This is a genomic window from Salinisphaera japonica YTM-1 (genome assembly GCF_003788585.1).
Lineage (GTDB): Bacteria > Pseudomonadota > Gammaproteobacteria > Nevskiales > Salinisphaeraceae > Salinisphaera > Salinisphaera japonica.
In genome coordinates this window covers 1-81,139 of record NZ_AYKG01000005.1, presented here as the reverse complement: position 1 = coordinate 81,139, position 81,139 = coordinate 1, and the positions used below count along the sequence as shown (strand labels likewise).

The following is an 81,139-nucleotide window of genomic DNA, read 5'->3' as shown; positions in this document are numbered from 1 at the left end:
CGCGCTGGCGCGGTGCGCCAGACACCCATGCAACCTGCACGTCTGCGCCGGCTCTGAAGGGGCTGCGAATACAGACACGGCGCGGCAGGTGCGGCGCTGGGCCGAAACATGAGGTGCCCACCGTGGACTCTGGCTCCACTCTCAAGACTTGGTCGCCCGCTCCGTATTCGGTCCGTTGCTGAAGGCGACGGAGACGCGGAGCGGCGGCGGGTGTCCGGCGCACTGCGCCGGCGCGCAAAGATGTTTAAGCATCGCGAAAGCGATGTGAGTCCTAAAAATTATTTATGGGCGCGTCCCGTTGACGTAAGCATCGGAGTAGACCGGCAAAGCCGGCGCCGAGGACGGGGTCTTTTCCTTGGTTCCTTCTTTTAGACAAGCAAAAGAAGGGACTCGCACAACAGTGCGAAAACGCCCGGCTAAAGCAGCTCGTGGTTGTTCCAAAACACCAAAAGCCGAAACCGCCGACGCCCGAGCCGCCTAACCAATCAGACGGCCCGGGCCAATCAGATCAAGCCGCCCGATCCGCCTTACCCGAGGCCAATGCCACCGACTCCTCAGCCAACATCCTCAGCAGCCGATCCTTGTGGAAATTGGCATCGCCAAGATAATGATCGATCATGATGATGCGCTTGGCGTAATGCGCCACGCTGGATTCGTCCATCATGCCCATGCCGCCGAAAAGCTGGATGGCTTCTTCGGCCAGCTTGCGCCCGGCGGTACCGACCATCGTCTTGGCCGAGGCCAGACGCTGGCGGCGTTCCGTGGCGTCACCGTCCAGCGAGCAGGCCGCCCAGAGCGTGAGCGAGCGCACTTTTTCCAGATTCATGCGCATATCGACCATCCGATGCTGCAAGGCCTGGAAACTGCCGATGGGCACGCCGAACTGCTTGCGTTCCTTGAGATAATCCAGCGTCAGATCACAGGCGATCTCCATGGCCCCGGCGGCCTCGGCGCAAAGCGCGACCACGCCGCGATCGAGGGCGTATTCCAGGGCCGTACCGGCCTCGTCTTCGACGCCGATCAGGGCATCGGCATCCACGGCGACATCATCCAGCCAGATTTCGGCGGCGCGCTGGCCGTCAATGGTGGTATAGCCGGTACGGCGTACGCCGGCGGTATCGGCATCGACCCAGAACGCCGACAGCCCGGACTGGGCCGGGTTGTCGCCCGAGGTACGGGCGATGACGATCAGATGATCGGCGCTGTCGCCGGCCAGTACGGTGGCCTTTCGGCCCGATAGGTGCCAGCCCTGCCCGTCTTTCACGGCGGTGGTCTCGATCCAGTACGGGTCATAGCGCCCGGCCGGTTCGTGCACGGCCAGTGCCCAGCGGGCCTCGCCCGTGATGAGCGGCTCGAGCGTGTCCGCCTTGGCTGCATCATCCAGGGCGCCATCCAGAAAACAGCCGGCCAGTACGATCCGGCCGAGATAGGGCTCGACGACCAGACCGCGGCCCAGCCCCTCGGCCACGACCATCAGCTCGGCGCCGCCGCCATCGAAGCCGCCGGCGGTTTCAGAGAACGGCACGGCAAGCAGCCCCAGCTCGGCAAACTGCGCCCAGACATCCGGGCTGTGGCCTTCGGGCGAGGCAATATAGCCCTCGCGAGCATCGAAGGCATAGTGATCGGCCACCACGCGGGTGACCAGATCGGCGAGCATGCGCTGCTCGTCGCTATAAGAAAAATCCATGACGCCACCTCATTCGTGTGCGTTTGTCAGCCAGTGCGGATCGGCTTAGAGGCCGAGAATCGCCTTGGCGATAATGTTCTTTTGAATCTCGTTCGAGCCGCCGAAGATCGAGAGCTTGCGCAGATTGAAATACGTGGGTGCTGCCGGTGAGGCGAAGTCATCCACACAGGCCGCGGCCTCGTCTTCGAGATACGTGAACGGCAAGGCCTGCGGCCCGGCGATCTCGCGATACAGATCCGAGATCTTCTGGCGCACCTCGGTGCCCATGATCTTCAAGAACGAGCTTTCGGCCCCGGGCACGCCGCCGGCCTCAGCCGCCGATACGGTGCGCAGGTTGGTCATTTCGACCGCCATGAGCTCCATTTCGAGATCCACGATGCGCTCGGCGGTTCGCGGGTGTGCAATCAACGGCTTGCCGTCGACGATCTGGCCGGCGGCGATCTCTTTCAGATGCGCGAGTGCGGCCTTGGAAATACCCACACCGGCGATGCCCGTCCGCTCGAAGGTGAGCAGATACTTGGCACAGGTCCAGCCCTTGTTCTCCTCGCCCACGAGGTTGTCAGCCGGCACGCGTACGTCGTCGAAAAAGACCTCGTTGACCTCGTGCTCGCCGTCGAGGGTGATCAACGGGCGCACGGTCACGCCGGGGGTGTTCATATCGACCAGGAGGAACGAGATGCCCTCCTGTTTCTTGACCTGGGTATTGGTGCGCACCAGCACGAAGATCATGTTGGCGTGCTGGCCGAGCGTGGTCCAGGTCTTCTGGCCGTTGACGACGTAGTGATCGCCATCGCGCTCGGCCCGGCATTTCAGGCTCGCCAGATCCGAGCCCGCGCCCGGCTCGGAGTAACCCTGGGCCCACCAGTCCTCGTTGTTCAGAATTCGTGGCAGGTAATAGTCTTTTTGGGCCTGGGTGCCGAACTTGATGATGACCGGGGCCACCATGTTCAGCCCGAACGGCAGGATGCGCGGGGCCCCGGCCTCGGCACACTCTTCTTCGAAGATATGTTTTTCGATCGGGCTCCAGCCCGTGCCGCCGTGCTCGACCGGCCAGTTGACGGCCAGCCAGCCTTTTTGCGACAGCGCGCCCTGCCAGGCCGTCATCATTTCCGGCGTCACGCTCTTGAAGGCCTTGACCCGGCGCGATGTTTCCTCGGGCAGGTTGTCGGCGATGAACGCCCGCACCTCGTCGCGAAACACCCGCTCGGCCTCGTTGTATTCGATATCCATGATTATTCTCGGCTAGAAACGGGCGGGTCTACAGATCCGCGAAACGCTTGTTTTCGGATACCAGGCGCTCGAGCAGCGAGGCCGGCTGCCAGGTGTCGGCACCGGTATCGGCGTGGAAGGTCTTGATGCGTTCGAGGATCGTGGACAGACCCACCTGATCGGCCCAGAACATCAGCCCGCCGCGATAGACGGGGAAGCCGTAGCCATAGATCCAGACGATATCCACGTCCAGCGGGCGCGCGGCGATGCCTTCTTCCAGGATGCGCGCGCCTTCGTTGACCATCACGTAGAGACAGCGCTCAAGGATTTCGGTATCGCTGATCTCACGCGGGGTGATGTTATTAGCCGCGCGATACGCCTCGATCTCCGCGTGGGCCACGTCCGACCGCTTGGGCGTGCGGTCGCCCTCGGCGTATTCGAACACGCCGGCGCCGGTCTTCTGGCCCCAGCGCTCGTCCTCGGCCAGCGCGTCCATCCAGTTACGCTCGGGGGCGTTGGCCGGGTCGTTCTCGCGAATATCTTCACGGATACGCCAACCCACATCCAATCCGGCCAGATCGGCCATGGCGAAGGGGCCCATCGGCATGCCGAAGTCATAGATCACGCGATCGACCTGCTCAGGGGTCGCGCCTTCGTTGACCAGCTGCACCGCCTGATCCTGGCGTTTGTGCAGGATACGGTTGCCCACGAAGCCGTGACAGACACCGACCATCACGCCGGCCTTGCCGATGCGCTTGGACAGGTCCATCACCGTGGCCACGACGTCGTCGGCCGTTTTTTCGCCGCGCACGTTTTCCAGCAGCTTCATCACGTTGGCCGGCGAGAAGAAGTGCATGCCCAGCACGTCTTCGGGCCGCGAGGTCGAGGCCGCGATCTCGTCGACATCCAGCGTCGAGGTGTTGGTGGCCAGAATCGCGCCTTTCTTGGCCACACGATCCAGCTCGCCGAAGACCTGTTTCTTGACCTTCATCGACTCGAACACGGCCTCGATGATGAGATCGGCATCCGCCAGATCATCGTAGGACAGCGTGGTCGACAGGCAGCTCATGGCCTTGTCGACCTGCTCGGCGGTGATACGGCCTTTCTTGGCCGTGGCCTCGTAGTTCTTGCGGATGATGGAAACACCGCGATCCAGGGCCTCCTGCTTCATTTCCACCATCGTTACCGGGATGCCGGCCGACAGGAAATTCATGGCGATACCGCCGCCCATGGTGCCGGCCCCGATGATGCCGACCTGCTTGATTTCGCGCTTGGGCGTGTCTTTCGCGATGCCCGGCACCTTGCCCACTTCGCGCTCGGCGAAAAAGACATGGCGCTGGGCGGCCGACTCGGGCGAGGCCAGGAGCTCGGCGAACAGCTCGCGCTCGCGGGCCATGCCGGCATCGAAATCCTGCTCGACGGCGGCCCGCACAGCCTCGATGCAATGAAACGGCGCCAGAAAGCCGCGCTTGCGTTTTTCGATGCTGGCGCGGAAATCGGTGAAGACATCGTCGTCGACTTTCTCAACGTCGAGCTGGCGCACCGGACGCGCCGGCGCGTCGTGATCGGCCAGCTTGCGCGCATATTCCAGCGCGCCGGCTTCCAGATCGCCGTCGATGATTTCATCCACGATACCGGCGTCATGCAGCTTGGCCGCCTTGACCGGCTTGCCGTCGACGATCATTTCGAGCGCGGCCTTGGCGCCGATCAGGCGTGGCAGGCGCTGGGTGCCACCCGCGCCCGGCAACAGGCCCAGATTGACCTCGGGCAGGCCCATACGCGCATCACTCGTCGCCACGCGATAATCGCAGCCCAGCGTCACTTCCATACCGCCGCCCAGGGCGGTGCCGTGGACGGCTGCGATCGTGAGCTTGTCGGCCGCCTCGATACGATCGATGACCTCGGGCAACGACGGTTCTTTCGGCGTCTGGCCGAATTCCTTGATATCGGCACCGGCCGGAAACGTGCGCCCGGCGCCGATGATCACCAGCGCATGGGCGCGGCCATCGGCCAGGCCCTTGTCCAAGGCGGCCAGAAGCCCCTCACGTACCGCGTGGCCCAGCGCATTGACCGGCGGGTTGTCGATGGCGATCACGCCGATATCGGATTCCAGCCGATAAGTCACCACGTCACTCATGATTGCTCCTGTCCGTAATCTGCAAAATCGTGAAAATCAGGCATCAGCCGGGGCCGTGTCGGCCCATTCGGCTTCTTGTAGTTGGCGCCACTGGATCTTGCCGGTGGGCGAGCGCGGCAGGGCCTCGCAGATCTTGATCACGCTGGGCACCTTGTAGGCGGCCATCTGCTCACGACACCACTCACGGATCGTCTCGGGCGTGGCCGCCGCATCAGCGGCCAGTACCACGCAGGCCTTGACCTTCTCACCCCGGCGCGCGTCGGGCTGGCTGATGACACAGGCCTCGCGGATCTCGGGGTGGTTGAACATCATCGACTCCACCTCGGCCGGCCAGACCTTGTAGCCCGAGGCGTTGATCATGCGTTTGACGCGATCGACGATGAAGAAATAGCCCTCGTCGTCGTAATAGCCCAGATCCCCGGTGCGAAAGAAACGCTTGCCGTCCAGTGCCAGATACGACGCCGCGTTGGCCTCGGGCCGGCGCCAATAGCCGGTCTGCACCTGCGGCCCGTGCGTGATGATCTCGCCCACTTCACCCACGCCCAGCTCGTTGGTCGTCTCGGGATCGATGATGCGCGAATCCACATCGAACAACGGCACGCCCAGGCATTGTTTCTTGGGCGCATCCGGCGGGTTGAGATGGGTGGCCGCGATCGTTTCCGACAAGCCATAACCCTCGACGTAGCGCAGGCCAGTGAGCGCGAACAGCTTGTCGGAAACAGCTTCGGGCATGGCCGCCCCGCCGCCGCTCAAGTGCTCCAGACTCGATAGATCAAACGACTCGATGGCCGGATCGGCCAGCATATCGATGACCATGGTCACGATATTGGTCCAGCGATTGATGCGATAACGCTCGATCAGGCGCGCGGCCGTCAACCGGTCCCAGCGGGTCATCAGCACCACGGTCGAGCCGGCATAGATCGGTGAGTTCATGCTGTTCTGCATGCCGGTGACATGGAACAGGGGCAGCGTGCCGAGCGTGAGCCCTTCCGGGTGCGAGCGTGTCCAGACCAGGCCGTTGACCATGGTGGCCGTGACCGAGGCATGGGTATGCATGCAGCCCTTGGGCGCGCCGGTGGTGCCCGAGCTGTAAGGCAGCACGGCCAGATCATCGGATTGCGCGGCATGGGGGCCAGGCGCATGGCCAGCACTCAAGGCCTCGGCCCAGGCCACAGCACCGGGTTGCGACAGCTCGGCGGCGGGCGCGGCCACCTCAGCCGGCAGATCCAGGTCGGTATCGGGGTCGATGTAGTCGTTATAAGCCGCCACCACGCAGGTCGTGATGCGGCCCGCGGCCACCCACGGCGCCATGGCCTCGAAGCGCTCCTGGCCACAGATGGCCACCGTGGCCTCGGTATCGTCAATATAGTGGGCCAGCTCCGGCGACTGGTTCATCGGATTGACCGGCACGACCACCGCATCGGCCCGCAGGATCGCGTAGTAGGCGATCACGAACTGCGGCGCGTTCTGCATGAACAACAGCACCCGATCCCCGGCGACCACGCCCTTGGCTTGAAGAAAGCCCGCCAGACGGTTCACTTCCGCGTCCAGCGTTTTATACGACAGTTCGCGATCGTAATAAATGATCGCGGCCCGATCAGGATATCGACGCGCCGAGATTTCCAGATTCTCGTAGAGACTGGTCCGGGGCAGCGTCAGCGTGTAGGGAACGTTCTCGGGCCAGACCGCGTGATGCCGGTCGAACATGACAGATCTCCTCGGGCGCGCGAGCGATCGGTATTCCAGACCGTCGCTCTTTTTTGAAATGCTGTTTCGTTTTTATTTTTAGCGCGCCGAACCGGTCTTGTCGAGACGCCAGCCTCGTCTATTGGTCGCAGACTCAAACGCGGCGATATCGCAGCGCTCGTTGGTCAACGGCATGACGCTGATGCGGCGCCCGCGCAACACGGCGACATCGCTTTGTGGATCCACCACGGGCGTTGCCCCCCGCGCGAACGCCAGCTGAAAACGATCGGCGTGGCCGGCAACCCGCTCGGCCCGCGGGCGCACGGTCCCGCCCCGCGCGCCACGCGCCCAATCGATGCCCTGAATCGGCGTCTCGTCCTTGGCGGCCGGAAAATTGACGCTCCAGGCGCCCCGCAGCCGGCCTGCCTCGTCGCGCGCGGCTCCGGCCAGAAGCTGGGCGACGACACGCTGGCCGTAGGCGATGGCAGGCGAGAAATCAGCCGTTTCGGCCGCGCCACGGAACGCCTGGCTGAGTGCCACGGCACACAGGCCCGTGTGCTCGGCGGTCAGGGCCGCGCCGATGGTCCCGGAATAGACAATCGTGTCGGAGATATTGGCCCCGCGATTGACCCCGGCGATAACCAGATCCGGCGGGGTGTCGGCCAGCCAGTGCGCCCGTGCCAGCAATACACAGTCGGCCGGCGTGCCGGTCACGGCGTAGCGTCTTGGCCCGTGGGCCGTGACGTCCACGGGCGTACGCACGGTGATCGCCTGGCCGCGACCGGATTGATCGGCCGCCGGGGCCACGACCCATACCTCGTCGGCGATCGCCGCGGCGATCGCCTCGGCCACGGCCAGGCCCGGGGCATCAATGCCGTCGTCGTTGGTGACCAGCACCCGCGACAGGCGCGGGGACTCGTCGTCAGCCGGCATCGCGCGCGATCTTCCAGCCGCACTCGGCCATCACCGTGGCCTGTTTGCCCACGGCAAGCGCATCGGCGTTGCTGGCGTTGCCGGCCTGGGCCCGGGCATAGACGCCTTGCAGGATAGCCGCGATCCGAAACAACGAAAACGCCATGAATACCGGCCAATCGTCGATCGGCCCAATTCCGCGGCGCTCGCGATAGCGGGCCAGTTGATCGGCCTCGCTCGGGATGCCGGCGGCCGCCAGATCCATGCCGTCGATGCCTTTCAATCCCGGAATGCCCTGGGGCAGGTAATACGGCATACAGGCATAGGCCAGATCGGCGATGGGATGGCCGAGGGTGGCCAACTCCCAGTCCAGCACGGCCGCGACCTCGAAGCTCCCCGGGGCCACCAACAGATTGCCCAGGCGGAAGTCACCGTGGGCGATGGCCGGGGCCACGTCGGCGGGTATGTTGTCGGCCAACCAGTCGCCAAGCGCGATCATGTTGGCATCGGGCGCGTCCGTCGAGGCCTCGTACTGGCTGCGCCAGCGCTTGATCTGGCGCTCGACGTAGCCGTGCGGTTTGCCGAAATCAGCCAGGCCCGCGGCCTCGACGTCCACCGAATGCAGATCGGCCATCCGATCGATCATCGCCCCATACAGCGTGCCGCGCTCGGCCGGCGCCAGATCCGGCAGGCCGGGATCGGAAAACACCCGCCCGGCGATATAATCCATGATGAAGAATTCAGTGCCGAGGATCGACTCGTCGGTGCCGTAGGCCCGCATCGCCGGCACCGGCACGCCGGGCGCGTCGCGCAGCGCATGCATCACCTTGTACTCGCGATCGATGCGATGCGCCGACGGCAAAATCTCGCCCGGCGGTTTCTTGCGCAGCACATAGCGTGCCCGCCGGTCGCCGGTCCCCGTAGTCAACAGATACGTCGGGTTCGACTGGCCACCCTGGAACTGTTCGACCGTCAGATCGCCGTCGAGCAGGTTGTGATCGCGCATGAAGCCGGCCAGTGCGGCCTCGTCCAGGCGATGCGCCTCGCGCACGGCCACGATTTCCGGTGCGCCCACGGCGTCGTTTGGCTTGTCGTTGTTGTGCATCAGCAGATGGTCTCCCCGCCGTCGGCCACCAACGTCTGGCCGGTGACATAGGCCCCGGCCTGGCTTGCCAGAAACACGGCCACGCCGGCGATATCATCGGGCTCGCCGATACGCCGGACCGGCGTACGCTGCTCGGCCTGTTTCTTGCGCTCGGGATCATCCAGCAGGGCCTTGGCGAAATCGGTGCGGATCAGGCCCGGGGCGATCGCGTTGGCACGAATATTCTTCGGCCCCCACTCAACGGCCAGATTGCGCACTAGGGCGGCCTCGGCGGCCTTGGACACGCCGTAGGCCCCGATTACGCCGTTACCGCGCAGGCCGGCAATCGAGGACAGCACGATGATATTGCCCCCGCCCTGGGCGGCCATATCCGGGGCCACCATATTGCACAGCCAGAACGTCGAGCGGACATTGGTTTCCATGATCTTGTCCCAGGCCTCGTCACTGATCTCCGAGGTCGGGCCATAGACCGGATTGGTGGCGGCGTTACAGATCAGAACATCGATCCGGCCAAAGGCTTTCTTCGTCTCGGCGACCAGGTTCTTTAGCTGGTCCTTGTGGCCGATATGACAGGCAACCGCAATCGCCTCGTGCCCGGCATCGCGCAGCTTCTGCGCCACCGGCTCACAGGCCTCGGCCCTGCGACTGGACACCACCACGCGGGCCCCGTGACGGGCCATCTGCTCGGCAATGGCCGCGCCGATCCCGCGAGACGAGCCCGTGATCACGGCCACCTTGCCGCTCAGATCGAACAACGTGTCTTGCATGAACTCCTCCTGCACTTTTGTTCCGGTTGTGCGCTTGTTCTGTGGTTAGTCCGCCGATAACCGCGACTGCGCGCGATTGAGAAAAATCCGATGATGAAGAAGACGAGACGATCCGTGCTTTCGTTCTGACTCGTGCGTTTTTTCTTTTCGAACTATCCGCAAATAAACGCGAATGAATACAGACAGGGTTATCCGCAGATGGACGCCGATGAAACGCAGATGACATTCGTGGCGCGGGGTGTGCGGCGTCGTCGCTGCTAACGCGGGCACCCGCGCGTTTGGAGAAAGCGGTTTTTGGTCTTTATCCTGTCTTTTAATCTGCGCACATCGGCGTCCATCGGCGGACTGCCTTTATCTTTTTCTTTATTCGCGTTCATTCGCGGACAAATCCGCCTATATTCATTTGCGCTCATTCGCGTCTATTTGCGGATGAAATTAACCTTGGCTAACCAATGAAAAGAAAGACAATCCGCCGATGCACGCCGATTGGCGCAGATTAAAAAATGCGATGAAGATCAATACACATCGCTTTCAAGGTGCCCGATGGCCTGCGCTACTAGCAGCGACAACTCGGCGCCTTCTGCCCCACCAACGCCATCTGCGTTACATCTGCGTCCATCTGCGGATTGCCTTTGCCTTTGTCTTTTTCTTTATTTTCTTTCATTTGCGCTCATTCGCGTCTATGTGCGGATGGAATTAATGCTGGCTAGCCTCTTCGAGCCGCCTGCTTTCGCAGTTCGAGCTTGGCGATGGAGTCCAGATGCACTTCATCGGGGCCGTCGGCCAGGCGCAGGGTGCGCACGTTCGCCCAGGCATCGGCCAGGAAAGTGTCCTGGCAGACGCCCATGGCGCCGTGGGCCTGAATCGCACGATCGATCACGCGCAGGGCCATTTCCGGGGCGATGACCTTGATCATGGCAATTTCCTGGCGAGCTTCTTTATTGCCTACCTCGTCCATCATTTGGGCCGCCTTGAGCGTCATCAGCCGAGCCTGGTCGATCTCGATCCGTGAGGTGGCGATTTGCTTGCGGATGGAGTCGAATTCGGAAAGCTTGCGGCCGAAGCTTTCCCGCGCCTCGACGCGATCACACATGGCTTCCAGCGCGCGTTCGGCGATCCCGATGGTGCGCATGCAGTGATGAATCCGTCCCGGGCCGAGCCGGCCCTGGGCGATCTCGAAACCACGGCCTTCGCCCAGGATCAGATTTTCGGCCGGCACGCGCACGTTGTCGAAGCTGATCTCGGCATGGCCTTTCGGCGCGTGGTCATAGCCAAAGACATGCAGCGCGCGTTCGATCGTCACGCCCGGCGTGTCGAGCGGCACGAGGATCATCGATTGTTGCTTGTGACGCTCGGCCGACGGATCGCTCTTGCCCATGACGATGGCAATCTTGCAGTTGGTAGCCATCGCCCCGGAGGACCACCACTTGCGGCCGTTGATGACGTAGTCATCGCCGCCGCGCCTGATCTCGGTCGCGATATTGGTGGCATCCGAGGAGGCCACATCCGGCTCGGTCATGGAGAAACAGGACTTGATCTCCCCGGCCAGAAGCGGCTTCAGCCAACGATCCTTCTGGGCATCGCTACCGTAGCGGGCCAGCACTTCCATATTGCCGGTATCCGGCGCACTGCAATTGAACACCACGGGGGCGATCGTCGAGCGCCCCATGATCTCGCAGAGATGCGCATAGTCGAAGTTCGACAGGTTGGCGCCGTGTTCGGAGTCCGGCAGGAACAGGTTCCATAGCCCGGCGGCCCTGGCTTTCTTCTTCAGCGCTTCAATGATCGGTGGCGGGGCCCAACGGTTCGCGGCGTCTTCAAGCTGCTGGGCGTAGACCGACTCGGCCGGGTAGACGTGTTCGGCCATGAAGGCCTCGACCTCGGCCTTGAGCGTCTGTGCGCGTTCGGATAGAGCCTGCATGCGATCTCCTGTTAACCCGCGCCACGACCGACGCGCCAGATAAGATCGAATTTGTCACGCCCCCTGAAGCGGGTCAACGACAAATGAAACGCTATTCCACTAATGTCGAGTGTTGTGGCCGCACCCGCCGCTCGGCATGCCCTAGCCGCGGTGCGACTGAGCGGACGTCGTGCCCTGGCCGGTCAACAGGGCCTCGACCTGATCGACGAGCGTTTTGAGGCGCGGACCGAGATTGTCGGTCAGTACCTGCTGGGTCAGCCGCTGCGCCGCGCCGCCGCAGTTGAAGGCCAGCATGCGCTGCTCGGCCTCGACATAAAGCGGCACGCCGACCCCGCTGATATCCCGGCTCCATTCGGCCTGCGAGGTACAGAAGCCGTAGGCGGCATACTCGGCGTAGGCAGCCTCCAGGCTGTCCTCGATAGCCGGCCAGTCGGACGGATTGTCGCGCTGGATGGCCTCGAGATAAGGCACGCGCTGGGCCGGTGTCATGCCCGCGAGCAGCGCCCGGCCCATGGCCGATAGCCCGATCGGCACGCGTGAGCCGGTCTGCATGCGCAGGATGAGCGGGCCGCTGCCCTGACAACACTGAATATAAGTGATGTGGGTGGCTTCCGGCGCGCCCAACGCGATCATGCAATCGGTGGCCTCGGCCAGTTCCTGCATGAAAGGACGCGCCAACGTGCTCACGCCTTCGCTGGCCAGATAGCGATACCCCAGATCCATGACGCCCGGCCCCAGGCGATAGCGCTCCAGATCGGCGATATAGAGCAGATAACCCAGCTGGGTCAACGTGGCCGTGATACGCGAGACGGTTGGCCGCGGAATACCCGTGCGATCGGCCAGCTCGGCATTGCCCAGATATTCGGCGCCATTGCCGAAACAGCGCAGAAGCTCCAACCCCCGCGCCAGCGCAGAGATCTGCTGGGGAGGCTTGCCCGTGGCCTGGGCCGGCTCCGAGGTGTCTTTTCGTTTCGCCATCGGCTCGCTACTGTTGATCGTCGATCAAGACGCGTTAGCTTGGAATTACACCACGCGCTGTCAACGCTGAAGCATACGAAACCCGCGCGCCCGTGCCAAAGACGGGCGACGACGCGTCAGCGGGCATCGCCAGCGGTCAGCAGTGCTTCGGGCGATACACGGGTGCCGCTTTCAAGCCGTGCCACGCTGGTATTGGCGCCCAGTACCTGTTCGATGACCAGCGTGGCGCTACGTGCCCCGGGCTCCCAGACCACGGGCTGGCCGGCCGGCCCGCGGACCAACTCGCCGGATTCATGGACCGCCAATCGATCGCCGATACCCAACCCCTCGGCCTGGCCGGCCGCCAGATAATACTGCCCGTCGCGCTCGGCAAAGCTGCGCGTGAACCAGGGGGCGATACGCAACCGTCGGCGCTCGGCGGCCACCAGGGTATCCAGGGCTCGTGAGGGCGGGGCCTGACGATCCAGACGGGTCGCGCTGTAGCGCGCGCCAAACTGCGTATCGTAGGTGACAATCGACAACGCATCACCAGCGGGCGCGGCCACCAGCAGTAACCGGGGGGCCGGATACCGGGCGATACTGGCCAGACAGTCTGGCCGGGTCAGCGTGTTACAGCCCGGCGCATCGCTGATGGCATCCGCAAGCGCGTTGGGCCCGACAACGACCATACCGGCGGATTGCAGGCGTTGTGACAGATCCGTAAGTGCAGCCGGTACAGCGCCGTCGCCCTGCCAGGCCAGCGCCACGGACGGCGCCAGGCCGTCGGCACCCGTGGCCGGCCGGATAGCGGCGGCCGTGCCCGTGGCAGCTGCCGCCGCGATGGCCGGTGTGCCTTGATAAGGCGTCATCGGCTCCGATTGCGGGGTGGGATTGAGCGTGTCGTCGGTCGTGGCCGGCGCCTCGGCGCTGCTGGCCCGTGCCCGATCAACCTTCTCGGACAGCCGCTCCCAGAACGGCGTGCCCCAGTCCGGTGACTCATAGCCGAACGCACTCTGCGAGTCAGCCAACGCCAGAGAGCGCTCGGCGGCCTCGGGATCCTGCGGGCCGGACTCGCTGGCCGTGGTGGCACAGCCGGCCAGACCGGCAACCAGCATGAGTCCCACTATCGTATATCTGCCCTGCATGATCCCTCTCCCTTAGAACTCGACGCCGATGTTCAAACTCGTGGCGAACACGTGATTATCGTCGAGGTTGGTACCGCTGATACTACCGATGAGCGAGTTGCCCTGCGGGAAGATCGCGTCGTTGGACTCGACCCAGCCCGCGGTGAACCAGGTCCGAAAGACCGAGTTGTACTGGTATGACAGCTCGGCGTCGTAGACCATGCTGGTATCGCTCTGCCCGCCCGCGCTGTCGGGAATGCTGATGTTCAAGGCACCCACCGATGCCCCCAGCGCCAGTTTGTCGGTCAGATCGACGGTGCCGTTGGCCACGAAGAAGTTCTGATTGAAGTTCTTCACACCGAACGCACGGCCCACGGAATACACGCTGGTGGGATTGGCCGTGGATTCCGGATTGGAGTTGATGGTCGAGGTATAGGTATCGAACCCGGTGGATAGATAGCCACCGTCCTGGGTGCCGATGTACTGGGCACGCAGCGCGTAGCGATCGAATTCGGTACCGATCCGCAGATACTCGGCCCAGCCGACATCGTTGAGGAAATCCTCGCGGCCGGGGGTGGTGTCGTTATCGACGTCGCCTTCATAGAAAATGTTGGTGCCGAACTCGATATCCACGGCCCCGAGCGCGCCGGTCATGTAAGCCGACACGGCCTGCCCGCCGTCGAGCACATAAGGTGCCCCGGCGGTCACGCCACCCGGGGCATCGGTGCTCTGCTGCACCGGCGAACCGGGCAGAAACGCATAGTCGGAAAGCTGACCGTCGTAGTTGTCGTTGTAGTAGAGATACAGCGCGCCAAGGTTCCAACCCGACTTGCCCAGCGGCGTGACAAAGCCGCCCAGGAACTGATCGCCGTTATCGATATTGGCGAACGAGGCATTGTCCTGACGCCGGTCATAGAGCACAAAGGCATTGACCGGGCCGATGCCGCGCGCGGCGAAGATACGATCACGCCGGTCATCACAGACCAGAAAACAGTTGTTGAAGTTGGCTTCCTGTCGACCCACCCGAATCAGCGTCTTGCCGATGGGGATCTGCACGAAACCCAGATCCAGACGCACGGTATCGCCGGTATTGGTGGTGTTGAAGGCGCGCTGGGCCGTGGGCGAGTACTGGCGCTCGTCGCCGGTCCAGCGATCGCCCGAGAGCTCGACACGCGTGATGACCTGAACGCCGGTTTCCTCGTGCTTGAAATCGGCCTCGACCCGCAGGTACTGGGCAAAGCCCTGATCGCTGTCGACAAAGCCTGCCGTATCGTTATCGAACGCGTTCGAATCGACGTAAAACGTCGTGGCCCGATAATCCACGCCGAAATCGGTCTGTATGGCAGCCGCCGGGTTGGCCCCGAGTCCAGCGGCCACGACCAGCCCTGACAAAGAGGCCATCCGACGCAGGCGCCGGGCGCCCCGGCCCATGGTGTTGAAGTCGCTCATCCTGATCTCCGCTCGCTTTTGTCCGCATCGACGCGCAGTCCCGCCGCGCCGCAGTGCCTGCGGGTCGGGTATTGCGGGTTCGATGGGCCCCTTTTTAATGAAAGCTCGGTCGGCCGAGCCGTTTTATTGCCCTGTGATCCCGGCACTCGGCATGAGCGCCCGTCACTGGCCTGCTCGTCGCGGCCGGGCACCCCGCCCGGCCACGATGTCTGTCCAAACGATCCTCGATCAGCCCGCCGACGACGATCCGCCGGCCTGGACCGAGTAGGTATCGCCCCCGCTTAGTCCAGATCCATATCCGAGCGCTGCAGGATGTCGACCTTGCCGTCGGTGACTTCAGCGATGCGTACATCAATGGCCAGGTTGCCGTCGTCGGTCATGCTCGTGACGGCAAACGGGTTGTGCGTCGTGTCCACCTGCTTGAGCGCCTGGGGAATCGCGGCTCGGATATCGGCGACGTCCGTCACCGTGCCGGCGCTTTCCATGGCCCGGGCCAACAGGAACATCGCGAAGTAGTTGTAGGCGGTTTCAGCGGTCGGAACGTTGTCGTGATCCTTCGCGTAGAGCTTGATGAAGGATTTGGCGCCCGGCGTGTCCAGGTGTGACAACGGTGCAACGCCCACCGCGCCTTCCAGCGCGGCCATACCGCCGGCCACGCGGGCCACTTCGCTGACCTTGGCCTGATCCATGATCACGAAGCCGCCCTCAAAGCCCAGCTCGCGCGCCTGGCGCACGACCAAGCCGGTCGGCTCCGAGGCGCCGCCGATGAACAACACGTCGGGATCGGCGGCCAGCACCTTGCTGACACCGGTATAGAAATCCGCGGACTTGTTGTAGTCCATCGGATTGTCGGCCACGATCTCGCCGCCGGCTTTCTTCCAGGCCGGAACGAACGCCTTGGTCCAGTATTTGGCGTAGTCGTGGGTGGCGTTGGCGATCGCCAGCTTCGGCCCGAAACGTTCCATGGTGAGCTTGGCGAACGGCGCTACATAATCGGTGAAGTTCGGCGGAATCTTGACCGTGAGTTTGTTGCCCTTGCTGGTGACCTCGGGAATCGAGGTATAGGACATCACCAGAAACCGGTCACGCTCGTTGAAGGCCTGCAGTGCGAACGTGCCCCCGGAGTGCGGCGTGAAAACCGCGGGCGCGTTGTACTGCTGAACCAGGCGCTTGCCGTTGACCGCGGCGCGGCTTGGTGCGTATTGGTCATCCAGGCTGACCAGGTTGATGTCATAGGCCTTGCCGTCGACCTTGATTCCGCCCCCGGCGTTGATCTCGGCCGCAGCCATTTTCAGCCCCTCGAGTGCGTTCTGGCCATAGAGCGCGGCCCCGCCGGACAACGGCCCGGTGAAACCGATATTCACTTCTGCGGCCATGGCCGGGCTCATGCCGGCGGCCACCAGCGCGCCGGTGGCAATGCCAAGCCCGGCCCAGCGTTTGATGCGTTGTATTCCAGACATGTGGTTTCCTCGTTGTCGCAGTGCGCTATCGCGCTTGTTGTCTTTTTTCCAGTGTTGGCGCTCAGGCGCCGATATAAGCTTTTCGCACGGCTTCGTTGCCGAGCATCGACTCCCGATCGCCTTCGATCGTGAGCCGGCCGTTCTCGATCACATAAGCCCGACTGGCGATCTTGAGTGCGGCATAAGCGTTCTGCTCGGCCAGCAGTACCGTGGTGCCGGCGGCATTGATTTCGGCCACGGTTTCAAAAACCTGCTTGACGATAAGCGGAGCCAGGCCCAGCGACGGCTCGTCGAGCAACAGCAATTTGGGCCGGCCCATCAGCGCGCGACCGATCGCCACCATCTGTTGCTGGCCGCCGGACAACGATCCCGCTGCCTCGTTCTTCTTTTCAGCCAGGATCGGAAACATGGCCAGGATGTCGTCCAGCGTTTTCTGCATGGCGCGCTTGTCGCCGCGGTGTACATAGCCGCCCAGCCACAGGTTCTTCATCACCGACATGTCGGGAAAAAGCTTGCGGCCTTCCGGGCACTGCACCACGCCGCTCGCCACCAGCGCCGAGGGCTTGGCGCCGGTCACGTCGCGTCCGGCGACATTGATACGCCCGGCACTGGGCCGGTGCAGGCCGCTCACGGTGTTGAACAATGTGGTCTTGCCGGCCCCGTTGGCACCGAGCAAGACCACCAGCTCGCCGGCCTCGATGGTCATGTCGATGGCGTCAAGCGCCTTGAAACTGCCGTAGCAGGCATCCACGCGCTCAAGCTTGAGCATGTTCGGCTCCCAGATAGGCTTCGATCACGGCCGGGTCGTTTCGAACTTCACCCGGGCTGCCGTCCGCGATCTTGGCGCCGTGATCAAGCACGACGATGCGATCCGCGATGGACATGATCATGTCCATCTTGTGTTCGATCAGACAGACCGTGATGTCGTGCTCGACCATCTTGTGAATGAGCGCGACCAGGCCATCGGTTTCGCCGGGATTGACTCCGCCGGCCGGCTCGTCGAGCAGCACCAGCTTGGGCTCGGTGGCCAGCGCCAGGGCAAAGGCAATGCGTTTGCGCTGTTCCTGGCTGGTATCAGCGATCATGTGATTGCCGATGGCCGACAGGCCGACGAAATCCAGCATCTCGGCGGCCTTGTCGCGACAGGCCGCCTCGTCGCGCTTGTGGCGCGGCGTATGCAAAAGCACATCCCAAAGACGCGAACCGGTGCGCAGACGGTGCCCCACGATGAGGTTGTCCAACACCGTGGATTCCTCGAACAGCATCGTGGTCTGGAAAGTGCGCGCGATACCGGCTCGGGCGATGGCATCCGGGGCCATGCCGGCGATGTTTTTGCCCTCGAAACGGATCTCGCCTGAGGTAGGCGCGGCGGCGCCGGCCACCAGATTGAAAAACGTTGTCTTGCCGGCGCCGTTGGGTCCGATGATGGCGTTGATCGCACCGCGCTCGAACACGGTCGATACGTGGTCGACCGCGGTCAGCCCGCCGTACTGCTTGGTCAGGTTACGGATATCAAGCATTGCCAGAGCCCTTGGAGTCGCCAGCGCTCTCGTTTGTCTTGGTGTGGGCATAGGCCGGCGCGGCGGTTGCGTTGCTGCTCGAATTCGGGCCCGCCCGCGTCGTACCGGGCGTCGATGCCGTGCTACCCGCACCCGAGTCGTGGCCCGTGCTCGGGCGCTGATCCGCACTCATCTCGCGGCTGGCACGGCGTGCCCGCCAGGCCTGGTACGAGCCGGCGATGCCCTTGGGAAAAAAGATGACCAGCAGCACCAACAGCGGGCCGAACACGATCATTCGATACTCTTCCAGCGACTGCACGGCCTGGGTCAGCCAGGTGATGAGCAGCGTGCCCAGAAGCGGGCCCATGAGCGTGCCGATACCGCCGACCAGCAGATAAGCAATCATGTCGAAGGTGTGCATGAAATTACCCAGATCCGGGCCGATGAACCGCACCACCCCGGCATACAACCCGCCCGCCAGCGCGGCATAGACCGTGGAGATCACGAAGGCCAGAATCTTGTTGCGCATCAGATTGATGCCCAGCGACTGGGCCAGGTCATCACTGATACGAATGGCACGAAACGTCCGGCCCAGCAGCGAGGCCGACAGGCGACGTGTGAAGAACACCGCCAGCGCCAGAAAGAACAACACCAGGTAATAGAACGGCCGGGTTTCGGTGAAATCGACGAAGCCGAAGCCATCCGGCGGCGAGATACTGATGATGCCGAGCGGGCCGTGGGTCAGCGCATCCCACTTGTCGAGCAACATATAGATGATGAAGCCCACACAAAGCGTGAAAATCGCGAAATAATGCTCTTTCAGGCGCAGCGAGACCGCGCCTACGACCAGCCCGAAAACGGCCCCGGCAAGGCCGGCCACAGCAAACGCGGGCCAGAAATTCCAGCCGTGATCCGCGGTGAGAATAGCCACCGCATAAGCGCCGATGGCAAAGAAGCCGCCGTGGGCCAGGTTCAGCTGGCCGCAGTAGCCGGTGATGATATTCAGGCCATAGACCGCGATGGCCCACACAAAGGCCAGCGCCATCACATAGACCTGATACTCGTTGGCCGCCACGAACGGAAACACCGCGGCCAGGCCCAGCAGCACGACGAGCGTGGCCGGGTGATTGAACATATGGGTCAGGCGAGACATTAGCGCACTCCTTGCGAGAACAGGCCCGTGGGCTTGATCGAGAGAATGGCCACGAGCAGCGCGAACGCGATCACGTCCTTGTAGTCACCCGAGATATAGAAGCCGCCCAGTGCCTCGGCGAAGCCGATGATCAGGCCGCCCACGATGGCGCCGGGAATACTGCCCATGCCGCCCAGAATGATGATCACGAAGGCTTTCAAGAGCACCAGATGCCCCATGGCCGGATAGACCAGATTGATCGGGGCGAACAACGTCGAGGCCACCGCGGCCAGGGCGCCGGAGATCGCGAACGTCATCATCGCCACACGGTTGGCGTTGATACCCACCAGAAACGCGCCCTCGCGGTTCTGGGCCATGGCGATGATGGTCGAGCCGGCCAGTGTTTTCTTCAGGTACAGATGCAGCCCGCCCATCAACGAAAACGCGGCCACGATGATCAACATACGTTGGGCAGGCAGTGTCAGCCCGGCGAAGTGAAAGATCGTGTTCGACGGGGCCTCCAGGCGTCGGAAATCCGCGCCCCAGTACATCTGCACCACCGCCTCGAAGAACAACAACAGCCCGATGGCCGCGATCTTGTCGTGAATGGGCGGGGCATTACGCAGCGGATGAAAGACCAGGCGCTCACAGGCCACGGCCAGCCCGGCCACGATGACCGCCGCGGCGATCATGGCCAGCCAGTACGAGGCCCCGAGCTCGCCGGCCACGTAATAAGCGACATACGCGCCGACCATGTAGAGCGCACCGTGAGCGAAATTCGGCACGTGCAGAATCCCGTAGACCAGCGTCAGCCCCAGGGCCACCAACCCGTAGATACTGCCGAGCGTAAGACCGTTGAGCAGTTGTTGTAGCAGTGCTTCCATATCGAGACTCCTTCAACGCCTCGCCCATCGAACAAAAAATCTGTGGCGGCCACGATGGATCACGAAAAACCCCTGTCTGATGCAGGCTTTCGCCCGGCTTGCCTTAGGTTGAAGATCAAACTGGCACGCACTCATAAGCCGGTCAATACGATTTCGAAATTGTGTTTCACTTCGGAAAACACATATTTTCGACAATCGGGAAAAAAGCATAAATATTTGATATTGAATAAATAAAACAGAAAACCAAGGATCGAAAAATGCTCGTCGAAACGCCGTTTCAATCCTCAGGCTTGGCACTAGAGTGGTAATTGATCCGACCAAAGGATGATCAGAACGCATCCGTATTAGACGAATAGCCAATAAGCCATTATTTTTAATTTGGAATGCCGTTTCATTTTTATTGACGCCCGGCGCTCGCTGGGTAGAATCGAGCCATCAAGGATTTCTCGCGGACCGTGTCATGCAGCGATTCGAAGGCCAGAGCGCGATCATCACCGGAGCAGCAGGCAGCATCGGCGCTGCCACCGCTCGGCGTCTGGTGGCCGAGGGTGCGCGCGTGGCGCTGGTGGACTGCTCTGCGGATGCACTGGCATCGCTGGCCGCCGACCTGGGGCCCGCCGTCAGCCGACACGTCGTGGACGTCGCCGATGCATCCGCCGTAGAGGCCGTCGTGGCAGACATCACGAGCGCACACGGCGGGATCGATGTGCTGTGCAACAATGCCGGCACGGCTGGCAACGACTACAGCGGCATCACAGACACCGACATGGCCAACTGGCAACGCCTGCTGGCGGTCAATCTCATGGGCAGCGTGGCCTTCACACGCTACGCTGGCGCGGTGATGACACAGGCCGGTCGCGGTGCGATCGTCAATACCGCCTCAGTTGCCGGTATTCGTAGCGGCGCCGGCGGTAATGCATACAGCGCTTCCAAGGCGGCCATCATCAACCTGACACAGACGAGCGCCTGCGATCTGGGCGGGCACGGTATCCGTGTCAACGCGGTATGCCCGGGCCTTGTGCGCTCGAACATGACGCAGCCGGTCTTTGACTGCGCCGAAGCCCAGGGCAAAAGCCATAAACTGGGGAGCCGGTGCGAGTTGAAGCGCCCCGGCGAGCCGGAGGAAATCGCCGCGGCGATCTGTTTTCTGGCAAGTTCGGAGGCCTCGTTCATCACCGGCCAGGCCCTGCCCGTAGACGGGGGCAACACGGCCTCGCTGAACATGCCGGGCATGAAGGTGTAGCACGACAACGACCGTTCATCGATCGCGACGGTGTCGCGGTCCTCGATAAAGACATGACGCTATGAGCGATATCGAACGCGATGTGATGACCTACGACGTGATCGTCGTCGGTGCCGGCCCGGCCGGCCTGGCCACGGCCATGCGCTTGAAACAGAACGCTCCGGACAAGGAGGTCTGTGTTCTGGAAAAAGCCTCCGAGGTCGGCGCCCAGAACCTGGCCGGTGCCGTGATCGAGACCGGCCCGCTGGACACGCTCGTGCCGAACTGGCGCGAGGATCCGCCGGACATCTGCGTGGACGTGACCGGCGACGAATTCTGGATGCTGAAAAAAGACGGGGCCACGCGCATGCCGACCCCGCCGCAACAGAACAATCACGGCAACGTGGTGGTCTCGCTGGCCAACATGATGGCCTGGCTGGCGCCCAAGGCCGAGGAACTGGGGGTCGAGATCTACCCCGGCTTTTCAGCCGCCGAGGCGTTGTTCGATGACAACGGTGCGGTCAAGGGCGTGCGCACCCCGGACATGGGTATCGCCCGCGACGGCACGCTCAAGGGCACCTACGAGCCCGGCATCGAGATCCATGCCCCGATCACGATCTTTGCCGAAGGCTGTCGCGGTCATTGCACCAAGCAGCTCGTCAAGCGCTTCGAGCTGGACACCGACTGTGACCCACAGACCTATGCCATCGGCCTGAAAGAACTCTGGAAAGTCCCGCCCGAACGCAGCCAGCCGGGGCTTGTCCAGCACACGATCGGCTGGCCGCTGGAAAACGATATCTATGGCGGCAGCTTCATCTATCACCTGACCGAAGACCGGATTGCGCTCGGCTTCGTCGTGGGCCTGGATTATGCCGATCCGCGCTTCGAGCCGTTCGAGGCGTTCCAGCAGTGGAAGCATCACCCCAAGATCCGCGCATTGATCGAGGACGGCGAGATCATATCGGCCGGCGCGCGCGCACTCGTTGAAGGCGGCTGGCAATCCCTGCCCAAGCTGGAAATGCCCGGCGCGCTGATCGTGGGCGATGCCGGCGGCACGCTCAACGTGCCCAAGATCAAGGGCATCCACACCGCCATGGCCAGCGGTATTCTGGCCGCCGATCATCTATGCGAAGCCGGCGCGGTGGACGGCTTTGATGCCGCGCTTCGCGCCTCTGAGGTCGGCAGCGAGCTCAAGAAAGTACGCAATATTCGCCCGGGCTTTCTGCGCGGCAAATGGGCGGGCCTGGCCAATGCAGCCTGGGAAACGGTCACTGCCGGCCACTCGCCCTGGACGCTGCATAACCACGCCGATTGGCGCGCCACGGAGAAACTGGCCGCGGTCGAGAATCAGCCGACACCGGCCCAGGCCAACGACTGGCAGACAAGCCGAGATCTGGCCCCGCGCGATCGCCTGGCCTCGGTCTATTTCGCCCAGACCGAGCACGACGAGAACCAGCCGGTACATCTACAGATTCTGGAACCGGATATCTGTGTCTCGCGCTGTACCCAGGAATACGGTAATCCCTGTACCCGCTTCTGCCCGGCTAACGTCTATGAAATGGTCGACAACGACGCCGGCGAAAAAGAGTTGCATATCAACGCCGCCAATTGCGTGCACTGCAAGACCTGTGACATCAAGGATCCGTACCAGATCATCAACTGGGTCACGCCGGAAGGCGGGTCCGGGCCGAACTACACGAATCTCTAAACGAATTTAGGGCCAAATTGTTAACGGAGTATCGCCACTCATGAAAATACTGGTCAGCGTCAAACGGGCGATCGACTACAACGTCCGTATCCAGGTCGCCCCCGACGGCTCGGGCGTGGTCAAGAACGGCGTCAAGCACAGCATGAACCCTTTCGACGAGATCGCCGTGGAACAGGCGATCCGCTGGAAAGAAGACGGCACCGCCACCGAAGTCGTGGCCGTTGCCATCGGCGATGATGCCGTGGCCGAGCAGCTGCGCACGGCCGTGGCCTTTGGCTGTGATCGCGCCATCCACGTCAAGACCGACGATGAGGTCCAGCCCCTCACCGCGGCGCGTGTGTTCAAGGCCCTGGCCGAGCGTGAATCGCCGGACATGTTCCTGATGGGCAAGCAGGCCATCGACGATGACGCCAATCAGACCGGCCAGATGACCGCGGCCAAGCTGAATTGGCCCCAGGCCACCTTTGCCTCGAAGATCGAGCTGGCCGATGGCAAAGCCGAGGTCACCCGCGAGATCGATACCGGCCTGGAAACCCTGTCGGTGGATCTGCCGGCCGTGGTCACCGTGGATCTGCGCCTGAACGAGCCGCGCTATCTCAAGCTGCCCAACATCATGAAGGCCAAGAAAAAGCCCATCGAGGCTCTGGCTTTCGACGAGCTGGATGTCGCCGCGGCCACGCCCATCAAAACCGTGACCACCAAAGCCCCGCCCAAGCGCGCCGGCGGCATCATGGTCGAAACCGTGGATGAACTGGTTGCCAAGCTGAAAGAAAAGAGCCTGATATGAGCCAAAAGATTCTTGTCATTGCCGATCATCACGACGGCCAGCTTCTGGATGCCACGGGCCGTGCGGTAACGTGCGCCGCCGATATTGGCGGCGATATCGACGTGCTGGTGCTGGCCCACGACGGCCAGGCCATCGCCGACGAGGCCGCCAAGCTGGCCGGTATCGCCAACGTGCATCTCGTGAACAACGCCGCCAACGAACACGCGGTGGCCGCGATACTGGCCCCGCAGATCGTGGCGTTTGCCCAAAACGGCGGCTATAGCCACGTGCTGGGCCCCAATACCACCTTCGGCAAGGATCTCATGCCGCGAGTGGCTGCCCTGGCCGATGTGGCCATGGTCACCGACATCATGGCCGTGCACGGGCCCTACGAGTTCGACCGGCCCATTTATGCCGGTAACGCCATCACCACCGTGCAGGCACCGGACGCTCAGATGCTCGTGGCCTCGGTGCGCTGTGCCTCCTACGGCGCGGCTGAGAAGACCGGCAGTGCTGCGGTCGCCGCCGCCACGGTCGAGGCCGAACTGCCCACCCATACCCGCTTCGTTGGCCTGGAACAGGCCAAGAGCGATCGGCCGGATCTACAGACCGCGCCCAAGGTGATTTCCGGCGGTCGCGGTGTCGGCAGCGAGGAGAACTTTCGTATCGTCTATGACTTCGCCGACAAGATCGGCGCGGCCGTGGGCGCCTCGCGGGCCGCGGTGGATGCCGGCTACGTGCCCAACGATATGCAGGTCGGCCAGACCGGCAAAATCATCTCGCCCGAGCTGTATATGTGTTTCGGCATTTCCGGGGCCATCCAGCACCTGGCCGGTATCAAGGACGCCGGCACGATCGTGGCCATCAACAAGGACCCCGAAGCCCCGATCTTCGAGCTGGCCGATATCGGCCTCGTGGGTGATCTGTTCGAGATCATCCCCGCGCTCGATGCCGCGGTGAGCTAGTCGTGGCGGCTCGATTCTTCGATAACATCGCAGCGCTGGCCGAACAGATCGGCCAGCCGCTGGGCCATAGCGCCTGGATGACCATCGACCAGGCGCGTATCACAGCGTTTGCGAATGCCACCGATGATCGGCAATGGATTCACGTCGACGAAGCACGGGCCCGGGCCGAATCGCCCTTCGGCGCGCCCGTGGCCCACGGGTTTCTCACCCTCTCACTGCTGCCGCGGCTGACCGGCGAAGTTTTCCACGTGGCCGGCATCACCACGCGGATCAACTACGGGCTCGATCGGCTGCGATTCATCGCGCCGGTTGTGGTTGATTCGCGGGTTAGCGCGGCGGTGACGTTATCGGCGATCGATGACCGGGGGGATGGGCGTTACTTGGTGCGGACGGCGGTGACCGTTGAGATCGAGGGTGGTGATAAGCCGGCGCTTTTAGCGGATTCTTTGACGTTGTATATCGAATGAGTGGGCGTGTTCGCGTGGACTTCGCTTGTGAGTGATATGAGCGACTTACGTGCTGCTTTAGCCGGGCGTTTTCGCACTGTTGTGCGAGTCCCTTCTTTTGCTTGTCTAAAAGAAGGAACCAAGAAAAAGACCCCGTCCTCGGCGCCGGCTTCGCCGGTCCACTCCGATGCTCACGTCAACGGGACGCACAAAAACTCGCATCGCTTTCGCGATACTCAGACACCTTTGTGCGCCGGCGCAGTGCGCCGGACACCCGTCGCCGCTCCGCGTCTCCGTCGCCTTCAGCAACGGACCGAATACAGCGCGGGCGACCCAGTCTTGGGAGTCGAACCAGAACCAGCGGTCGGCGCCTTGTGGTTTGGCACAACGCCACACCTGCCGAGCCGTGTCTGTATTCGCAGTCCCTTCAGAGCCGGCGCAGATGTACAGGTTGCCTGGGTGTCGGGTGCACGGCACCCGCGCGGCCAGATGTTTGAGCATCGCCAAAGCGATGCGAGTTCTGGCCGTGTCCCAGGCAACCTGTACGGCTGCGCGTACCCGCGTAGCGGGCGGATACGTAGGGGGTCCTTTCCTTTGGTTACTTTCGTTTGGACAAGCAAACGAAAGTGACTCGCGCTGCAGCGCGAAACCGGGGCTCAAACCATCCTCGATAGTATTTTCAGCCGTAACAATTAAACAGACAAACCATAAATAACCTCGGAGGAGATCTCACAATGCGCCAAGCCGTCATCGTATCCACCGCCCGCACGCCCATCGGCAAAGCCTATCGCGGTGCATTCAACAACACCCAGGCCCAGGCACTCGGCGGCCATGCCGTGGCCCACGCGGTCTCCCGAGCCGGTATAGATCCAGCGTCTATTGACGACGTGATCATGGGCGCAGCCATGCAGCAAGGCAGCACGGCCCCCAATATCGCGCGCCAGGTCGCCCTGCGGGCCGGCCTGCCGACATCCATCGCCGGCATGAGTATCGATCGGCAATGTGCCTCGGGCCTGATGGGTATCGCCACCGCGGCCAAGCAGGTCGTTACCGATCGCATGAACTGTGTCGTCGGCGGCGGGCTTGAGTCGATCTCGCTGGTGCAGAACGAGCACATGAACACCTTCCGCCAGAAAGACCCGTGGCTGGTGGAACAGGTGCCCGCGCTTTATATGTCGATGCTGGAAACCGCCGAGATCGTGGCCGATCGCTACAACGTCTCGCGTGATGCCCAGGACGAATACGCCTATCAGTCCCAGCTGCGTACCGCTGCTGCCCAGGAGGCCGGGCGCTTCGACGACGAGATCGTGCCCATGACCACGATTCAGGCCGTCAAGAACAAGGAGACCGGCGAAGTCAGCGAGCAGGAGGTCACCCTGTCGCAGGACGAAGGCAACCGCCCCGAAACCACGCTGGAGGGCTTGAAGAGCCTCAAGCCCGTATTTTCCAACGGCCAGCAGGTCGAGACCGGTGAATACATCACCGCCGGTAACGCCAGCCAGCTCTCGGACGGCGCCTCGGCCTGTGTGGTCATGGAGGCCGCCGAGGCAGAACGCCTGGGCCTGGAGCCCTTGGGCGCGTATCTCGGCATGGCGGTCGCCGGCTGTGATCCTGATGAGATGGGTATCGGCCCGGTGTTTGCCGTGCCCAAGCTGTTGAACCGTTTCAATCTGGATATCGACGATATCGGCATCTGGGAGCTCAACGAAGCCTTTGCCAGCCAGTGCCTGTACAGTCGCGACCGCTTGGGCATCGATCCCGATATCTACAACGTCGACGGCGGCGCGATCAGCGTGGGCCACCCCTACGGCATGTCCGGTGCCCGCATGACCGGCCACTTGCTCATCGAAGGCAAGCGTCGCGGGGCCAAGTACGGCGTGGTGACCATGTGCGTGGGCGGCGGCATCGGCGCGGCCGGCCTGTTCGAGATCTTCTAGAAGCCGCTCGCCATGATTGATAAATTCTGGCCCGACATGGGCGCGGCCGTGGCCGATATGCCGGACGGCGCGAGCGTGATGATCGGCGGCTTCGGCAGCTCCGGGATTCCGCTGGCGCTCATCGATGCGGTCTGTGCGGCCGGGCCGCGCCATCTCACCGTCATTTCCAATAACACTGGCTCGGGCGAGACCGGCGTCTCGGCGCTGCTACGCGAAGGCCTGGTCGACAAGGTGGTGTGTAGCTATCCGCGCTCGCGGGGCTCGGTCTGGTTCGAACGGCTTTACCAACAAAACGCCATCGAGCTGGAACTGGTGCCCCAGGGCACGCTGGCCGAGCGCATGCGCGCGGCCGGCGCCGGTCTGGGCGGTTTTTTCACGCCTACCGGCTATGGCACCGCCCTGGCCGATGGCAAGGAAACCCGCATGATCGATGGCCGCGGCCATGTTCTGGAGGCGCCGCTGGCCGCCGACTATGCCCTGCTTTCGGCCTACAAGGCCGACCCCTGGGGCAATCTGGTCTACAACACGGCGGCCCGTAACTTCAATCCGGTCATGGCCACGGCCGCGGGCTGTGCCGTGGTCGAAGTCGGTGCACGGGTCGCCCTGGGCGAATTGAACCCGGAAGCCGTTGCCTCGCCGGGCATTTTCATCGACCGCGTCGTTGTGAGAGAACAGCCATGAGCCTGCCCCGCCTGACGACCCACGAGATGGCCGCCCGCCTGGCCGCGGATATTACCGACGGCGCTTATGTGAATCTTGGCATCGGAATGCCCGTCACCGTGGCCAACCACGTACCGGCCGGCCGGCAGGTCATCTATCACAGCGAAAACGGCATCCTGGGCGTTGGCCGCTCGCCGGAACCCGGCGAAGATCATGATCCCGACCTGATCAACGCGGCCAAGGATCCGGTCACGTTGATCGAAGGCGGTTGTTATTTCGACACCGCCGAATCGTTTGCCATGATGCGCGGCGGCCATCTGGATCTGGCCGTACTCGGCGCGTTCCAGGTCTCGGCCACCGGCGATCTGGCCAACTGGGCCACCCATGACGCCACGTATCCGCCCGCCGTCGGCGGCGCGATGGATCTGGCCGTGGGTGCCAAGACCGTCTATGTCCTGATGCGACATACGGCAAAAGATGGCACGCCCAAACTGGTCGAAGCCTGCGACCTGCCTCTGACCGGCGCCGCCTGTGTCAGCCGTGTCTATACCGATCTGGGCGTGTTCGAAATCGATCGCGACAATGCCGCGGCCAAGGTGATCGAGCGTTTCGACGGCGTATCCTTCGACGCGCTGCAAGCGGTGACAGGGCTCACGCTCGTCGAATGACTTGCACGTTGCGCGGCCGTCGAACCTGAATTGTTGGTATCGCAGGTTCGAATTGGCTTTGTTTTAGGCATGAAAAAGCCCGCGTAATTTGCGGGCTTCATTTGATCTGGTGCGCCCGGCAGGATTCGAACCTGCGACCTTCGGCTTCGGAGGCCGACACTCTATCCAGCTGAGCTACGGGCGCTTTACAGGCGGTTAGGATACGCGGTCGGGTTCGGATCGTCCATCCAGATTACGAGAATACGTTGGCCTTAGTCGGCGGGATGATTTGCGGCCAAGCGGCTCACCCGTCGGGTAGATGCCGCCGCCCCGGCCGTTGTAGAGGCACTTATCAACCTCTTTACGCCTCACAGGTTTTGGCCTACTTTGCTAACTAACAATACCCTCCACGCCTCTCATTAGAACGGCGCACCCCGGAGGGTTTTTTGTGCCCGGAATCAGCGTTTCACCTGGACATGTGTCGTCAGCCGTTTTCTAAAACCGCCCTCACTTTCGACCAGCAGATCGAGCGACTGAGCGAGCGAGGCATGCAGTTCATCGACCGCGAACGCGCTGCGCGCGCGCTTGCATGCCTGAATTATTACCGGCTTACGGCGTACTGGTTTCCGTTTTACGCCGACGATACACACACACATATTTCGAGCCCGGAACGTGCTTTGAAACGGTGCTGGCGCACCACGAATTCGACCGAGCGCTACGCGGCCTCGTATTTTCTGCTATCGAACAATTCGAGGTGGCACTTCGAACACAGTTTGCTTACCACGTTGCCCACGAGCACGGCCCGTTCGGCCACGAAAAGCCGGCGTGTTTCGTACGGACAGATAAGCATGCGAAGCTACTTAAGCGACTGCATAGCGAAATTGATCGCAGCAGCGAACCGTTCATTCAACATTATCGTCAAACTTACGATACGCCGGGTCAGCTACCCGTATGGATGGCCTGTGAGGTGATGTCGTTTGGCGCTTTGTCATCGCTTTTTTCATCATTGAAGCAGCGATCGCTTCGTCGGCAGATTGCCTCACTCTTCGGCGTGGACGAGAAGATACTCGTCTCGTTCACCCATCACATTACGTTAGTAAGAAACATCTGCGCGCACCACGCGCGGCTCTGGAATAAGACATTTCCCATCAAGCCGGTACTACCCAAGACCGCGGCTGACGCCCGTCTCGTTGAGTCATTGCATATCCAAGCGCCTGCCAAGCTGTTCAACACCCTAGTGATGCTCGATTACTTCCTTTGCCGTATTGGTGCTGACACCGAACGAATCTGGATCACGAAAATCAGACGCCTCATCAACGAACACACGATGATCGATGCAACCGTCATGGGGTTTCCGACCGATTGGCGCCGTCGTCTGGCAAGCTAAAAGCCGATCATTCGCCCGTACCGAGCATGGCCCTGAGGGCAGCGACCTGGGCCTTGTTTTCGTTGGCCGCGGCGGCCTTGTCGCGTTGGCCTGTAGTGGCGGGCCAGTCGATTTCCTCGCGCGGTAGTTCGTCGAGAAAACGGCTCGGCGTGGTGTCGCTTTCTTCGCCGCCGCGGCGGCGTTTGCGGGCATAGGTCAGGGCCAGGCTCTTGCGTGCCCGAGTGATGCCGACATAAAGCAGGCGGCGTTCTTCCTCGATGCGCTCGTCGTCGAGACAGGCGTGGTGTGGCAGTAAACCCTCTTCCATGCCGGCCAGGTAGACGTGATCAAACTCCAGGCCCTTGGCCGCGTGAAGTGTGAGCAGGTGTACCTGGTTCTCGATGTCTTTTTCCGACTGGTTGGCGAAATCCAGCAGCGACAGGCGACGCACGACATCGGCCAGCGGGGTGGGCGTGCCATCATCGGCCTCGCCGATATGGCCCAGCCAGGACAAGAATTCGTCCAGGTTTTCCAGACGTTTCTTGGCGGCCCGCGTATTGGCCGACGTGTCACGCAGCCAGTCGCGATAATCGATATCGACCATGAGCTGGTTGACCAGTTCTCGCGGCGGCGTGGATTCGCCGGCCATGGCCAGCTGTTTGGCCCAGTCCACGAACTCGGCCAGGCGACGACCCGGGCGCTCGCCGACCCCCCCCGCCAGGCCCACCCCGCGGGCGGCATCGAACAGGCTGATATGTCGGGTGCCGGCATAGCGCGCCAGGGCTTCCAGCGTGGCCGGGCCCAGCTCGCGACGCGGCAGGTTGATGATGCGCAAAAACGCCGCGTCATCGTCGGGATTGACCAGCAGCTTGAGATAGGTGACCAGATCACGGATTTCGCTGCGCTCGAAGAACGAGCGCCCGCCGGAGACGCGGTACGGCACGTTGCGCTCACGCAACGCTTTTTCGAACGAGCGCGACTGGAAATTGCCCCGATAGAGCACGGCATAGTCGCCGTAGGCGTTGCCGGCGCGTAGTTTGTGGGCGGATATTTCGGTGGCCACACGCTCGGCTTCGCCGGCTTCGTCCGGCCCGGAAAGCACGCGTACGCGATCACCCGCGCCCATGGCCGACCACAGCGTTTTTTCATAAGCACGCTGGCTGGACTGGCCGATGAGTTTGTTGGCCGCCGAAAGCACGTTACCCACCGAGCGATAGTTCTGCTCGAGCTTGATGACCTTCAGGTGCGGAAAATCACGCGACAGATCGGCGATATTGCCAGGCCGCGCGCCGCGCCAGGCATAGATCGACTGATCATCATCGCCCACCACGGTGAACGCCGCGCGCACGCCGGCCAGCAGGCGCATCATCTCGTACTGGGCCGCGTTGGTGTCCTGGTATTCGTCGACCAGCAGGTAGCGATAACGATTCTGCCAGCGCTCCCGCGCCGCCGGGTCGTCGCGCAGCAGTTGCACGGGCACCGAGAGCAGATCGTCGAAGTCGACGGCGTTATACGCCTTCAGCCGGCGCTGGTATTCGGCATAGGCCCGGGCCATGGGCACATCCTTGCCGGTGGCCTCGGCCACGGCCTGCTCGGGGGCCACAAGCGCGGATTTCCAGGCGCTGATGGCCGCGCGCGTTTCCTTGCGCTGGTCGCCATCCCGGCCCACGAGATCGGAAAGCATCTTGTCGACGTCTTCGGCATCGAAGATCGAAAACCGCGACTTGTAGCCCAGTGTTTCGTGCTCTTCGCGGATCATCGACAGCCCCAGACTGTGGAACGTCGACACGGTCAGCGCCTTGGCGTCCTGGGCGTTGACCAGCTTGGAGGCACGCTGCTTCATCTCGCGTGCAGCCTTGTTGGTGAACGTGACCGCGATGACGCGATGGGCGGCATAACCGCGCTTGATCAGATGCGCGATCTTGCGTGTGATGACACCAGTCTTGCCCGAGCCGGCACCCGCCAGCACGAGCAACGGGCCATCGAGATACCGCATGGCGGCATCCTGCTGGGGATTGAGTTTGGGCTGTGCCATGGCAGCGCGATTCTATCAGCACAGCACAGCCCGTACCGGTGCCTGCGCGATCACACGCCCGGCCGGTACGGCCACGATCAGAACGAGCGGCTGATGGTGCCCACCACAGTGTCGTCGCAGATATTGCCGCCACATTCGTTGCGGTCCAGATCAGTGCCGACGTAGGCCACCTGCCAGTCCAGGCCGAGCTGGTGCGTACCCAGCGAGATGGACCAGTCGACATAGTCCGGATACCAGAAGATCTCGCGCTGGACTTCCTGATAACCGGCGTGGGCGCCAAGTGTGAGCCAGTCGGTCAGCGTGGTCGAGGTCGAGCCGTTGAAGTAGTAGGAATCGCCCGATTCACCGTAGAAATCGCTGCTATAGGACACGCTCAACGTGCCGGACACGGTATCGGTGGTCCAGTTGAAGCTGGGCGTGTACTCCCAGAAATCCAGCTCGCGCCCGGCCGTATAGGCCGCCAACGTGGTGGCTTTCGGCCCGGCCTTGCTGGCCCCCGGATAGTAGTAGTACAGCGCCTGCACGCCCAACGAGATATTATCGTTCAAGGCGTATTCATAGCCGGCATAGAAGTCGACCTCGGCCTGCGTGCCGTTCGAGCCGTCGACCTGGCTGGGATTGAAGTTGTTGACGTTCGACGCCCAGGTGCCGATATACAGGCCGGAATTCATGGCGTAGTCAAAACCGCCCTGCACCGCGAAATCGTTGCCGGACTGCGAGATACCGCGATAGCGATAATCGGTCGTGAAAGCCACGTTGGCGCTGATATCGCCTTTCAGGGCGTCGGGCACGCCGGACAGTGCTTGATCAATCTCCCCGTCGGCCAGGCCCATCGGCGACCAGGCCAGGCTGCTGACCAGTGCACAGGCAACCGTGGTGTTGATGAATCTGGACATAGATTTCCCCCGAACTGTTCATGGAAAACGCCAGATCATGGCCGGCGCCCCGTCGACGACGGTGAAACAGTCAAGGCAAGAGCTGTGCCAGCTTGGGAGAAGCAGATCGCGCGCTGCAGCGCAAGGCAAAATAACGCATTCCAATCAATACGTTACAGAAACTCGGGCTTGAAAATAACGCCCCGACCCGGGGTCAGTACGCGCTGCGATCCAGGCTGCGATACCCGATCGCTTCAGCGACATGGGCCGATCCGATGGTCGCCTGGCCGTCCAGGTCCGCGATCGTACGGGCCACGCGCAGAATACGGTGATAACCGCGCGCCGAAAGCCCCAGCTGGTCGATCGCCCGTTCGATGAGCGTGGCCGCTGCCGGCTCCGGCCGACAGTGCGTATCGATCTCTGCTGACGAGAGTGCGGCATTGGTGCGCCCGGCCCGCGCCTGTGCGCGCTGATGCGCCGTGGTGACGCGGGCCTGCACCTCTATGGTGCTTTCCGCGGCGTGATCCGTTGCCATCAGCATCTGTTTGGAAATGGGCGCTACCGCCAGATGCATATCGATGCGATCCAGCAGCGGGCCCGAGATCCGCGCGCGATAACGCGCGATACGATCGGCCGTGCAATGACAGCGCCCCGAGGCATCGCCCTGGTAGCCACAGGGGCAGGGATTCATGGCCGCCACGAATTGAAAGGCCGCCGGGAACTCGGCCTGGCGCGCGGCCCGCGAGATCGTGATATGCCCGGATTCGAGCGGTTCGCGCAGCACCTCCAGCACCTTGCGATCAAACTCGGGCAGCTCATCAAGAAACAACACGCCGCGATGGGCCAGCGTGATCTCGCCCGGCTTGGGCGTGGAGCCGCCCCCCACCAGTGCCACGCCCGAGGCCGTGTGATGCGGCGCCCGAAACGGGCGCTGCCCGAAGGTGTCGGCGTTGAAGGCCGCCCCGGAGATCGAGGCGATCGCGGCGACCTCCAGCGCGTGATCGCGCGACATGGCCGGTAGCAGGCCCGGCAGACGCTGGGCCAGCATGGTCTTGCCGGCACCGGGTGGGCCGATCATGAGCAGCGAATGCCCGCCGGCGGCCGCGATCTCCAGGGCGCGCCGGGCCTGGGGCTGGCCACGCACATCAGCCATGTCCGGCCCTGCCGCAGCCGGCATGGACGGGGCCACGGCGGGCGGCGTCTGCCAGACCGCGGACTCGGGCGTGGCCAACGACTGGGCCACATCGGCCAGATGGCCAGCCAGGCGCGTGATGTTCTCCCCGGCCAGGCCGGCTTCGACGGCGTTGATATCAGGCAAGACCAGACACCGCTCGGCATCCGCCGCAGCCAGGCTGGCCGGCAATGCCCCGCGCACGCCGCGAAGCGCGCCCGATAACGACAGCTCACCCAGGAACTCATGGCCCTGTAACGCCTTGGCCGGTATCTGGCCCGAGGCCGCCAGAATCCCCAAGGCGATGGCCAGATCGAAGCGCCCACCTTCCTTGGGTAGATCCGCCGGTGCCAGATTGACCGTGATCCGTCGCATGGGAAAGTCGTAGCCGCTGTTGGCGATCGCCGCCCTGACCCGGTCTTTGGATTCCTTGACCTCGGTTTCGGGCAGGCCAACGATCGCCAGCGCCGGCAGGCCGCCGGCCAGATCGACCTCGACGGCCACCTCGGGTGCCGTCAGGCCGGTCTGGGCGCGGCTGTGAACCGTGGCCAGCGCCACGGGTCAGTCGTTTTCTTTCGGGGCTTCGAGCGCGTCGAGCCGGGCTTCGAGCTCGCCCAGACGCGCCCGCGCGTGCACCAGGCTGTCGCGGGTGGCCTCGAACTCTTCACGCGGTACCAGATCCAGCTCAGCCAGCTGGGATTGCAGCACGGCCTTGAAGTTGGCCTTGAGTTCTTCGCGCATGGGCCCGACCTGGGGCGGCAGAGCATTGGCCAGGCGAGCGGCCATATCTTCAAGCGAGCGCATTGTTAAACGACATCAAAAAACGATGGGCCTAGCTTGCACGCAAAGCCCCGAGCGGGCAAAGCACGTGGTGGAACAGCGCTGTGATCAAGAGTTGGCACGGTGAGTGCAGGGCATTGCCCAGCCACGCCGTGGCCGCTGCGTGCTCGCTTGTGCGCGCAGCGGCCGGCTTCACGGGTATTAGAGGAGTCACGACATGAAACTGATCGCCGCCATCATCAAGCCATTCAAACTCGACGAGGTCCGCGAAGCGCTCTCCGAGGTGGGGGTACAGGGCATCACGGTTACCGAGGTCAAGGGCTTTGGCCGCCAGAAAGGCCATACCGAACTCTATCGCGGCGCGGAATACGTGGTGGATTTCCTGCCCAAGGTGAAGATCGAGGTCGCCATCGAAGAGCCCGATCTGGATACCGCCGTAGAGGCCATCTCCAAGGCCGCGCATACCGGCAAGATCGGCGACGGCAAGATTTTTGTCAGCGAGCTGGCACAGGCGATTCGTATCCGCACCGGCGAGACCGGTCGCGACGCGATCTAGGCACCGGCCCATCACCCATCAAAGCGAGGGGGACATAACACTATGGAAAACCAGATATTCCAGCTGCAGTACGCAATCGATACCTTTTATTTCCTGATCTGCGGCGCGCTCGTCATGTGGATGGCCGCGGGCTTTTCCATGCTCGAAGCCGGCCTGGTGCGCTCAAAGAACACCACCGAGATCCTGACCAAGAACGTCGCGCTCTTTGCTATCGCCTGCATCATGTACATGGTCTGTGGCTACATGATCATGTACGACGGCGGGTTGTTCCTCGACGGCATTGCCGGCGGCAGCACCCTGGTTAACGATGCGCTCTCGGCGTCGGCCGAGAACGGCTTCGACGGCGGCTCGGTCTATGCCGGCGCGGCCGATTTCTTCTTTCAAGTGGTCTTTGTGGCCACGGCCATGTCGGTGGTCTCCGGTGCCGTGGCCGAGCGTATGAAGCTATGGGCGTTTCTGGCCTTCGCCGTGGTGATGACCGGCTTCATCTATCCGCTGGAAGGCAGCTGGACCTGGAACGGCGATGCCGTGTTCGGTCTTTTCAACCTGGGGGATCTGGGTTTTTCGGATTTCGCAGGCTCGGGCATCGTGCATATGGCCGGCGCCTCGGCGGCACTGGCCGGCGTGCTGCTGCTGGGCCCGCGTAAAGGCAAGTACCGCGCCGATGGCCGGGTCGGCGCCATCCCCGGTGCCAATCTGCCGCTGGCTGGCCTGGGCACGCTCATCCTCTGGCTCGGCTGGTTCGGTTTCAACGGTGGCTCGGTATTGAAGCTGGGCGATATCACCAGCGCCAACTCCGTAGCCATGGTGTTTCTCAACACCAACACCGCGGCCGCCGGCGGCCTCGTTGCCGCGCTGCTGGTTGCCCGTGCTGTTTTCGGCAAGGGCGATTTCACCATGGCGCTTAACGGCGCGCTGGCCGGTCTGGTGGTCATCACGGCAGAGCCGTCCACGCCCACCCCGCTCGTGGCGACCCTGTTCGGCGCCGCCGGCGGCATTCTGGTGGTGTTCTCGATCCTGTTCTTCGACAAGATCAAGATCGATGACCCGGTCGGCGCGATCTCGGTGCACGGGGCCTGCGGCCTGCTGGGCCTGCTGCTCGTGCCGGTCACCAACGGCGACGTGACTTTCCTGGGTCAGATCGTCGGGGCCGCGACCATCTTTGCCTGGGTCTTCGGGGCCAGCCTTGTGGTCTGGGCGATCATCAAGTTCACCTTCGGTATCCGCGTCTCGGAACAGGCCGAGGCCGAGGGCACCGATCTATCGGAGATCGGCATGGAAGCCTATCCAGAGTTCACCTCTGGCGGCAGCCGTCGCACGGCGTGATTCCGGGCCCTGCACTTTTAAAGTGCAGGGCGTCTGGTCGCAATACGATCAGCCCCGTTTCGACGGGGCTTTTTCGTGTCTGGCGGGATTGGACAGGCCGTGAATACGCGAACATGGCCGAACGGCCGCAGGCCTGCACGAAAATAACGCAGACGCGCTGTCATAGTGCAGTTTACTGGCACTTACAGGCCGATTTGTCGTTGCCCTACGGACCATCGCTATAATCCGACCCAAACTTGTGCATCCTGCGTTCTCATGTCGTTTCTTCTATCTCGTGGGCGGCTTCGGCTTCTCGTTCTGCTGCTTGCTGCTTTCGTGACCTGCCCTGCCTGGGCCCAGGGCGACGAGATAGACAAGGCCGATACGGCCTGGGTGATGATCTCCACCGCTCTCGTGCTGTTCATGACCCTGCCCGGCCTGGCGCTGTTTTATGGCGGGCTGGTGCGCTCGCGCAACGTGCTGTCCGTGCTGATGCAGTGTTTCGCCATCTGTGCGGTGGCCTCGTTGCTCTGGTTCGCCGTGGGGTATTCGCTGGCGTTCTCCGGCAGCGGCGCCTTCATCGGCGATCTGTCCAACGTGTTCTTGATGGGTATCGGGCGTGACGACGTCAACGGCACGATCCCCGCGCTGTTGTTCGTGCTGTATCAGATGACGTTCGCCGTGATCACGCCGGCGCTGATCATCGGCGGGTTTGCCGAGCGGCTGCGGTTTTCTGCCCTGCTCTGGTTCTCCTCGCTCTGGCTGCTCGTGGTCTATGTGCCGGTCGTGCACTGGGTCTGGGGTGGCGGCTGGCTCGGCCAGATGGGCATGCTGGATTTCGCCGGCGGCACCGTGGTGCATATCACCGCCGGCGTGGCCGCACTCGTGGGCGCGGTCGTTCTCGGCCCGCGGGCCGGCTTTCAGAAACGCGCGATGGCCCCGCACAACCTGACCATGACGGTTTCAGGTGCGGGCATGCTCTGGGTCGGCTGGTTCGGTTTCAACGGCGGCTCGGCGCTGGCCGCCAACGCCCAGGGCGTGACCGCCATGCTGGTCACCCACCTGGCCGCCGCCGCCGGCTGTATCGCCTGGATGGCCTCGGAGTGGATCCGTTTCGGCAAGCCCAGCGTGCTGGGTATCGTGACCGGCATGGTCGCGGGCCTGGGTACGATCACGCCGGCGGCCGGCTATGTCGGCCCGGCCGGAGCGATCGTGATCGGCCTGGCCGCGGGCTGGGTGTGTTTCGTGGCCACGTTGTTCGTCGAGCGCACCCTGCGCATCGATGATTCACTGGATGTGTTTCCAGTACACGGCGTGGGCGGCATGCTGGGTACGATCCTGGCCGGCGTGTTCGCCGCGACCACGCTGGGCCCGTTTTCGGGCTATGGTCTGTCGGATGCAGTGTCAGGCATCGGCGGCCAGCTGGGCGTTCAGTTCATCGGGCTGATCGCGGTACTTGTGTACACGGCGGTCGCGACCTGGGCGCTGCTCAAGATCATCGGCGCCGTGGTGGGCCTGCGTATCGGACAGGAAGAAGAAGATATCGGTCTGGATATCAGCGAGCACGAAGAACGCGGTTATGATCTATAGCATGCATGATAGTCGTGGCCGGACACCGGGTTCGGCCGACGACGAACACACTTTCGTCGAGGGAGACGAGACATGAAAATGGTCACTGCGGTCATCAAGCCGTTTCGATTGGACGACGTACGCGAGGCACTCGCCGAGATCGGCGTGCACGGCACGACCATGAGCGAAGTCCGCGGCTTCGGGCGCCAGAAAGGCCACACCGAGCTGTATCGCGGCGCTGAGTACGCCGTGGATTTCCTGCCCAAGGTCAAACTCGAGATCGCGGTGGACGACGAACGCGTGGATGCCGTGGTCGATGCCGTCATCGGCGCGGCCAAGACCGGTCAGATCGGCGACGGCAAGATCTTTGTCACCCATCTGGAGCAGGTGATTCGGATCCGTACCGGCGAAACCGACCGCGACGCGATCTAGGGCCTGTTGCCGTTTCATGCGAGCGCCGTGTTGGAGACCGCAAATCGTGTCCTGCAAGGCGCGAGTCGCCGCATCGTGGCGTGTCACGATCAAGACTCGCAACGCAGTCAGGGCGCCCATCGTTAATTTTTATGGGCGGCCCAACCCTTTGGGACAAGCGCTTTTTTGCGGCAATACAGCGTTCCAGCCCACTAGCGCAGAATGACACGCTAAGTGGGCTACGCCTCGTCTTGCCGCAAAACAGCGCTTGGCGCGGGCTCGCATGAAACGGCAACAGGCCCTATGACGTGTCGTCAGGGGCGGTGGCTGCAGTAGCAGCCACGCCCCCGACGGGGTTCAGGCCTGGGAGGCCAGACGCGAGCCCAACCACTCGCGCAGGCGCTGCCACAATCCACGCTTGACCCATTCGGCGTGGGTGATGTGTTTCGAGCGGGTCAGGTCATGGTCGTAGTCATCGGACATCCGGCGAGCCAGTCCGGCATCCACCGCGGTGACCACGATCTCGTCATCCTTGCCCATCGAGCGATGATTGAAATTGGCCGAGCCCACGATGACGACCTGCTCATCAATGAGCACGGTCTTGGTGTGCATCATCGACGGCTGGAAGCGATACAGATTGATCCCGGCCGCGCTCAAGCGCTCGAACGTGGCCTCGGCGGCCATCGTGGCCACCCGGGAATCGTTGTGTGGGCCGGGCATGAGCACGTCGATGACCACGCCCCGCCCCACGGCCTCTTCCATGAGCGTCATGAGTGCTTCGTCGGGCACGAAATACCCGGTAGCCACACGCAGGCGACGCTGGCTCACGGTCAGCGCCAGGCGAAAGATCGTGGCTACGTCGCTATAGGCCACGGCGGCCGAGGTACGGATCACCTGGAGCGCGATATCCCCGGCCATGGGCTGCGGTGCCAGTGCCCGAAACAGATCATGGCCGGCACGCCCGGCCTCCACCCAGTTGGAGACAAAGGCCGCGCGTAGCCCGTCCACGGCCGGGCCCTCGATACGAAAGTGTGTCTCGCGCCATTCGTCGGGGTTACGGGTATCGCCCTCCCATTCCGCGGCTATGCCCACGCCGCCGGTGAAGCCCACGCGATCATCCACCACCAGTATCTTGCGATGGGTGCGGTTATCGATCTGCCAGACGCGCCAGCGTGCCTTGGGCCGAAACCAGGCGATCTCGACGCCGGCCTCGCGCAGGTGGTCGATCACCTCTTGCTGCATCCATTGCGCGCCGAAGGCATCGAGCAGCACGCGCACGGCCACCCCGGCCCGTGCCCGATCGGCCAGGGCCTGGCCGATTCGGCTGGCGACATCGCCCTGCCAGTAGATGAAGGTAAGAAACTCGACCGTGTGTTCGGCGGCCTCGATGGCCTCGATCATCGGCGGAAAGATACGATCGCCGTTGACCAGCACATCGACCTTGTTGCCCCCCACGAACGGCACGCCCAGCGCGCCCTCCAGGCAACGACGATACTGTTCGGCCGACCAGGTCGGCGCATCAATCCGGTCGGTCATTGACCCCTCGCAATCAAGGCCGGCGCACGCGCCCGCCCGAAAATAGACGCAGACAGGCCAGCGGGCCAAAGACCGCGACTGCCAACGCGAAGAATAAAACAACATGTGCTGTAACGTGCACAGGTTGTGCCAGCGCCGAGGATGACAGAGACCGTGCCCCGCGGGCGAGTTTCGCCGGGCCCTCGGCGTCCGCGCCCCGGCCCAGCGCCACGACAAACGCTAGACGCAGCTGCCAGGCCTCGCCGTGGACAACACCGGCAATATGCCAAAGCGCACAGGCGCCACGCGCCGGGCCAGCGGCCTCGATGACCGCCAGCGCGTGCTTGAAATACGGGGCGAGTTGCAGCCGTCCGGTCGTGCTCTGCGGGGCATAGATCGTATCGGCGGTGGTGAAAAAGGTCTCCAGCTCACCGACGTACATGGCCATGATCAGGCCCATCAGCGCATAACGCCGCAGGCGGCCCTCGCGCTCGAAGCGGCGCGCCGAGGTGATCACCGCGTGAGGCAGAAGCTGCCAGTGCCCGGCGTCGTGTATGCGTCCGGCCAGGCGTTGATCCTCGAGAAACGACAGCTGCGTGTCGTAACCGCCCAGGGCCATGAAAAACCCGCGACGAATCAGACAGCCCTGGTCGCCGTTGATGGTATGGCGCCGATTGGTTCGGGTCTTGGCCGCCATGTAGCGATACAACAAACCGCGCGCCGGCACGCCGTCCAGCGCAAAGGAAAGCGCGAAGTGACCGGCCGTGGTCTCGGGTGCGCCGGCCAGCGCGGCTACCGCGTCAGCCAGCTGGTCGATACTGACCAGGCGCGTATCGGCGTGCAGGAACAACAGCCAGCGGCCGGTGAAATCCAAAGCCCCCTGATTCATCTGATGGCCCCGGCCGGGCGCGCACTCGATACAGCGCCGCCCGTCGGCCCGGGCGATGGCCACGGTCGCATCGCGTGAGCCGCCATCGGCAATCACGACCTCGAAATCAACACCGCGTTGCGCGGCCAGATCCGCGAGCAGGCCCGGCAACGTCTCGGCCTCGTCGAGCGTGGGAACAACGATCCGCAGATCCGACACGACGCTCAGGGCGTGGGGACAACCGAGGCCGCCACACGCGGCTCGAACCCCGGCAGGTACGCACGCAGATACGCCGGAATCCGCTGCTCGAGCCAGTACACCGGCCGGCCCAGCCGATCACCGGCCACGAAACCGACATGGCCGCCGCCGGCGGACACTTCCAGACGCAGGGCATCGGAGAGCTCGTCCTCGCCCGGCACGACCGACGGCGACATGAACGGATCATCCCGGGCGTGCAGCATCAATGTCGGCGTACGGATCGCCCCCAGGAAGCCGCGGCTGCTCGAGCGGGCATAGTAATCGGCGGCATCGACAAAGCCGTTCAGTGGTGCGGTCACGGCATCATCGAAGCTGGCGAAATCGGTCAGCCCGTCCAGCTCGGGCAAGACGACACCGCCGGCATAGACCCCGGCCGCCTGCTTGGCGCGTACCACCGCGCGCATACCAGCCAGCAGATGCGCCTGATAAAAACGCGACAAGCCCTGCTTGATCGCCTGGCCACAGGCCGCCAGATCATAAGGCACCGACACCGCCGTGGCACAGGCCAGCGGCGAGCGCTCCCCCTGCTCGCCCAGATATTTCAGCAGCACGTTGCCGCCCAGGCTGTAGCCCACGCCGGCCAGCGGCGCGCCCGGATATGTGCGGCGTACATGATCGATGACATAAGCCAGATCGCGCGTCTCGCCCGAGTGATACGCCCGGGGCAGACGATTGGGCACCGCCGAGCCACGAAAATGCAGCAGCACGCCGCGCCCGCCGTGGGCATCGATACGCGCCAGCAGCCCACGCGCATATTTCGAGTCGAGCGAGCCCGTCAGCCCGTGCAGCACAATGACCACCGGCGCCTCGGCCGGCGTGTCGGCACGCTCGATCCACGACAGATCGAGAAAATCGCCGTCGGCCAGCTCGAGCCGCTCGGCGCGGGGCGACAAACGCGGCATCGGCCTGGCCTTGGCCGCAAACACCGTTTGAGCATGCGGATTGGCCAGCCAGAAAGCCGGCTTGAACGCGCTGGTGGTCAGCATATCGATACGATCATGAAAAACGAGGCGCAGTGTAGTGCGTTCACGGTTTCAGTACCGAGTCGAGATAAGCGGCGCCCAGATTGCGCATCTGGCCCTGGATCCAGTCGATACGGCTGGCCACATGCCCGCTGGGATGCGCGGCATCGTATGCCGTGGGGGCAGGCAGCACGGCCGCCAGCGATGCACACTGACGCGGGGTGAGCGTGCCCGGTGCGCGATTGAAAAACCGGCGTGCGGCCTGATCCACCCCGAACACGCGCGGGCCAAACTGGGCCACGTTGAGATAGACCTCCAGCACACGGGATTTCGGCCAGACCAGCGTCATCCAGACCGTGACATAAGCCTCGATACCCTTGCGGATATAAGACCGTGCCGGCCACAGAAACAGGTTCTTTGCCGTCTGCTGGGTGAGGGTGCTGGCCCCGCGCATACCCTTGCCACGAGCGTTGGCCGCCAGGGCTTTTTCGATCGCGTTCCAGGCAAAGCCGTGATGATCCGGAAAGGTCTGATCCTCGCTGGCCACCACGGCCAGGGGCATACAAGCTGCGATATTCTCGATCGGCACCCAGTGCTGATACAGCGTGCTGGCCTGGCCTTGGTCAGCAAACTGCTGGCGCGCATGGGTCATGAACGCCGTGGTCGGCGGATCCACGAACCGAAAAGCCAGCAACAACAGCCCCGGCGCCAGAGCTGCCAGCACGATCAGCGCCAGTCCCCAGCGCAGCACGCCTTTCATGTGTTGCGCCGGGACAGGCCGCGGCCCGGGTGATGCCTACTGCTGATCGGCACTGCGATACGTCGAGGAATCGCCGGTGTAGTCCGAGGTCGCCCCGGTACCCTGATACCCCGAATCGTTGGCGCCCTGCTGCACGGTGATGCCGTTGCCGGCGTTGCCGCTGTTGTAGGGCTGGGTCTGGCCGGACAGATTGTTGCTCTGGTTCTGGCGCTGGTTGAGGCTGTTGTCCGACGACGACCGACCCGACGCATCGCCGCTGGACGGGTTCGTCGCCGGGGCCGTCTGCTGCCCGCCGCCGGTGTTGCTGTCGTAATTGAACTTGTCGTTCGAGGGCGGCATGTACTGGTTCAGCGTATAGACAAACCGCTGGCCGGCCTGCGGCAGCGACTGGCCGGTATCACGACGCAGCAGCGTGCGAGCCTCGATACCCGGCTCGTTATAGAACAGCCAGTTGGCGTCCTTGTCGATACCAAGCCGGGCCCCGCCCAGCGATACACCGCCGAACAGGCCGCGTGAGCGCGAGTAGGAATAGACCTCGGCATCGAAGCTCATGTTGGTCGACGCCCCCACGCTGCGCCCGACGGGCCCGGCAGCCACCGAGGCATCGCCGCCCAGGCTGATCTGGCCGTCGGCGATCCGGTCCACGCTGCGCTGGGTCTTGAACACCAGAATGATATCGGTCGAGGACACGCCGGCCTGAAAGCCCACGGACCCGCCGGTCAACGTGATGAAGCTTGGATCCGACCAGCCGCCGTCGCGGGTGCGTACCGCGAGCACGCCCTTGCCGCGCTGCACGCCGCCCAAAAAGCTGATCTTGAACACGCTGGGAATCACGGCCACGCCGTAGGCCTGGCGCAACAGCGCCTGCGGCACCGCGTTTTCCGGGATGTTGACGAACTGCTGCAACACGCTGGTGGCATCATCCAGGCGCTGTGCGGCATCGTTTTCGGCGATATCGGCCTGGGCCGTCGTTACGGCCGTCATGGCCATCAGGCACAGAATCGCGCCTGCCCGTTTCCAAAGTTTCATAGGCTGTGCATCACTGGTTGGGCGGCGGGCGATTACCTGCCGCGGGAACGCATCGATCGACGCGTGTCGATCGCCTTGGGTATCAATAGACCACAGCGGGCCGGCACCGATCCCCTGAATATGCCATGCGCTGTGCTCACCCCGGCCCCTCCATCAAACGTCGCTGTACGGCCAGCTCTTCGTCATCGCCGGGCTGGGCCGGCGTATAAGTGCCGTCCGCGCCCAGTAGCCAGGCGTTGCTGTTATCGGCCAGATACAGCGACAGCTCGCGCTCGACCCGATCATACAATGGCCCCCGTTCGACGGGGAAACAGGTCTCCACGCGACGAAAGAAGTTACGATCCATCCAGTCGGCACTGGCCAGATAGATTTCGGGCGCGCCACCACCCGCAAAATGAAAGACCCGCGTGTGTTCGAGAAACCGCCCCACGATCGAGCGCACACGGATATTTTCCGACACGCCCGAAACGCCCGGGCGCAGGCAACAGATCCCCCGCACCACCAGGTCGATCTGCACCCCGGCACAGGAGGCGGCGTACAGCGCACGAATCGCCTGCGGCTCGACCAGCGAATTCATCTTGGCCACGATCCGTGCCGGCTTGCCGGCCGCGGCGTTGTCGGCCTCGCGGGCGATCTTTTCGAGAATGGCCGCGTGCAGCCGAAACGGCGCATCGATGATGCGCGCCATGCCCGATACCTTACCCAGGCTCGTGAGCTGCAGAAACATCTCGTGGACGTCATTGCCCAGTGCCGGATCACAGGAAAACAGGCCGTAATCGGTATACAGCCGTGCGGTCTTGGGATGATAGTTGCCCGTGCCCAGATGCACGTAATTGACCAGGCCATCGGTCTCGCGGCGTACGATCAGCGTCATCTTGGCGTGGGTCTTGTAACCCACCACGCCATAGACGATATGCGCACCGGCGGCCTGCAGGCGATTGGCCAGCGCGATATTGTCGGCCTCATCAAAGCGGGCCCGCAGCTCGACCACCACCGTGACTTCCTTGCCGGCCTTGGCCGCACCCACCAGGGCATCGACCACCGCGGATTCCGGGCCGGTGCGATACAGCGTCTGCTTGATCGCCAGCACATGCGGGTCTTCGCCGGCACGCCGCACGAATTCAATGACCGGCAAAAACGAATCGAACGGGTGATGCAGCAGCACGTCTTCGTCGCGAATCGCGGCAAAGATATCCCCCGAGGGGCTCATCAACTGCGGCAGGCGCGGCGAAAACGCCGGATATTTCAGATCCGGACGGTCCACCGCGTCCAGCACCGACATCAGGCGGTTGACGTTGACCGGACCGTTGACCTGGTACAGATCGTCCTTGGAGAGCAGAAACCGGCCCAACAGATAATCGCTGAGTTTTTCCGGGCAGTTGTGGGCCACCTCCAGGCGCACACAGTCGCCGTAGCGCCGGCCCGGTAGCTCGCCCTCGACCGCGCGCAGCAGATCCTCGACCTCTTCTTCATCGACATACAGATCCGAGTTGCGGGTCACCCGGAACTGATAGCAGCCACGGGCATCCATGCTGGGAAACAGATCGCCCACATGCTCGTGGATCACCGACGACAGAAAGACGAAATCGTACGGGCCGCTGTCGGTCTCACTCGGTGGCAGCTGGATCACCCGCGGCAGCGCTCTGGGGGCCTGGACCACCGCATGCGCGATCTTGCGCCCGAAGGCATCGGTGCCGTCCAGATCCACGATGAAGTTCAGCGACTTGTTCAGAATGCGCGGAAACGGATGCGCCGGGTCCAGGCCGATCGGGCTGATCACCGGCAACAGCTCTTCCTCGAAGTAGCGATCCAGCCAGGCGCGCTGCTCGGGCTTCCATTCCGCACGCCGCAGAAACCGGATGTTCTCGGCTTCCAGCGCCGGGATCAGGGCCTTGTTGAGCGTCTGGTACTGCTTGTCGACCAGGGTATGCGTGCGCTGGGAGACCGCGCGCAGCACCTCGCGCGGCGAGCGCGAGTCGGCATCGGTGGGCGGATTGGACAGCTCGGCCTTTTGTTTGAGCCCGGCCACGCGCACCTCGAAGAACTCGTCCAGATTGGTCGAGGAGATACACAGGAACTTCAGCCGCTCAAGCAGCGGCACGCCCGTATCGATCGCCTGTTCAAGCACCCGATCATTGAACTCGAGCAGCGACAACTCGCGGTTGATGAACAGCTCGGGGGCATCGAAAGCACTCGGGGCGGGTACGTCAGGGGTTTCACTCATGCGAGACTCAGACTAAAGATGCACAAAACCAATGTGCGAGTTAACAAGACTACATGACACGCCCATGACCGAATCCCTGACCGCGCACCTGGCCTATCACCAGGTCGATGCCTTCACACGCCATGCCTTTGCCGGCAACCCCGCGGCTGTCTATGTGCTCGACGACTGGCTGGACGACGAGCGCCTGCAGGCCATCGCCGCCGAGCATAATCTGGCCGAAACCGCATTTGTCGTGCCCGACTCGGCCAGCAGCGGTCATTTGCGCTGGTTCACGCCGACCTGCGAGGTCGAGCTGTGTGGCCATGCCACGCTGGCCACCGCCCATGTACTGCTCACCGAGCGCACGGATTTCGCAGCCCCGCTGACGTTTACGACAGAACAGGCCGGTGAGCTTTATGTCGAACAAACCGACGGCCGGCTCTGGCTCAACCTGCCGGCGGACGCGCCCACGCCCTGTGATGACGATCTGACCGCCGTCGCCAGCGCGCTGGGGGCCACACCGGAGGAATGGCAAATCGCCAGCAACTATGTGGCCGTGTTCGCTTCGCCCGACACCGTGGCCGCACTTACGCCCGATTTCGCGGCGCTGGCCCGTGCCCTGGCCGGCACCAATCACGGCGTGATCGCGACCGCGCCGGCAGACGCCGGACAGGCCGATGACGAGACGCTCGATTTCGTCTCGCGCTATTTCGCCCCGGCCCACGGCATCAATGAAGACCCGGTGACCGGATCGGCGCATTGCACGCTGGCCCCCTACTGGGGGGCACGGCTGGGCAAGACAGCACTGACCGCCCGCCAGATATCGGCCCGAGGCGGCACGCTTGCCTGCGGGATCGCCGATGATCGTATTCATATCGGCGGCGATGCCGTGACTGTGGCCGCGGGCACCTTGTTCATCGATACCTCAGAGGTGGTGTCGTGATCCGTCTCGTGCTCGTCTTCGCCGCGCTTTATGGCGGCCTGGCGGTTTGTCTGGGGGCGTTCGGCGCCCATGCGATCAAGGCCCGTATTTCGCCCGATATGCTGGCGATCTGGCATACGGCCGAGCAGTACCAGTTCTATCACGCGCTGGCGCTGCTCGGCGTGGGGCTCATGATGCGTCAGGGCCTGACCGGCCCGGCCATCAACGTGGCCGGGCTCGGTTTCATCGTGGGCACCGCGATCTTTTCGGGCAGCCTGTATCTGCTGGCGGGCAGCGGCGTGCGCGTACTGGGCGCGATCACGCCGATCGGCGGCCTGTGCCTGATCGCCGGCTGGGCCGCGCTCGTCTGGGCGTGCTGGCGTGGCCTCTGAAAAAACGCTATGACACGACGGACGCACGCCGCAGCGCGGCCGGCGTGGTGGCATAGACTCGTCGGAACGCGCGGGTGAAGGTCGGGGCATCGGCAAAGCCGGTGTCGTGGGCGATCTGGCTGATCGGGCGGCGTGTCTCGATCAGCCAGCGGCGTGCCCAGACCAGGCGTCGGCGCAACACCACCTGCTGCGGGGCCATGCCAAAAACCAGATGACACCACTGGTTGAGCGCCGAGCCGCTCATCGCCAGATGACGCGATAGATCGGCGTTATCCGGCGGCACGGCCAGGCGCGCATCCACCAGCCCGTCGAGGCGTTCGGCGCGATTGTCGGCCCTGTTGTGGGCGCGCGTCTCCGGCGCGCTCAGGAGGGCGCCGGTCTGTACCGCGAACAGCGTGGCCCACTGCTGGGCGATCAGCGGGTGGCCGCCGGCGGCCAGCTGCCGGCTGGCCGTGGCGATCAGTGACGAGAACTCGCCCGAGGCCGTCAGGCGCCGCGGGGCGTTGAACAGGCGCTCCAGATCGGTTTCCGGTGCCAGACGAGCCAGCGCCTGCATGATTTCGTCGCCCAGATCGACATCCACGACCAGCAGCCGGCTGTCATCACTGGCGCCCGCGTAATAATGCAGCACATCGCGCGGCACGATGCCGATCTCGCCCGCGGCCACGTCGAAGGCCGTATCGGCCAGCTCACAGTGAACCCGGCCCGACAGGCCGAACAACAGCTGGACAAAGCCATGCGCATGCTCGCCCGAGCCGCGACGAATCGGATTCAGACGCGCCCGTGTTGGGCCGTCGGTCGACGCTTTCATAGGGCACCCGACCGGACGGTCGTCCGATCTTCTTGTAATTAGAGACAAAGTTTAAGAAAACTGAAACAACACCGCCAATCGCCCCGGGCCTTAGGCTCGATGAGATACGGCATGCCGTGTGCCTGGCCCGACTCACTCGTCGCGGCCTTGCACACGGCCACCGTCGATTTTCTCGCGTTATCGGAGTCTCAAGAATGCAATGGTCAACCCCCACGCTTTATCAGGACGCCGATTATCAGGATGTGCTGGCCACGTATCGTATCGACGAGGCCGAACACGTCGCCCGGCTGCTGGATGTGGCCGCCCTGGATGACGCCGCGGCCCGGGATGTCGAAAAACGTGCGGCCGATCTGGTATCGATCGTACGCGAGAAAGCCACCGAAGGCGGCGGTATCGATGCCTTCATGGCCGAATACGAACTCTCCAGTGCTGAAGGCGTCGTCCTCATGTGCCTGGCCGAGGCGCTGCTGCGTATCCCCGATGCCGAAACCATCGACAAGCTGATCGAGGACAAGATCGGCGGCTCGAACTGGGAAAGCCATCTGGGCGAGTCGAAATCCTGGTTCGTCAACGCCTCCACCTGGGGCCTGATGGTCACCGGGCGCATGCTGCGCCGCGATGATCTGCCCGAGCGCAATTTCCGGTCCACGCTGCAACGCATGGTGCGCCGCTCGGGCGAGCCGTTCATTCGCTCGGCCGTGCGCCGGGCCATGCGCGTGATGGGCCATCAGTTCGTGATGGGCCGCACCATCCGCGAGGCGATCAAGAACGCTCGCGCGCTGGAAAAACGCGGCTATTCCTACTCTTACGACATGCTGGGCGAGGCCGCGCGCACGGACGCCGACGCCAAGCGTTATTTCGACGATTACCACAACGCCATCGTGGCCTGTGGCGAGGAAAGCCGGGACCGCGGCCCAGAAGACGCTCCGGGCGTATCGGTCAAACTATCGGCCCTGCATGCCCGCTACGAGCTGGGCCACCGCGAGCGCGTGATCGCCGAGCTGTATCCGCGCCTGCAACAGCTTGCGCGCCTGGCCGCCAAGTACGATATCAACCTGACCATCGACGCCGAGGAGGCCGACCGGCTGGATCTGTCGCTGGAGCTTTTCGAGATGGCCTCGGGCGATGCCATGCTGGGCGATTGGCAAGGCCTGGGCCTGGCCTTGCAGGCCTATCAGAAACGCGCGCTGGACGTGATCGACTGGCTGGCCGCCGTGGGCCGGCGTCATAACCGGCGCATCATGCTGCGCCTGGTGAAAGGCGCCTACTGGGACACCGAGATCAAGCGCGCCCAGGAAGCCGGGCTGGCCGGCTATCCGGTGTTCACGCGCAAGGCCAATACCGATGTCTCGTACATGGCCTGTGCGCGGCGTATTCTGAATCACTCGGACGTATTCTTCGGCCAGTTCGCCACGCATAACGCCCACACGCTGGCTTATATCCGGTATCTGACCGGCGAGCGCCGTGATTTCGAGTTCCAGCGCCTGCATGGCATGGGCGAGGATCTGTATTCCGAGATCGTCGAAAAGAACGACGCACACGGCCGCCCGCGCCCGCGCTGTCGGATCTATGCGCCGGTCGGTGCGCACGAAGACCTGCTGGCTTATCTCGTGCGCCGGCTGCTGGAAAACGGCGCCAACAGCTCGTTCGTCAATCGCCTGGTCGATGAGAACGAGCCGATCGCCGATATCGTGGCCGACCCGGTGGCCACCGTGCGCGCGCAACAGCCCATGCATCACCCGCGTATCGCCGCCCCCCACGATCTCTACGGCGAGCGCCGGCCCAACGCCCGCGGTCTGGATCTATCCGACTTGCGGCATCTGGAAACACTGGCCGCCACCATGGCCGAAGCCGACGGCCAGACCTGGCAGGCCGCGCCAATCATCGGCGGGGCGATCCCCGAGCGGGCACAAAGCACGCTGGCCGACGGGCGCGGCCAGAACGTGCCCAACCCCGCGCAGACCGATCAGATCGTGGGCCAGGTGATTCATGCCAACGACGAAGACGTGGAACAGGCCCTGGCCACCACGACGGCCGCCTTCAACGAATGGTCGTTCACGCCCGGCGCCGAGCGCGCGGCGTGTCTGCGTCGTTATGCCGATCTGCTGGAAGCGCATATGGGCGAGCTGATCGCCCGGTGTACCCGCGAGGCCGGCAAGAACATCGCCGACGGCATCGCCGAGGTGCGTGAGGCCGTGGATTTCTGTCGTTACTACGCGGTCCAGGTCGAGGACGAGTTCTCGGGCGATACCGTGTTGCCCGGCCCCACCGGCGAGCGCAACACCTACGGCCTCTACGGGCGCGGCGTGTTTGTGGCGATCTGCCCGTGGAACTTTCCGCTGGCCATCTTCTCCGGCCAGGTGGCCGCCGCATTGGCCGCAGGCAACGCCGTGATCGCCAAACCCGCCGAGCAGACCTGTCTGGTCGGCGCCCGTGCCATCGAGCTGATGCACGAGGCCGGTTTCCCGGGCGATGTGCTGGCTTATCTGCCGGGGCCCGGCGAGATCGGCGCCAAGCTGGTGGCGGATGCGCGTATCGCCGGCGTGGCCTTTACCGGCTCCATGCCCACGGCCAAGAAAATCAACCGGACACTGGCCGAGCGCGACGGCCCGATCATCCCGTTGATCGCCGAAACCGGCGGCCAGAACGCGATGATCGTGGACTCCTCGGCGCTCATCGAGCAGGTCGTGGCTGACGTGGTGCGCTCGGGCTTTCAAAGCGCCGGCCAGCGCTGCTCGGCCTTGCGTGTGCTGTATGTCCAGACCGATATCGCCGATGACCTGATCGAGATGCTGTCGGGCGCGATGGCCGAGCTCTCGGTGGGCGATCCCTGGCAGCTGGGCACCGACGTGACCCCGGTGATCGATGCAAACGCCCGCGACAACCTGGCCGAGTACGCCGCCTACGCGGATGCGAACTTCAAAACCCACTACACCTGCGAGCTGAACGACGCTCACGACGCCGGCACGTATATTGCACCCAGAATCTACGAGCTGGATTCGATCGATCAGCTCGGCGAGGAACAGTTCGGCCCGATCGTGCATATCATCCGGTTTGCCGCCCGCGATATCGATCGCGTGGTCGATGACATCAACGCCCTCGGCTATGGCCTGACGTTCGGTATCCACAGCCGCATCGATACCACGGTCGAGCGGGTGTTGAAGCGTCTGCGTGTGGGCAACGCCTATGTCAATCGCAACATCATCGGCGCGGTGGTGGGGGTGCATCCCTTCGGCGGCGAGGGCCTGTCCGGTACCGGCCCCAAGGCCGGCGGGCCGCATTATCTGCATCGTTTTGCCACCGAGCGCAGCGTATCGCGCGACACCACGGCGGCTGGCGGCAACGCATCGCTCATGTCGCTCGAAGAAGACGAGCCGGCCGCGCACGTCTACGTCACGCCCGAGCCACAGCGGATCAACCGCGCGCCCGATGATGAACCGGCCCGCGAGAGCTAGGGGCTGTTATATAACGATTTGATCCTTCGGGATCTTCACCGGCACGGCCGCACGGCACGCACCGGCGCTTCCGGGGTCGCATTCACGCGGCCTCGGTCTTAACGACAGACGGGCTACGAAGGGGAACATCATGGCGACGGGCATCTGGATCAGTCTGCTCATCTATTTCACGCTGATGATCGGCATCGGCATCTATGCGTGGCTGCGCTCCACGTCATCGTCCGAGCAATACATGCTTGGCGGGCGTAATCTGAGCCCGGCCGTGGCCTCGCTCTCAGCGGGTGCCTCTGACATGAGCGGCTGGCTGCTGCTGGGCTTGCCCGGGGCGCTTTATGTCTCGGGCCTGGCCTCGGCCTGGATAGGCATCGGGCTGTTCGTGGGCGCGTTGTTCAACTGGATCATCGTGGCACCGCGCCTGCGCGAGCAGACCGAGCGCTACGACAACAGCCTCACGATTCCGCAGTTTCTGTCGCGACGTTTTCCCAGCCGGGCAATGGCCCTGCGGGTGGTGTCGGCGGTCATCATCGTGGTGTTCTTTTCGGTGTACACCGCCTCCGGCCTGGTAGCCGGCGGCAAGCTGGTGCAAAGCGCCTTCGGCGAGGCCGTAAACGTCGGCGCTTTCAGCGATTACTCGGTGGGGGTCTGGGGCACGCTCGCCGTGGTACTGGCCTATACCGTGGTAGGCGGTTTCATGGCCGTGAGCCTCACCGATTTCTGCCAGGGCGTGATCATGATGCTGGCCCTAGTGATCATGCCGGCCGTGGTGCTGTTCGGTAGCGGTGGTGGCGGCTACGGCCAGGCGGCCAGCACGCTGGCCCAGATCGATCCCGATTTCCTGTCGTGGACCGCGGGTCTGACGGTCGTAGGCTGGCTGTCTGCCGTGACCTGGGGGCTGGGTTATTTCGGCCAGCCGCATATCATCGTGCGCTTCATGGCGATCCGCTCGGTGCGCGAGGTGCCACGGGCACGCAATATCGGCATGACCTGGATGGCCATCTCGCTGATCGGCGCGGTATCGCTGGGCGTTTTCGGGCGGGCATATGCCGAGCGTAACGGCATGAGCATCGATGATTCAGAGACGATCTTCATCATCCTGGCCGACCTGTTGTTCAACCCAATCATCACCGGTTTTCTGTTCGCCGCACTTCTGGCGGCCATCATGAGCACGGTATCGAGCCAGCTATTGGTGGCCTCCTCGTCGCTGACCGAGGATTTCTATCGGCTGTTCCTGCGCCGCCAGGCCAGCGAGAAAGAAAGCGTGACCGTCGGGCGGGTCAGCGTGATCGTAGTCGGCGTGATTGCTGCCGTCATCGCCACCGATCCCGGCTCGAACGTGCTGGGCCTGGTCAGCCATGCCTGGGCCGGCTTCGGCGCGGCCTTCGGGCCGTTGATAGTGCTCTCGCTGATCTGGTCGGGCATGTCGGGCACCGGCGCGGTTGCCGGGCTGGTGGCAGGCGCAGTCACGGTGGCAACCTGGATCATGCTCGGCTGGAACCAGAGCTTTCTGGGTGGGCCGGGCGTCTACGAGATCATGCCCGGCGTGCTCGTGGCCTCTCTGGCGATCTATTTTGTCAGCCTGGCCACGCCGTCCAGCGGCGAGTTTCGCCCGGCGCCGGCTTCCTAGGGCGTGTCGTCATGAGACGCGCGGTCCACCATCCCTGATTCGAGCGCCCGGCTTCTGTCGGGCGTTTTTTTGCCCGTAATCCATTGTGAAAAGAAAATTGTGCAAATTACGGGTTTCGGCTAATCTGACATGATCTATTGTCAGATCGAGCGATGCGCCCATGGAGAGCTTCAAGAACAAGATCGCGGTGGTCACCGGTGGCGGCGGCGACGGCATCGGCAACGCCTTGTGCGTGGCACTTGCCAAGGCCGGGGCCACGGTTGCCTTCTGTGATATTGCCAAGCTCGACGCCACGACCCGCGATATTGAAGCACTCGGGGCCAGCTGCTACGCCGCCGAAGTGGATATCGGCGATCGCGAGGCGGTCTCTGGTTTTATCGATGATGTCGTCGCGCGTTTCGGCGGTATCGATATTCTGATCAACAACGCCGGTATCGCTCTGGGTGATCGTGGTTTCGAAGAACTCTCGATCGAGGACTTCGAGCGCATCACGCGGATCAATTACTGGGGCGTGGTGCACACCACCTTGCTGGCGCACCCGCACATCATGAAATCGCGCGAAGGCGCGATCGTGAATCTCTCCAGCAGCCAGGGCATTCTGGGCCTGCCGTTTCTGGTGCCTTACTGCACCACGAAATTCGCCGTGCGCGGGTTCACCGATGCCCTGCGCGCCGAGCATCGGCTACGCGGGGCCGAACACGTACAGGTGCACACCGTGCACCCGGGTGCTGTGGCCACGAACATCACGCTCAATGCTGATTATCACAACGACAGCACGCAGGCCTTTCATCGTATGCTGCAAAAAGGCACGGATCGCCACGAGGCCGCGGCGATCATCCTGAAAGGCATGAAAAAGAATCGCGCTCGCATCATGATCAGTGACGGTCGGGCCCAGGATATTCTGACCCGCCTGTTGCCCACTGCCTGTATCAAGGTCGTGGGCTGGTTGATGCGTCGTCGCGGCATGGCGCCGCGGCCCATGACGCACAAATCGGTCTGAACGCATTCGCCGAGGTGATCGTATGACGTCTCAAGCATCACGCAACAAGATCTGGCCGGTGGTGATCATCGGCACGGGCTTTGGCGGCCAGTCGGCCGCGGTCAATCTCATCAAGCGCGGCATCACCGATTTCCTGATGCTCGAGCGCCGGGATTTCATGGGCGGCACGTGGTGCCAGAACAGTTATCCCGGGGCCGCAGTCGACGTGCAGTCGCCGTTGTACTCGTTGTCGTTCGAGCCCTACCCCTGGTCACAGATGTTCGCCGAGCAGGACGAGCTAGCCGAGTACACCAACCACGTCATCGACAAGTACGGCCTGCGTGAAAAAACACGGGTGAACCACAACGTCGAGCAGGTGGTCTGGGAAGAAGACAGCGCCACCTGGCGTATCGAAATTACCGATGGGCCGACGCTTTATACCCGGATTCTTATCAATTCGTCCGGCCCGCTGTCCACGCCGAAAATTCCGGAAACGCCGGGCCGCGACTCGTTTGCCGGCGCTCAGTTTCATACCAACGATTGGCATCACGATGTCGATCATCGCGATAAAAAGGTCGCAATCGTCGGTTCGGGCGCCAGCGCTGCCCAGGTGATCCCCGCGATCGCGGGCGAGGTGGCCCACCTGCATGTCTTCCAGCGCACCCCGCACTGGGTCATGCCACGCCCGGATCGCAAGTTTGGGCGCCTCACACGTTGGCTGCTGGGTTTTAAGCCGGTCTACAAGGCGCTGCGCGGCGTGCTCTATCTGGCACTCGAATCGCGCATCGTGGGCTTCAAGTATTCACGGGCCATGCTCAATCTGGTGGCCCAGAAGAAAGCCGAAAAACATCTGAAGAAACAGGTGCCCGACGACACGCTACGGGCCAAGCTCACGCCGGATTTCACGATCGGCTGCAAGCGCATCATCCTGTCCAACACGCTCTACCCGGCACTTTCGCGCGATAACGTCACCCTGCATGACGCCGATGACGGTATTGCCAAGGTCACCCCCACCGGGCTGGTCACCAAACAAGGCCACGAGATTGAGCTGGATGTACTCGTCTGGTCCACGGGCTACGACGCGACCGACGGCATGATCTCATACCCCGTGGTGGGCCGGCACGACAAGCCATTGGCTGATTTCTGGGCCGATTATCCGCGCGCCTATCTGGGCACCACCATTCCGGATTTTCCCAATCTGTTCATCGTGACCGGGCCCAATACCGGCATTGGCCATACCTCGGCCATCTTTATGATCGAGGCCCAGATGGACTACATCATGGCTTGTGTTGAGCGTGTGATCGGTGACGCCTCGGTCCAACAGATCGAGGTCACATCACAGGCCGAGGCGCGCTATACCGAGCACGTCCACGACGAGATGACCCGTACCGTCTGGCATAACGGCGGTTGCAACAGTTGGTACAAGAGCCGCTCGGGCCGCGTGGTGGCGATGTTTCCCGGTTTTACCTTCATGTTTCGGCGCATGGCTCGCAACTTCAAGCGCAAGGATCACGTGATCGCCTGACCGACGGCGCAACAGACCGTGTGTTTCGCCACGTCTGGCGTTGGCGCGGCAAATCAGCGGCTGGCCGTGCTGTACGCCGATACGGTCGGCGTGATAGCTGTAGCGTCATCACGTAAGGCGAGACCCCGATGTCCGATTTCCAATGGGCCGATCCGCTCGGCCTGAATCATCAGCTGTCCGAGGGCGAACGCGAGATTCGCGACACGGCCCACGATTATTGTCAGTCCAAGCTCCAGCCACGGGTCTATGACGCTTTCGAGCAGGGCTATTTCGACCGCGCGATCATGACCGAGATGGGCGAGGCTGGCCTGCTGGGCGCCACCGTGTCCAGGCAATACGGGGGCGGCGGGCAGAGCCATGTGGCCTACGGGCTGATCGCGCGCGAGGTCGAGCGCGTGGATTCCGGCTATCGCTCGGCGATGAGCGTGCAGTCCTCATTGGTGATGTATCCCATCGAAGCCTACGGTAGCGAAGCTCAGAAACAGCATTATCTGCCCAAACTCGCCTCGGGCGAGTTCATCGGCGGCTTCGGCCTGACCGAACCGCTGGCGGGCTCCGACCCGTCGAGCATGGGCACGACCGCCACGCCGGTCGATGGTGGCTATCAGATATCCGGCGAGAAGAAATGGATCGGCAACAGTCCGATCGCTGACGTTGTCGTGGTATGGGCCAAATCCGAAGCCCACGGCGGCAAAATCAAGGGCTTTCTGGTCGATCTGCCGGCCGAAGGCTTCGAGGTGACGGAGATGGCCGGCAAGCTCTCGCTACGGGCCTCGATCACCGGCCAGATCACGATGCGCGACGTGTTCGTGCCCGAGGACAAGCTCCTGCCCGACGCCTCTGGCCTGTCCGGCCCGTTCGGCTGTCTGAACAAGGCCCGCTACGGTATCGCCTGGGGCGTGATGGGCGCAGCCGAGGCCTGTTGGCATCGCACGCTGGACTACACCCTGGGCCGCGACCAGTTCGAACAGCCCCTGGCCTCCAACCAGCTCATCCAGAAGAAACTGGCCGATATACAGACCGAGATCGCGCTGGGGCTATCGGCCGCGCTCCAGGTGGGCCGGCTTCTCGACCAGGGCATCAAGGCGCCCGAAATGATCTCGTTGATCAAACGCAACAACTGCGGCAAGGCGCTGGAGATCGCCCGCACCGCGCGCGACATGCACGGCGGCAACGGCATCCTGATCGAGTACGGCATCATGCATCACCTGCTCAACCTCGAAAGCGTGAACACCTACGAGGGCACACACGACGTGCACGCCCTGATTCTGGGCCGCGCTCAGACCGGCATCCAGGCGTTCAAATGAATTGCATCACAGGCGTTGCAGACGCGACGCGCGACACGGGTGCTGACAAACACCGACATTGACGCAGAATCATCGCAACAGGCCAACCACAGCCGCCCGCGCAACACCAACTTTGGTATGACGCAAGGATCCCGGCCGCGCGGCCCGGCATTAAAAAACAATGACATGACCATGCGGGCGGCGCGCATCACTGCCCGCGGCCAAAAGTATTAGATATCCCTCGTCTCGTCCCGCCGTAGGCTTTCGATAACGAAACGCCCGGGGGGATAAGCCATGATCGACACACGCCGCACCGCCATTCGTTCACCGCGCGCCGGCATCGCCAGGACGGCGCTGGGAGCCACCGTGGCAGTCACGCTGGGAACGGCCCTGCTTGCAGCCGGCTGCTCGGACGACGCCAATATCGACATCGCCGATCGCGATAGCAGCGACAGCATGGCCGAGGCCGGGCCCACCACGCCGCCGGAAGCACCGGCCGGCGGCTATGCCGCCACGATTCGCACCACCACCAACGGCGTGCCGCATATTCTGGCCGCCGATCTCGGTTCGGCCGCCTTTGGCGAAGGCTATGTCCAGGCCCGCGACAACGTCTGCCTGATCGCGGATTCGATCCTGCGGGCCACCGGCCGACGGGCGGCTTTTTATGGCCCGGGGCCGGATAACATCAACGTCATCACGGATTTCAGCTATCGCGCGCTGGGCCTCGCCGACAAGGCCGACGCCGAATTCGACGAGCTGGGCGATGATTCCAAAACCATGATCACCGGCTTTGCCGCGGGCTATAACAAATATGTGGAGGAAACCGCACCGGCCGATCTGCCGGGTAAATGCGTCTCTGCCGACTGGGTGCAGCCGATCACGCCCGAGCAGCTCTATGCCTATTATCAGCTAACCGCACTGTATGCCAGCGGCGATCAGTTCGTGACCGGCGTAACGTTCTCGGCGGCCCCACCCGGCGTGAATCCGTCACCGCGCCCGGCCACGCCTGACCAAACCCGTATCGATCTGAACCACGCCAACCGCGTGGCACGGCTCGGCCAGACCGGCGGCACGCCAGCCGATATCGGCAAGTCCGGCGACTGGGCGGTACACGATATCGCGAGCAACGCCTGGGGCCTGGGCAGCGAGTACACCGAGAACGGCAAAGGCGCGCTGCTGGCCAACCCGCATTTTCCCTACACCGGCAATCGCCGGCTCTATCAGAGCCAGATCACCGTGCCCGGGCGCTATAACGTCAATGGCGCGACCCTGATCGGCGTGGCCATTCCACTGATCGGCTTCAACGAGCACGTGGCCTGGAGCCATACCGTCTCGACCGCCCGGCATTTCACGGCCTATCAGCTCGCACTTGCCGAAGGCGACGACCTCGCTTATATCAAAGACGGCCAGACCCGGCCCATCACCCAGCGCGATATCACGATCGACGTGGCCAACGGCACGCCGACACCAACCCGGCTGACCAAGACATTCTATTACTCCGAATACGGCCCGATGCTGGCGGGCAACCTCATCAATGCCAATCTGCCGGCCTGGGGCAACACATTAGGCGGGCAACGCGTGGCCTACACCTATCGTGATGCCAATACCGATACCGCGCGCCAGACCGTCGATCAATGGCTGGCCATGGGCTCGGCTTCGAACATCGACGAGTTCAAGGCACCGTTTGAAGCCTGCGGCAGCGTGCTCTGGACCAATACGGTCTATGCCGACGACGCCGGCCGTGCCTTTTTTATCGATGCCTCGGCCACGCCGCACCTGTCCGACGAGGCGCTCGCCGCCAGGCCAATCCGTTGGTGGCCGGGCTCTACCAGGCCGGCGTCACCCTGCTGGATGGCAGCACCTCGCGTGACGACTGGGTCGAAGGCGATTGCAACGGCCGCGTGCCCTACGACGGCGAGCCCAAGCTCCAGCGCTCAGATTATGTCCAGAACGCCAACGATAGTTTCTGGGTAACCAACCCGGATGCACTACTCACCGATTACTCGCCGCTGTTCGGCCCGGTCGGCCAACCGCTGTCGCCGCGTACACAGATGAGCCTGCGGCTACTCGACAATCCGAAAGATGCCGGGCTATCCAATGTCCAGCCCGGCGGCGAGGACGGCAAGTTCACGGCCCGCGAGATCATCGACACGCTGTATTCCAACCGCGCCTACTACGCCGAAACGCTACTCCCGGCCCTGCTGGATCGCTGCAACGCCGCGGGCGATACGAATATCAACACCAGCGATGATGACTCACGCAGCGTGGCCGAGGGCTGTGCCGCACTCGCCGACTGGAACGGCGTGTTCGACAACGACAGCACCGGCGCCCAGGTCTTTCGAGTCTTCATCGCCGAATTCACGCCTGACCTGAACCGCGAGCTCAGCGTGGCCTTCAACCCCGAGGCGCCGGCCACCACGCCAAACACGCCGGCACCGCTGGCCGGTAACGCGGCCAGTGACACCATGCTGGGCGCCCTGGCCCGCGGCCTGAACACGCTGGATCGCGCCGGCATCGCCTACGACGCGCCGCTGGCCAGTGTGCAATACCAGCGCCAGTCCGCGTCCGGGCGGCCCGGCGGCACCGCCCAGTTCGCCGGCCCGCGCATCCCCTGGCCCGGCACCCAGAACGTCGAAGGCGGCTTCAATATCGTCGAACCGGATACCAGCCCGGTCGAGGAAGGCACACGCTATGTCCGTGTCGCACCTACCGCCACCCTGCCCCGCTCTGGCCAGTTATCGGCTACCGACGGCGAAGGCTGGTCGATCGCCCGCGGCACCGGCTGGCATTTCGGCTTGGCGTTCACCGACCAGGGCCCCGAAGCTTATGGCCTGGTCAGCTACAGCCAGTCCGATGACGCCGATTCGCCGTATTTCTCGGATCAGGACCTGCGCTACTCGAACAAGAACGCCCGGCGCCTGCGCTACAGCGAAACCGCGATTGCCGATGACGACAACCTGAGCACCGAAACCATCACAAGCGCTGCCGGCAGCGGCGCCTAAGCTTGCGCTGGAGGCGGGCCGGCACGCACCGGGGCCGGCTCGTCTCCGTCGCGACACCGTCATGAATCCGCGACCAGGATAGGCCTGCAACCCCACGCGGAGCCCGGCATGGTCCAGCGAACACGATCGATTGGCAGCACGATAGCGCTTGTCGCACTCACCGGCTTTTCAGTCGGCGCTTGGGCGAACCCGCCGGTAACGCTGTCCTTCATCGGCATGGCCGAAATACCTACCGGCACGCGATTTGAGGCCACCGAAGTCGGCGGTCTGTCCGGGATTGATTACGATGCCGCCAACGAGCGATACGTCGCGATCAGCGACAACCGCGGCGCGCAAGGCCCGGTACGGTACTACGACCTGACGATTGACTTGTCGGATGGACAACTGGCCGACGGCGACGTGCAGTTCACCGGCGTTACCGAAATCCAGGCGCTGGACGGCCAGGCGTTTGCCCCGGGTGTGGCCGATCCGGAAAGCCTGCGTATCACGGCCTTCCCGGGCCTGCTCTACTGGACCAGCGAAGGCAATGCCGCGACAGGCCTGGCGCCTTTCGTTCGTGTGATGACACGTGGCGGCGCGCCGATAGCCGCATTTGCTATTCCGGATGTCTTTCGCCCGGCCACCCGCCACGGCATCCGTAACAATCTGGCCTTTGAAAGCCTGACGCATGCCCTGAATCAAAACATCTGGCTCACCGCGACAGAAAACGCGCTCATCCAGGACGGGCCGGCAGCCACCCTGGAGCACGGCAGTCCGGCGCGCGTGTTATGCCTCGACGGTGCGACCGGCAAGCCGCTCGCCCAATATGTCTATCGCACCGCGGCCGTTGCCGCGGCGCCCGAGCCGGCAGACGGTTTTGCCACCAACGGCCTATCCGAACTGCTGGCGATTGCCCCGGATACCTATATCGCGCTCGAGCGATCATTTTCTACCGGTATCGGCAACGATATACGCCTGTATCTGACACACACTCACGGGGCAACAGACGTCAGCGGCCGAGATTCGATCCGCAACACGCGTTATCACCCGATGAAGAAACACCTGCTGCTGGATCTGGCCACGCTGGATATCGATCTCGACAATATCGAAGGCATCACCCTTGGGCCGACTGTGCACGGGCACCCCACGCTCGTGCTCGTCGCCGACGACAATTTCAGCACAACCCAACGCACGCAGTTTCTGGCGTTCACCCTGGACGGGCCGCTCGTGCACGCGCTGGCCGCAAACGACTAGACTCAGCGTCAGGACACCAAACGCCCCAGGCCATGTCTAGCGCTCTATTGTCGCCAGCCACACGCTCGGATATCGCCACGCGCGATCTTGTCATCGCCTGTCATATCGCCGGCCCGGCCGACGGGCCGGCGGCAGTGTTGTGTCACGGCTTTCCCTACGACGTGCACGCGATGGTCGCCGCGGGCGAGCGGCTCGCGACGGGCGGCTGGCGCGTGGTCGTGCCCTACATGCGCGGCTACGGGCCAACCCGGTTTCGCGATACCGCCACGCTGCGCTCGGGCCAACAGGCAGCTCTGGCCCATGACTTGCTGGCCCTGATCGACGCCCTCGGCCTGGATCGGCCGGTGGTGGCCGGTTTCGACTGGGGCGGGCGCGCGGCCTGTATCGTCGCCGCGCTCTGGCCTGAGCGCGTGGGCGGGCTCGTCTCCTGCGGCGGCTACAACATCCAGAACATCGCCACCGCGGATACGCCTCTGGCCCCGGAACAAGAGGCCCGTCTCTGGTATCAGTTCTATTTCCATGGCGCGCGCGGGCGGGCCGGATTGCGCGATAACCGTGCTCGCCTGGCACGCCTGCTCTGGTCGCAGTGGTCGCCAACTTGGCGCTTCGACGACGCGGTCTTCCACCAGACCGCGCCCGCCTTCGACAACCCGGATTTCGTCGATGTCGTTATTCACTCGTATCGACACCGATTCGGCCTCGTCGCGGGTGATTCGCGCTTTGAGGCCACCGAGGCCGCCCTGGCCGAGCAGCCCGTGATCGAGGCGCCGGCCATCGTGCTCGACGGGGCGGCCAGCGGCTTGTTCGAGGTCACCGATACAGCCGGACTTGCCCCGCATTTCAGTGCGCCCTTCGAGCATCGCGTCTTACCCGGCGTGGGCCACAACCCGCCACAGGAAGCACCGGCAGCGTTTGCCGATGCCGTGATGGCACTCGGCGGCTAATGACGGCCGATTCGGTGTCATCAAACAGTCACGATGCCCGCATAAAACTGTATTTGGCACTTAGGGCGTGGCCCGCGGTATTCCCTCGGTCGCCGTCAGCTATGCGGGCACGCCCGAGCGCTCGTATCGAGATTTATCGGCGGATGCGATCGAGATGCGCGAGGCCGGCGTCGTGCAACGCCTCATCGCCTCGCTCAAGACAAACCGCCACGGCAAGGCGCTATTGCCCGCAGGGGTTGGGTTGAGCGTAAACGTGCCCGCCTTCGATGACGATACCCAGGCCGGCGATCTGGCCTTCAAGTTCACCTCGATCAGCTGTATCGGCGCCCGCGACGATTTCTTCGTGCCTTTGAACGAGGACGCCAGTAACACCGACAGTGCCCCGCGGCTGGGCTATGGCAGGGTTGATGATGACGAAGCCGCTGGCTTGGGCATCGACTTCAATTGCCCGCAGGACCAAACGCCCAAGGGCGTACCGCCGGCAGAGGCCGTGGCACTCAACAACGGCTTCGTCACCGTCACGCCGATCCAGGTCACCGTGCAAGCCTTTCGCAGCCAGCGCAATGCCGCGCGTATCCGCGTACAGGATCTCGTGACGGACAGCACGCGATGAGCCACGCACGTCGCCCCGTCGGTTTTCTGGTCGGCACCGGCGTGGCCGCCATGCTCGTGCTCGCCGGCTGTCATGACGATACCGCGCATATCGATACCCACGCCGATCAGCCGGCCCAACCCGATGGCCCGTCGCAAACCGATCTATCGCTACCCGAGTTGTCCGCCGGCACGAGCGCGGTCGTACTTGCCGGCGATCCGGCCGGCAACGACGGCCTGGCGTTTTTTGATGAAAGCGGGCGAGCCTTCATCTCGCTGGCCCCGACGTCTGGGATTGGCGCTCAAGTCATCTATCGCCGCGCCAACGCATCGGCCCCCTGGCACCGCGTACCGGCGCCCACCACGCCGCTGTCGTTGACCCGCCGGTTTACGATCGCCGCTCCAGTGGCGCCGATCACGGCCGATAACCTGGCCGGGCATTATCAAAGCGTGATCGGCGACGATATCGCTGCGTTCACGATCAACGACGCCGCGACCATCGATGCCGCCGGGGCGGGCTGTCGGCTAGCAGGGCGTATTGCACCCGCGCAACGCCTGGCCGCCGGCACCGCCGCGCATCTGAGTGTTGCCGGCTGTGCCGGCACAGCCGACGGCGACTACGACGGACTGATCGTCGTCGATACCGAAGCCATCAATGCCGCTTGGCACTTCATTGGCGCGGGCGACGGCCAAGTGCTCGATATCTATGCGTTTTTGATTTCAGAAGGCTAGCGACAAGCTGCCAATCGAGAGTCAAGTTACTCACTAAATCGCAACTAACCGAACGCGATAGCGCAAGCTATGCTTGGTCTAGCCAGTTGTCTGTTCGAAGCCCGCGAACACGCTCGAATTCACGGATGTTATCGGTGACCACGGTCAACCCGAGGGCGCGTGCCTGAGCGGCGATCAGAAGATCGTTGCCGCCGATCGGCTGCCCCTGGCCCGCCAATTCAGCGCGGATATCGCCGTAATGCCGGTCAGCGGGAGACTCGAGCGACAGCGCCGGCAAGACAGACAGAACAGCGTCGACCTGAGCGGTGAGTTTTTGAGAGCCGCGGCGCGCGACGCCGTAACGTATTTCGCTCACCACAATAATGCTGGTGCATACCTGCGCAACGTCGACGCGCGCCAGAGCCTTGGCAGCGCGGCCTGCTGGACGGCGAACCATGTCGGAAATGATGTTCGTATCCAACAGATAGACAAAGCCCGTCGCCGTCAAAGCTGAACATCCTCGTCCGGCGGCATGTCTTCTGCGATCGGCAGCGTTTCTTCAATCGGCGACAGCGTGGCCAACATATCCAGAAGATTGGGCTTGGCAGCGACCGGCTCAATGATCAACCTGTTGCCCTCTTTTCGGATAATCGCCTCGTTGCCGGGCAGCTCGAACTCCTTCGGAATACGCAGCGCCTGACTTCGGCCGTTCTTGAACAAACGAGCATGACGTTCGGTTTCCATCGACACCTCTGCAATACATGGCATATGCCAGCATATGCCTTTCTTGCAATAGGCGCAACGTGGTAGACGTCAAATCGTTATCGATTCCTACGAAACCGAGAATCCCGCCAAGCCGTGCGGCCGTCATACGCAATCCGGCCACGACAGATCGTCAGGCGCACGCGACAATCGGCGTCCAGCACCACGCAATCGGCATCGTACCCGGGCGCCAGCCGGCCTTTGCGATCAGCCAGGCCGAGATCGGCCGCGGCGTTGGCGCTGGTCATGGCGATCGCCTCGGCCATGTTGCAACCGGTGTAAGCGCACAGGTTGCGAAACGCCTGGTCGAAGGTCAGCACGCTGCCGGCCAGCGTGCCATCGGCCAGGCGCGCCTGGTCGTTCTCGACGGTCACGGGCTGGCCGCCCAGCGTGTATTGCCCGTCGCCTAGCCCTTTGGCCCGCATGGCATCGGTGATGGCCATGAGGCCGGCGGCACCGGCCGTGCGATAGGCCAGGTTCACCATCGCGGGTGCGACATGATGTCCGTCGGCAATGATTTCCGCGCGTGCCACCGGATTGGCGAGCAGCGCACAGGCCGCCCCCGGCTCGCGGTGGTGCAGGCCGTTCATGGCATTGAACAGATGCGTGCCGCGCGCCGCGCCGGCGGCAATCGCGGCCTCGGCCTGGGCCGCGCTACAGGCTGAATGGCCGATCGACGCCCGAACATCGGCCCGTGTCAGGTGTTTGACGAGCGCATCACCGCCCGGCATTTCCGGGGCCAACGTGACCACGCGAATGCGACCGCCGCTTGCGGCCTGCCAGTGCTCGAACCGATCGATATCGGGCGTAGCGATATGCGCGACCGGCTGCGCCCCGGCCTTATCGGCATTCACGAACGGGCCTTCCAGATGCACGCCCAGCATCTCGGCCGTGCCCGGCGGGCTGTCGTGGCTAGCCGCCACCCGCAGTGCCGCCTCGATCGTCTCCGCCGAGCCGGTCATGGTCGTGGCCAGAAACGAGGTCGTGCCCTCGGCGGGCAGGTAGGCCGCGATGCGGGCCAGGCCTTCGGCGCTGGCATCCATGACATCCGCGCCCATCGCGCCGTGGATATGGGCATCAATAAAGCCCGGCACGATATGCCAGTCGGCGGGGAGATCCAGCGTGGCTTCGATCGGATCGCCCGCCTCGCTGATCGTGGCGTCTTCGATGATTAATCGGCGCGCCTCGCCGGCAGGCGTGTGGACCGCCGGCCCTCGAATCTCCCAACGCCGCGGATCGTCAGCTCGTGCGCCGCGCATCAGTAGGTACTCGTGATCTTTCGAACATTGGGCGGCTGATCGGGATCGTAGCCAAGCGCGACCGCCCGAGCCTCGAGCGCGCCGTAGCAATCAAACGCTATGGCGATTGCGTCGGTATAGACATTGTCGGTCGCTGGCCGGCTGATCGTAATCAGGCCGTCGGTATCTTTCGCTGCGGGCAAATTCGGCCCCAGCAAAGTGACCGCGGCGCCAAGATCCACAAGCCGGCGCGCAGTCTTCATGATGCCGGGCCGCGTGGCATCGTCCAGGCAGATCATCAGTATCGGCGTGCCGGGGCTGACCAGCGTCAGCGGACCGTGGATGAACTCTGCGGCCGAAAAAGACTCGGCCGGCGTCACACACACCTCCTTGAACTTGAGCGCGACTTCTCGGGCGACCGCCAGCCCCACGCCGCGCCCGAGCACGAAACCCGCCCGATCGAATCCAGCCAGGGCTGCGGCGTCCAACGGGGGCTGGTCGTCTCGTCGTTGCGCGAGCGTATCGGGCAGGCGCGCAAGCGCGCGATCCAGCGAACGGTCGTCCGCCATCGTCGTAACCAGCCGCGCTGCCGCAGCCAGGGTGCCGAGAAACGTTTTCGTAGCGGCCACGGCCGTTTCTTCGCCCATCGCCAGATCGAAGGTCAGAGCCGCTGATCGTGCCAAAGATGACGATGGATCATTGGTTAGCGCGAGGGTTAACGCGCCGCTTGCCGCGGACGCCTCCACCACCGCGTTGATGTCTTCCCCGGCACCGGACTGGGAGATCGCCAGGACGATGGCATCGGCCAGTGGCGGTCGCCGATCATAGACCGTGAATAAACTTGGCGTGATCTCGCCCACCACTCGGTTGGCACCCAGGCCGGCCGCGGCCGAAAAGAACGTCGCCGCGTGGGCAGAGCTGCCCCGCGCGACCGTCCACCACGGCGTCGCCGGGCCACGCGCCCTGACGTGTTCGGCGATCGTCGCCATCGAGGCTTGGTTTGCAACCCATTGATCAGCCAGACGTTCCGGCGTTTCAAGCATTTCGGCGCGCATGCGCGTGGTCATGACAAAACCTCCGATGCGCCGTGGCGTGCCATCAGGGCAGCGCCGTGGGCCGGTGTATAGCGCGGTGCGATCAGACGTGCGCGCAGATCGCTATCCAGATACGGCGTAACCGTGTCGGCCAAGCCGCCGACGAGCGCCAGCCCCAGATCGTCGTGGGCACCGATCAGCGCCCGGGCCAGCGTGGAGACGTGCGCGCCGGCCGCACGCAGCAATGATTCGGCACGGGCATCGCCGGCCTGCGCGCTCGTGACTACGCCACGCGCCAGACGCGCGAAATCACCGGCGCGTGCCGTACAGGCCCAGGCAGACAGCGCCAGCGGATCATGATCATAAGGCGCCAGAAGCCACTCGGACAGCATGCTCGAATCGTCGCGCCCGTCCGCCACGGCCAGTGCGTGGGCCACCGCTTCCAGCCCCAGCCACGCGCCAGCACCGCGATCATCGTGGGGAAACCCCCAGCCGCCAGCGCGCTTTGGCGTGCCGGCTCGGCGAGAAAACCCAACAAGCCCGGTACCAACAGCCACGATGGCCCCGTCGGTCAGACCGTGTGCGCCGGCACAGGCGATATGCGCATCAGACACCACGCGGCAAGAAGCGAATATCGGCGCAGCGGCCACGAAATCATCAAACGCAGCGGACAGCTCGGTCCCGGCGATACCCACCACGACATGCCAATCATCAGCCGGCCGCCCCCGGCTCAGGCCAAGCTGGCCCAGGGCGATTTCAATGGTCGCCCAGGCGGTATCGGCCTGCCCGTTCAATGTCGCCGCCGCCCCCCGCGCCTGGCCGATCACCGCGCCCTGGGCATCAAGAGCCACGACGTGGGTCTTGCTGGCGCCACTATCCACGCCGATGAACACCGCATCAGCCATGTTCACCACCCAGAAAATGGCGTTCGATTTCTTCAAGCTTGCGGCCCTTGGTCTCGGGCAACGGGAAAATCGCCACCAGCAGATACAACAGAACAGATACCGCCAATAACGCGAAGGCCCCGGCATAGCCGGCCAATGCCACGATATCCATGAACACGGCCGCAAGTGCGGCCGACATCAAGGAATTGGCGAACAGCGCCACCGCCATCCCCTTGGCGCGGATCGCCAGCGGCAACACTTCAGAAATAGCCAGCCACACCACGATACCCGGGCCGATAGCAAAAAAGACCACAAAGCCGATCAACCCGGCCAGCGTGGCATAGCCCTGTAGCGGCGACGCCGTGGTCAGCACATGCACCAAGGCCATGAATACAAGCGCGATGGCCGAGCCTGCCGTACCGATGATCAGCAATGGCCGCCGCCCGACGCGATCAATCAACACCAGCCCGATGATCGTGACCACGAAATTGGTCAAACCAACCGTCACGCTCCCCAGCACCGCGGCCGCACCGGAGCCCAGACCGGACTGATCAAGAATCACGGTATTGAATTGCAGCAACGTATTGATGCCGGTCAACTGATTGAGCAAGCCGATCGCCAAAGCCAGGAAAAACGCCTTGCGATACCCCGGCGCCGGCAACAACGACCAGCGCCCGGCCGCGGCGTCTGCGTCGGTCTGATCGGCCAGCTCGGCAAACGTCGTTTCGGCTTCGGCCGGGCCGTGGGTACGCCCCAACACCGCGCGCGCCTCATCGGTCCTGCCCTGCTTGAACAGCCAGCGCGGTGATTTCGGTAGGGCCAGCCCCAGAAGCACAAAAGCCGCCGCGGGGATTAGCGCGGTGGCGAACATGGCCCGCCAATCCCCGCTGTGGTTGAACAGATACCCCACGAGATAACCCGCCAGAATGCCGAACGTGAGGCAAAGCTGAAACAGCGTCACACTACGCCCGCGCACCGCCGGCGGCATGACCTCCACCATGTACAACGGCACCACGATCGTGATCAGCCCCACGCCGATCCCCTGGATCAAACGCCCGACCAGCGCACCGCTATAGCCACCGGCTATGGCCGTAACCACCACGCCAACGATGAACACCAGGCCAGCCACTGTGAGCGTCGCCTTGCGACCAAAGCGATCAGCGGCCGGCCCGCCGATCAACGTGGCAAGCGACCCACCGCCCAGCACGGCCGCGACGATCAGCGACATCTCAGACGCCGATAACGACAACGCCGGCTTCATGAACACCAGCGCCCCGGCGATGATGCCGATGTCGTAGCCGTAGAGCATGCCGCCGAGTGCGGCCGCGCCGATGGCCAGCCAGGCGGTGGCGGGTAGCGCGTTATGCCGTGGCATGTCCACGTCGCTCATGGTGTGCCCCCTCTTTCTTGTCTTTTCGCCCCCGTCGGGCGACTGATTGCCAACTCAAAAAGCGACACACCCCAGAACGGATCGCCGTTACGACGCTCGCATCATGACGTTTTTGTGTTCGCATACCCCGGAAGCGGTGGCAGCCCGAGTTCTTCGAGAAACTCGTTGTGCCGCTTCGCCGCGTCTGCGATATCGGTCTCGATCGAGACCAGATCCTGATGCACGCGGGCCAGATCAATCTCGGGTTCTGGCTCGGCCGTGCTCACATAGCGCGAGATGTTCAAGTTCCAGTCGTTGCGCTCGATCTCGTCCAGATCGACCCGTCGGGCATAACGCTCGACCTGATCCGGGCGCGCCTTGTAGGTATCGATGATCTCGGTGATATGCGATTCGTTCAGCGCGTTCTGTCGCTTGCCTTTCTCGAAGTGTTTTTCGGCGTTGATGAACAGCACATCGTCTGACTGCTTGCACTTTTTCAACACCAGAATGCAGACCGGGATACCCGTCGAATAGAACAGGTTCGCCGGCAGGCCGATCACGGTATCGATATGCCCGTCTTCTAGCAGCTTGCGGCGAATGCGCGCCTCGGCCCCGCCACGGAACAACACGCCGTGCGGCAGGATGATCGCCATCACGCCGTCGTCTTTCAGGTAATGGAACCCGTGCAGCAGGAACGCGAAGTCCGCGGCGGACTTCGGCGCCACGCCGTGGTTCTTGAAACGCATGTCCTCGCTGGTGTCATCGCCCGGTGTCCAGCGATAGCTGAACGGCGGATTGGCCACCACGGCATCGAAGCGGGGTTTTTTCGCCGGGTTGGTCTCGCGCAGCGTGTCCCACTCGTTCTTGAGCGTATCGCCGTGGTAGATCTCGAACTCGGTGTCCTTCACCCCGTGCAGCAACATGTTCATGCGCGCGAGGTTGTAGGTGGTCACGTTGTATTCCTGGCCCGAAATCTGGCCGATCGTGCCCCCGGCATCGACCACGCGCCGACGCACATTCAACAACAACGAGCCCGAACCGCAGGCAAAATCATAAACGCTGGCCAGGTTCTGCCGTGGGCCGGACGCCGGTGCCTGGCTATCGAGCGTGACGATCGCCGACAAGATGTCGGAAATCCGCTGCGGCGTATAGAACTCACCCGCCTTCTTGCCCGAGCCGGCCGCGAACTGATCGAGCAGATACTCATAGGCATCACCCAGAGTATCGGCATCGGTCGAGAAATCGGCCAGCCCTTCGGCGATGCGCTGAATGATGGTGCAGAGCTTGGCGTTACGATCGGCGTGGGTCTTGCCGAGCTTGTCGGAGCCCAGGTTGATCTCGGAGAACAGCCCGGCAAACGTGCTATCGAACGACTGGTTCTCGATGTATTTAAACCCGGCCTGCAGGGTTCCGAGCAGCTCGTCATCGTGCTTGCGAGCGAGATAAGCAATATTCGCCCACAGATGCCGGGGCTCGATCACATAGTGCGCCTTGCGGCGCATTTGCTTCTCGAACGCCTCGATATCCTCGGGATTCGCGTCGTACCACACCGATAACGGCGTGCGACCGCCGTTGTCTATCGCATCCGGGTCCGGGTAATCGCTACCCAGCTCTTTCTGCGCGGCAGCCTCGTAGTTATCCGAGAGATAGCGCAGGAACAGAAACGCCAGCATGTAATCGCGAAAATCATCGGCGTTCATCGACCCGCGCAGATCGTCCGCGATATCCCAGAGGATTTTGCCGAGTTTTTGTTGGTCGTTTTTTGTCATGGTTTCTTGCGTTGCTTGACCTGATGTTCCAGCGCGGCCAGCTCGGCCTCATCGGCGGCATCGGCGGCTTGAGATTCATGCTCTCGTGTTTGCGTATCGTCCAACTGCGTCACGCCAAAGTGCGGGTCGTAGCTGTCAGCGCGTGCCGCACGCCGCGCGGCTGTCTTTCATTTGAACGACCGAGGATTCCTCGGCCGTTGCCTCACCGCTCGGTTCAGCGCTTTCAGACAGGCTTGTTAGGCGCGAACCAGCCTGTTCGGCCCCCAGATCAAACAGCTATTCGCGTCGCGGCCTTACGGTGTGGCGAAAAATTGTTGCGTCAAGCCGGGCTTGTGGCAAGGGCCTGTTGCCGTTTCAATCTTTTCTGGCCGTTATGAGCATTGAAGCCGAGCTTCCATCACCCTTCGCCTCGTAACGCAGGGTATGGGCCGGTATCCGAATCGTGCGGCCGTTACGCACCACGACCAGATCCGTATCGGTCTGGATCGCGGTTTGACGCGCCAGTTGCGCCGCGCGGCGCAGCGCGGCCTCGGACGCGCGCAGATCGGGGTTGCGTGCCTCGGAAATATCTCGCGATTTCATGGTGTCTCACTCCAGTCCAGCAGGGTGGCGGCATCACCGCCGTTATCATACAAGGCCCAGTCATCCACCTCGTTCTTGTACACCGTATTGAAATGGCGCTGCCCGCCGGTAAAGCGACGACGAATCACGTTTTCGGGAATATCGTGACCGCCCTGACGGACGCGGGTGGCCACGCGAGCAATAGCGGTTTCTACGTCGGGCAGGCTCAGAAAGAACAGGCTGACGTGGTAGCCCAAGGCGCGCCATCGCCGAATGTGTTTTCGGTAGCCCATGCCGGCCAACGTGGTTTCAAATGCAAAGCTCTCCCCATGGGCCACCGCATCGTCTATCTCCTGCAACATCAAGCGCCCTGCCTTGACCGCCGCCGTCTCCGGTGCAAACGGTGACAACCCCGTCGCGATCAGATCGGCATTGATGAAACGCGGCAGGCGCGCGTCATCAGGTAGAAAGGTTCGGGCGAACGTGGTTTTCCCTGCCCCGTTCGGCCCGGCGATGATAATGATTCGTGGGTTCATTACACGGCGCTATCCGACGCCGGGAAGAGTTGCTGCATCAGACCGTGCTTGTGGGTGCGCAGCGCGTTCAGTTTCGCCACCTTCACGCTAATCTGGCCATCGATAGTTGATAAGCAATCAGCGATAACACGCTGCTCCTTCGCATCCGTCGGAATCGCAACGGTGAGTTGGGAAATTTGTGCTTGATATAGATGCGCAACTGTGTCGCCTTGCGCGACCTTGGCAAGCTCAGGTCTTTTTACGCCATTCAAGTAGTAACTCAAGAAACGGCCATCGACCTTTGATCGCAGCACGTTAAGATCGCTCCCCAAGGCGACGCCTGCACTCGCAACGCAGGCGCAAGTCGCAATGTCCGCTTTGGTTTCCCCTGATGCGGGAATGATCACATCTTCTGTTTCACTCAGTACCAAGGCAGAAACTGATACATCGGTGTAGGATTTTATGTCTGTGATCACTTCGCCGTAAGTGGTGTAAAGCTCTGCATAGCGGATACATGGTGTCAATCCGCCGGCGACGATGTCAGCTTTCGCGACGCCTTTGCCCTTAAAAATCTTGGCAATGTTTCCGACCGCGCAGACCTCCCAATCGCCCGCCCCCTGAAACTCCGGAAATCGAAGACGCGGGCGGGTTTCGCCTTCGCGGGGGAAGAGCTGTTGCATCAGTCCTTGCTTGTGATCCCGCAGCGCCGCCAGATTGCGCCGCTCGGCCGCGATCAGATCGTCCAGCGAGCGCAGGCAGTCGGCGATTTTTTGTTGTTCGGCTTCAGTAGGGGGTAGTGGGATAGGTATTCGTTTAAGCTTCGCCAAGGTGAGTTTCGGTGGTGCCGCGCCGGTGACATAAGGCCCCACGTCACTTCTCACGAGGTAGCTCACTAGAAGCGTGTCAATCACTCCTATAGGCTTTAGAACATGGGCGTGATTGTTCACCCAAAACTCATCCTCAGCAATAAAGGCAGTGTTATCAAAAGCTTCCCATTTTGCCCCGTCTTCACCGACTAGCACGAGGCGCTCATCGAAGATGAATTCATCAACATAATCGACGATCCCGCTTGCCCCGTAGTACGGGTAAGGCCCTGGCTTACGATCTTTGGTTGTGATTGGGACTCTTCGATTATTTAGTATTTCACAGACATTCCCGAGTGATTTAATTGTCCAGGACGGCGACTTCTGGTACTCCGGAAACCGAAGCTTGGGCACGAGCAAGCGTTGTTTATCGTTCTTAGTCATCTCGTTCGCCCCACTACTCATAAGCACTCAAACCCGAAATCGTCCGCCCGTCGGCCCGTCTCTTGAGCAGCGGCACGAGGTCATGCATCAGGGCGAGTTCGCGTTTCATTCTTTCGCGCCAGCCCAGGTCGAGCGGAGCGAACAAGTCTTTGAGTTGTTCACCGTCGAAGATCATGCGTTGCAGGATGGTGTCCACAAAGTCGGATAACGCTTGTTCGGACAGGCCGTGTTGGTGGGCGATACCGGCCAGTTCGTGTTCCCGCTTGTTGGCCTTGAACTGGCGATAGCCGTCTCGGATCTGCTGTTCGTCGAGGGGCGTGTCGGTGGCCAGTGAGCGGACGTATTCGGTGATCTCGTCGCGTTCGTCGATGAACTTGGCATCGGACTGGATCAGGCCGATGAGCTGTTCGCGGCTCATGGTCGCTTTCTTGGGGTCCTGATCGGTGAAGCGGGCGATCAGGCCCATGATGTAGTCGTAATCGATGGTGGCCGAGGCGAACAGAACGAACTCGAAGTCGAGCTGATCGACGGCGGGGTTATCCGTGCCGCCGGGCTGTTCGCGCTGTTCGCGCAGGCGCTGGGCGGTTTCGAGATAGGCACCGCGGAAACGTCTTAGATCGTCTTTTGGCAGCGTGTGCTCGATCTCTTGTTTCTGTTCGTCGGTGAGGTCGGTGTACTGGTCGAGCTGGGTCTGGCAGCGCTGGACTTCCTTGAAGCGATTGATGAACTGGGCGCGGGCGTCGTCGCCCTTGAGGTTGGCGATGGCCTCGGGCCGGGATTCCAGGCCCTGGGATTCGAGAAACGCGTCCAGGTCGTCCTTGGCCTGTTTGAACTGTTCGATGACCTGCGGGGCCTTGTCCACCAGCCAGATCTTGCGGGCCGTGTCGGCCTTGGCCCCCGAAAACAGGGCGATGGCCTCGTCCACGTTGGCCTGCTGGCCACGAAAATCGAGGATATGGCCGTAGGGCTTAGTGGCGTTCAACACACGATTGGTGCGGCTGAAGGCCTGGATCAGGCTGTGATGCTTCAGGTTCTTGTCGACATAGAGCGTGTTGAGATATTTGGAGTCGAAGCCGGTGAGCAGCATGTCGACCACGATGGTGATATCGATCTTCTCCGCCCCCTTGCCCGGCAGGTCGGTATCGGGGTGCTGCTGGTCCTTGATGCGCTGCTGGACGTCCTTGTAGAAATCATCGAAGGCACTGATGGCGTGGTTGGTGCCATAGGCGGCGTTGTAGTCGTCCAGGATCTGTTTGAGGGCGGCTTTCTTCTGGTCCGGCTCGGTGGCGTTGTCGGCTTTTTCCTGGGGCAGGTCTTCCTGGAGCTGGCGGACGTCGGCATTGCCTTCGGCGGGCGGTGAGAAGACAGCGGTGATCTTGAGCGGCTCGAGATCGGAATTTTCGGCCTGGCGCTCGGCCTGTATCTGCTTGAACAACGCGTAATAGGTGATGGCGTCGTTGATGCTGGATGTGGCCAACAGGGCATTGAAGCGCCGGTCGGCAGTGGCGGCGTCGTGCTTGTCCAGGATGGTCTCGACGACGGCGCGCTGGGTCAGCGTGTCGCCGGGTTTGGCGCCGGGCTTCGAGGCTGCGTCATCCGATTCGCCCTCCGAGCGGAAATAGTCGGCGTGGAAGCGCAGGACGTTACCGTCCTCGATGGCGTGGGTGATGGTGTAGGCGTGCAGCTGCTGCTGGAAGATGTCTGCGGTGGTCTTGCGCTGCTTTACATCGTCTTCGTTTTCGCCGGTTTGAAACTGTTGTTTCTGTGCGGCGTTCTCTTCGAATATGGGCGTGCCGGTGAAGCCGAAAAGCTGAGCCCTGGGGAAGAATGCCTTGATGGTCTGGTGGGTATCGCCAAACTGCGAGCGGTGGCATTCGTCGAAGATGATGGCCATGCGCTTGTCGCGCAGCGGTGCCAGCAGGTCCGAGTAGGTTTGCTGGCCGCGCTGCTGGCGGCTCTGGTTACGCTTGCTCTGTTCGTCTAGCGCCAGGCCCAGCTTCTGGATGGTGGTGACGATGACCTTGTCGGCGTAGTCGTCCGAGAGCAGCCGGCGCACGAGCGTGGCGGTGTTGGTGTTGGCCTCGACGGAGCCTGGCTGGAAACGATTGAATTCCTCGCGGGTCTGGCGATCCAGATCCTTGCGGTCGACGACAAACAGGCACTTGTGGATTTCGGGGTTGTGCTTGAGCAGCGTGGACGCCTTGAAAGACGTCAGCGTCTTGCCGCTGCCGGTGGTGTGCCAGATATAGCCGTTGCCGCTGTTCTCCTCGATGCACTGGATGATGCGATTGACGGCGTAGATCTGGTACGGACGCATCATCAGCAGCTTCTGCTCGCTGGCCACCAGCACCGTGTAGCGGCTGATCATGCGGCCCAGCGTGCATTTGGCCAGGAAGGCATCGGCGAAGTCGTCCAGATGCGTGATCTTGGTGTTGTCTTCGGCGGCGAACTGGTAGATCGGCAGGAACCGTTCTTCGGCGTTGAAGGCGAAGTGGCGATTGTTGTTGTTCGTGAAGTAACGGGTATCGGTCTGGTTGCTGACGATGAATAGCTGCACGAAGCACAGCAACGTGCGCGTGTAGCCGCTGCCGGGGTCGTTCTTGTAATCGACGATCTGCTGCATGGCCCGCCGCGGGCTGATGCCAAGCGTTTTCAGCTCGACCTGTACGGCAGGCACGCCGTTGATCAGCAAGATCACGTCGTAGCGATGATGGCTGTAATCGGTATTGATGCGTAGCTGGCTGGCCACCTCAAAAGTGTTTTTGCACCAATCCTTGATGTTGACCAGCGTGTAGTTGAGCGGCGTGCCGTCGTCGCGGGTGAAGCCATTGATCTCGCGCAGGGTGCGCGAGGCGGTGAACACATCCGGCGTGACGATCTCACCCAGCAGGCGCTCGAACTCGCCGTCGGTAAGGGTGACGCGGTTCAGGGCTTCGAACTTTTCGCGGAAGTTGGCTTCAAGCGCGGCCCGGTCGCGAATGTCGGGCCGGATCGTGTACTTCAGGCCGCGCAGTTTTTCGATGAACGCCGTTTCAATATTCGCTTCTCGAACGCCCTGCGGTTCGCTATGCGCGGGGATATCGTAGGTGGCGTCGGATGCGTTCATGACTAAGGTCTCGTCGAAACTTTTTGGCCGCGTGGGCACAACCGTGCACGACCCGGCATCACGTCGCCAGCACATCACGACACGGTCATACACGGTGCCACTCGCCGCGGGTGCCTGGTGGGTACCGCCAAGGACGTATCGGGCCGTTATCGTAAACGGCATTGCCCGGCGGGTGGGCCGGCCACCCACGGGCGATCTGTAAAACGGCCTGGCGGCTCGTGGCCGGTCGGCGTTGGACGCTGTTGTTGACGGCCACTTGGCGCATGCCGTGACCGCGCGCGTTGGACGCGCCACAATACGGCCCGCGCACACTTGTCTGCCCATTGGACGAAGACCATGACCTGGACCCCGACCCGCGACGATTTCAACACCTACATGCTGCCCAACTACAACCCGCAGGCGATCATTCCCGTGCGTGGGGACGGCAGCCGGCTGTGGGATCAGGACGGGCGTGAGTTCGTGGATTTTGCCGGCGGCATTGCGGTGAATGCGTTGGGGCATGCGCATCCGGCCCTTGTGGATGCGTTGAAGACCCAGGGCGAGCAGCTTTGGCATCTGTCCAATGTCTATGCCAACGAGCCGGCGCTGCGGCTGGCCAAGACGCTGGTCGAGGCGACGTTTGCCGACAAGGCGTTCTTCTGCAACTCCGGCGGCGAGGCCAACGAGGCCGCGCTGAAGCTGGCGCGGCGTTATGCCCACGATCATCACGGCAAGCAAAAAGACAAGATCGTGTCGTTTCGCCAGTCGTTCCACGGGCGGACGTGGTTCACGGTGTCGGTCGGCGGCCAGCCGAAGTACACCGAAGGCTTCGGGCCGATCCCGGGCGGTATCGTGCACGGGCAGTACAACGATCTGGATTCGGCGCGCGAGCTGGTGGATGAGAACACCTGCGCGATCATCGTGGAGCCCATGCAGGGTGAAGGCGGCGTCACACCGGCCACGCCAGAATTTCTGGAAGGCCTGCGTGCGTTGGCGGATGCCCACAACGCCTTGTTGATCTTCGACGAGGTGCAGTGCGGCGTGGGCCGGACCGGCCATCTCTACGGGTATATGCACTACGGCGTGACGCCGGACATCCTGACCAGTGCCAAGGCGCTGGGCGGCGGTTTTCCGATCGGCGCGATGCTCACCACCGAGCATGTGGCCGAGGTGTTCGTGGTCGGTACGCACGGCTCGACCTACGGCGGTAATCCGTTGGCCTGTGCCGTGGGCTACGCCGCGGTATCGACCATCAACACGCCCGAGGTGCTGGACGGTGTCGCCGAGCGCCACGCGCTGTTTCGCAAGCATCTGGAAGCCATTGATGCCAAGTACGACTGCTTTGCCGAGATTCGGGGCCTGGGGCTTTTGATGGGGGCCGAGTTCAACGCCCGCTTTGGCGAGGCCGGGCGCGATACGTTGGCCGCGGGCATTGATGAAGGCGTGATGCTGTTGGTGGCCGGGCCGGGCGTACTGCGCTTTGCGCCCAGCCTGATCATTCCTGAGGCCGATATCGACGAGGGCATGGCACGCCTGGAGCGGGCGATCGCCCGGGTGGCCGAGTCGGTCGGGTAATTCTACGAATGGCTGCATGACCCACGAAACGGGCAGACTGAGCGCCTGTTTCCAGCGCTTTGCAGACCGTCATGTCCGACCAACCGAACATCCCCGCACAATCCCAGGATCTGCCCGGCAGCGAGGCCGCCCTGCAGCCGGCCGCCGAGATGATCCGCGACGGCTATAAAGGCGCGGACAAACTCACCGGCAAGGTGGCACTCGTGACCGGGGCCGATTCGGGCATCGGGCGTTCGGTGGCGATCCATTTCGCCCGCGAGGGCGCGGATGTGGCCGTGGCGTATCTCAGTGAAACAGACGACGCGCAAGAGACGAAGCGCCTGGTCGAGGCCGAGGGCGCGCGCTGTCATCTGATCGCTGGCGATCTGGCCAATGCCGACACCTGCCGGGCCACGGTGGCCGAGACGATCGAGGTGCTGGGCGGCCTCAATATCCTGGTCAACAACGCCGGCACGCAATGGGTCAATACCGATCTGACCACCCTGCCCGACGCCCAATGGGAAGACACCTTCGCGGCCAACATGCACAGCCAGTTCTATCTGGCCAAGGCCGCACTGGCGCATATGACCGCCGGTGACACGATCATCAACAACGCCTCGGTCAATGCGTATATCGGCCCGGATTTTCTCGTCGATTACTCGGCAACGAAGGGCGCGATCATTGCCTTTACCCGTAGCCTGTCGAATCAGGTGGTCGGGCGCGGCATCCGGGTGAACGCGGTGGCCCCGGGGCCGGTCTGGACGCCCCTGCAGCCGGCCACCCTGGGCGCGCACGACCCGGAGATGGTCGAGAACTTCGGCGCCAACACGCCCATGGGCCGCTGCGGCCAGCCCAGCGAGCTGGGGCCGTGCTTCGTGTTTCTGGCCAGTCGGGATGCGTCATTCATGAGCGGGCAGACACTGCATCCCAACGGCGGTATTGTCGTCAACGGTTAGCTTTTTTACGCCGGCAGGGTTCGTTGTCGGCGTGTCTCGCTCAAGGAGTGTGCGTGTCCGTCATCGACCCGTTAGAACATGCCAACCCGGCCCCCGGCGCGCGCTGGATCGACCAGCCTGTCCATCGACTGTGGCTGGATCAGGAAGGCTTGCGGCTGTTGCATTTCTATCGTGCGGCGGCCCTGCCGGGCGGCGGGTTTGCCGCGCTCGACGTTCATGGCCGGCTGGCCGAGGACGCCGTGGCCGACACGCTGGTCACGGCCCGTCACACCCATTGTTACAGCCTGGCCGCGATGGCCGGCGTGCCCGGCGCGGCCTCGATGGCCACCCATGGCATGACCGCCCTGGCCGAGCTGCTGCGCGACGGCGAGTACGGCGGCTGGTATCAACGCGCACCGGCGGCCGGGGGCGATGATTCCAAGCAGTGTTATATCCAGATCTTTGTCGGCCTGGCAGCGGCCAGCGCCACCCAGGCCGGCATTCCCGGAGCGCGCAACCTGCTGGCCGCGGTACTGGCCGTACTGGAGCAGCATTTCTGGTCGGCCGAGACACAGACGTACTGCGAATCCTATGATCAGGCCTGGACGGCGCGCTCGGATTATCGCGGGGCCAACAGCAACATGCACGCCGTCGAGCTGTGCCTGGTGCTGGCCGACGTACTGAACGACCCCACCTGGTATGACCGGGCGCTGGCGATCGGCGAACGCATCATTCATCGCCATGCCGCGGACAACGACTATCTGATCGTCGAGCATTTCTACGGCGACTGGCGTGAATGGCGCGAGTGCAACGCCGATGCCATCGAGGACGGGTTCTACCCCTTTGGCGCCACGCCCGGCCACGGCTGTGAATGGGCGCGTCTGCTGATCAGCCTTGAAGCCGGCCTCAAGGCGGCCGGTCGCGACGCGCCAAACTGGCTGTTCTACGATGCCAAGGCGCTGTTCGATCGCGCCGTGGCCGTGGGCTGGGAGGCCGACGGCGCGCCCGGCATGGTCTATACCGTGAACTGGCAGGCCCAGCCCTGTGCCACGCGTCGCCGTCACTGGGTACAGGCCGAGGCACTGGCCGCGGCCGCCGCGCTGGCGACCCGCACCGACGAGCCGGGCTACGAAGCCTGGTATCGGCGGATATGGGATCACGTACGCGATGTCTATATCGATACCGTGAACGGCAGCTGGGTTCAGGAGCTGGACGCCAATCTGGCGCCCCACGCCGAGGACGGCCATCTCAAGGCCGATCTCTATCATGCTTACCAGGCCACGCTACTGCCCCCGCTCGCTCTGACGCCGAGCCTGCCGATCGCTGTGTCACAGCCGTTTGGCGCGCCCATGGATGCCAACGTGACGGAATAAGCCGGCCCGGGCTTGTGAAACCCGGGCCCGGCCAGCATCGTATTGTGTAATGACCGCTTCACAACCCGCCGCCTTCGCATGACAGACGATAACGACGACCGTCGCCGCAGCCAGCGCATGCCGTCCTGGGCGGGCTATCTGCTGATCGCCGCAGACACCCTGACCAAGCCGCTGTTTCTCGTGCCCTGGGTGGGTACGCTCGTGGCGCTATCGCTCGTCATGCCGGTGGGCTCGATCTGGGCCTGGGCGCTGCTGCTGATCGTGGCCAGCGCCGTCTGTCTGTTCGCGGTGACACGGGCAGTCACCGTTCAGGCCAGCCAACGCGGCGCACTCGGGGCCTACGTGGCTTATCTGGCCGGCCATACGTCGCTGGGGCGCTGGCTGACCGACTGGCTCAGCGGGCGGGACTCACGCTAACCCTAGGCTAAACTCTTGACCCGTGGCCCGGATTATCGACACCGGGCCATGAATTGCCGAGGCGGCGCCGAGCTTCTATGATCCGCGTCGTTCTGCCGGCCACGCGTTTTTCATGATCACGACCGTTCGCTATGCGCTGGGCAGCATGCTCATCGGCGTGGCCGTCTTTGCGCTGAAATATCTGGCCTACTGGCTGACGGGCAGTACCGCGCTGTATTCCGATGCGCTGGAATCGATCATCAATATCGTGGCGGCCGGCGCGGCGGTGGCCGCGCTTCGCGTCAGCGCAATCCCGCCCGATGCCAATCATCCTTATGGCCATACCAAGGCCGAGTATTTCTCGGCCGTGGCCGAGGGCGTGCTCATCGTGGGCGCCGCCGGGGCGATCCTCTACGATGCGGTACAGACGCTGTTTGATCTGCGGGCGATCGCCGCCCCCATCGAGGGTCTGGCGCTGAACGCAGCGGCCACCGTGCTCAACGGTGTCTGGGCCGCGGTGCTGGTACGCCAGGGGCAGCGTCTGCGCTCGCCGGCGCTGACCGCCGACGGCAAGCATCTGTATACCGATGTCGTGACATCGATCGGCGTGTTTACCGGCGTGGCCCTGGTGGCACTCACCGGCTGGCTCTGGCTGGATCCGCTGATCGCGGCGGCCGTGGCGCTCAATATCCTGTGGTCGGGCTGGCAGCTCGTGCGCGCCTCGCTGGGCGGGCTGATGGACGAGGCCGTGCCCGAGGACGAGCTGGACCGGATTCGTACCGTGATCTTCGAGAACTCGCAGGGCGCGTATCAATCGCATGACTTGCGTACCCGCCACGCCGGGCGGCGCACGTTCATCGATTTTCATCTGGTGGTGGCCGGCGATATGCACGTCGAGCGCGCGCATGACATCTGTGACCGGCTAGAAACCGCGCTCGAGAACGAGTTCGCCGATTGCACGGTCACCATCCACGTCGAGCCCGAGCACAAGGCCGAGGT

At 63.2% G+C, this 81,139-nt stretch carries 69 protein-coding genes and 1 tRNA gene; 31 read left to right on the top strand and 39 right to left on the bottom strand.

Annotated elements, in window-relative coordinates; translation table 11 throughout:
* Nucleotides 1–508: 508 nt before the first annotated feature.
* From SAJA_RS02870 to SAJA_RS02795, 16 genes are all read right to left on the bottom strand, one after another.
* Nucleotides 509–1,687 carry an acyl-CoA dehydrogenase family protein gene (locus SAJA_RS02870; protein ID WP_123657148.1) on the bottom strand — a complete coding sequence of 393 codons (1,179 nt, stop codon included), beginning with the start codon at nucleotides 1,685–1,687 and terminating at the stop codon, nucleotides 509–511.
* A 45-nt stretch (nucleotides 1,688–1,732) separates the two neighbouring features.
* Nucleotides 1,733–2,917 (bottom strand): acyl-CoA dehydrogenase family protein, encoded by a 1,185-nt coding sequence (locus SAJA_RS02865; RefSeq protein ID WP_123657147.1) that lies wholly within the window; start codon nucleotides 2,915–2,917, stop codon nucleotides 1,733–1,735.
* A gap of 28 nt (nucleotides 2,918–2,945) precedes the next feature.
* Entirely contained in the window at nucleotides 2,946–5,033 is a 2,088-nt protein-coding gene (locus SAJA_RS02860) for a 3-hydroxyacyl-CoA dehydrogenase NAD-binding domain-containing protein (RefSeq protein WP_123657146.1), read from the bottom strand.
* Between the two features lie 36 nt (nucleotides 5,034–5,069).
* On the bottom strand, nucleotides 5,070–6,740 hold the full coding sequence (locus SAJA_RS02855; RefSeq protein ID WP_123657145.1) for a long-chain fatty acid--CoA ligase: 1,671 nt from the start codon (nucleotides 6,738–6,740) through the stop codon (nucleotides 5,070–5,072).
* Between the two features lie 78 nt (nucleotides 6,741–6,818).
* Nucleotides 6,819–7,652 carry a 5'/3'-nucleotidase SurE gene (gene surE, locus SAJA_RS02850; RefSeq protein WP_123657144.1) on the bottom strand — a complete coding sequence of 278 codons (834 nt, stop codon included), beginning with the start codon at nucleotides 7,650–7,652 and terminating at the stop codon, nucleotides 6,819–6,821.
* Nucleotides 7,642–8,736 carry a phosphotransferase family protein gene (locus SAJA_RS02845; protein ID WP_123657143.1) on the bottom strand — a complete coding sequence of 365 codons (1,095 nt, stop codon included), beginning with the start codon at nucleotides 8,734–8,736 and terminating at the stop codon, nucleotides 7,642–7,644. The genes surE and SAJA_RS02845 overlap by 11 nt, the downstream gene beginning before the upstream one ends.
* Nucleotides 8,736–9,503 carry an SDR family NAD(P)-dependent oxidoreductase gene (locus tag SAJA_RS02840; protein ID WP_123657142.1) on the bottom strand — a complete coding sequence of 256 codons (768 nt, stop codon included), beginning with the start codon at nucleotides 9,501–9,503 and terminating at the stop codon, nucleotides 8,736–8,738. The genes SAJA_RS02845 and SAJA_RS02840 overlap by 1 nt, the downstream gene beginning before the upstream one ends.
* A 706-nt stretch (nucleotides 9,504–10,209) precedes the next feature.
* Entirely contained in the window at nucleotides 10,210–11,424 is a 1,215-nt protein-coding gene (locus tag SAJA_RS02835) for an acyl-CoA dehydrogenase family protein (protein ID WP_123657141.1), read from the bottom strand.
* Between the two features lie 141 nt (nucleotides 11,425–11,565).
* Nucleotides 11,566–12,402, bottom strand: coding sequence for an IclR family transcriptional regulator (locus tag SAJA_RS02830; RefSeq protein ID WP_123657140.1), 837 nt, complete (start codon nucleotides 12,400–12,402; stop codon nucleotides 11,566–11,568).
* A gap of 116 nt (nucleotides 12,403–12,518) precedes the next feature.
* On the bottom strand, nucleotides 12,519–13,526 hold the full coding sequence (locus SAJA_RS02825) for a hypothetical protein (RefSeq protein ID WP_123657139.1): 1,008 nt from the start codon (nucleotides 13,524–13,526) through the stop codon (nucleotides 12,519–12,521).
* Nucleotides 13,527–13,538: 12 nt separating this feature from the next.
* A complete protein-coding gene (locus SAJA_RS02820) occupies nucleotides 13,539–14,954 on the bottom strand; it encodes a hypothetical protein (protein ID WP_123657138.1) in 1,416 nt (471 codons plus the stop codon).
* A gap of 281 nt (nucleotides 14,955–15,235) precedes the next feature.
* Nucleotides 15,236–16,414 carry an ABC transporter substrate-binding protein gene (locus SAJA_RS02815; protein ID WP_123657137.1) on the bottom strand — a complete coding sequence of 393 codons (1,179 nt, stop codon included), beginning with the start codon at nucleotides 16,412–16,414 and terminating at the stop codon, nucleotides 15,236–15,238.
* Nucleotides 16,415–16,475: 61 nt separating this feature from the next.
* The gene (locus SAJA_RS02810) at nucleotides 16,476–17,183 is read right to left on the bottom strand and encodes an ABC transporter ATP-binding protein (RefSeq protein WP_123657136.1); all 708 of its coding nucleotides are present in this window, start codon (nucleotides 17,181–17,183) and stop codon (nucleotides 16,476–16,478) included.
* The gene (locus tag SAJA_RS02805; protein WP_123657135.1) at nucleotides 17,170–17,934 is read right to left on the bottom strand and encodes an ABC transporter ATP-binding protein; all 765 of its coding nucleotides are present in this window, start codon (nucleotides 17,932–17,934) and stop codon (nucleotides 17,170–17,172) included. Before SAJA_RS02805 ends, SAJA_RS02810 begins: the two co-directional genes overlap by 14 nt.
* Nucleotides 17,927–19,066 carry a branched-chain amino acid ABC transporter permease gene (locus SAJA_RS02800; RefSeq protein ID WP_123657134.1) on the bottom strand — a complete coding sequence of 380 codons (1,140 nt, stop codon included), beginning with the start codon at nucleotides 19,064–19,066 and terminating at the stop codon, nucleotides 17,927–17,929. The genes SAJA_RS02805 and SAJA_RS02800 overlap by 8 nt, the downstream gene beginning before the upstream one ends.
* Nucleotides 19,066–19,929 carry a branched-chain amino acid ABC transporter permease gene (locus tag SAJA_RS02795; protein WP_123657133.1) on the bottom strand — a complete coding sequence of 288 codons (864 nt, stop codon included), beginning with the start codon at nucleotides 19,927–19,929 and terminating at the stop codon, nucleotides 19,066–19,068. The genes SAJA_RS02800 and SAJA_RS02795 overlap by 1 nt, the downstream gene beginning before the upstream one ends.
* Nucleotides 19,930–20,389: 460 nt before the next feature.
* On the opposite strand from SAJA_RS02795, the gene SAJA_RS02790 reads away from it, so the two are divergent.
* The 8 genes from SAJA_RS02790 (at nucleotide 20,390) to SAJA_RS02755 (ending at nucleotide 28,301) form a co-directional block, all read left to right on the top strand.
* Nucleotides 20,390–21,172: an SDR family NAD(P)-dependent oxidoreductase gene (locus tag SAJA_RS02790; protein WP_123657132.1), complete on the top strand. Its 783-nt coding sequence runs from the start codon at nucleotides 20,390–20,392 to the stop codon at nucleotides 21,170–21,172.
* A gap of 61 nt (nucleotides 21,173–21,233) precedes the next feature.
* Nucleotides 21,234–22,859, top strand: a complete 1,626-nt coding sequence (locus SAJA_RS02785) for an electron transfer flavoprotein-ubiquinone oxidoreductase (protein ID WP_123657131.1) — start codon at nucleotides 21,234–21,236, stop codon at nucleotides 22,857–22,859.
* 40 nt (nucleotides 22,860–22,899) lie between these two features.
* Nucleotides 22,900–23,646, top strand: coding sequence for an electron transfer flavoprotein subunit beta/FixA family protein (locus SAJA_RS02780; RefSeq protein ID WP_123657130.1), 747 nt, complete (start codon nucleotides 22,900–22,902; stop codon nucleotides 23,644–23,646).
* Nucleotides 23,643–24,590, top strand: a complete 948-nt coding sequence (locus SAJA_RS02775) for an electron transfer flavoprotein subunit alpha/FixB family protein (protein ID WP_123657129.1) — start codon at nucleotides 23,643–23,645, stop codon at nucleotides 24,588–24,590. The genes SAJA_RS02780 and SAJA_RS02775 overlap by 4 nt, the downstream gene beginning before the upstream one ends.
* 2 nt (nucleotides 24,591–24,592) lie before the next feature.
* Complete coding sequence (locus SAJA_RS02770; protein ID WP_245963213.1) at nucleotides 24,593–25,057, top strand: MaoC family dehydratase; 465 nt, start codon at nucleotides 24,593–24,595, stop codon at nucleotides 25,055–25,057.
* Between the two features lie 713 nt (nucleotides 25,058–25,770).
* Entirely contained in the window at nucleotides 25,771–26,973 is a 1,203-nt protein-coding gene (locus tag SAJA_RS02765; RefSeq protein WP_123657128.1) for an acetyl-CoA C-acyltransferase, read from the top strand.
* A gap of 12 nt (nucleotides 26,974–26,985) precedes the next feature.
* A complete protein-coding gene (locus SAJA_RS02760; protein WP_123657127.1) occupies nucleotides 26,986–27,654 on the top strand; it encodes a 3-oxoacid CoA-transferase subunit A in 669 nt (222 codons plus the stop codon).
* A 2-nt stretch (nucleotides 27,655–27,656) separates the two neighbouring features.
* Nucleotides 27,657–28,301 (top strand): 3-oxoacid CoA-transferase subunit B, encoded by a 645-nt coding sequence (locus SAJA_RS02755; RefSeq protein ID WP_123657152.1) that lies wholly within the window; start codon nucleotides 27,657–27,659, stop codon nucleotides 28,299–28,301.
* A gap of 107 nt (nucleotides 28,302–28,408) precedes the next feature.
* On the opposite strand, the gene SAJA_RS02750 is transcribed toward SAJA_RS02755, so the two are convergent.
* Nucleotides 28,409–28,485 (bottom strand) — tRNA-Arg (locus SAJA_RS02750).
* A gap of 384 nt (nucleotides 28,486–28,869) precedes the next feature.
* Between SAJA_RS02750 and SAJA_RS02745 the strand changes: the two genes are divergently transcribed.
* Nucleotides 28,870–29,667, top strand: coding sequence for an Abi family protein (locus SAJA_RS02745; RefSeq protein WP_123657126.1), 798 nt, complete (start codon nucleotides 28,870–28,872; stop codon nucleotides 29,665–29,667).
* A gap of 7 nt (nucleotides 29,668–29,674) precedes the next feature.
* Here the strand turns inward: SAJA_RS02745 and SAJA_RS02740 are convergent, their stop codons facing one another.
* From SAJA_RS02740 to SAJA_RS02725, 4 genes are all read right to left on the bottom strand, one after another.
* Nucleotides 29,675–31,681: a UvrD-helicase domain-containing protein gene (locus tag SAJA_RS02740; RefSeq protein WP_123657125.1), complete on the bottom strand. Its 2,007-nt coding sequence runs from the start codon at nucleotides 31,679–31,681 to the stop codon at nucleotides 29,675–29,677.
* A 77-nt stretch (nucleotides 31,682–31,758) separates the two neighbouring features.
* Entirely contained in the window at nucleotides 31,759–32,577 is an 819-nt protein-coding gene (locus SAJA_RS02735; protein ID WP_123657124.1) for a TorF family putative porin, read from the bottom strand.
* A 193-nt stretch (nucleotides 32,578–32,770) separates the two neighbouring features.
* Nucleotides 32,771–34,285, bottom strand: coding sequence for a YifB family Mg chelatase-like AAA ATPase (locus tag SAJA_RS02730; RefSeq protein ID WP_123657123.1), 1,515 nt, complete (start codon nucleotides 34,283–34,285; stop codon nucleotides 32,771–32,773).
* A gap of 3 nt (nucleotides 34,286–34,288) precedes the next feature.
* Nucleotides 34,289–34,531 (bottom strand): accessory factor UbiK family protein, encoded by a 243-nt coding sequence (locus SAJA_RS02725; protein WP_123657122.1) that lies wholly within the window; start codon nucleotides 34,529–34,531, stop codon nucleotides 34,289–34,291.
* 193 nt (nucleotides 34,532–34,724) lie between these two features.
* On the opposite strand from SAJA_RS02725, the gene glnK reads away from it, so the two are divergent.
* From glnK to SAJA_RS02705, 4 genes are all read left to right on the top strand, one after another.
* Nucleotides 34,725–35,063 carry a P-II family nitrogen regulator gene (gene glnK, locus SAJA_RS02720; RefSeq protein ID WP_123657121.1) on the top strand — a complete coding sequence of 113 codons (339 nt, stop codon included), beginning with the start codon at nucleotides 34,725–34,727 and terminating at the stop codon, nucleotides 35,061–35,063.
* Between the two features lie 42 nt (nucleotides 35,064–35,105).
* Nucleotides 35,106–36,389, top strand: coding sequence for an ammonium transporter (locus SAJA_RS02715; RefSeq protein ID WP_123657120.1), 1,284 nt, complete (start codon nucleotides 35,106–35,108; stop codon nucleotides 36,387–36,389).
* 255 nt (nucleotides 36,390–36,644) lie between these two features.
* The gene (locus SAJA_RS02710) at nucleotides 36,645–37,958 is read left to right on the top strand and encodes an ammonium transporter (protein ID WP_123657119.1); all 1,314 of its coding nucleotides are present in this window, start codon (nucleotides 36,645–36,647) and stop codon (nucleotides 37,956–37,958) included.
* Nucleotides 37,959–38,030: 72 nt separating this feature from the next.
* Entirely contained in the window at nucleotides 38,031–38,369 is a 339-nt protein-coding gene (locus SAJA_RS02705; protein WP_123657118.1) for a P-II family nitrogen regulator, read from the top strand.
* A gap of 336 nt (nucleotides 38,370–38,705) precedes the next feature.
* Here the strand turns inward: SAJA_RS02705 and SAJA_RS02700 are convergent, their stop codons facing one another.
* The 6 genes from SAJA_RS02700 to ppk1 all read right to left on the bottom strand — a co-directional run bounded on the left by SAJA_RS02700 (nucleotide 38,706) and on the right by ppk1 (nucleotide 45,964).
* Nucleotides 38,706–39,884 (bottom strand): phospholipase D-like domain-containing protein, encoded by a 1,179-nt coding sequence (locus SAJA_RS02700; protein ID WP_123657117.1) that lies wholly within the window; start codon nucleotides 39,882–39,884, stop codon nucleotides 38,706–38,708.
* A 13-nt stretch (nucleotides 39,885–39,897) separates the two neighbouring features.
* Nucleotides 39,898–40,950 carry a TIGR04283 family arsenosugar biosynthesis glycosyltransferase gene (locus SAJA_RS02695; RefSeq protein ID WP_184999714.1) on the bottom strand — a complete coding sequence of 351 codons (1,053 nt, stop codon included), beginning with the start codon at nucleotides 40,948–40,950 and terminating at the stop codon, nucleotides 39,898–39,900.
* 5 nt (nucleotides 40,951–40,955) lie between these two features.
* A complete protein-coding gene (locus SAJA_RS02690) occupies nucleotides 40,956–41,975 on the bottom strand; it encodes a hydrolase (RefSeq protein WP_123657115.1) in 1,020 nt (339 codons plus the stop codon).
* A gap of 40 nt (nucleotides 41,976–42,015) precedes the next feature.
* The gene (mtgA, locus tag SAJA_RS02685) at nucleotides 42,016–42,711 is read right to left on the bottom strand and encodes a monofunctional biosynthetic peptidoglycan transglycosylase (RefSeq protein ID WP_123657114.1); all 696 of its coding nucleotides are present in this window, start codon (nucleotides 42,709–42,711) and stop codon (nucleotides 42,016–42,018) included.
* Between the two features lie 36 nt (nucleotides 42,712–42,747).
* The gene (locus SAJA_RS02680; RefSeq protein WP_221180096.1) at nucleotides 42,748–43,740 is read right to left on the bottom strand and encodes a lipid-binding SYLF domain-containing protein; all 993 of its coding nucleotides are present in this window, start codon (nucleotides 43,738–43,740) and stop codon (nucleotides 42,748–42,750) included.
* 136 nt (nucleotides 43,741–43,876) lie between these two features.
* Nucleotides 43,877–45,964, bottom strand: a complete 2,088-nt coding sequence (ppk1, locus tag SAJA_RS02675; RefSeq protein ID WP_123657113.1) for a polyphosphate kinase 1 — start codon at nucleotides 45,962–45,964, stop codon at nucleotides 43,877–43,879.
* 64 nt (nucleotides 45,965–46,028) lie between these two features.
* Between ppk1 and SAJA_RS02670 the strand changes: the two genes are divergently transcribed.
* Together SAJA_RS02670 and SAJA_RS02665 are read left to right on the top strand one after the other, a co-directional pair.
* Entirely contained in the window at nucleotides 46,029–46,886 is an 858-nt protein-coding gene (locus SAJA_RS02670) for a PhzF family phenazine biosynthesis protein (protein ID WP_123657112.1), read from the top strand.
* Nucleotides 46,883–47,257, top strand: a complete 375-nt coding sequence (locus SAJA_RS02665; protein ID WP_123657111.1) for a DUF423 domain-containing protein — start codon at nucleotides 46,883–46,885, stop codon at nucleotides 47,255–47,257. The genes SAJA_RS02670 and SAJA_RS02665 overlap by 4 nt, the downstream gene beginning before the upstream one ends.
* 7 nt (nucleotides 47,258–47,264) lie before the next feature.
* On the opposite strand, the gene SAJA_RS02660 is transcribed toward SAJA_RS02665, so the two are convergent.
* Nucleotides 47,265–48,068 carry a helix-turn-helix transcriptional regulator gene (locus SAJA_RS02660; protein ID WP_123657110.1) on the bottom strand — a complete coding sequence of 268 codons (804 nt, stop codon included), beginning with the start codon at nucleotides 48,066–48,068 and terminating at the stop codon, nucleotides 47,265–47,267.
* A gap of 194 nt (nucleotides 48,069–48,262) precedes the next feature.
* Between SAJA_RS02660 and putA the strand changes: the two genes are divergently transcribed.
* The 11 genes from putA (at nucleotide 48,263) to SAJA_RS02610 (ending at nucleotide 63,439) form a co-directional block, all read left to right on the top strand.
* Complete coding sequence (gene putA, locus SAJA_RS02655; RefSeq protein WP_123657109.1) at nucleotides 48,263–51,523, top strand: bifunctional proline dehydrogenase/L-glutamate gamma-semialdehyde dehydrogenase PutA; 3,261 nt, start codon at nucleotides 48,263–48,265, stop codon at nucleotides 51,521–51,523.
* Nucleotides 51,524–51,653: 130 nt separating this feature from the next.
* Nucleotides 51,654–53,147, top strand: coding sequence for a sodium/proline symporter PutP (gene putP / locus SAJA_RS02650; RefSeq protein ID WP_123657108.1), 1,494 nt, complete (start codon nucleotides 51,654–51,656; stop codon nucleotides 53,145–53,147).
* Nucleotides 53,148–53,307: 160 nt separating this feature from the next.
* Nucleotides 53,308–54,147, top strand: coding sequence for an SDR family NAD(P)-dependent oxidoreductase (locus SAJA_RS02645; protein ID WP_123657107.1), 840 nt, complete (start codon nucleotides 53,308–53,310; stop codon nucleotides 54,145–54,147).
* 22 nt (nucleotides 54,148–54,169) lie between these two features.
* On the top strand, nucleotides 54,170–55,651 hold the full coding sequence (locus tag SAJA_RS02640) for a flavin-containing monooxygenase (RefSeq protein WP_123657106.1): 1,482 nt from the start codon (nucleotides 54,170–54,172) through the stop codon (nucleotides 55,649–55,651).
* Nucleotides 55,652–55,779: 128 nt separating this feature from the next.
* Nucleotides 55,780–56,958 (top strand): acyl-CoA dehydrogenase, encoded by a 1,179-nt coding sequence (locus SAJA_RS02635; RefSeq protein WP_123657105.1) that lies wholly within the window; start codon nucleotides 55,780–55,782, stop codon nucleotides 56,956–56,958.
* A 273-nt stretch (nucleotides 56,959–57,231) separates the two neighbouring features.
* Complete coding sequence (locus SAJA_RS15205) at nucleotides 57,232–58,911, top strand: penicillin acylase family protein (RefSeq protein ID WP_221180095.1); 1,680 nt, start codon at nucleotides 57,232–57,234, stop codon at nucleotides 58,909–58,911.
* Nucleotides 58,839–59,939 carry a penicillin acylase family protein gene (locus SAJA_RS15325; RefSeq protein WP_425471633.1) on the top strand — a complete coding sequence of 367 codons (1,101 nt, stop codon included), beginning with the start codon at nucleotides 58,839–58,841 and terminating at the stop codon, nucleotides 59,937–59,939. The genes SAJA_RS15205 and SAJA_RS15325 overlap by 73 nt, the downstream gene beginning before the upstream one ends.
* Before the next feature lie 108 nt (nucleotides 59,940–60,047).
* Nucleotides 60,048–61,172, top strand: coding sequence for an esterase-like activity of phytase family protein (locus SAJA_RS02625; RefSeq protein WP_123657104.1), 1,125 nt, complete (start codon nucleotides 60,048–60,050; stop codon nucleotides 61,170–61,172).
* A 32-nt stretch (nucleotides 61,173–61,204) separates the two neighbouring features.
* The gene (locus tag SAJA_RS02620; RefSeq protein ID WP_123657103.1) at nucleotides 61,205–62,116 is read left to right on the top strand and encodes an alpha/beta fold hydrolase; all 912 of its coding nucleotides are present in this window, start codon (nucleotides 61,205–61,207) and stop codon (nucleotides 62,114–62,116) included.
* Nucleotides 62,117–62,183: 67 nt separating this feature from the next.
* Nucleotides 62,184–62,729 (top strand): SurE domain-containing protein, encoded by a 546-nt coding sequence (locus SAJA_RS02615; RefSeq protein WP_123657102.1) that lies wholly within the window; start codon nucleotides 62,184–62,186, stop codon nucleotides 62,727–62,729.
* Complete coding sequence (locus SAJA_RS02610) at nucleotides 62,726–63,439, top strand: hypothetical protein (protein WP_123657101.1); 714 nt, start codon at nucleotides 62,726–62,728, stop codon at nucleotides 63,437–63,439. The genes SAJA_RS02615 and SAJA_RS02610 overlap by 4 nt, the downstream gene beginning before the upstream one ends.
* A 67-nt stretch (nucleotides 63,440–63,506) precedes the next feature.
* Here the strand turns inward: SAJA_RS02610 and SAJA_RS02605 are convergent, their stop codons facing one another.
* From SAJA_RS02605 to SAJA_RS02555, 11 genes are all read right to left on the bottom strand, one after another.
* On the bottom strand, nucleotides 63,507–63,926 hold the full coding sequence (locus SAJA_RS02605; protein ID WP_221180094.1) for a type II toxin-antitoxin system VapC family toxin: 420 nt from the start codon (nucleotides 63,924–63,926) through the stop codon (nucleotides 63,507–63,509).
* The gene (locus SAJA_RS02600) at nucleotides 63,923–64,162 is read right to left on the bottom strand and encodes an antitoxin (protein ID WP_123657100.1); all 240 of its coding nucleotides are present in this window, start codon (nucleotides 64,160–64,162) and stop codon (nucleotides 63,923–63,925) included. The genes SAJA_RS02605 and SAJA_RS02600 overlap by 4 nt, the downstream gene beginning before the upstream one ends.
* A 77-nt stretch (nucleotides 64,163–64,239) precedes the next feature.
* Nucleotides 64,240–65,439 (bottom strand): N-acetylglucosamine-6-phosphate deacetylase, encoded by a 1,200-nt coding sequence (nagA, locus tag SAJA_RS02595; protein ID WP_123657099.1) that lies wholly within the window; start codon nucleotides 65,437–65,439, stop codon nucleotides 64,240–64,242.
* Nucleotides 65,439–66,485, bottom strand: coding sequence for an SIS domain-containing protein (locus SAJA_RS02590; RefSeq protein WP_123657098.1), 1,047 nt, complete (start codon nucleotides 66,483–66,485; stop codon nucleotides 65,439–65,441). Before SAJA_RS02590 ends, nagA begins: the two co-directional genes overlap by 1 nt.
* A complete protein-coding gene (locus SAJA_RS02585; protein ID WP_184999713.1) occupies nucleotides 66,482–67,357 on the bottom strand; it encodes a glucosamine kinase nucleotide-binding domain-containing protein in 876 nt (291 codons plus the stop codon). Before SAJA_RS02585 ends, SAJA_RS02590 begins: the two co-directional genes overlap by 4 nt.
* Nucleotides 67,350–68,726 carry a sugar porter family MFS transporter gene (locus tag SAJA_RS02580; protein WP_123657096.1) on the bottom strand — a complete coding sequence of 459 codons (1,377 nt, stop codon included), beginning with the start codon at nucleotides 68,724–68,726 and terminating at the stop codon, nucleotides 67,350–67,352. Before SAJA_RS02580 ends, SAJA_RS02585 begins: the two co-directional genes overlap by 8 nt.
* Before the next feature lie 101 nt (nucleotides 68,727–68,827).
* Complete coding sequence (locus SAJA_RS02575) at nucleotides 68,828–70,474, bottom strand: type I restriction-modification system subunit M (RefSeq protein ID WP_123657095.1); 1,647 nt, start codon at nucleotides 70,472–70,474, stop codon at nucleotides 68,828–68,830.
* Between the two features lie 354 nt (nucleotides 70,475–70,828).
* Nucleotides 70,829–71,056, bottom strand: a complete 228-nt coding sequence (locus tag SAJA_RS02570; protein WP_123657094.1) for a hypothetical protein — start codon at nucleotides 71,054–71,056, stop codon at nucleotides 70,829–70,831.
* The gene (locus tag SAJA_RS02565; RefSeq protein WP_123657093.1) at nucleotides 71,053–71,571 is read right to left on the bottom strand and encodes an ATPase; all 519 of its coding nucleotides are present in this window, start codon (nucleotides 71,569–71,571) and stop codon (nucleotides 71,053–71,055) included. The genes SAJA_RS02570 and SAJA_RS02565 overlap by 4 nt, the downstream gene beginning before the upstream one ends.
* The gene (locus SAJA_RS02560; protein WP_123657092.1) at nucleotides 71,571–72,797 is read right to left on the bottom strand and encodes a restriction endonuclease subunit S; all 1,227 of its coding nucleotides are present in this window, start codon (nucleotides 72,795–72,797) and stop codon (nucleotides 71,571–71,573) included. Before SAJA_RS02560 ends, SAJA_RS02565 begins: the two co-directional genes overlap by 1 nt.
* A gap of 13 nt (nucleotides 72,798–72,810) precedes the next feature.
* Entirely contained in the window at nucleotides 72,811–75,903 is a 3,093-nt protein-coding gene (locus SAJA_RS02555) for a type I restriction endonuclease subunit R (protein WP_123657091.1), read from the bottom strand.
* Between the two features lie 336 nt (nucleotides 75,904–76,239).
* On the opposite strand from SAJA_RS02555, the gene SAJA_RS02550 reads away from it, so the two are divergent.
* From SAJA_RS02550 to SAJA_RS02530, 5 genes are all read left to right on the top strand, one after another.
* Nucleotides 76,240–77,457 (top strand): aspartate aminotransferase family protein, encoded by a 1,218-nt coding sequence (locus SAJA_RS02550; RefSeq protein ID WP_123657090.1) that lies wholly within the window; start codon nucleotides 76,240–76,242, stop codon nucleotides 77,455–77,457.
* Between the two features lie 71 nt (nucleotides 77,458–77,528).
* Nucleotides 77,529–78,392: an SDR family oxidoreductase gene (locus SAJA_RS02545; protein ID WP_123657089.1), complete on the top strand. Its 864-nt coding sequence runs from the start codon at nucleotides 77,529–77,531 to the stop codon at nucleotides 78,390–78,392.
* Nucleotides 78,393–78,445: 53 nt separating this feature from the next.
* Nucleotides 78,446–79,744, top strand: a complete 1,299-nt coding sequence (locus SAJA_RS02540) for an AGE family epimerase/isomerase (RefSeq protein ID WP_221180093.1) — start codon at nucleotides 78,446–78,448, stop codon at nucleotides 79,742–79,744.
* Between the two features lie 78 nt (nucleotides 79,745–79,822).
* Nucleotides 79,823–80,161 carry a hypothetical protein gene (locus SAJA_RS02535; RefSeq protein WP_123657088.1) on the top strand — a complete coding sequence of 113 codons (339 nt, stop codon included), beginning with the start codon at nucleotides 79,823–79,825 and terminating at the stop codon, nucleotides 80,159–80,161.
* A gap of 112 nt (nucleotides 80,162–80,273) precedes the next feature.
* A partial coding sequence (locus SAJA_RS02530) for a cation diffusion facilitator family transporter (RefSeq protein ID WP_148070951.1) occupies nucleotides 80,274–81,139 on the top strand: 866 nt, incomplete at its 3' end.

What these genes read in the sequence shown, in the direction of transcription:
- SAJA_RS02535 (WP_123657088.1), top strand. Translation starts at nt 79,823, where the DNA reads ATGACAGACGATAACGACGACCGTCGCCGCAGCCAGCGCATGCCGTCC.
- SAJA_RS02805 (WP_123657135.1), bottom strand. Translation starts at nt 17,934, where the DNA reads ATGCTTGATATCCGTAACCTGACCAAGCAGTACGGCGGGCTGACCGCG.
- SAJA_RS15205 (WP_221180095.1), top strand. Translation starts at nt 57,232, where the DNA reads ATGATCGACACACGCCGCACCGCCATTCGTTCACCGCGCGCCGGCATC.
- SAJA_RS02790 (WP_123657132.1), top strand. Translation starts at nt 20,390, where the DNA reads ATGCAGCGATTCGAAGGCCAGAGCGCGATCATCACCGGAGCAGCAGGC.
- SAJA_RS02800 (WP_123657134.1), bottom strand. Translation starts at nt 19,066, where the DNA reads ATGTCTCGCCTGACCCATATGTTCAATCACCCGGCCACGCTCGTCGTG.
- SAJA_RS02610 (WP_123657101.1), top strand. Translation starts at nt 62,726, where the DNA reads ATGAGCCACGCACGTCGCCCCGTCGGTTTTCTGGTCGGCACCGGCGTG.
- SAJA_RS02820 (WP_123657138.1), bottom strand. Translation starts at nt 14,954, where the DNA reads ATGAGCGACTTCAACACCATGGGCCGGGGCGCCCGGCGCCTGCGTCGG.
- SAJA_RS02815 (WP_123657137.1), bottom strand. Translation starts at nt 16,414, where the DNA reads ATGTCTGGAATACAACGCATCAAACGCTGGGCCGGGCTTGGCATTGCC.
- SAJA_RS02835 (WP_123657141.1), bottom strand. Translation starts at nt 11,424, where the DNA reads ATGCAGGCTCTATCCGAACGCGCACAGACGCTCAAGGCCGAGGTCGAG.
- ppk1 (WP_123657113.1), bottom strand. Translation starts at nt 45,964, where the DNA reads ATGAGTGAAACCCCTGACGTACCCGCCCCGAGTGCTTTCGATGCCCCC.
- mtgA (WP_123657114.1), bottom strand. Translation starts at nt 42,711, where the DNA reads ATGAAAGGCGTGCTGCGCTGGGGACTGGCGCTGATCGTGCTGGCAGCT.
- SAJA_RS02565 (WP_123657093.1), bottom strand. Translation starts at nt 71,571, where the DNA reads ATGAACCCACGAATCATTATCATCGCCGGGCCGAACGGGGCAGGGAAA.
- SAJA_RS02785 (WP_123657131.1), top strand. Translation starts at nt 21,234, where the DNA reads ATGAGCGATATCGAACGCGATGTGATGACCTACGACGTGATCGTCGTC.
- glnK (WP_123657121.1), top strand. Translation starts at nt 34,725, where the DNA reads ATGAAACTGATCGCCGCCATCATCAAGCCATTCAAACTCGACGAGGTC.
- surE (WP_123657144.1), bottom strand. Translation starts at nt 7,652, where the DNA reads ATGCCGGCTGACGACGAGTCCCCGCGCCTGTCGCGGGTGCTGGTCACC.
- SAJA_RS02795 (WP_123657133.1), bottom strand. Translation starts at nt 19,929, where the DNA reads ATGGAAGCACTGCTACAACAACTGCTCAACGGTCTTACGCTCGGCAGT.
- SAJA_RS02840 (WP_123657142.1), bottom strand. Translation starts at nt 9,503, where the DNA reads ATGCAAGACACGTTGTTCGATCTGAGCGGCAAGGTGGCCGTGATCACG.
- SAJA_RS02860 (WP_123657146.1), bottom strand. Translation starts at nt 5,033, where the DNA reads ATGAGTGACGTGGTGACTTATCGGCTGGAATCCGATATCGGCGTGATC.
- putA (WP_123657109.1), top strand. Translation starts at nt 48,263, where the DNA reads ATGCAATGGTCAACCCCCACGCTTTATCAGGACGCCGATTATCAGGAT.
- putP (WP_123657108.1), top strand. Translation starts at nt 51,654, where the DNA reads ATGGCGACGGGCATCTGGATCAGTCTGCTCATCTATTTCACGCTGATG.
- SAJA_RS02855 (WP_123657145.1), bottom strand. Translation starts at nt 6,740, where the DNA reads ATGTTCGACCGGCATCACGCGGTCTGGCCCGAGAACGTTCCCTACACG.
- SAJA_RS02660 (WP_123657110.1), bottom strand. Translation starts at nt 48,068, where the DNA reads ATGAAAGCGTCGACCGACGGCCCAACACGGGCGCGTCTGAATCCGATT.
- SAJA_RS02600 (WP_123657100.1), bottom strand. Translation starts at nt 64,162, where the DNA reads ATGGAAACCGAACGTCATGCTCGTTTGTTCAAGAACGGCCGAAGTCAG.
- SAJA_RS02715 (WP_123657120.1), top strand. Translation starts at nt 35,106, where the DNA reads ATGGAAAACCAGATATTCCAGCTGCAGTACGCAATCGATACCTTTTAT.
- SAJA_RS02710 (WP_123657119.1), top strand. Translation starts at nt 36,645, where the DNA reads ATGTCGTTTCTTCTATCTCGTGGGCGGCTTCGGCTTCTCGTTCTGCTG.
- SAJA_RS02635 (WP_123657105.1), top strand. Translation starts at nt 55,780, where the DNA reads ATGTCCGATTTCCAATGGGCCGATCCGCTCGGCCTGAATCATCAGCTG.
- SAJA_RS02580 (WP_123657096.1), bottom strand. Translation starts at nt 68,726, where the DNA reads ATGAGCGACGTGGACATGCCACGGCATAACGCGCTACCCGCCACCGCC.
- SAJA_RS02575 (WP_123657095.1), bottom strand. Translation starts at nt 70,474, where the DNA reads ATGACAAAAAACGACCAACAAAAACTCGGCAAAATCCTCTGGGATATC.
- SAJA_RS02765 (WP_123657128.1), top strand. Translation starts at nt 25,771, where the DNA reads ATGCGCCAAGCCGTCATCGTATCCACCGCCCGCACGCCCATCGGCAAA.
- SAJA_RS02825 (WP_123657139.1), bottom strand. Translation starts at nt 13,526, where the DNA reads ATGCAGGGCAGATATACGATAGTGGGACTCATGCTGGTTGCCGGTCTG.
- SAJA_RS02740 (WP_123657125.1), bottom strand. Translation starts at nt 31,681, where the DNA reads ATGGCACAGCCCAAACTCAATCCCCAGCAGGATGCCGCCATGCGGTAT.
- SAJA_RS02680 (WP_221180096.1), bottom strand. Translation starts at nt 43,740, where the DNA reads ATGAAACTTTGGAAACGGGCAGGCGCGATTCTGTGCCTGATGGCCATG.
- SAJA_RS02700 (WP_123657117.1), bottom strand. Translation starts at nt 39,884, where the DNA reads ATGACCGACCGGATTGATGCGCCGACCTGGTCGGCCGAACAGTATCGT.
- SAJA_RS02745 (WP_123657126.1), top strand. Translation starts at nt 28,870, where the DNA reads ATGCCTGAATTATTACCGGCTTACGGCGTACTGGTTTCCGTTTTACGC.
- SAJA_RS02705 (WP_123657118.1), top strand. Translation starts at nt 38,031, where the DNA reads ATGAAAATGGTCACTGCGGTCATCAAGCCGTTTCGATTGGACGACGTA.
- SAJA_RS02830 (WP_123657140.1), bottom strand. Translation starts at nt 12,402, where the DNA reads ATGGCGAAACGAAAAGACACCTCGGAGCCGGCCCAGGCCACGGGCAAG.
- SAJA_RS02550 (WP_123657090.1), top strand. Translation starts at nt 76,240, where the DNA reads ATGACCTGGACCCCGACCCGCGACGATTTCAACACCTACATGCTGCCC.
- nagA (WP_123657099.1), bottom strand. Translation starts at nt 65,439, where the DNA reads ATGCGCGGCGCACGAGCTGACGATCCGCGGCGTTGGGAGATTCGAGGG.
- SAJA_RS02585 (WP_184999713.1), bottom strand. Translation starts at nt 67,357, where the DNA reads ATGGCTGATGCGGTGTTCATCGGCGTGGATAGTGGCGCCAGCAAGACC.
- SAJA_RS02780 (WP_123657130.1), top strand. Translation starts at nt 22,900, where the DNA reads ATGAAAATACTGGTCAGCGTCAAACGGGCGATCGACTACAACGTCCGT.
- SAJA_RS02670 (WP_123657112.1), top strand. Translation starts at nt 46,029, where the DNA reads ATGACCGAATCCCTGACCGCGCACCTGGCCTATCACCAGGTCGATGCC.
- SAJA_RS02865 (WP_123657147.1), bottom strand. Translation starts at nt 2,917, where the DNA reads ATGGATATCGAATACAACGAGGCCGAGCGGGTGTTTCGCGACGAGGTG.
- SAJA_RS02590 (WP_123657098.1), bottom strand. Translation starts at nt 66,485, where the DNA reads ATGACCACGCGCATGCGCGCCGAAATGCTTGAAACGCCGGAACGTCTG.
- SAJA_RS02560 (WP_123657092.1), bottom strand. Translation starts at nt 72,797, where the DNA reads ATGACTAAGAACGATAAACAACGCTTGCTCGTGCCCAAGCTTCGGTTT.
- SAJA_RS02725 (WP_123657122.1), bottom strand. Translation starts at nt 34,531, where the DNA reads ATGCGCTCGCTTGAAGATATGGCCGCTCGCCTGGCCAATGCTCTGCCG.
- SAJA_RS02620 (WP_123657103.1), top strand. Translation starts at nt 61,205, where the DNA reads ATGTCTAGCGCTCTATTGTCGCCAGCCACACGCTCGGATATCGCCACG.
- SAJA_RS02625 (WP_123657104.1), top strand. Translation starts at nt 60,048, where the DNA reads ATGGTCCAGCGAACACGATCGATTGGCAGCACGATAGCGCTTGTCGCA.
- SAJA_RS02870 (WP_123657148.1), bottom strand. Translation starts at nt 1,687, where the DNA reads ATGGATTTTTCTTATAGCGACGAGCAGCGCATGCTCGCCGATCTGGTC.
- SAJA_RS02555 (WP_123657091.1), bottom strand. Translation starts at nt 75,903, where the DNA reads ATGAACGCATCCGACGCCACCTACGATATCCCCGCGCATAGCGAACCG.
- SAJA_RS02810 (WP_123657136.1), bottom strand. Translation starts at nt 17,183, where the DNA reads ATGCTCAAGCTTGAGCGCGTGGATGCCTGCTACGGCAGTTTCAAGGCG.
- SAJA_RS02545 (WP_123657089.1), top strand. Translation starts at nt 77,529, where the DNA reads ATGTCCGACCAACCGAACATCCCCGCACAATCCCAGGATCTGCCCGGC.
- SAJA_RS02775 (WP_123657129.1), top strand. Translation starts at nt 23,643, where the DNA reads ATGAGCCAAAAGATTCTTGTCATTGCCGATCATCACGACGGCCAGCTT.
- SAJA_RS02845 (WP_123657143.1), bottom strand. Translation starts at nt 8,736, where the DNA reads ATGCACAACAACGACAAGCCAAACGACGCCGTGGGCGCACCGGAAATC.
- SAJA_RS02760 (WP_123657127.1), top strand. Translation starts at nt 26,986, where the DNA reads ATGATTGATAAATTCTGGCCCGACATGGGCGCGGCCGTGGCCGATATG.
- SAJA_RS02735 (WP_123657124.1), bottom strand. Translation starts at nt 32,577, where the DNA reads ATGTCCAGATTCATCAACACCACGGTTGCCTGTGCACTGGTCAGCAGC.
- SAJA_RS02690 (WP_123657115.1), bottom strand. Translation starts at nt 41,975, where the DNA reads ATGCTGACCACCAGCGCGTTCAAGCCGGCTTTCTGGCTGGCCAATCCG.
- SAJA_RS02570 (WP_123657094.1), bottom strand. Translation starts at nt 71,056, where the DNA reads ATGAAATCGCGAGATATTTCCGAGGCACGCAACCCCGATCTGCGCGCG.
- SAJA_RS02645 (WP_123657107.1), top strand. Translation starts at nt 53,308, where the DNA reads ATGGAGAGCTTCAAGAACAAGATCGCGGTGGTCACCGGTGGCGGCGGC.
- SAJA_RS02640 (WP_123657106.1), top strand. Translation starts at nt 54,170, where the DNA reads ATGACGTCTCAAGCATCACGCAACAAGATCTGGCCGGTGGTGATCATC.